The 115343-nt window shown below is 71.6% G+C and carries 103 protein-coding genes, 1 pseudogene and 4 riboswitches (2 of these 108 cut by a window edge); of the genes and pseudogenes, 57 read left to right on the top strand and 47 right to left on the bottom strand.

What is annotated here, in order from left to right; translation table 11 throughout:
• The 3 genes in view from F1734_RS21300 to F1734_RS21290 are tightly spaced (at most 5 nt apart) and all read left to right on the top strand, a layout consistent with a single transcriptional unit that may run on beyond the window.
• A protein-coding gene (locus tag F1734_RS21300) for a CbtA family protein (protein WP_010593212.1) crosses the window boundary here: on the top strand, positions 1-372 show its 3' end. 444 nt of this gene lie to the left of the window's left edge; only the last 372 of its 816 coding nucleotides appear in the window; its start codon lies off the left edge, out of view; it ends in the stop codon at positions 370-372.
• 5 nt (positions 373-377) lie between these two features.
• On the top strand, positions 378-1871 hold the full coding sequence (locus F1734_RS21295) for a cobyric acid synthase (RefSeq protein WP_119699986.1): 1494 nt from the start codon (positions 378-380) through the stop codon (positions 1869-1871).
• On the top strand, positions 1868-2602 hold the full coding sequence (locus F1734_RS21290) for a cobalt-precorrin-6A reductase (protein WP_064066614.1): 735 nt from the start codon (positions 1868-1870) through the stop codon (positions 2600-2602). Before F1734_RS21295 ends, F1734_RS21290 begins: the two co-directional genes overlap by 4 nt.
• Positions 2603-2650: 48 nt before the next feature.
• Here F1734_RS21290 and F1734_RS21285 read toward each other — a convergent pair whose 3' ends face one another.
• The 5 genes from F1734_RS21285 to F1734_RS21265 form a co-directional block, all read right to left on the bottom strand.
• Positions 2651-3208, bottom strand: a complete 558-nt coding sequence (locus F1734_RS21285) for a hypothetical protein (RefSeq protein ID WP_010593209.1) — start codon at positions 3206-3208, stop codon at positions 2651-2653.
• A gap of 51 nt (positions 3209-3259) precedes the next feature.
• Positions 3260-4204: a cobalamin biosynthesis protein gene (locus F1734_RS21280; RefSeq protein WP_203011014.1), complete on the bottom strand. Its 945-nt coding sequence runs from the start codon at positions 4202-4204 to the stop codon at positions 3260-3262.
• Entirely contained in the window at positions 4192-6552 is a 2361-nt protein-coding gene (locus tag F1734_RS21275) for a bifunctional hydrogenobyrinic acid a,c-diamide synthase/histidinol phosphate aminotransferase CobBC (RefSeq protein WP_203011927.1), read from the bottom strand. The genes F1734_RS21280 and F1734_RS21275 overlap by 13 nt, the downstream gene beginning before the upstream one ends.
• A 61-nt stretch (positions 6553-6613) precedes the next feature.
• The gene (cobO, locus tag F1734_RS21270) at positions 6614-7228 is read right to left on the bottom strand and encodes a cob(I)yrinic acid a,c-diamide adenosyltransferase (protein WP_048772124.1); all 615 of its coding nucleotides are present in this window, start codon (positions 7226-7228) and stop codon (positions 6614-6616) included.
• Positions 7229-9166 carry a VWA domain-containing protein gene (locus tag F1734_RS21265; RefSeq protein WP_203011925.1) on the bottom strand — a complete coding sequence of 646 codons (1938 nt, stop codon included), beginning with the start codon at positions 9164-9166 and terminating at the stop codon, positions 7229-7231.
• A 35-nt stretch (positions 9167-9201) separates the two neighbouring features.
• Positions 9202-9398: riboswitch (cobalamin riboswitch) on the bottom strand.
• Positions 9399-9432: 34 nt separating this feature from the next.
• On the opposite strand from F1734_RS21265, the gene cbiE reads away from it, so the two are divergent.
• On the top strand, positions 9433-10635 hold the full coding sequence (gene cbiE / locus F1734_RS21260; protein ID WP_203011013.1) for a precorrin-6y C5,15-methyltransferase (decarboxylating) subunit CbiE: 1203 nt from the start codon (positions 9433-9435) through the stop codon (positions 10633-10635).
• Positions 10632-11393 carry a cobalt-precorrin-4/precorrin-4 C(11)-methyltransferase gene (locus F1734_RS21255; protein ID WP_010593201.1) on the top strand — a complete coding sequence of 254 codons (762 nt, stop codon included), beginning with the start codon at positions 10632-10634 and terminating at the stop codon, positions 11391-11393. The genes cbiE and F1734_RS21255 overlap by 4 nt, the downstream gene beginning before the upstream one ends.
• Positions 11394-11448: 55 nt before the next feature.
• Here the strand turns inward: F1734_RS21255 and F1734_RS21250 are convergent, their stop codons facing one another.
• Genes F1734_RS21250 through F1734_RS21240 form a run of 3 tightly spaced genes read right to left on the bottom strand, consistent with a single transcriptional unit; the run spans position 11449 to position 14716 of the window.
• Positions 11449-12972, bottom strand: coding sequence for a precorrin-2 C(20)-methyltransferase (locus tag F1734_RS21250; RefSeq protein ID WP_203011012.1), 1524 nt, complete (start codon positions 12970-12972; stop codon positions 11449-11451).
• Positions 12969-13619, bottom strand: a complete 651-nt coding sequence (locus F1734_RS21245; protein ID WP_010593199.1) for a precorrin-8X methylmutase — start codon at positions 13617-13619, stop codon at positions 12969-12971. Before F1734_RS21245 ends, F1734_RS21250 begins: the two co-directional genes overlap by 4 nt.
• Positions 13616-14716, bottom strand: a complete 1101-nt coding sequence (locus tag F1734_RS21240) for a cobalamin biosynthesis protein CobG (protein WP_010593198.1) — start codon at positions 14714-14716, stop codon at positions 13616-13618. The genes F1734_RS21245 and F1734_RS21240 overlap by 4 nt, the downstream gene beginning before the upstream one ends.
• Before the next feature lie 25 nt (positions 14717-14741).
• Positions 14742-14935, top strand: a riboswitch (cobalamin riboswitch).
• Between the two features lie 67 nt (positions 14936-15002).
• On the opposite strand from F1734_RS21240, the gene cobN reads away from it, so the two are divergent.
• Together cobN and cobF are read left to right on the top strand one after the other, a co-directional pair.
• Positions 15003-18611: a cobaltochelatase subunit CobN gene (cobN, locus tag F1734_RS21235; protein ID WP_203011011.1), complete on the top strand. Its 3609-nt coding sequence runs from the start codon at positions 15003-15005 to the stop codon at positions 18609-18611.
• Complete coding sequence (cobF, locus tag F1734_RS21230; protein WP_010593196.1) at positions 18608-19381, top strand: precorrin-6A synthase (deacetylating); 774 nt, start codon at positions 18608-18610, stop codon at positions 19379-19381. The genes cobN and cobF overlap by 4 nt, the downstream gene beginning before the upstream one ends.
• Here cobF and F1734_RS21225 read toward each other — a convergent pair.
• The 5 genes from F1734_RS21225 to F1734_RS21205 all read right to left on the bottom strand — a co-directional run bounded on the left by F1734_RS21225 (position 19346) and on the right by F1734_RS21205 (position 22982).
• Entirely contained in the window at positions 19346-19867 is a 522-nt protein-coding gene (locus F1734_RS21225; protein ID WP_010593195.1) for a DUF6790 family protein, read from the bottom strand. The genes cobF and F1734_RS21225 overlap by 36 nt on opposite strands.
• Positions 19868-19998: 131 nt before the next feature.
• Positions 19999-20511, bottom strand: a complete 513-nt coding sequence (locus F1734_RS21220) for an Rv2732c family membrane protein (RefSeq protein WP_010593194.1) — start codon at positions 20509-20511, stop codon at positions 19999-20001.
• A 34-nt stretch (positions 20512-20545) separates the two neighbouring features.
• Positions 20546-21982, bottom strand: coding sequence for a PepSY-associated TM helix domain-containing protein (locus F1734_RS21215; RefSeq protein WP_203011010.1), 1437 nt, complete (start codon positions 21980-21982; stop codon positions 20546-20548).
• Positions 21983-22075: 93 nt separating this feature from the next.
• Positions 22076-22600: a hypothetical protein gene (locus F1734_RS21210; RefSeq protein WP_010593192.1), complete on the bottom strand. Its 525-nt coding sequence runs from the start codon at positions 22598-22600 to the stop codon at positions 22076-22078.
• A 61-nt stretch (positions 22601-22661) separates the two neighbouring features.
• A complete protein-coding gene (locus tag F1734_RS21205) occupies positions 22662-22982 on the bottom strand; it encodes a hypothetical protein (protein ID WP_010593191.1) in 321 nt (106 codons plus the stop codon).
• 266 nt (positions 22983-23248) lie between these two features.
• On the opposite strand from F1734_RS21205, the gene F1734_RS21200 reads away from it, so the two are divergent.
• Entirely contained in the window at positions 23249-24145 is an 897-nt protein-coding gene (locus F1734_RS21200) for a glucose 1-dehydrogenase (protein WP_010593190.1), read from the top strand.
• Between the two features lie 131 nt (positions 24146-24276).
• Here the strand turns inward: F1734_RS21200 and F1734_RS21195 are convergent, their stop codons facing one another.
• From F1734_RS21195 to F1734_RS21170, 6 genes are all read right to left on the bottom strand, one after another.
• The gene (locus F1734_RS21195) at positions 24277-26421 is read right to left on the bottom strand and encodes a catalase (RefSeq protein ID WP_040270664.1); all 2145 of its coding nucleotides are present in this window, start codon (positions 26419-26421) and stop codon (positions 24277-24279) included.
• 33 nt (positions 26422-26454) lie between these two features.
• On the bottom strand, positions 26455-27420 hold the full coding sequence (locus F1734_RS21190; RefSeq protein WP_203011009.1) for a glycosyltransferase family 2 protein: 966 nt from the start codon (positions 27418-27420) through the stop codon (positions 26455-26457).
• Positions 27417-28424 carry a glycosyltransferase gene (locus F1734_RS21185; RefSeq protein ID WP_029539929.1) on the bottom strand — a complete coding sequence of 336 codons (1008 nt, stop codon included), beginning with the start codon at positions 28422-28424 and terminating at the stop codon, positions 27417-27419. The genes F1734_RS21190 and F1734_RS21185 overlap by 4 nt, the downstream gene beginning before the upstream one ends.
• Positions 28421-29527: a glycosyltransferase family 4 protein gene (locus F1734_RS21180; RefSeq protein WP_010593186.1), complete on the bottom strand. Its 1107-nt coding sequence runs from the start codon at positions 29525-29527 to the stop codon at positions 28421-28423. The genes F1734_RS21185 and F1734_RS21180 overlap by 4 nt, the downstream gene beginning before the upstream one ends.
• Entirely contained in the window at positions 29524-30582 is a 1059-nt protein-coding gene (locus tag F1734_RS21175; protein ID WP_010593185.1) for a glycosyltransferase family protein, read from the bottom strand. Before F1734_RS21175 ends, F1734_RS21180 begins: the two co-directional genes overlap by 4 nt.
• Positions 30583-30865: 283 nt before the next feature.
• Positions 30866-31333, bottom strand: a complete 468-nt coding sequence (locus F1734_RS21170; protein WP_010593184.1) for a pyridoxamine 5'-phosphate oxidase family protein — start codon at positions 31331-31333, stop codon at positions 30866-30868.
• Between the two features lie 63 nt (positions 31334-31396).
• Here F1734_RS21170 and F1734_RS21165 point away from each other — a divergent pair, with 63 nt between their 5' ends.
• Complete coding sequence (locus tag F1734_RS21165) at positions 31397-32347, top strand: helix-turn-helix transcriptional regulator (RefSeq protein WP_010593183.1); 951 nt, start codon at positions 31397-31399, stop codon at positions 32345-32347.
• 128 nt (positions 32348-32475) lie between these two features.
• On the opposite strand, the gene F1734_RS21160 is transcribed toward F1734_RS21165, so the two are convergent.
• A complete protein-coding gene (locus F1734_RS21160) occupies positions 32476-33126 on the bottom strand; it encodes a hypothetical protein (protein WP_010593182.1) in 651 nt (216 codons plus the stop codon).
• 264 nt (positions 33127-33390) lie between these two features.
• On the opposite strand from F1734_RS21160, the gene F1734_RS21155 reads away from it, so the two are divergent.
• Complete coding sequence (locus F1734_RS21155) at positions 33391-34680, top strand: adenylosuccinate synthase (protein WP_010593181.1); 1290 nt, start codon at positions 33391-33393, stop codon at positions 34678-34680.
• Positions 34681-34699: 19 nt separating this feature from the next.
• On the opposite strand, the gene F1734_RS21150 is transcribed toward F1734_RS21155, so the two are convergent.
• Positions 34700-35239: a methylated-DNA--[protein]-cysteine S-methyltransferase gene (locus tag F1734_RS21150; RefSeq protein ID WP_064066223.1), complete on the bottom strand. Its 540-nt coding sequence runs from the start codon at positions 35237-35239 to the stop codon at positions 34700-34702.
• A gap of 66 nt (positions 35240-35305) precedes the next feature.
• On the opposite strand from F1734_RS21150, the gene yczR reads away from it, so the two are divergent.
• Both yczR and F1734_RS21140 read left to right on the top strand, forming a co-directional pair.
• A complete protein-coding gene (yczR, locus tag F1734_RS21145) occupies positions 35306-36769 on the top strand; it encodes a MocR-like transcription factor YczR (protein WP_203011008.1) in 1464 nt (487 codons plus the stop codon).
• Positions 36770-36879: 110 nt separating this feature from the next.
• Entirely contained in the window at positions 36880-40359 is a 3480-nt protein-coding gene (locus tag F1734_RS21140) for a serine/threonine-protein kinase (protein WP_203011007.1), read from the top strand.
• Between the two features lie 70 nt (positions 40360-40429).
• On the opposite strand, the gene F1734_RS21135 is transcribed toward F1734_RS21140, so the two are convergent.
• Both F1734_RS21135 and F1734_RS21130 read right to left on the bottom strand, forming a co-directional pair.
• Entirely contained in the window at positions 40430-41527 is a 1098-nt protein-coding gene (locus F1734_RS21135; RefSeq protein WP_010593175.1) for a CaiB/BaiF CoA transferase family protein, read from the bottom strand.
• A gap of 89 nt (positions 41528-41616) precedes the next feature.
• The gene (locus F1734_RS21130) at positions 41617-41997 is read right to left on the bottom strand and encodes a nuclear transport factor 2 family protein (RefSeq protein ID WP_006945477.1); all 381 of its coding nucleotides are present in this window, start codon (positions 41995-41997) and stop codon (positions 41617-41619) included.
• An 85-nt stretch (positions 41998-42082) separates the two neighbouring features.
• Here F1734_RS21130 and F1734_RS21125 point away from each other — a divergent pair, with 85 nt between their 5' ends.
• Entirely contained in the window at positions 42083-42463 is a 381-nt protein-coding gene (locus tag F1734_RS21125) for a VOC family protein (RefSeq protein ID WP_010593174.1), read from the top strand.
• Positions 42464-42490: 27 nt separating this feature from the next.
• Here the strand turns inward: F1734_RS21125 and F1734_RS21120 are convergent, their stop codons facing one another.
• On the bottom strand, positions 42491-45130 hold the full coding sequence (locus F1734_RS21120) for a vitamin B12-dependent ribonucleotide reductase (RefSeq protein WP_010593173.1): 2640 nt from the start codon (positions 45128-45130) through the stop codon (positions 42491-42493).
• A 43-nt stretch (positions 45131-45173) separates the two neighbouring features.
• Here F1734_RS21120 and purT point away from each other — a divergent pair, with 43 nt between their 5' ends.
• Positions 45174-46379: a formate-dependent phosphoribosylglycinamide formyltransferase gene (gene purT / locus F1734_RS21115; protein ID WP_048772145.1), complete on the top strand. Its 1206-nt coding sequence runs from the start codon at positions 45174-45176 to the stop codon at positions 46377-46379.
• Positions 46376-46858: a DUF456 domain-containing protein gene (locus tag F1734_RS21110; protein WP_010593171.1), complete on the top strand. Its 483-nt coding sequence runs from the start codon at positions 46376-46378 to the stop codon at positions 46856-46858. Before purT ends, F1734_RS21110 begins: the two co-directional genes overlap by 4 nt.
• A 91-nt stretch (positions 46859-46949) precedes the next feature.
• Here the strand turns inward: F1734_RS21110 and F1734_RS21105 are convergent, their stop codons facing one another.
• A complete protein-coding gene (locus tag F1734_RS21105) occupies positions 46950-48335 on the bottom strand; it encodes an FAD-dependent oxidoreductase (protein WP_010593170.1) in 1386 nt (461 codons plus the stop codon).
• 294 nt (positions 48336-48629) lie between these two features.
• Here F1734_RS21105 and F1734_RS21100 point away from each other — a divergent pair, with 294 nt between their 5' ends.
• The 10 genes from F1734_RS21100 (at position 48630) to F1734_RS21055 (ending at position 58187) form a co-directional block, all read left to right on the top strand.
• On the top strand, positions 48630-49058 hold the full coding sequence (locus F1734_RS21100) for an Rv0361 family membrane protein (protein ID WP_010593169.1): 429 nt from the start codon (positions 48630-48632) through the stop codon (positions 49056-49058).
• A gap of 62 nt (positions 49059-49120) precedes the next feature.
• A complete protein-coding gene (locus F1734_RS21095; RefSeq protein ID WP_010593168.1) occupies positions 49121-49531 on the top strand; it encodes a rhodanese-like domain-containing protein in 411 nt (136 codons plus the stop codon).
• Entirely contained in the window at positions 49528-50751 is a 1224-nt protein-coding gene (locus tag F1734_RS21090) for an O-succinylhomoserine sulfhydrylase (protein ID WP_010593167.1), read from the top strand. Before F1734_RS21095 ends, F1734_RS21090 begins: the two co-directional genes overlap by 4 nt.
• A 238-nt stretch (positions 50752-50989) precedes the next feature.
• Positions 50990-51940 (top strand): DUF808 domain-containing protein, encoded by a 951-nt coding sequence (locus F1734_RS21085; protein WP_026137749.1) that lies wholly within the window; start codon positions 50990-50992, stop codon positions 51938-51940.
• A gap of 39 nt (positions 51941-51979) precedes the next feature.
• Positions 51980-52122, top strand: a riboswitch (cobalamin riboswitch).
• A gap of 85 nt (positions 52123-52207) precedes the next feature.
• Entirely contained in the window at positions 52208-53167 is a 960-nt protein-coding gene (locus F1734_RS21080; protein WP_420803897.1) for an ABC transporter substrate-binding protein, read from the top strand.
• Entirely contained in the window at positions 53164-54192 is a 1029-nt protein-coding gene (locus F1734_RS21075; protein ID WP_017680701.1) for a FecCD family ABC transporter permease, read from the top strand. The genes F1734_RS21080 and F1734_RS21075 overlap by 4 nt, the downstream gene beginning before the upstream one ends.
• A complete protein-coding gene (locus F1734_RS21070) occupies positions 54189-54995 on the top strand; it encodes an ABC transporter ATP-binding protein (protein ID WP_017680700.1) in 807 nt (268 codons plus the stop codon). Before F1734_RS21075 ends, F1734_RS21070 begins: the two co-directional genes overlap by 4 nt.
• On the top strand, positions 54995-56341 hold the full coding sequence (locus tag F1734_RS21065; protein WP_203011005.1) for a bifunctional adenosylcobinamide kinase/adenosylcobinamide-phosphate guanylyltransferase: 1347 nt from the start codon (positions 54995-54997) through the stop codon (positions 56339-56341). Before F1734_RS21070 ends, F1734_RS21065 begins: the two co-directional genes overlap by 1 nt.
• Positions 56342-56696: 355 nt before the next feature.
• Entirely contained in the window at positions 56697-57425 is a 729-nt protein-coding gene (locus F1734_RS21060) for an MspA family porin (protein ID WP_048772156.1), read from the top strand.
• Between the two features lie 63 nt (positions 57426-57488).
• Positions 57489-58187: an MspA family porin gene (locus F1734_RS21055; RefSeq protein WP_048772159.1), complete on the top strand. Its 699-nt coding sequence runs from the start codon at positions 57489-57491 to the stop codon at positions 58185-58187.
• Positions 58188-58384: 197 nt separating this feature from the next.
• Here F1734_RS21055 and F1734_RS21050 read toward each other — a convergent pair whose 3' ends face one another.
• Together F1734_RS21050 and F1734_RS21045 are read right to left on the bottom strand one after the other, a co-directional pair.
• Complete coding sequence (locus F1734_RS21050; RefSeq protein ID WP_051009369.1) at positions 58385-59143, bottom strand: HAD-IIA family hydrolase; 759 nt, start codon at positions 59141-59143, stop codon at positions 58385-58387.
• Positions 59144-59208: 65 nt separating this feature from the next.
• The gene (locus tag F1734_RS21045) at positions 59209-59979 is read right to left on the bottom strand and encodes a sulfite exporter TauE/SafE family protein (protein ID WP_203011004.1); all 771 of its coding nucleotides are present in this window, start codon (positions 59977-59979) and stop codon (positions 59209-59211) included.
• Between the two features lie 368 nt (positions 59980-60347).
• Here F1734_RS21045 and F1734_RS21040 point away from each other — a divergent pair, with 368 nt between their 5' ends.
• The 10 genes from F1734_RS21040 (at position 60348) to fgd (ending at position 73050) form a co-directional block, all read left to right on the top strand.
• Positions 60348-62267, top strand: coding sequence for a hydantoinase/oxoprolinase family protein (locus F1734_RS21040; protein WP_064065810.1), 1920 nt, complete (start codon positions 60348-60350; stop codon positions 62265-62267).
• A 53-nt stretch (positions 62268-62320) separates the two neighbouring features.
• Complete coding sequence (locus F1734_RS21035; protein ID WP_017681267.1) at positions 62321-62743, top strand: acetone carboxylase subunit gamma; 423 nt, start codon at positions 62321-62323, stop codon at positions 62741-62743.
• Between the two features lie 30 nt (positions 62744-62773).
• A complete protein-coding gene (locus F1734_RS21030) occupies positions 62774-64900 on the top strand; it encodes a hydantoinase/oxoprolinase family protein (protein WP_017681268.1) in 2127 nt (708 codons plus the stop codon).
• Positions 64901-64925: 25 nt separating this feature from the next.
• The gene (locus F1734_RS21025; protein WP_017681269.1) at positions 64926-67250 is read left to right on the top strand and encodes a hydantoinase B/oxoprolinase family protein; all 2325 of its coding nucleotides are present in this window, start codon (positions 64926-64928) and stop codon (positions 67248-67250) included.
• Between the two features lie 101 nt (positions 67251-67351).
• The gene (locus tag F1734_RS21020; RefSeq protein WP_203011003.1) at positions 67352-68161 is read left to right on the top strand and encodes a hypothetical protein; all 810 of its coding nucleotides are present in this window, start codon (positions 67352-67354) and stop codon (positions 68159-68161) included.
• 75 nt (positions 68162-68236) lie between these two features.
• Positions 68237-70072 carry a sigma-54-dependent Fis family transcriptional regulator gene (locus F1734_RS21015; RefSeq protein ID WP_191902587.1) on the top strand — a complete coding sequence of 612 codons (1836 nt, stop codon included), beginning with the start codon at positions 68237-68239 and terminating at the stop codon, positions 70070-70072.
• 147 nt (positions 70073-70219) lie between these two features.
• Entirely contained in the window at positions 70220-70693 is a 474-nt protein-coding gene (locus tag F1734_RS21010) for a hypothetical protein (RefSeq protein ID WP_238424185.1), read from the top strand.
• A 67-nt stretch (positions 70694-70760) separates the two neighbouring features.
• On the top strand, positions 70761-71501 hold the full coding sequence (locus tag F1734_RS21005; protein ID WP_010593148.1) for a hypothetical protein: 741 nt from the start codon (positions 70761-70763) through the stop codon (positions 71499-71501).
• Positions 71498-71965, top strand: a complete 468-nt coding sequence (locus tag F1734_RS21000; protein WP_059174698.1) for an RDD family protein — start codon at positions 71498-71500, stop codon at positions 71963-71965. The genes F1734_RS21005 and F1734_RS21000 overlap by 4 nt, the downstream gene beginning before the upstream one ends.
• Before the next feature lie 71 nt (positions 71966-72036).
• Positions 72037-73050: a glucose-6-phosphate dehydrogenase (coenzyme-F420) gene (fgd, locus tag F1734_RS20995; protein ID WP_026137887.1), complete on the top strand. Its 1014-nt coding sequence runs from the start codon at positions 72037-72039 to the stop codon at positions 73048-73050.
• A 78-nt stretch (positions 73051-73128) separates the two neighbouring features.
• Here fgd and F1734_RS20990 read toward each other — a convergent pair whose 3' ends face one another.
• Positions 73129-74073 (bottom strand): AraC family transcriptional regulator, encoded by a 945-nt coding sequence (locus tag F1734_RS20990; protein ID WP_203011001.1) that lies wholly within the window; start codon positions 74071-74073, stop codon positions 73129-73131.
• A gap of 237 nt (positions 74074-74310) precedes the next feature.
• On the opposite strand from F1734_RS20990, the gene F1734_RS20985 reads away from it, so the two are divergent.
• From F1734_RS20985 to F1734_RS20965, 5 genes are all read left to right on the top strand, one after another.
• Positions 74311-74883, top strand: a complete 573-nt coding sequence (locus tag F1734_RS20985) for a flavin reductase family protein (RefSeq protein WP_203011000.1) — start codon at positions 74311-74313, stop codon at positions 74881-74883.
• 31 nt (positions 74884-74914) lie between these two features.
• On the top strand, positions 74915-76534 hold the full coding sequence (locus F1734_RS20980) for a 4-hydroxyphenylacetate 3-hydroxylase family protein (RefSeq protein WP_203010999.1): 1620 nt from the start codon (positions 74915-74917) through the stop codon (positions 76532-76534).
• Positions 76535-76553: 19 nt separating this feature from the next.
• Entirely contained in the window at positions 76554-77402 is an 849-nt protein-coding gene (gene catA, locus F1734_RS20975) for a catechol 1,2-dioxygenase (RefSeq protein WP_040270710.1), read from the top strand.
• A gap of 84 nt (positions 77403-77486) precedes the next feature.
• Positions 77487-79571 carry a phosphate acetyltransferase gene (pta, locus tag F1734_RS20970; protein WP_102031404.1) on the top strand — a complete coding sequence of 695 codons (2085 nt, stop codon included), beginning with the start codon at positions 77487-77489 and terminating at the stop codon, positions 79569-79571.
• Positions 79568-80767 (top strand): acetate kinase, encoded by a 1200-nt coding sequence (locus F1734_RS20965; RefSeq protein WP_017681276.1) that lies wholly within the window; start codon positions 79568-79570, stop codon positions 80765-80767. Before pta ends, F1734_RS20965 begins: the two co-directional genes overlap by 4 nt.
• Before the next feature lie 83 nt (positions 80768-80850).
• On the opposite strand, the gene F1734_RS20960 is transcribed toward F1734_RS20965, so the two are convergent.
• Both F1734_RS20960 and F1734_RS20955 read right to left on the bottom strand, forming a co-directional pair.
• Positions 80851-81720, bottom strand: coding sequence for an endonuclease domain-containing protein (locus F1734_RS20960; RefSeq protein WP_102031403.1), 870 nt, complete (start codon positions 81718-81720; stop codon positions 80851-80853).
• A gap of 163 nt (positions 81721-81883) precedes the next feature.
• A complete protein-coding gene (locus F1734_RS20955; RefSeq protein ID WP_420803896.1) occupies positions 81884-83974 on the bottom strand; it encodes a serine/threonine-protein kinase in 2091 nt (696 codons plus the stop codon).
• Here F1734_RS20955 and F1734_RS26580 point away from each other — a divergent pair.
• Positions 83964-84425: a hypothetical protein gene (locus F1734_RS26580; protein WP_420803895.1), complete on the top strand. Its 462-nt coding sequence runs from the start codon at positions 83964-83966 to the stop codon at positions 84423-84425. The genes F1734_RS20955 and F1734_RS26580 overlap by 11 nt on opposite strands.
• Here the strand turns inward: F1734_RS26580 and F1734_RS20950 are convergent.
• Together F1734_RS20950 and F1734_RS20945 are read right to left on the bottom strand one after the other, a co-directional pair.
• A complete protein-coding gene (locus F1734_RS20950) occupies positions 84422-85387 on the bottom strand; it encodes a glutamate ABC transporter substrate-binding protein (RefSeq protein WP_010592245.1) in 966 nt (321 codons plus the stop codon). The genes F1734_RS26580 and F1734_RS20950 overlap by 4 nt on opposite strands.
• Positions 85384-86742 carry a hypothetical protein gene (locus F1734_RS20945; protein ID WP_010592244.1) on the bottom strand — a complete coding sequence of 453 codons (1359 nt, stop codon included), beginning with the start codon at positions 86740-86742 and terminating at the stop codon, positions 85384-85386. The genes F1734_RS20950 and F1734_RS20945 overlap by 4 nt, the downstream gene beginning before the upstream one ends.
• Positions 86743-86870: 128 nt before the next feature.
• On the opposite strand from F1734_RS20945, the gene F1734_RS20940 reads away from it, so the two are divergent.
• Positions 86871-87722 carry an NUDIX hydrolase gene (locus F1734_RS20940; RefSeq protein WP_010592243.1) on the top strand — a complete coding sequence of 284 codons (852 nt, stop codon included), beginning with the start codon at positions 86871-86873 and terminating at the stop codon, positions 87720-87722.
• A gap of 66 nt (positions 87723-87788) precedes the next feature.
• On the opposite strand, the gene thiE is transcribed toward F1734_RS20940, so the two are convergent.
• Complete coding sequence (gene thiE, locus F1734_RS20935) at positions 87789-88478, bottom strand: thiamine phosphate synthase (protein WP_040270720.1); 690 nt, start codon at positions 88476-88478, stop codon at positions 87789-87791.
• Between the two features lie 26 nt (positions 88479-88504).
• Positions 88505-88617: riboswitch (TPP riboswitch) on the top strand.
• On the opposite strand from thiE, the gene thiO reads away from it, so the two are divergent.
• From thiO to F1734_RS20895, 8 genes and pseudogenes are all read left to right on the top strand, one after another.
• On the top strand, positions 88615-89673 hold the full coding sequence (gene thiO, locus F1734_RS20930; RefSeq protein ID WP_225222524.1) for a glycine oxidase ThiO: 1059 nt from the start codon (positions 88615-88617) through the stop codon (positions 89671-89673). (Overlaps the previous riboswitch by 3 nt.)
• 5 nt (positions 89674-89678) lie before the next feature.
• Complete coding sequence (gene thiS / locus F1734_RS20925) at positions 89679-89894, top strand: sulfur carrier protein ThiS (protein WP_010592240.1); 216 nt, start codon at positions 89679-89681, stop codon at positions 89892-89894.
• Positions 89887-90669: a thiazole synthase gene (gene thiG, locus F1734_RS20920; RefSeq protein WP_040270724.1), complete on the top strand. Its 783-nt coding sequence runs from the start codon at positions 89887-89889 to the stop codon at positions 90667-90669. Before thiS ends, thiG begins: the two co-directional genes overlap by 8 nt.
• 289 nt (positions 90670-90958) lie before the next feature.
• Positions 90959-91588: an antibiotic biosynthesis monooxygenase gene (locus tag F1734_RS20915; protein ID WP_010592238.1), complete on the top strand. Its 630-nt coding sequence runs from the start codon at positions 90959-90961 to the stop codon at positions 91586-91588.
• Positions 91589-91809: 221 nt separating this feature from the next.
• The gene (locus tag F1734_RS20910) at positions 91810-92754 is read left to right on the top strand and encodes an ABC transporter ATP-binding protein (RefSeq protein ID WP_203010998.1); all 945 of its coding nucleotides are present in this window, start codon (positions 91810-91812) and stop codon (positions 92752-92754) included.
• On the top strand, positions 92751-93560 hold the full coding sequence (locus F1734_RS20905; RefSeq protein WP_064066344.1) for an ABC transporter permease: 810 nt from the start codon (positions 92751-92753) through the stop codon (positions 93558-93560). Before F1734_RS20910 ends, F1734_RS20905 begins: the two co-directional genes overlap by 4 nt.
• A 13-nt stretch (positions 93561-93573) precedes the next feature.
• On the top strand, positions 93574-95034 hold the full coding sequence (locus F1734_RS20900) for a M20/M25/M40 family metallo-hydrolase (RefSeq protein WP_190242316.1): 1461 nt from the start codon (positions 93574-93576) through the stop codon (positions 95032-95034).
• Positions 95027-95849: pseudogene (locus F1734_RS20895) on the top strand (adenylate/guanylate cyclase domain-containing protein). Before F1734_RS20900 ends, F1734_RS20895 begins: the two are co-directional and overlap by 8 nt.
• Here F1734_RS20895 and thiD read toward each other — a convergent pair.
• On the bottom strand, positions 95821-96663 hold the full coding sequence (gene thiD / locus F1734_RS20890; protein WP_203010997.1) for a bifunctional hydroxymethylpyrimidine kinase/phosphomethylpyrimidine kinase: 843 nt from the start codon (positions 96661-96663) through the stop codon (positions 95821-95823). The pseudogene F1734_RS20895 and the gene thiD overlap by 29 nt on opposite strands.
• Before the next feature lie 211 nt (positions 96664-96874).
• On the opposite strand from thiD, the gene F1734_RS20885 reads away from it, so the two are divergent.
• A complete protein-coding gene (locus F1734_RS20885) occupies positions 96875-97225 on the top strand; it encodes a GNAT family N-acetyltransferase (protein WP_010592232.1) in 351 nt (116 codons plus the stop codon).
• Positions 97226-97255: 30 nt separating this feature from the next.
• On the opposite strand, the gene F1734_RS20880 is transcribed toward F1734_RS20885, so the two are convergent.
• Genes F1734_RS20880 through F1734_RS20870 form a run of 3 tightly spaced genes read right to left on the bottom strand, consistent with a single transcriptional unit; the run spans position 97256 to position 99641 of the window.
• Entirely contained in the window at positions 97256-98059 is an 804-nt protein-coding gene (locus F1734_RS20880; protein WP_010592231.1) for an exodeoxyribonuclease III, read from the bottom strand.
• Positions 98060-98068: 9 nt separating this feature from the next.
• Complete coding sequence (locus F1734_RS20875) at positions 98069-99037, bottom strand: N-acetylglutamate synthase, CG3035 family (protein ID WP_017681287.1); 969 nt, start codon at positions 99035-99037, stop codon at positions 98069-98071.
• A 7-nt stretch (positions 99038-99044) separates the two neighbouring features.
• Entirely contained in the window at positions 99045-99641 is a 597-nt protein-coding gene (locus tag F1734_RS20870; RefSeq protein WP_010592228.1) for a peptide deformylase, read from the bottom strand.
• A 134-nt stretch (positions 99642-99775) separates the two neighbouring features.
• On the opposite strand from F1734_RS20870, the gene F1734_RS20865 reads away from it, so the two are divergent.
• The 5 genes from F1734_RS20865 (at position 99776) to F1734_RS20845 (ending at position 104030) form a co-directional block, all read left to right on the top strand.
• Positions 99776-100135, top strand: a complete 360-nt coding sequence (locus F1734_RS20865) for a DUF3263 domain-containing protein (protein WP_017681288.1) — start codon at positions 99776-99778, stop codon at positions 100133-100135.
• Positions 100136-100183: 48 nt separating this feature from the next.
• On the top strand, positions 100184-100723 hold the full coding sequence (locus F1734_RS20860; protein WP_040270736.1) for a LytR C-terminal domain-containing protein: 540 nt from the start codon (positions 100184-100186) through the stop codon (positions 100721-100723).
• Positions 100724-100782: 59 nt separating this feature from the next.
• Entirely contained in the window at positions 100783-101433 is a 651-nt protein-coding gene (locus F1734_RS20855; RefSeq protein ID WP_010592225.1) for a superoxide dismutase family protein, read from the top strand.
• A 79-nt stretch (positions 101434-101512) separates the two neighbouring features.
• On the top strand, positions 101513-102634 hold the full coding sequence (locus tag F1734_RS20850; RefSeq protein ID WP_017681291.1) for a glutamate--cysteine ligase: 1122 nt from the start codon (positions 101513-101515) through the stop codon (positions 102632-102634).
• Between the two features lie 64 nt (positions 102635-102698).
• Entirely contained in the window at positions 102699-104030 is a 1332-nt protein-coding gene (locus F1734_RS20845; RefSeq protein WP_040270740.1) for a phosphatase PAP2 family protein, read from the top strand.
• Positions 104031-104061: 31 nt separating this feature from the next.
• On the opposite strand, the gene mnhG is transcribed toward F1734_RS20845, so the two are convergent.
• From mnhG to F1734_RS20815, 6 genes are read right to left on the bottom strand one after another with little or no spacing between them, the layout of a single operon-like run.
• Positions 104062-104394 carry a monovalent cation/H(+) antiporter subunit G gene (mnhG, locus tag F1734_RS20840; RefSeq protein WP_010592222.1) on the bottom strand — a complete coding sequence of 111 codons (333 nt, stop codon included), beginning with the start codon at positions 104392-104394 and terminating at the stop codon, positions 104062-104064.
• Positions 104391-104648, bottom strand: a complete 258-nt coding sequence (locus F1734_RS20835) for a monovalent cation/H+ antiporter complex subunit F (protein WP_010592221.1) — start codon at positions 104646-104648, stop codon at positions 104391-104393. The genes mnhG and F1734_RS20835 overlap by 4 nt, the downstream gene beginning before the upstream one ends.
• A complete protein-coding gene (locus F1734_RS20830; protein ID WP_010592220.1) occupies positions 104645-105211 on the bottom strand; it encodes a Na+/H+ antiporter subunit E in 567 nt (188 codons plus the stop codon). Before F1734_RS20830 ends, F1734_RS20835 begins: the two co-directional genes overlap by 4 nt.
• Positions 105208-106797 (bottom strand): Na+/H+ antiporter subunit D, encoded by a 1590-nt coding sequence (locus tag F1734_RS20825; RefSeq protein ID WP_010592219.1) that lies wholly within the window; start codon positions 106795-106797, stop codon positions 105208-105210. Before F1734_RS20825 ends, F1734_RS20830 begins: the two co-directional genes overlap by 4 nt.
• Positions 106794-107402 (bottom strand): Na(+)/H(+) antiporter subunit C, encoded by a 609-nt coding sequence (locus F1734_RS20820; RefSeq protein WP_010592218.1) that lies wholly within the window; start codon positions 107400-107402, stop codon positions 106794-106796. Before F1734_RS20820 ends, F1734_RS20825 begins: the two co-directional genes overlap by 4 nt.
• Positions 107399-110230, bottom strand: coding sequence for a Na+/H+ antiporter subunit A (locus F1734_RS20815; protein WP_017681293.1), 2832 nt, complete (start codon positions 110228-110230; stop codon positions 107399-107401). Before F1734_RS20815 ends, F1734_RS20820 begins: the two co-directional genes overlap by 4 nt.
• Positions 110231-110461: 231 nt before the next feature.
• On the opposite strand from F1734_RS20815, the gene F1734_RS20810 reads away from it, so the two are divergent.
• Positions 110462-110884: an NUDIX hydrolase gene (locus F1734_RS20810; RefSeq protein WP_010592216.1), complete on the top strand. Its 423-nt coding sequence runs from the start codon at positions 110462-110464 to the stop codon at positions 110882-110884.
• Between the two features lie 11 nt (positions 110885-110895).
• Here F1734_RS20810 and F1734_RS20805 read toward each other — a convergent pair whose 3' ends face one another.
• The 4 genes in view from F1734_RS20805 to F1734_RS20790 are tightly spaced (at most 59 nt apart) and all read right to left on the bottom strand, a layout consistent with a single transcriptional unit that may run on beyond the window.
• Positions 110896-112062 (bottom strand): hypothetical protein, encoded by a 1167-nt coding sequence (locus F1734_RS20805; RefSeq protein ID WP_119699960.1) that lies wholly within the window; start codon positions 112060-112062, stop codon positions 110896-110898.
• 2 nt (positions 112063-112064) lie between these two features.
• On the bottom strand, positions 112065-114242 hold the full coding sequence (locus F1734_RS20800; RefSeq protein ID WP_040270749.1) for an AAA family ATPase: 2178 nt from the start codon (positions 114240-114242) through the stop codon (positions 112065-112067).
• A 21-nt stretch (positions 114243-114263) separates the two neighbouring features.
• Positions 114264-115115: a CDP-alcohol phosphatidyltransferase family protein gene (locus F1734_RS20795; RefSeq protein ID WP_003937424.1), complete on the bottom strand. Its 852-nt coding sequence runs from the start codon at positions 115113-115115 to the stop codon at positions 114264-114266.
• 59 nt (positions 115116-115174) lie between these two features.
• Positions 115175-115343 carry the final stretch of a phosphatidylserine decarboxylase gene (locus tag F1734_RS20790; protein WP_010592213.1) on the bottom strand. Its footprint extends 545 nt past the window's final position, so 169 of the gene's 714 nt are visible here — the last part of the coding sequence; the start codon falls outside the window, past its right edge; its stop codon occupies positions 115175-115177.

Here is a 115343-nt window from a genome sequence, read left to right as displayed (position 1 = left end):
TACCCGGCCAATCCGCCCGCGGTGGGCGACCCGGACACCATCGACCAGCGCACGCTCCTGTGGGTCGCGACGGTCGTGCTCGGCCTCGTCGCGCTCGCGGTGGCGGTCGCCGTCGCGAAGGCCCTCGCCCGCCAGGAGATGCGCACCGTCCGGCTCGCAGGCCCGGTCCTGGCCTTCCTCGTCGTGGTGGGCCTCGGATATGCGGTGCTGCCGACGATCGACGAGGTCGGTGCCGGATTCCCGGCGACGCTGCTGTGGGACTTCCGCGTTGCGTCCGTGGTCATCCAGACCACATTGTGGTTCGCCCTGGGGGTGGCGTTCGCGTTCCTCACCGAACGCGCCGATCGGCGCGCACCCGTCCGCGTGGCGTAGCCGGCGTGGGACAGGGCCTGCTCGTCGCCGGAACCACCTCCGACGCCGGGAAAACCGTGGTGACCACCGGGATCTGCCGGGCCCTGGCCCGACGCGGATTGTCGGTCGCGCCGTTCAAGGCGCAGAACATGTCCAACAACTCGATGGTGGCCCTCGACCCGGACACCGGTGCGGGCGTGGAAATCGGCCGCGCGCAGTGGATCCAGGCGGTGGCGGCCCGCGCGACGCCCGAGGCCGCGATGAATCCGGTGCTGCTCAAACCCGGCAGCGACCGTCGCAGCCACGTCGTCGTGCTCGGCCGCCCCGCGGGGCACCTCGAGGCCGGCGAGTTCGCGGGCGGGCGACGGCATCTCGCCGACGCCGCGTTCGCCGCATTCGACGACCTGCGCGCCCGCTTCGACGTCGTGGTCTGCGAGGGCGCCGGCAGCGCCGCCGAGATCAACCTGCGGGCCCATGACTACGTCAACATGGGTCTGGCCCGGCACGGCGACCTGCCGACGGTGCTCGTCGGCGACATCGACCGCGGCGGGGTGTTCGCCGCCATGTACGGCACCCTCGCCCTGCTCGACGCGCCCGACCAGGCCCTCGTCCGCGGATTCGTGATCAACAAGTTCCGCGGCGACGTCGGGCTGTTGCGACCCGGCCTCGACACGCTCGAAAAGCTCACCGGCAGGCCGGTTCTCGGTGTCCTGCCGTGGCAGCGCGACCTCTGGCTGGACTCGGAGGACTCGCTGGCCCTGTCGTCGCGACCCGCCCACGACGGCGCCGGCGCGCTCACCGTCGCGGTGGTGACGCTGCCCCGGATCAGCAACTTCACCGACGTCGACGCCCTGTGCCTCGAGCCGGACGTGCGGGTGCGGTTCGTCGACGACCCCCGCGCCGTCGCCGGTGCCGACGTGGTGATCCTGCCCGGTACCCGCGCCACCCTCGCCGACCTCGCGTGGCTGCGCGGTCGCGGCCTCGACACCGCCGTCGCCGACCACGCCCGTCGCGGGGGCGTGGTGCTCGGCATCTGCGGCGGATTCCAGATGCTCGGCCGGCGGATCGCCGATCCGCACGGCGTCGAAGGCACGCGCGATGCGTGCGTGGACGGGCTCGGATTGCTGGACGTGCACACCCGTTTCGAACCCGAGAAGGTGCTGCGGCTGCCGACCGGGACGGCGCTCGGCGTCCCCGCCTCGGGTTACGAGATCCACCACGGCCGCATCTCCCGCGGCGGCGACGAGGAGTTCCTCGGCGGCGCCCGGGCGGGAACGGTGTTCGGCACCATGTGGCACGGCAGCCTCGAGGCCGACGCCCTGCGCACCGCCTGGCTCCGCGAGGTCGCCGCACTCACCGGCCGCGACGTCGCCACCGGCACCGTCGGCTTCCACGACGCACGCGAGGCCCGCCTCGAGGTGCTCGCCGACATGATCGAGGAGCACCTCGACGTCGACACCCTGCTCGGGATGCTGGGGGACCGGCCCGCGCTGCCCACCCTGACCGGCGGCCTGGCATGACGGTGCTCGTTCTCGGTGGCACCGGAGAGGCCCGGGCGCTCGCCGCTCGTCTGGAGACCGCGGGGGTGGCGTACCTGTCGTCGCTCGCGGGACGGGTACGCAACCCGCGGCTGCCGGTGGGCGAGGTACGGATCGGCGGTTTCGGGGGCGTCGAGGGACTGCAACAGTACCTGCGCGGCAACGGGATCGACCGGGTCGTCGATGCGACGCACCCGTTCGCCGCGCGGATCAGCGGCAACGCCGCGACCGCGTGCGCGGCGGCCGGGGTGCCGCTGCTGCGCCTCGCGCGGCCGGGCTGGACCGGCACCGCCGACTGGACGTGGGTCGACGACCACGACGCCGCGGCCGTGGCAGCGGCCGGGGGCACGAGCGTGTTCCTGAGCACGGGACGTCAGACCCTCGACCGCTTCCTCGGCCCCCTCGCGCGGCACCGTGTCCTCGTGCGGGTGGTCGAACCGTTGGACCTCGACGTGCCGGACTCGTGGACGGTGCTGCTCGCCCGGGGCCCCTACACGCTCGACGGCGAGCGGGCGCTGCTCGCCGGCCACGGCGTCGACGTGCTCGTCACGAAGGACTCCGGCGGGGACCTGACCCGCGCCAAGCTCGACGCCGCGGCCGAACTCGGCGTGCGGGTCGTCGTCGTGCGCCGACCGCCGTCGCCGCCGGGGGTGCCGACGGTGACGACGGTCGCCGAGGCCGTCGCCTGGGCCTCCGAGCCGATGACGAAATAGACACCGGCGCGCCGGATTTCGCGCGCGCGGCCACGGGGATCTGCGGCGTCAGACCTGCGGGCCCTCGGCGCGCAGGTCGTCGACCTTGCGCATCGCCTCCCGGAGCTCGGCGAGCCACTGCTCGCTGTGCGTGCCGACGAGCTTGATGCACCAGGCGAGCGCGTCGGAGCGCGACCGGGCGACGCCGGCGTCGACGAGGGTGTCGAGGACCTTGCGCTCGGGCTGGCGCAGCCGGGTCATCACCGGAACGGCCAAGTGGGTGAACAACACCCGGCGATCGCCGAGGGTGACGCCCCAGGCGACCTTCCGGCCGTAGCGGGCCTCGGCCTCGTCGGCGATGCGCATGCGGTCCGGGCGGGTGCTCTCCCGGAAGCGGGCGATGCGCCCGTCGACGGCCGCGGCGCCGGCGTCCTCGGGCGGGGGGAGTTCCCCGACGACGACGATCTCCTCGCGGTCGACCTCGATGGTGGCGGGGCCGGTGAACCAGTCGTCGGGCAGTCGTCCGGAGAACCACTCGGTGGCGTCGCTCGCATCGGGGACGTCGGCCTGCTGCCAGCCGCCGGGGCGTCCGAAGCGGGGTCCGTGCATGTGGGGGGTGTGTCGCATGTCGTCCTCCTCGGGACGAAGGGTGTTTCACTGATTACAGTGTTACACCTCTTACGTGATGCGCGCCACATCCCTGGTCGCGACCGTGAGGACAGTGCACACCGCCAGCGCTCCCACGCCGACCCGCGCGGCGAGCCGCACCGCACGCCCCAGGTCCGCCGGCTGCGGCGGCGGACCGTCACCGAGAGTGCCGCGGTCCTCGACGACACCGTGATAGACGTTCACCCCGCCCAGCGTGACCCCCAGCGCCCCGGCGAACGCGGCCTCCACCGGACCCGCATTCGGGCTCGGGTGCCGGTGGGCGTCCCGGCGCCAGGCCCGCAGCGCCGCACCCGGCCGGCCGCCCAGGCCGACCGCGAGCAGCGCCGACAGCCGCGCCGGAGCCAGATTGAGCACGTCGTCGAACCGGGCCGACGCCCAGCCGAACCGCTCGTGACGGGGCGTGCAGTGGCCCACGCGGGCGTCGAGGGTGTTCGCGGCCCGGTAGCCGAGCAGACCCGCCGGCCCGGCCACCGCACCCCAGAGCAGCGGCGCGACCACCGCATCGGACGTGTTCTCCGCGAGCGACTCGAGCGTGGCGCGGGCGACGCCGGCGGCGTCGAGCTGCGACGGGTCGCGGCCGACGAGGTGGGTGACCTGCCGTCGCGCGGCGGGCAGATCCCCACGGCGCAGCTGGCCGTCGATCGTCGTGGCCTCCCGCGCCAGCGAGCGGCCGCCGAGCACGGTCCACGTCGCGGCCGCCGTCACCGCCGTCCGCAGCAGCGGGCGCCGCCGGGTGAGGCGGTCCGCGCCGTAGCCGAGCCCCGTGGCGCCGCCGACCAGCACCACGGTGAACAGTGCCCCGGCCGCCCGGTGATCCGCGTACAGCGCCCGTTCGGTCGCGCGCGCGATCCGGCCGAAGCCGCTCACCGGATGGAACCGGCGGGGATCGCCGAACGCCCGGTCGGCGGCATAGCCCAGGACGAGGCCGGCGGCGCGGGCATTCACGTCGGCCACGCCTCGAGCAGCGCCGCGGTCGTCTGCGGGTCGCGCACCGCGATGCGCACCCAGTCCGCGCCGAGGCCGGGGAACGTGTCGCCGCGGCGCACCGCGAACCCCCGGCCCCGCAGGCGCTCCCGCGTGCCGGCCGGGACGTGTGCCAGCACGAACGGCGCCGCGGACGGTCCGGCCACCGCGACGCCGAGGGCGGTCAGGCCGTCCACGAGGACGGCGCGGTCGGCCGCGATCTGCACGGCGGCCCGCTCGGCCTCGACCGTGGCCGCCGCCGACGCGCACGCGATCATCGCCGCCGCCGCCGGTGTGGACACAGACCACGGTGGCTGGTGCGCGGCCAGTTCGGCGACGATCGACTCGTCACCGAGCACGTATCCGGCGCGGATCCCGGGAATCGCCCACGTCTTGGTGAGCGAGCGGATCACCACGACACCCGGAATCGACTCCCCGGCAAGCGATTCGGTCTCTCCCGGTACCGCATCCATGAACGCCTCGTCCACCACGAGCACCCGCCCGGGGCGCGCCAGGGCCCGCAGCGCGGCAGCCGGGTGCAGCACCCCGGTCGGGTTCGTCGGGTTGCCGACGACCACGAGGTCGGCGTCGTCGGGCACCGGCGCCGCGTCGAGGACGAACCCGTCCTCGGCCCGCAACAGCACCCGGGTCACCTCGTGCCCGGCGACGCGCAGCGCCGCCTCCGGCTCGGTGAACTGCGGGTGGATCACCACCGGTCGCGCCCAGCGGCGGGCGCGGGCGACGAGGGTGAACGCCTCCGCGCCGCCGGCGGTGGGAAGCACCTCGTGCGGATCGCGGCCGTGCCGCGCGGCCAGGGCCGCGCGGCACGGCCGCGGATCCGGATACCGGTCCAGTTCGGCCAGCGAGCCCGTCAGTGCCGCCTCCAGCCAGTCCGGACGCGGCCGGCGCGCGACGTTGACGGCCAGATCCACCAGGCCGGGGGTCGCCTCCCGGTCACCGTGGTGCTGCAGGTCCGGTGCGGCGGTACGGGTCGTGCGTGGCGGCGGGGGGACCGGCGTCGCGGCCCGCACCGCCTCGGCGAACCGCCGGGCAAGGACCGGATGCCCGGCCCAGTGGGTGTGCAGATAGGACGCGTGCACGGTGGCGGAGGCGAACCCGTCGGGCCTACCGCCCAGCAGCCACGCCGGCTCGCCGGTGGAATCGACGGTGGTGCGGTGGAATTCGTGCCCGGTCACCCGAGCGCCCGCCGGGGCGAGCAGCGTGTCGCGGGGCGCGACGGCGGTGCGGTAGCCGAGGGTGAGCCGCGGGGTCATCCGCGCGGACGCGTCGACCGCGCCGACCATCGGAGCGCCGTCCACGTCGCGGCACAGGTACAGCAGGCCCGCGCACTCGGCGACGGTGGGCGTGCCGGCCGCGATCGCGGCCCGCAGATGCTCGCGCAGCGGCGTGTTCGCAGCCAGGTCGGCGGCGTGTACCTCCGGGAACCCGCCGCCGAGGTAGATTCCGGCGGTGCCGTCCGGCAGGCGTTCGTCGCGCAGCGGGTCGAAGACGACGGTGCGGCACCCGGCGGCGCGCAGCATCTCCTCGGTCTCGGCGTAGCGGAACGTGAAGGCGCGACCCCCGGCGATCGCGACGACCGGTCCGTCCTCGGCCGACTCGCCCGGCTCCCACGGTTCGGTGACGAGAGCCGGTGCGCTGCGGGCGATCCGCATCACCTCGGCAAGATCGACGCGCGCGGCGATCTGCGCGGCCAGCCGGTCGAGCTGGGCGGCCGCCCCGGCCCGCTCCTGCGCCGGCACCAGCCCCAGATGCCGCGACGGCGCCGAGATCCCGTCGTCGCGCTGCAGCACCCCGAGCACCGGAACGCCCGTCGCGGCCAGGGCCTCGACCACCTCGTCGGAATGCCGCACCGAACCGGCCTTGTTCAGGATCACCCCGGCGATGCGGACACCGCGGTCGAACGTGGCCATGCCGTGCACCACCGCCGCGATGGAACGGGAGGCGTGCGAGACGTCGACGACGAGGACCACCGGGGCGCCGAGCACCGTGGCGGTGTGGGCGGTGGACGCGAAACCGTCGGCGCCGAGCATCCCGTCGTACAGGCCCATCACGCCCTCGACGATTGCGACGTCCGCGCCGCGGGCGCCGTGCGTGAGCAGCGGTGCGAGCAGGCCGGTGCCGACGAGGTGCGCGTCGAGGTTACGTCCCGGCCGGCCCGTCGCGAGGGCGTGGTAGCCGGGGTCGATGTAGTCCGGGCCGACCTTGTGCCCCGACACGGTGTGCCCGGCCGACCGCAGTGCGGCCATGAGACCCGTTGCGACCGTGGTCTTCCCGTGCCCGGACGCCGGCGCGGCGATCACCAGCCGCGGCAGCGTCACCACGCTGCCACCCCGAGTGTCACCACGCTGCCGAGTGTCACCACGCTGCCACACCCGAGTGTCACCACTCGATGCCCTTCTGGCCCTTCTGGCCCGCGTCCATCGGGTGCTTGATCTTCGTCATCTCGGTCACGAGATCCGCGGCCTCGATCAACGCCGGATGCGCCCGGCGGCCGGTGATCACGACGTGCTGGTGGCCGGGACGCGCGGCGAGCGTCCGCACCACCTCGTCGGCGTCGATCCAGCCCCAGCCGATCGGGTAGGTGAATTCGTCGAGCACGTACAGCCCGTGCTGCTCGGCGGCGAGCCGGCGCTGGATCTCCCGCCACCCGGCGAGTGCCGCGGCGGCGTGGTCCTCCTCGGTGCCGTCCTTGCGGGACCACGACCACCCGGAGCCCATCTTGTGCCACTCGATCGGGCCGCCCGTGCCGCGCTCGGTGTGCAGGTCGCCGAGGGTCTCGAAGGCGGTCTGCTCACCGAGACGCCACTTGGCGGACTTGACGAATTGGAACACCGCGACCGACCAGCCCTGGTTCCATCCGCGCAGTGCCAGACCGAACGCGGCGGTCGACTTGCCCTTGCCGTCGCCGGTGTGGACCATCAGCAGCGGCCGGTTGCGGCGCTGGCGGGTGGTGAGACCGTCGTCCGGCACGGCGACCGGTTGTCCCTTCGGCATCTACGCGGCCCTTCCTCGGACGACGGTGGTGAGCGCGTCGGCGTGAACCTCGCCGACGGGAACGTGTTCGGCGTGGAGCCGTTCGGCGAGCCGGGCCGCGAGACCCATGCGGAACCGGCCGGTCTCGGAATCCACGACGACCGCGTCGATCCCGGCGGTGGCGATGCGGTCGGCGGCCGCGAGGGACCGGGCCACCGCGTCCGAGCCTGCGGTGGCGCGGCCGTCGGTGACCACGACGAGCAGTGCCCGCCGGTCGGGTTCGCGCAGCCGATGCCGCCGGATCGTCTCGGCCGCCTCGAGCAGTCCCTCGGCGAGCGGGGTACGCCCGCCCGCCGGCAGCTCTCGCAGCCGAGCCGCGGCCACGTCCACCGAATTGGTCGGCGGCAGGGCGAGCACGGCGCGATCCCCGCGGAACGTCACCAGACCCACCGTGTCGCGGCGCCGGTAGGCGTCGAGCAGCAGCGACAGGATCGCCGTCTTGACCTGCGTCATCCGCTGCCGCGCCGCCATGGAGCCGGAGGCGTCGACGCACAGCAGCACCAGGTTGGCCTCCCGCCCCTCGACGACCTTCCGCCGCACCTGCCACCCGTGCGCGTTTCCGGTAGTTCCCGCTACCGGAAACGCGCACGGGTGGGCGGCGGTGGCGCGGATGGTGGCGGGCAGGTGGACGGGGCCGGTGTCGGCGCGACGCTCGCCGACCGTGCGGCCGACCGTCGTGCGCGCCCGGGAGCGCCGGCCCGCGGTGCCGCGGCCCGTGCGGTCGGCGGTGAACAGGCGGGTCCGGTAGGGCTCGGCCGGGGTCGCGACGGACGTCGCCGCGCCGGCGCCCGCCGCACGGTCGTCCCGGTCCGGCGTCGCTTCGCCGCCTCCGGGACCGTCGGGACCGGCACCGCCGGGGCCGGGGCCGGGATCGTCCGGGTCCGGCTCGGGGGCCCGGTCGCCCAGGAGTTCGTCGAGCAGCGTCTCGTCCATGCCGGGCTCGTCGAAGGGGTTGCGGCGACGACGGTGCGGCAACGCGAGCCGCGCCGCGACCGCGATGTCCTCCCGCGTGACCTCGTCGCGACCCGCCCAGGCCGCGTGCGCGACGGCGGTCTTCGCGGTGACCAGGTCGGCGCGCATCCCGTCGACATCGAACGCCGCGCACACCTCCGCGATCGCGACGAGCGCGTCGTCGCCGAGCCGCACGTGCGGCAGCCGCTCGCGGGCCGCGGCGAGCCGCCGCGCCAGCTCGGCCTCGGCGTCGGCCCAGCCCGCGACGAACGACACCGGGTCGGCGTCGAACGCCAGGCGCCGCCGCACGATCTCCGCCCGCACCTGCGGATCGCGCGGCGCGGCCACCTCCACGGTCAGCCCGAAGCGGTCGAGCAGCTGCGGACGCAGCTCCCCCTCCTCCGGGTTCATCGTTCCGACCAGTACGAACCGGGCGGCATGCGAGACCGACACCCCGTCGCGCTCGACGGAGCACCGGCCCATCGCCGCGGCGTCGAGCAGCAGGTCCACGAGATGGTCGTGCAGCAGGTTGACCTCGTCGACGTAGAGCACCCCGCGGTGCGCCCGGGCGAGCAGGCCCGGCTCGTACTCGGCGGTGCCCCCCGACAGTGCCTTCTGCAGGTGCAGGGAGCCGGTGACCCGGTCCTCGGTGGCGCCGACGGGCAGTTCCACCAGCCGCGCCGGCCGGGTCTGCGCCGCCGCACCGTGCGGATGCGGGCCGTCGGGACAGGACGGGTCGGGGGCGGCGGGGTCGCACGCGAACCGGCAGCCGGCGACCTCCGTGACCTGCGGCAACAGCGCGGCCTGGGCGCGCACCGTGGTCGACTTGGCGGTGCCCTTCTCCCCGCGCACGAGCACCCCGCCGATCGACGGCGACACCGCGCACAGGGACAGGGCCAGCGCGAGGTCGTCGGAGCCGACGACGGCACTGAACGGATACACGTGCACTTTCAACCTCCACAGGCTCCCGCTGGGATGTCTTCTCGGCAAACGGAATCGAGGCCGGTATTCGGACTTCCCGGTCGGACGCCGTGCGATCGCCTTCCCGGACCGGGCGGTCCAGTGGCTGCGCGTGATGCGCATGATCGACGACTCCCGGGTCACCGCAGCGGGCCTGTGCCGGATTCACACCGGCTTCCCGATTATCCCCGTGAGGGGCACCTCGATTGTCTTGCCGGCGCCGAGTCTAACCGCACCGGCTAGGGTTCGACGCCATGGGCTCACACATCACCGTCGTCGGCATGGGTGCCGACGGCTGGGACGGCCTGCCGCCCCCCGCCCGCGACGCGGTGCTCGGCGCGCAGGTCCTGCTCGGTGGGCGGCGCCATCTGGCGCTGCTGCCCGAGACCGGCGCCGTCCGCGAGCCGTGGCCGTCCCCGCTGCGCGACGGACTCGACGCGCTGCTCGCGCGGCACCGCGGCCGCACGATCGTGGCGGTCGCGTCGGGCGATCCGCTCGTCTCCGGCATCGGGACCACCCTGATCGACCGGCTCGGCGCCGACGCGGTGACGGTGCTGCCCGCCGTGTCGTCGGTGGCGCTGGCCCGCGCCCGCATGGGGTGGAGCGCCGAGTCGGTGGACGTGGTGACGCTGGTGGGCCGGGACGTGCACGCCGTCCGCCGCGCATTCGGGTGGGGGCGGCGGCTGATCGTGCTCTCCTCCGACGGCTCCACCCCGGCGCGGGTCGCCGACCTGCTGCGCCGAGACGGGTTCGGCGCGAGCACCCTGACCGTGCTGTCGGACCTCGGCGCGCCCGAGGAGGCGCGGCGCACCGCCGCCGCCGACGACTGGTCCGGCGACGCGCCCGCGCTCAACGTCGTCTGCATCGAATGCTCCGGAGCCGAGGGGTATCCCGCGACGCCCGGCCTGGCCGACGACGCGTTCGAGCACGACGGTCAGATTTCCAAACGCCCGATCCGGCTCGCCGCGGTGTGCGCGCTCGCGCCGCGGCCGGGGCAACTGCTGTGGGACGTCGGGGCCGGCGCCGGGTCGGTGGGCATCGAGTGGGCCCGCACCGATCCGCGCTGCCGCACGGTGGCGATCGAACGCGACGAGACGCGCGCCGACCGGATCGGCCGCAACGCCGCGCGGCTCGGCGTCCCGTCGGTCGTGGTGGTGCGCGGCGCCGCCCCCGACGCGCTCGCCGGTCTCGACACCCCCGATGCCGTCTTCGTCGGCGGCGGCGGGTCGATTCCCGGAGTGCTCGAAGCCTGCTGGGCGGCACTGCGTCCGGGTGGCCGTCTGGTCGCGCACGCGGTGACCCTCGAAACCGAGTCGACGTTGGTGCAGTGGTGGAAGACCCACGGCGGGGAGCTGACCCGGACGACCGTGGAACAGGCCGCACCACTCGGCGGGTTCAGCGGCTGGCAGGCGCTGCGCCCGGTGGTGCAGTGGCAGGTGACGAAAGGCGTGAGATGACAGTTCACTTCGTGGGATCCGGGCCCGGTGCGGCCGACCTGCTGACGCTGCGGGCCGCGCGCCTGCTGAGCGAGGCGCCGGTGGTGCTCTACGCCGGCACCTATCTCGACGACGAGGTGCTCGCGCACTGCCGGGACGACGCGGAGCTCGTCGACACCCAGCGCCTGGACCTGGACGAGATCACCGCGCACCTCGTCGACGCCCACCGCCGCGGCCTCGACGTCGTCCGCTTGTGTTCCGGTGACCCGTCGCTGTATTCGGCCCTGACCGAGCAGACGCGCCGGCTCGATGCCGCGGCAGTGCCGTGGGACGTCACGCCCGGTGTGCCGGCCTACGCGGCCGCCGCGGCGACCCTCGGGGCGGAGCTGACCGTGCCCGAGCTGGTGCAGACCGTCGTGCTGACCCGCACGCAGGCCCGCTCGACGACCATGCCCGACACCGAGGCCCTCGCCCGCGTCGCGGGCCTGCGCGCGAGCCTCGTGCTGCACCTGGCGATCACCCGCATCCGCGTCCTCGCCGAGGAGCTGAGCGTCGAGTACGGCGCCGACTGTCCGGCCGCGGTGGTGGCGTTCGCGTCCCGCCCGAACGAGCTGGTGCTGCGCGGCACGCTCGCCGACCTCGCCGACAAGGTCGAGGCGGCGGGACTGAAGCACACCGCGGTGATCGTCGTCGGCCGTGCCCTGGGCGTGCGGTCGGCGGACGTCGCGTGCTCGCACCTCTACGACCCGGCGCGGGACCGCAGCGGCTTCACACGGTGAACCGGAATCCGCGCGCGCCGTGACGGGCGCGGATCCCGGTGTTCCGGGCGAATGTTCAGGGACGCACCGAGCGCGACGTCCACACCGCGCCGGTCGCGGTGACCGCGGTGCCGGACGAGCCCACGAGGATCAGGCACTTCATGTCGATCGCGTCCGGGTCGAGCTTCTCGAGGGTGGTCACCTCGAGCGACTCGCCGGGGCGGCCGACGTCGCGACCGACCACCACGACGGTGTCGGCGGGGCGGTGCCGCAGCAGCACGGCCCGCGCCTGCGCGACCTGCGTGGTCCGCGACCGCGACGCCGGGTTGTAGATGCCCAGCACCAGGTCGGCCTGTGCGACGGCGGTGAGCCGCTGCTCGATCACCTCCCACGGCTTGAGCCGGTCCGACAGGCTCATCACCGCGAAGTCGCCGCCGATCGGGGCGCCCGCCCGCGCGGCGACGGCCTGGACCGCCGACACGCCGGGCAGCACCCGCACCGGGATCTCCGCGAACCGCGGATCCTGCGCGGCCTCGAACACCGCCGAGGCCATCCCGAACACTCCGGCGTCGCCACCCGAGACGACCGCCACCCGTTCGCCGGACAGGGCCAGCTCGAGCGCGACGCGGGCGCGGTCCACCTCGACGGTGTTGCCGGACGCGTGCCGTCGCTGCCCCGGCCGGACCGGCACCCGGTCGACGTAGGGCCCGTACCCGACGACGTGGTCGGCGGCCGCCAGCGCGGCGGCGGCCTCGGGGGTGAGCCACTTCTCGTCGGCGGGGCCGAGACCGACGACGAGCAGCTCACGGGCAGCGACCGCGTCGGGAACCTCGGCGACGACGGGCCGGGACCGGTCGGTGATGTCCCGGTTGCGCGGCGCGCGGTCGCCGGGGGTGAGGATCACCGAGAAGTACGGCACCGCATCGGCGTCGACGTCGGCGACGGGGACGATGCGCTGCCCGCCCATCGACGCGCGCTCGACGTACACCGCGTCGTCGAGCCGGCCCGCCTGGGCGAGCGCGGCGCGGACCGCGGGGAAGGTGCGGCCCAGCTTCATGATCGCGGCGCCGTCGGTGTCGGCGAGACGGCGCGCCAGTTCCGGCTCGGGCAGCGTGCCGGGCAGCACGGTGAGCACGTCGGTGCGCCGCACCAGCGGTTCCGCCGCGGCGGCCGCGGCCGCGGACACCGACGTCACGCCCGGAACCACCTTGGTCGCATAGCGGTTCGCGAGCCGGTCGTGCAGGTACATGTAGGAGCCGTAGAACAGCGGGTCGCCCTCGCACAGCACGACGACGGTGCGGCCGGCGTCGAGGTGCGCGGCCAGGCGCGCCGCGCACTCGTCGTAGAAGTCGGCGATGGCCCCGTCGTAGCCGCCGGGATGGTCGGTGGTGCCGGTGGTGACCGGGTAGACCAGCGCCTCCTCGAGCACCCCCTCCCGGATCAGCCCGGCCGCGATGCCCCTCGCGATGGACCGGCCGTGGGTGCCCGAGTGGTAGGCGATCACGTCGGCCTGCTCGATCAGCCGGGCCGCCTTGCGGGTGATCAGCTCGGGATCACCGGGGCCGAGGCCCACGCCGTAGAACCGTCCGGTGTCGTTCACTCCGCCTCCTGGGCCAGGGCATTGATCGCGGACGACGCCATCGCCGAGCCGCCGCGACGTCCCCGTACCACCAGGTAGGGCAGCTGCAGCGGATGCGCGGCGAGCGCCTCCTTGGATTCGGCGGCGCCGATGAACCCGACCGGCACCCCCACGATCGCGGCCGGCCGGGGGCCGCCGGCGTCGATGAGCTCGAGCAGGTGGAACAGCGCGGTGGGTGCGTTGCCGATCGCGACGACGGCGCCGTCGAGGCGGTCCTCCCACAGCGACACCGCCGCGGCCGAGCGGGTGGTGCCCCACGCCGACGCGAGCTCGGGTACCCGCGGGTCCCGCAGGAAGCACAGCACCTCGTTGTCCGCCGGCAGCCGGGTGCGGGTCACCCCGGACGCGACCATGTGCGCGTCGGTGAGGATCGGCGCGCCGGAACGCAGCGCCGTGCGCGCCGCGGACACCAGGCCCGGGTGGATCGCGAGGTCGCGGGTCAGGTCGGTCTGCCCGCAGGCGTGCACCATGCGCACCGCGACCTTCTCGGCGTCGGCCGGAATCGCGGACAGGTCGGTTTCGGCGCGGATCGTCGCGAACGACCGGACGTAGATGTCGGCGCCGTCGGTGACGTAGTCGTAGCGCCGGGGTGGGGGGGACAGGGTCATGCCGGGTTCCTCGCGAGCAGGAGCGTGTGGGGGAAATTCGGTGCGCCGCAGGATCGTTCGCATCCCACGACGTGCAGGTGGCCGGGTGGCGGCGCATCGGCGACGACGCGCCGGGCCGTGGCACGGGTGTCGCCCCCGGCGAGGCTACACCGCGGCGCGCCGGTGCATGCGGTGGTGCGGGTCCACGGCGACGCGCCGTCGAGGACGAACCCGGCGTCGCGCAGCGGCTGCGGATCGTGCTCGCCGGGCAGGACCAGGCCGCGCCACGGGGTGACGATCACGTCCGGCACGGGCAGCGCCGCCACCATCGCGGGCGAGAGGATGCCCAGCGGGACCAGGACCGAGACGGCTCCGGGCAGGGGGCCGTACGGCGCGGTGTACCGGGTGGGCGGCGGCAGCGGCGCACCACCGCCGAGTTCGGCGCCGGCCTCGGGCAGTCGGTGCACGTGCCAGCTGGTGCCGCGGATCGCCGCGAACCGTTGCGCCAGGTCGACCAGGGTCCCGACGGCCCGCTCGGCCGGCACCACCGGGCCGGAGCGCCGGCCGATCGTGACGCGGAACAGTCCGGGTTCGACGGCCACCGCGGCGAGGTCGCAGCGCAGGGTGGTGACGTCGCCGCGGCCGTCGTCGAGCCCGAAGAGGAAACGCCCCGGCAGCTGCGCCAGGGCGGGCTCGGCGCACAGGGCGGCGTCGAGCGCGCCGATCAGCGGGCGGATGTCGGCGCGGCCGCCGGTGATCCCGGACAGCGGCGAGGCGACGACGTTGCGGACCCGTTCGTGCGCCGGCGCCGGCAGGAACCCGGCCGCCGTCACCGCCTCGACCAGGCCGGCGGGCACCCCGCCGCACTCGTCCAACGCGACGCCCCTGATCTGCAGGTTTCCGCGTGAGGTGAGGTGCACGTCGCCGTCCGCGAAGGCGACCGACGCCTCCGACAGCGCCTGCAGGCCGCCGTCCGGGAGCCGGCCGCCGGGCGCGCGCAGCCGCACCAGCGCGCCGTCGGCGGCGAGGTGGGGGCGCAGCAGACCGGGGCACCGATCCTGGGTGAGCGCAGCGACGGGGGATGCCGCCTGGGCCGGCGCCGGGGGAAGGTCGACCATGGGGGCACATGGTTGCACACGTGCGCTAAGCTCCACCTGCCGTGGTGCTCGGGAAGCCGGTGTGAGACCGGCGCGGCCCTCGCCACTGTGAGCGGGTAGTTGCTCGCCCTCGTCCGAACCGGTCCGCCGGTCCGGAGACCACTGGACGCACGTCCGGGAAGGTCGGCGCAGCAGCGACGATCCGTCAGCCAGGAGACCGGCCACGGCACGGGAAGTCCACGAGGGTTTGGAGACTGAACATGACCGAATTCGTGCTGCGCGGAATCGAACTGCGCAGGACCCGGCCGTGACGCGGCTCGCGCTGCTGTCCACGTCCGACACCGACCTGCTGTCGGCGCTGAGCTCCGACGCCGAATACGCGCTGGGCAATCCGTCGCGCCTCGACGTCGGCACCGAGCTGCCGCGCCTGCTCGACGGCGCCGACCTGGTGATCGTCCGCATCCTCGGGTCGGTGCGGTCCTGGCAGAACGGCATCGACGCGGTCCTGGCGCACGGCGCACCCGTCGTCGTGCTCGGCGGCGAGCAGCTGCCCGACGCCGAGCTGATGAGCCACTCCACCGTCCCCGTCGGCATCGCCACCGAGGCGCACGCCTACCTCGCGCAGGGCGGGCCCGCGAACCTCGCCCAGCTGCACGCCTTCCTGTCCGACACCGTCCTGCTCACCGGCGAGGGCTTCGATCCGCCGGCCGCGCTGCCCGAGTGGGGCAGCCACGCGCCCGCCGCGGCCGATCCCGACCTGCCGAGGGTGGGCATCCTGTACTACCGCGCCCACGAGACCAGCGGAAACACCCGCTTCGTCCGTGATCTCGCGCGGGCGGTCGACGCCACCGGCCGCGCCGTGGCCGTGCCGATCTTCTGCTCCACCCTGCGCGGGGCCCCCGCGGACCTGCTCGCCGAACTCGGCACCCTCGACGCCCTGATCGTCACGGTCCTGGCCGCCGGTGGTACCCGCCCGGCCACCGTCTCCGCCGGCGGCGACGACGATGCCTGGGACGTCGCAGCGCTTGCCGCGCTCGACGTTCCGATCCTGCAGGCGTTGTGCCTGACCTGGGGACGCGACGCGTGGGCCGAATCCGACGAGGGAGTTTCCCCGCTCGATTCCGCGACGCAGATCGCCGTCCCCGAATTCGACGGCCGCATCATCACGGTGCCGTTCTCGTTCAAGGAATTCGGCGCCGACGGCCTGCCGCGCTACGTCACCGACCCCGAACGGTGCCGTCGCGTCGCCGGTATCGCCGTCGCGCACGCCCGTCTGCGGCGCATCCCACCCGCACGGCGGCGCCTGGCGATCATGCTCTCGGCGTATCCGACGAAACACTCCCGCGTCGGCAACGCCGTCGGCCTGGACACGCCCGTCTCCGCGATCCGGCTGCTGCGCGCGCTGCGCGAGCACGGCTACGACCTCGGCGACGGCTTTCCCGGCCTCGACACCGACGACGACGCCGAGGCAGGCAACGCGCTGATCCACGCCCTGATCGCCGCGGGTGGCCAGGACGAGGAGTGGCTCAGCGCCGAGCAGATGGCGGGCAATCCGGTGCGGGTGAGCGCGGCGCGCTACCGCGAGTGGACGGCGGACCTGCCGTCCGAGCTGACCGGCGCGATGACCGAGGCGTGGGGCGAGGCCCCGGGCGAACTGTTCGTCGACCGCAGCGCCGACCCGGACGGCGAGATCGTGCTCGCCACCCTGCAGGCCGGCAACGTGGTGCTGATGATCCAGCCGCCCCGCGGGTTCGGCGAGAACCCGGTGGCGATCTACCACGATCCGGACATGGCGCCGTCGCACCACTACCTCGCGGCGTACCGGTGGGTGGAGAACGGCTTCGGCGCCGACGCCGTCGTCCACCTGGGCAAGCACGGCTCGATGGAATGGCTGCCCGGCAAGAACGCCGGGCTGTCGGCGGCCTGCGCGACCGACGCCGCCGTCGGCAACCTCCCGCTGATCTACCCGTTCCTGGTCAACGATCCGGGGGAGGGCGCCCAGGCGAAACGCCGCGCCCACGCGACCATCGTCGACCACCTGATCCCGCCGATGGCGCGGGCCGAGTCGTACGGCGACATCGCCCGGCTCGAGCAGCTGCTCGACGAGTACTCCAACATCGCCTCGATGGACCCGGCCAAGCTGCCCGCGATCCGCGCCCAGATCTGGACGCTGATCCAGGCCGCGAAGCTCGACCACGACCTCGGTCTCCACGACCGCCCGCACGACGCCGAATTCGACGACTTCCTGCTGCACGTCGACGGCTGGCTGTGCGAGGTCAAGGACGCGCAGATCCGCGACGGTCTGCATGTGCTCGGCACCGCGCCCGTCGGGGAGGCTCGCGTGAACCTGGTGCTGTCGGTGCTGCGGGCCGCGCAGGTGTGGGGCGGCAGGGCGCACGCGGTGCCCGGGCTGCGCACCGCGCTCGGGCTGAAGCCGGATGCGCCGCTCGCCGAGACCGACGCGGTCGAGTCCCAGGCCCGGACCCTGGTGCAGGGCATGGAGGACGCCGGCTGGCGGGTCGAGCGCGCCGGCACCGTCGTCGAACAGGTGCTGGGACAGCAGGATCCGGAGGTCGAGCGGGTGCTCGCCTTCGCCGCCGAGCAGGTCGTGCCGCGCCTGGCCCGCACCACCGACGAACTCGACGCGGTGCTGCACGCCCTCGACGGCGGCTACGTCCCTGCCGGTCCGTCCGGGTCGCCGCTGCGCGGCCTGGTCAACGTGCTGCCCACCGGCCGCAACTTCTACACCGTCGACCCGAAGGCGGTGCCGAGCCGGCTCGCCTACGACACCGGCGTGGCCCTGGCGAACAACCTGCTCGACCGGTACCGCGCGGACACCGGCGACTACCCGCCGTCGGTGGGCCTGTCGGTGTGGGGCACCTCCGCGATGCGCACCTCCGGCGACGACATCGCCGAGGTGCTCGCCCTGATCGGCGTGCGCCCCGAATGGGACGCCGAGTCCCGGCGGGTGCGCGAACTGACCGTGATCCCCCTCGACGAACTCGGCCGGCCCCGCATCGACGTCACCGTCCGCATCTCCGGGTTCTTCCGCGACGCCTTCCCGCACGTCGTCGCGATGCTCGACGACGCGATCCGCACCGTCGCCGCCCTCGACGAGCCCGACGACCTGAACTTCGTGCGCGCGCACGCCCGCCGCGACGAGGCCGAGCACGGCGACCCCGAGCGCGCGGTCCGGCGCATCTTCGGTTCCCGGCCCGGCTCCTACGGCGCTGGCATCCTGCCGCTCATCGACTCCGGGAACTGGCGCAGCGACGCCGATCTCGCCGAGGTGTACACCGCGTGGGGCGGCTTCGCGTACGGGCGGCACCTGCACGGTGTCGCGGCCGCGGACGACATGCGCGCCAACTACCGGCGGATCGCGGTGGCGGCGAAGAACACCGACACCCGCGAGCACGACATCGCCGACTCGGACGACTACTTCCAGTACCACGGCGGCATGGTCGCCACCGTCCGCGCGCTCACCGGCGCGGACCCGAAGGCGTACATCGGCGACTCGACCACCCCCGACCAGGTCCGCACCCGTTCGCTGGCGGAGGAGACCGCCCGCGTGTTCCGGGCCCGGGTGGTCAATCCGCGCTGGCTCGCCGCGATGCGCCGGCACGGCTACAAGGGGGCGTTCGAGCTCGCCGCGACCGTCGACTACCTGTTCGGCTACGACGCCACCGCCGGCGTCGTCGCCGACTGGATGTACGAAACCCTCGCCCGCACCTACGCGCTCGACCCGGAGAACCAGCAGTTCCTGCGCGAGGCCAACCCGTGGGCGCTGCGCGGCATCGTCGAACGGCTCTCCGAGGCCGCCGACCGCGGGCTGTGGGCCGAGCCGGATCCGGCGACGCTCGCGGAACTGCAGCAGGCCTACCTCGACGTGGAGGGCGACCTCGAGGACCGCGGATGAGAAGGCGGCTGCGGCTGATCGGGATCGGGCCGGGTGGTCCCGACGACCTCACCGTGGCCGCGGTCCGGGCGCTGAACGAGGTGGACGTGTTCCTCGTCGCCGACAAGCAGCGCGGCGTCGACGATCTCGTCGCCGTGCGGGAGGAGATCTGCCGCCGGCACGTCACCGGCGACTACCGGGTGATCACGGTGCCGGATCCGCCGCGCGACCGGGCCCCGTCCGCCTACGGCGCCGAGGTGCGGGACTGGCACGCGGCCCGCGCCGCCGTCTACGAGTCGGTGCTGCGCGAGCAGGTCGCGCCGGACGAGACCGCCGGATTCCTGGTGTGGGGCGATCCGAGCCTGTACGACAGCACCATTCGCGTCGTCGAACGCATCCGCGACCGGGGCGTGCTCGACGTCGACTACGACGTGGTCCCGGGGGTGAGCGCCGTGTCGCTGCTCGCGGCGCGGCACCGGTTGGTGCTCAACCGGATCGGCGGCCCGATCACGATCACGACGGGCCGGTGCCTCGCGCACGAGGTCGCCGCCGGGGGCGACAACCTCGTGGTGATGCTCGACGGCGCGCTCGAATGCGCCCGGCTCGACGGCGACTGGCACATCTGGTGGGGCGCCGACCTCGGCACGTCCGACGAGGAACTCGTCGCCGGCCCGCTGCACCGGGTGCTGCCGGAGATCGAGCGGGCCCGCGCCCGCGCGAAGGCGGCGCGCGGCTGGGTGATGGACACCTACCTGCTACGTCGCGCGGACGGCGTCGGCGCCGGCTCCTGACCGGGTGAGGGGAACGGCGTCGCCGCCCCGCCGGTACGACGCCGCGTACAGGACCCACGCCACGATCGGCAGGACGATGTCGAACCACAGCGGGAATCCGACGTTGCCCGGCTCGGTGTTGTCCTTCGCGAGCCAGAAGTACAGGTGACCGGCGGCGTCGCCGAAGTACTGGACGGTGGTCACGACGATCGTCGCGAGCCAGAACCCGCCGCGGAAGCGGTAGCACAGGATTCCCGCCACGCCGATCGCGAGATCGCCCATGGCGTTCTCGAATTGGAAACCTCCGTCGCCGCGGGTGAATCCGATCATCTCGGCGGTCGCGGGACCGTCGAAGACGTGGAACGCCGCCCCGATCACCGAGGCGACGCCGACCACCGCCACGAGCCACCACACGAGGTAGGTGTCGATACGGGCGGCGCCGTGGCGGTGGCGGGACTGCAGGAAGGCGCCGACGAGGGCGACGACGGCGAGTACGGCGGTCGGCACGGCAACTCCCTTCGCGGGGCAGCCGCATCCGGCCGCTTCACCGGCGAAATGTACGCCGCGCCCGGCCCGTCGCGCAGTGGAACGCCGGGACATCCGCGCGGTGCGCGGATGTCCCGGGTCGGGCATCGGCGTCAGAGCACCGGCGTGGTCACCGGCTGCGGCCGCCGGTCGGTGGGGGAGCGGCTGAGCACGACGGGCAGCCACTGCGAGGTCAGCGCCACCATGCCGAGCCAGGCGAGCACCATTCCCGCGCCGGGGGCGTGCGGAGTCTGCACCGGCATGCCGTTCTGCGACCAGTAGCCGAGCAGCCCGAACAGGGACGCCAGGCCGGAACCGAGCATCGACGCCGACGCGAGCCGCCAGCGGTGCGTGCACAGCGCCGCGGTCGACGACACCACACCGAACACCACAGCGAGGCTCACGAAGACCCGCATCGGCACGGTCGTCGTGGCCTCGTGCCCGAACCACGTGCCGAGCACCGTCCACGACCATTCGGTATCCGATTGCGGCAGAAGCAGACCCAGCACCACCGCGGCGACACAGGCGACGAGGACGCGGTGTCGCCGGCCGGCGTCGAACTCCCCGGCGATCTTCCGCTCGATGCGGGCGAACTCCTTACGGTATGCGGACAGGTCGTCGCTCACCGGCACTCCTCGTCGATAGGCACACGAGGGTTCATTATGCGCGTCCCCGGCTACGCCACCCGACGGCGGTGTCGACGACGAGGAACGCCAGCAGGCTGAGCCCGAGCACCGGGGCGAACCACCCCACCACCGCGGCCGCGACGCCGATCGCGACCGCCGGACCTGCGCCGACGCGACGGAGCGCGCCCCGGGACGGAGCGTGGCCGACGGCCCACGCCGACCCACGGGTGGGCCGTCGCCGCCACCACAGCACGTACCCGCGCACCACGACCGTGATCAACGCCACCGCCAGCAGCGCCAGGGCGACCTGCGTGATCAGCCCGAACATGATGCCCATGTGCAGGGTGATCGACCACCACGTCAGCTGCGCGGCGAGCGGCCAATCCGCGAACCGCAGCACGTCGACGACCTCGCCGGTCGCGCCGTCGACGGCGACCGAGTCGATGCCGTACACCCACGGCTGGCGGGTCTCGGCGACGGTGAAGGCGGTGCCGGTCTTCGCGGGGATCGAGGCCTCGACGACCCCGGTCAGTCCCGCCGCGGCCGCCGCGTCCAGCACCGAGTCGATGCGGGCGATGTTCGTGTCGAGCAGCGCCGGGTCGGCGGCGTGCCCGCCGTGGCCGCCGTGCCCCTCGTGGCCCGTCGCGGGTGCGGCGCTGCTCCCCGTCAGGGTCGCGTCGACGGCGGGCGTCTTCCAGTCCAGTGCCGCCCGCAGCTCGGCGATGTTGTCGCCGGCGAACCGGGACCAGGTCAGACCGGTCGCGGACAGGAACACCAGGCCGACCGCGATCCATACACCCACCACACCGTGCCAGCCGAGGGTGCGGGCCCGGCCGGTGGCGGTGCGGTCGACGGTGAGCAGGCGCGCCTCGGCGTCGCGGGTCCGGGACGTCCGGTACCGGCGCACCCACAGGTACACGCCGCCGAGCGCGATCACCCACATCCAGGACGCGGCCAGCTCGCTGTAGAGGCGGCCCGGTTCGCCGAGATGCAGGTGGCGGTGCAGCTGCGAGATCCAGGTCCGCACCGGCAGGGCGCTGCTGCTGCCGTAGACGGCCAGCTCACCGAGCGGCCGCGCGGTGACCGGGTCGACGAAGACCGCGAGCCGCTGCGACTCGCCGAGGCTCGGGTCGGCGAACAGGACCCGGGTGGTCTCGCCGGGCGCCGCGGCCGGCCGCACCGCGGTGACGGTGAGATCGGGCCGCTGGCCGGTGGCCACCCGGATCTGCTCGGCCACCGGCACGGCGGGACCGGTGGCATCGGTGTGCAGCTGATCGCGGTAGACGAGTTGCTCGATCGTCGGCGCGAGCGCGTAGAGGCCGCCGCTGACCGCGGCGATCAGGATGAACGGGGCGACGAGGAGGCCGGCGTAGAAGTGCAGCCGCAGCACGAGTGGTCGCAGGGAGGAGGTGCCGGATCGGCGGGTCGGGGGCGGGACGGAACGATCCGTCCCGAGGTCGGTCGTGGACATGCGAATGCTCGTTTCGATCGTCGGTGACGACGGCAGCGTCGTCACACGTGGGAAAGCCGCCGCGGGGTACGGACGCGGCGGAACAGGATCGGGTCAGGCGGTGCGGGGCGGACCCCGGGTGCCGGCCTGTGCGGAAACGAGCACTCGCAGCACGAGACGTGCCCGGTGCGAGGGTGTGGCCACCCACAGCGGCGCATGCGCCGGGGGCAGGGTCAGTATCGCGGCGACGATGTGCCGCAACACGCCGAGTGCCGCGACGCAACCCTGCTCGGCCGCCCGGATCAGGGCGGCGGAGACGACGAGGGCCGCGGCGTGGGCGCCGAGCATCGCGGGCGAGAGCCCGAGGCCGTGGGCGTGCTCGGCGGTGAGGGTCAGGACGGTGTGACCGATCGTCTGGCCCGCGGCCAGGACGAGCACCAGTGCGGTCAGCGGCCGGTGCGACCGGAGCGCGGACACCGCGGCACCGAACGCGGCGCAGGCGGCGACCATCAGCACCACCGACGCCTGAGACGGAATCTCGCCGCCCGCGAGGCCGTGGGCTGCGACGGAGACCGCGGCGGAGGTCGAGCCCACGAACGCGCCACGCAGCTGCGTGGACGTCGGCGGGCGTGGATTCACGCGAAGGAGCCTACAGCGGTGTGCCCTTTGGGCTGCCCTGACCGCCCAAAGGGCGCACCGCTCAGTGACCGCGCGGTTCGCGCAGGCTCGTTCCTTCGACGTTGCGGACCCGCTTGCGCTCGAGCAGGACCAGCAGGGCACCGATCCCGAAGGACACGATGCAGGCGGGACCGGCGATCCAGGCCCAGCCCTCGAAGCCGTAGCCGGCAGCCACCAGAGTCAGACCGAGCAGCAGCAGCCCGAGGCCCAGGAAGAAGTAGCCCGGCCAGCCCCGGGAATCGGTCAGGGCCTCACCGGCGTGGCTGCGCATCGTGCGGGCGTCGTCGGCCGGGAAGTCGCTGTCGTTCGTCAGGTCCCGGTCGTGGGCCTGCCTGCTGTGCACCGGATCGGCACCCGCGCGGGTCTCCTCGCTTCGCCGAAACTCACTGCTTCGCCGAAACTCACCGCTTCTCCGAAATTCACTGCTTCCCCGAAACTCACTCTCGTGTTCCGTCACAGCCCCATCCTTTCCAGAGGTCGGGTCGGGAGAGCGCTGCAGCGCTCGGATTCACCGACCGGTGCCGCTCGTGTACCCGCTCCCGGCGCCGGGTATGCACCGTGCGGACACGGCGGCTCCGTAACCGCCCGCACACCGCTGAGGGAGGACCCATGACCGACCAGCACCGGCCCCGGAATCCGGTCGAGCAGTACCCGGCCCCGGATCGTGAGCAGCAACCCGAACTCGAGTACCCGGGCCTGACGTCCGACATGGTGTCGGCACCCGACCACGGCGAGCAGACCTATCGCGGCAGCGGCAGGCTCGAGGGCCGACGGGCGCTGATCACCGGTGCCGACTCGGGGATCGGACGGGCCGTGGCGATCGCGTTCGCCCGTGAGGGCGCCGACGTCGTCCTCAGCTATCTCGAGTCCGAGGAGGACGACGCCCGCGAAACCGTGCGGTGGATCGAGGAGGCGGGTCGGCGCGCCGTCGCGGTGCCGGGCGACATCCGCTCCGAGGAACACTGCCGGCACCTGATCGACACGGCCGTGCGTGACCTCGGCGGCCTGGACATCCTGGTGAACAACGCGGCGTTCCAGATGGTGCAGATGAACGGGATCGCCGACATCACCACCGAGCAGTTCGACCGCGTGCTGAAGACGAACCTGTACGCGTTGTTCTGGCTGTGCAAGTTCGCGATCGACGTGATGGAACCGGGCTCGACGATCATCAACACGTCGTCGATCCAGGGGACGAGCCCGTCGCCGGAACTGCTCGACTACGCCACGACCAAGGCCGGCATCGTCGACTTCACCAAGGGTCTGGCGTCGGACGTCGCGAAGCGGGGGATCCGGGTCAATGCCGTCGCCCCGGGACCGATCTGGACGCCGCTCATCCCGGCCACGATGCCCCGGGAGAAGTTCGAATCCTTCGGTGACGACGTCCCGCTCGGCCGGCCCGGGCAGCCGGCCGAACTGGCCCCGGCTTACGTCTTCCTCGCCTCGCAGGAGTCGAGCTACATCACCGGCGAGGTCATCGCCGTCACCGGCGGCAAGCCCTTCTCCTGACAGACCCGCGGGGGGTGGTGCCGGTGGCCGAATGTCACATTCGGTCGATTCGATCGACGCGATGTGACATTCGGCCACCACCACCGCCGCACCACCGCCGCACCGCCGTAGCAGCAGCAGCAGGGGGCGGGTCAGGCCTGGGACCGCTCCCACACACGGTGGGCGCCGAGCAGTTCGACGATTCCGGTCACCACCGCTTCCGGATCGTCGGCGGTGACCACTCCGGGGGCCTCGGTATGGACGGCTGCGTGCTCGAGCGCTTCGGTGCCCGTGCCCCACGTGCCGATCGCCTTGCAGTGCCGGAACGTCTCGTCGACCAGAATGCGTACCCGCGGATCGGCCGGGGCGCTCGCGAGCAGCAGGGCGTCGTACTCGACGGACCGCGCCGTGTCGAAGGTGCGCGAGATCGGCACCTCCTTGCGGCCGCCGTCGAGCTTGCCGCCGTGCGGACCGATCACCAGCGGCACGGCCTTCGCCGCGGCCACCGCCGCCACGGCCTTGGCGACCTCGGCGACGTCGGCGCTGTCGTCCGCGACGATGCCGATCATCCGCCCCTCGACCGGCCACGTCGCACCGACCTGGGACAGGGCCTCGCTGCGCAGCGGCTCACCGTCCGTCGACACCGTCGGCTCCGGTGCCGGCAGGCCGAGACCCGCCGCGACGGTGGCGCACAGCTCCGCGTCGATGTTCGCGAGCACCTGCAGCTGCCGTTCCTTGATCGCCTGCTCGAAGCACTTCCCGAGCTCGAACGTGTACGCGTTCGCCACGTGCTTCTTCTCGATCTCCGACAGGCTCCGGTAGAACAGCCGGGCCTGCGAGAAGTGATCGTCGAACGTGCTCGGCGCCTCGCGTTCCTTGACACCCGCGGCGATCGGCGCCGGCACGTCGATGAACGCGGCGTCCTCGACGCCCGCGAGGAACGGGCATCCCGCTCCGAGCGAGTTGGGCCGGTAGGGAGCCGCGCCCGGATGGATGCCGGTCTGGTGCATGCCGTCGCGCAGCATGTCGTTGACGGGGGCGTGCGGCCGGTTGATCGGCAACTGGCCGAAGTTCGGTCCGCCGAGCCGGCTGAGCTGGGTGTCGAGGTAGGAGAACAGCCGACCCTGGAGCAGCGGATCGTCGGTGACGTCGATGCCGGGGACGAGGTGGCCGGGATGGAAGGCGACCTGCTCGGTCTCGGCGAAGAAGTTCGTCGGGTTGGCGTTGAGCTGCATCGTCCCGATCACCTGCACCGGGGCGAGCTCCTCGGGGACGATCTTGGTGGGGTCGAGAAGGTCGATGCCCTCGAAGGTCTGCTCCGGGGTGTCGGGGAAGACCTGCACGCCCAGATCCCATTCGGGGTAGGCGCCGGATTCGATGGCGTCGGCGAGGTCGCGGCGGTGGAAGTCCGGGTCGATGCCGCCGAGCAGCTGCGCCTCCTCCCACACCAGCGAGTGCACACCCAGGCGCGGCTTCCAGTGGAACTTCACCAGCGACGTCTCGCCATCGGCGTTGACGAGACGGAAGGTGTGGACGCCGAAGCCCTCCATCATCCGGTAGGAGCGCGGAATGCCCCGGTCCGACATGTTCCACAGGGTGTGCGCGGTGGCCTCGGTGTGCAGCGAGACGAAGTCCCAGAACGTGTCGTGTGCGCTCTGGGCCTGCGGGATCTCGCGGTCCGGGTGCGGCTTGGCGGCATGGACGATGTCCGGGAACTTGATCGCGTCCTGGATGAAGAACACCGGAATGTTGTTCCCCACCAAGTCGAACGTTCCCTCGTCGGTGTAGAACTTCGTCGCGAAACCACGGGTGTCGCGGACGGTGTCGGCGGAACCACGCGAACCGAGCACCGTCGAGAAGCGGACGAAGACGCGCGTCTCGCTGCCCTTCTGCAGGAATCCGGCGCGGGTGATCTTCGAGGCGGCGCCGTTGGCCCGGAAGACGCCGTGCGCCGCGGCGCCCCGGGCGTGCACCGCCCGCTCGGGAATGCGCTCGTGATCGAAATGGGTGATCTTCTCGCGGAAGTGGTGGTCCTGCAAGAGCGTCGGACCGCGGCGACCCGCCTTGAGGGAATGGTCGGTGTCGGTCAGCCGTGCACCCTGGGCGGTGGTGAGGAAGCGGCCCTGGGGACCGCGCGCACCGTCGGGCAGGTCCTCGGGTGTGCCGGTGGCAGTGACCGGGACGGGCTCACGCTGGTCGGGTTTGGCCGGAGGCGGGTCCGTCGGGGCCGTGGGTTCCTCGACCGGAACCTCGAAACCGGCGGGCGAGCCGGGAACCGGCGGATTCTTGTCGAACACTGCGATGCTCCGTTCGGTCGAGACAGGGGACGTTCACGTCCCGACCGAGTTGCCCCGCGCGTCCCGGTCCAAACATCGGCCACGTCCGCGCCCCGCATGCGCCGCGGTGGCGACCCACCGGTCCGCGGCCGCGTCGTACCGGGCCAGACCCGCCTCGGCGAATCGGGTCAGCCACCCGGTCATCGGCCAGCGCCCCCAGCGCCGGTGGAAGACAGCGGCGTTGTGGAGGATCTCGTGCAGATGCTCGACCGGCGGGTCGGAGACCGGGTGGTGCTGATGGAAGGCATGCGCGCCGCCGACCCAGCGCAACCCCACCCCGGCGTGCGCGGCGCGCTGGGCGAAGTCGGTGTCCTCGCCGCCGTACCCGACGTAGTCCGTGCAGAAGCCCCCGACGGCCGTCCACGTCTCGCGGGTCGCCGCGAACGACAGCGACCAGAACAGGTCGTACTCGTCGCCGGTGCGGATCGTGCCGGCCGGGGGGTTCGGCCGTGCCGGATGCGGGTTCACGCTCCGCTCGAGGCGGCCCAGGTCGTATCCGCGCGGCCCCGGCGGCGGCAGATACGTCACCGGACCGCACAGCAGGGCGCTGCCGTGCCGCGGATCGCTCGCGGCCCGCTCGTACAACCCGAGGAGGCCCGCGGAGGGAATGCAGTCGACATCGAGGAACACCAGCAGCTCGGCGCCGCGCGCCAAGGCACACTCGGCGCCCACATTGCGCGCGGTGGACAGTGACAACGGTCCGCCCGCGGACGGTGGCGACGGTCCGCCCGCGGACGGTGGCGACGGTCCGCCCGCGGACGGTGGCAACGGTCCGCCCGCCGGCAGGGTCACCGTATGAGCCGGGTAGCCCTCCGCTTCGATCAGCGGTGCGACGGCCGGGTCGCCCATCGACACCACCACGTGATCGTCCGGAGTCCGTGCGCTGCGCGTCAGGCCCCGCAGCTGCAGCCGCAGGTGCGCGTGCCGGCCGGCGACGAGAGTGATCACGGTCGTTCTCATCGTGGTGCCACCTTCGCGGCGACCTCGTCGAGCACCGCGGCGGCGCGCCCGGCAGCCCCCTCGGTGCGCCACCGGGACCACTGTGCGGGATCGAGCCGCAGGGCCCGGCGCAGCAGTTTCGGCCAGTCGTCCGGATGCGGCCAGGCCGGCAGGGTCACCGCCAGGCCGGCTCGGCCCAGCGCGTCGGCGGTGGCGCACTGCTCGTCGTACGGCCGGGGTTCGGCGACGACGATCGCCGGCCGCCGTGCCGCGGCGATGTCGGCGATGGAGTTCTGCCCGGCGTGACCGACGACGACGTCGGCCCGGCTCAGGTCGGACCACGGATCATCCACCCACGGACCGCCCGGCACGCCGACACCGTCCCACGCGTAGCCGGGATGACGCTCGGCCAGCTCGTGCAGGCGCTCGGCCGACAGGGACGAGCCGCCGCTGCCGCTCAGGACCAGGACCCGGGGCCGGCCGCCGGGGGCGGGGCCGGCGACGGGCCGGCCGTCGAACCGGCTGATGCCGCCGACATAGGTGGTCTTGTCCGCGTACGGACGTAGATACGCCGGCTCGTACACCTCCCGCGGCCACGGCGCGACGATGTGCTCGGCCGCGCGGTAACCCAGCCCGTGCGGGGTGTCGGTGCGCTCGCCCGGCATGGCCACGACCACGACGGGGACGCCCAGCAACCGGGCGAACACCGCGACCTCGACCGACACGTCGACCACCAGCAGCCGGGGCCGGGCCGTGGCGACCCAGGACGCCAGCGCCGCCATCCGCTCGCGTAGGCCGCGGTCGTGCCGGGGGACCCAGTGCAGCAACCCGCCGGCGGTGGGATCCTCCGCGGTGTCGACGGACTCGTCGTCGCGGGGCAGTTCGACGACATCGGCGAAGACGTCGGCGAAGCGCCCCAACGGCGCCGAGCACAGGGCCGTCACGGGTTCGCTCGTGCGGGCGCAGATCGAGGCCGCCCGGGTGCGGTGCCCGTGTCCGTGGTGATGGATGTAGTAGCCGATCATGCCGGGCGCTGCCGGACGACGGAGCCGGCCGCACACAGGCGGCGGTACAGGGCGAGGTAGGAGTCCACCATGGTGCGTTCGGAACAGAACGTCTCGGCGCGGCGGCGGGCGTCGAGCCGGGACAATCGGACGGCCCGAGGCACGGTGGCCGCCAGCGCCTCCACGTCGTCGGGGGCGACGAGGCAGCCGCTGCCCCGGTCGAGTACCTCGGGGATGCCGCCGCGCGCGAACGCGACCACGGGCGTGCCGCATGCCAGGGACTCGGCCACGACGAGGCCGTACGGCTCGTTCCACTGCGGCGTCACCAGGGTCGCGGCCGACCGGCCGACCGCGGCCGCGAGTTCCCGCTGCGGCAGATGACCGAGATACGTGACGCCGTCGCCCAGACGCGGGGCGATGTGCCGGGTGAAGTAGTCCTCGTCGCTGACCGGACCGGCCAGCCGCAGGGACGTTCCCGCCCGCCGGGCCGCCTCGATCGCCAGGTGGGCACCCTTCTCGGGGACCAGTCGTCCGAACCAGATCAGCGACGGCCCGCCCGGGCCGAGCGGCCACGCCCCGAGGTCGACGCCGTTCGGGACGACGGTGATCTGCGAGGCGACCGCATGCGCCCAGGTCGCCGCGGTGTATCTGCTGACGGCCGCGTAGTGCGCCGAGCCGCCGCCGGGGACGGCGAGCGCCGACTCGAGCCACGGCGTCGGCGGGGTGTGCAGGGTGGTCAGCATCGGGGTCCGCAGCGTCGCGGCCATCGCCGGCGGCAGGTAGTGGACGCTGTGGTTGTGGATCACGTCGAACGAGTCGGCGAGCGGGCCGGCCAGTTCCAGCAGCAGGGACAGGTAGGCGTGGTGGGCGTCGAGGAACGCTTCCGGCGGCATCGACACGTCGCTGCGGGCGGCGGGGCTGGGCGTGAAGGTGCGCACCTCGAGGAACGAGGCGGGCAGCGTGACGTCGGAACCCGCGGCGGCGAACAGCGTCACCCGGTGTCCGTCGGCGCCGAGCGCGCGGGTCAGGTGCCACACGTGTGCCTCGAGTCCCCCGGCGAAGGGCTGCGCGACGGGAAATCGGTGGGACGCGATGAGGGCGATACGCAGTGGGCGACCCGTCACGACAGTGCCCGTTCGTAGATCGCGTGGTGCGCATGGGACAGGAAGCGGCGTTCGAACATGCGCTGCGCCCAGTCGCTGTGGGGCCGCCGACCGCTGTGGTACAGCGCGCGCACCGAATCGGCCAGGGAATCCGGGTCGAAGGTCTGCTCGTCGTATGTGAACACCTGGCAGGGCCGTTGCTGGTGGTAGAACCCGCAACTCGGGGCGATCACCGCCGTACCGAGGTCGTGGCAGGCCTCGAGCCAGCCGGAATGGGTGCCGAACCGGTAGGGCAGGACGGACACAGACAGCGAGGACAGGTACTCCCACAGCTCGTCGTCGGAGAAGTACTTGTGCACACGCACGTCGACGCCCGGCCGGTCCCCGAAGGCGAGGATCTTCGCCCCGGCCTCGGGGGCGTACCAGTGGTTGTCCGGATCGAAGATCTCGTCGTGGACGTTGATCCGCAACTGCGCGCCCGGCAGGTCACGGACGGTGTGGGAGAGGACGTCGAGGACGGGGAAGACGTCCATGTTGGCGCGCAGGCTCTTCGCGTGCACCCCGACGACGAACGGCTCGTCCGGGGACCGGTTCGCGCGCGCGAACCAGGGCTGTTCGACGACGTGTGGGTGGGGCAGGACGGTGGGGGTGCGGCCCCACATCGTCTCGATCCGTCCGGCGGCGCCCTCGGTGAGGGTGATCAGTTCGGTGGCGGCGGGGATCAGGACGTCGAGCTGCTTGTGGTGGGTGCCCGACGTGGGGTGGTGCGGGTTGCGCAGGTCGTGCACGGTGTAGACGAGCGGGATGTCGTGGTCGGCGAGTTCCGCGACCACGTCCTGCAGGGCCTCCGGTTCGATCGCGTCGAAGCCGAAGTGGATGTGGAACACGTCGAACTCGGTGTGGTTGGCGGCGATCCATCCCGGCTCGAGCATCAGCGGCGGCCACCATCCGCCCGGTACCTTGCGTCCGTCGGCGGGCACCGGATCGGCAAGCCGCACCACCTCGTCGTCCCCGTGCGGTCCGGCCAGATGCCGGACGTAGACGTGCGACGCGGGCACCGAGGCCACTCGGATCATGTCTCACCCTCCCCGTGACAAACGACCGGCCACGCACGCGGAGCGGCCGGCTCCGAGGGGCGGCTACCCGTTCGGCGGGGAGTCCACACCTCGCCCGCTCGGGCGTCGCGGGGAGCGATTTCGGGTCCGGAGGTTTCGACCGCGCCGCAGGGGGCACAACGGTCGGGGCTGTTCCGTAGTCCGGATGCGGGCCGGCCAAGGCGCCCCGGGTTGAACTCGACAGCCCGGGGCGCCGAACTCTCCGTGCCGAACCTCTCCGTGCCGGGCCGCGCGGCGGGCCCGGTCAGCGGACGAAACGCTCGACGGCGGCCCCGGGCCGCCACAGATCCACGTACAGGTGTTCCTCGTCGACCGTGGTGAGCACGGCCTCGGCCAGGTCGAGTTCGAACAGGTGCATCGGCCCCGGCGGCACCTCCTCCGGGTAGGCGGCGAGCACGGCCGCCTTCACGTCGTCGTGCAGTTCCCGGGCCCGGCCGCGGACCTTCGCGTCGCCGCCCGTCATCGAGTGGTGCCCGGGATTGGAATGCAGGGCGTAGCGCGGATCGCGCTGCAGGTCGCGGGCTTTCCTCGCGCCGGGCATCGACCCGAGCACCAGTCGGCCGTCGACGATCTCCACCTCCGTCCCGCTGACGCGCGGTGAACCGTCCCGCCGCAGCGTCGCCAGGACGTGATGCTTGTGCGCCTGTAGTCGTGCGGCGATCGCCTGTGCCAGATCCGGTGCCTGCTCGGAGAACTCTTTCCATGGACTCATGAGGTCAGGATGCGCCGATATCACTGACATCGAGTGTCAGTGATTTTTGCGTAGGCTGCGGTCATGCGATCGGCACGCCTGCTCGCGATGATGCTGCGTCTGCAGGGCACCGCGGGCCTGACCGCGCAGCGGCTCGCGGACGATCTCGGCGTCTCGGTGCGCACCGTGTACCGCGACGTCGGTGCCCTGTCCGCCGCGGGGGTCCCGGTGTGGACGGAGAGCGGACCGGGCGGCGGCATCCGCCTGCTCGACGGGTGGCAGTCCCGGCTCAGCGGGCTCACCAGCGACGAGAGTGCCGCGCTGATGCTGCTGGGGGTGCCCACCCTCGCCGCCGACCTCGGTGTGGAACTCGATGCGGCCCGCGGCAAGCTGCTCGGGTCCATGCCGGTCACCCTGCGCAGCGCCGCCCAGGCCTGGCGCGACCGGGTCCACGTCGACGTCCCCGGCTGGTTCGCCGCACCGGGGGACAACACGCACCTGCCGGCCGTCGCGTCCGCCGTGTTCGACGAGCGCCGCCTGAACATCCGCTACCGGCGCGGCGACCGGACCGTGGCGCGCACCCTCGACCCGCTCGGGCTCGTCGCCAAGGCCGGGGTCTGGTACCTCGTCGCCGCGCACCGCGGTCACGTCCGGACCTACCGGGTCGGGCGCATCGCGTCCGCCGCCGTCCTCGACGCCCCGGCCCGACGGCCCGACGGATTCGACCTGCCCGCCTACTGGGCGGCGTCCGCGGCGGAGTTCGATCGTGCGCTGCGCAGGTTCGCCTGCACACTCCGTCTCGGCCCGGCCGCGTGGCGGCGCCTGCCCCGCGTGGTGGGCACCGACGCCGCCGACGTGGAACCGGGACCGCCGGACGCGGACGGGTGGGTGCGGGTGGACCTGTTGCTCGAGTCCGAGGAGGTGGCGCTCGACCAGCTCCTCGCCCTCGGCGGCGGGGTCGAGGTCGTGGCCCCGGAGTCGTTGCGGGCCGCACTGCGCGCCGCCGGCGAGGCCCTCGCCCGGTGCAATGCGTGACGCCGGTGAGGGCTGCGCCCGCGGACCCCGCCCGCGGCGGAATCCGGTGTGCGGGTGTCCGGCGGGGGCGGAGGAAATCACGACAAGCGCTCAGCCGGAACGGCTTTCGTACCGCGACGGCAGCCCGCTCAGCGCACCAGCTTCCACTTGTGCTCGTGCCGGTAGAAGGTGGAGCGCTTGACCGCCCGCGGATTGGCGACCCCGTCGCGGGTGAGCACGGCGCCGGGTGAGCCGAGCTGCACGGCACGGCCGGTCACCCAGCGGTAGCCGCCGAACCAGCGCGGCCGATCGATCGCCGCCCGCAGTCCCGGCATGTCGACGGTCGGCTCGATCCGCACACCCGGGGTCATCCCGCTGAACAGCCGGGTGTCGTCGACGTACGCCTCGCCCACCAGCTCACCGACCTCGCCCTCGACGAGGGCACGCCCGACGAGGGCGATGCCGGCGTCGTCGCGGATGAGCGGCACCGGCCGTGCCGTGCCCTGCAGTGCGACGGTCGCGGCCTTCGATCCGAACCGCAGTCCGTACGCCTCGGCGGCCGGGGTGCGTCGCTCCGGCACGTAGGCCAGTTCGATGCCGAGCCGCTCGGTGCGCATCATCCGGGTCAGCGTCGCGGCGAAGGCGGCGTCCCCGCCCACCACCACGAGCCGGGGGTCCTCGACCGACTCGAGATGCGCGAACACGTCCTCGAAGTCGTCCTTGCCGGGCAGAGCCGGGGCGGTCAACGTGGTCAGGGATGTCAGTGTCAACGGCAGTGGGGCATCACCGCACTTGAGCACAACGGGGGTCAAGAGCACTCCTCTCGCGGGCGACGATGCTCCACTCACTCTAGTCACGACTCGCCTCACCGCCGGACGCTCGAACGCGGCACGGTGAGTCGGGTGGATCGTCGGCACCCGTCACAGTCGGGACGGCGGCCCGCGGACGCCGGGGGCGGTGCCGCACGTGTGGTCCGCTAGACTGTCCCCCCGGCTTCTGTTCTGTGACGGCAGAACCCTGCAGGCGGAGGGCGCCCGCACGTCGACACCCTAGGAGACAGCGAAATGCCGGCAATCGTCCTGATCGGCGCCCAGTGGGGCGACGAGGGCAAGGGCAAGGCCACCGATCTGCTCGGTGGCCGGGTGCAGTGGGTGGTGCGCTACCAGGGGGGCAACAACGCCGGCCACACCGTCGTCCTCCCGAACGGGGAGAACTTCGCGCTGCACCTGATCCCTTCCGGCATCCTCACTCCCGGCGTCACCAACGTCATCGGTAACGGCGTGGTCGTGGACCCGGGCGTGCTGCTCGACGAGCTCGCCGGTCTCGAGAACCGCGGGGTCGACACCACGAACCTGCTGCTCAGCGCCGACGCGCACCTGATCATGCCGTACCACGTGGCCATCGACAAGGTCACCGAACGCTTCCTCGGCGCCAAGAAGATCGGCACCACCGGCCGGGGCATCGGCCCGTGCTACCAGGACAAGATCGCCCGCGTGGGCGTCCGCGTCGCCGACGTCCTCGACGAGAAGATCCTCACCCACAAGGTGGAGGCCGCCCTGGAGTTCAAGAACCAGGTGCTGTCGAAGATCTACAACCGCAAGGCCCTCGACCCGCAGCAGGTCGTCGACGAGGTGCTCGGCCAGGCGGAAGGGTTCAGGCACCGCATCGCCGACACCCGGCTGCGCCTGAACAAGGCCCTCGAGGCCGGCGAGACGGTACTGCTCGAGGGATCGCAGGGCACGCTGCTCGACGTCGACCACGGCACCTACCCGTACGTGACGTCGTCGAACCCCACCGCCGGCGGCGCGGCCGTCGGATCGGGCATCGGTCCCAACCGGATCGGCACGGTGCTCGGCATTCTCAAGGCCTACACCACCCGGGTGGGGTCGGGTCCCTTCCCGACGGAACTGTTCGACGAGCACGGCGCCTACCTGGCCAAGACCGGCGGCGAGGTGGGTGTCACCACCGGCCGGGCCCGGCGCTGCGGCTGGTTCGACGCCGTGATCGCCCGCTACGCGACCCGCGTCAACGGCATCACCGACTACTTCCTCACCAAGCTCGACGTCCTGTCGAGCCTCGAGACCGTGCCGATCTGCGTCGGCTACGAGGTGGACGGGGTCCGCGTCGACGAAATGCCGATGACGCAGACCGACATCCACCACGCCACGCCGATCTACGAGGAGATGCCCGGCTGGTGGGAGGACATCTCCGAGGCCCGCACCTTCGAGGACCTGCCGGAGAACGCCCGGAACTACGTGCTGCGGCTCGAGGAACTCTCGGGTGCGCGGATGTCGTGCATCGGTGTCGGCCCGGGCCGCGACCAGACGATCGTGCGCCGCGACATCCTGAGCTGAAACCCGCTGCGGCCCCGCGTCAGAACAGGGTCGGATCGCCGAAGCCGGGGGCGTGCTCGAGGGCGAGCAGCTCCCGCTTCGTGACGGTGCTTCCGGGCGCGGAGAACCCGCCGATCCCGCCGCCCGCGGCGAGGATCCGGTGGCACGGCACGATCAGCGGAACGGGGTTGCGTCCCAACGCCTGTCCGACGGCCTGGGCGCCGGCCGGCCGGCCGACCCGGCGCGCCACCTCGCCGTAGGTTGCGACCGCGCCGGGGTCGACGGTCCGGGCGAACTCGTAGACCGCCGTGTCGAATTCGGAGACATTCCGGTAGTCGACCGGAACCCGGCGCAGGTCGTCGGGCGCCCCCGCGAGATGCGCGGCGACGGCGTCGATCACGGGCTGCACCCCCGCCGGGACGGGCCGCTCGACCGCGGCCGGGAACCGGCCGAGCAGTGCGTCGCGCGTGGGTTCGGGCGCGGTCTCGGGCAGTTGCACGCCGACGACGCCGGCCGCGGACCACACGAGCCCGCACGTGCCGACGGCGGTGTCGAACAGGGTGTAGCCGAGGGTGGTCACGCCGTCAGTATGAACTGGCCCGGGGACAGGTGACCACCTCGCCGACTGGACTGCGATACTGGACTGGTGATCACGCGTGCGATCGGAGCCGGTTCCCTGGCCCGCGACCTCGGCAACTGGCAGGACACCGCCGATCGGCGGCCCGCGTACCGGGCTCTCGCCGACGGGATCCGGCTGCTGGTGCACGACGGTCGCGTTCCCCTGGGCGTGGCGCTGCCCAGCGAGCGTGAGCTCGCCGCCGCCCTGGCGCTGAGCCGCACCACCATCACGTCCGCGTACACGGCTCTGCGCGAGGCCGGCTACCTGCGCAGCCGGCAGGGTGCGCGCAGCACCGTCGCGCTGCCGCCGCGGCGACGGGGCACGCCGGCGCGTTCCGCCGCCCCGGCCGCCGCGGAAGCGCCGGAGCCCGTGGATCTCAGCTCCGCGTCGATGCCGGCGCCCGCCGCCGAGATCGAGTCGGCCTACGCCGCCGCGCTGCGGTCGGTGCCCGCCTACCTCGACTCCCACGGCATGGAACCGATCGGCCTGGCCCTGCTGCGGGAGGTGATCGCGCGGCGCTACCGGGACCGCGGGCTGCCGACCGGGGCGGAACAGATCATGGTCACCTCCGGCGCACAGCACGCGCTGCGCCTGCTGCTCGGCGTGCTCACCGACGCCGGCGACCGGGTGATCGTCGACCATCCCACCTATCCCAATGCGCTCGAGGCGATCCGGCGGCACGGGGCGCGGCCGGTCGTCGTGCCGGTGCGGCCCGAGGGCGGCGCCGACGACGGCTGGGACCTGGAGGGCCTGCGCAGCGCCGCCCGGCAGACCGCGGCGCGAATGGCGTTCCTGATCCCGGACTTCCACAGTCCCACCGGGCTGTGCATGGGCGCGGCGGGCCGGGCCGAACTCGTCCGCATCGCGGAGGAGACCCGCATGACGCTCGTCGTGGACGAGACGATGGTGGACCTGTGGCTGGACACCCCGCCGCCGCCCGCCGTCGCCTCGTACGGCGCGGACCGCTCCGTCGTGACGGTGGGCTCGACCGGCAAGTCCCTCTGGGGCGGTCTCCGGGTGGGCTGGATCCGCGCCGACCGATCCCTGATCACCCGGCTCGTGGGGGCGCGCTCCGCCGTCGACCTCGGCACGCCGGTCATGGAGCAGCTCGCCGCGGCGCACCTGCTCGGCGACGTCGAGGACCTGCTCGAGCGGCGACGCGGACAGCTGCGCCGCCGGCGGGCGGCGATGCTCGGCGCGCTCGACGAGTTCCTGCCCGACTGGACGTACACGGTCGGACCGGGCGGGATGTCGCTGTGGGTGCGGATGCCCACGCCGGTGTCGACCGCGCTCGCGGCGACCGCCCCCACTCACGGTGTGGTCCTCGCCGCGGGACCCCGCTTCGGGGTGGAAGGCGCGTTCGAACGGTTCCTGCGGCTGCCCTACGCGCGGGAGGCCGACGAGGTGCGCCGGGCGGTCGCGTCCGTGGCCTCGGCGTACGACGCGCTGGCCCGCGGCCGGGACCTCGTCGAACCACACCTCGTGGTCTGATTCGGGGGTGGCCGGACCCCGACCGGGAACGGGTCCGCGGCGTTATGCTCGAGGGGTACGAACGGGTGGCCGCCTGGGAGTCGCCATATCGGACGGATGCGAGAGTTACTGTGGCCGAACACGATCCGTACGCGACGCAACGCGACGTCGGGGTCGACCTCGCCGCCGAGCTGGCCGACGCCGGATTCGACGACGCGCGTGAGATCGGGCGCGGCGGTTTCGGGGTCGTCTACCGCTGCTACGAGACCGCACTCGACCGTCCGGTCGCGGTGAAGGTCCTCACCTCCCACATGGACCCCGACAATCTCGAACGCTTCCTGCGGGAGCAGCGCGCGATGGGCCGGCTGTCCGGGCACCCGAACATCGTCAACGTCATGCAGGTCGGCACCACCCGAACGGGACGCCCGTACCTCGTGATGCAGTACCACTCGCGCGATTCGCTCGACGCGCAACTGCGCAGTGCCGGCCCCGTGCCGTGGCCGGAGGTGCTGCGCATCGGCATCAAGCTGGCCGGCGCCCTCGAAACGGGCCACCGCGCCGGCATCCTGCACCGCGACATCAAGCCGGGCAACATCCTGCTCACCGAGTTCGGCGAGCCGCAGCTCACGGATTTCGGCATCGCACGCGTGAGCGGCGGCTTCGAGACGGCGACGGGCGAGGTGACCGGGTCGCCGGCCTTCACCGCCCCCGAGGTGCTCAGCGGACGTGCGCCCACACCGGCCTCGGACGTCTACAGTCTCGGCGCCACGCTGTTCTGCGTGCTCACCGGACACGCGGCGTTCGAACGGCGCAGCGGCGAGCGGGTCGTGGCGCAGTTCGTCCGGGTGACCACCCAGCCCGTTCCGGACCTGCGGGAGCGGGGGATCCCGGATGCGCTCTCGTCGGCGATCGAACGCGCCATGTCGGTGGACCCGCAGACCCGGCCCGCGAGCGCCGCCGAGTTCGGGGAGATGCTGCGCGAGGTGCAGGCGGACGAGGGGCTGCCGGTCGACGAACTGCCCGTAGCCGGGGAACTCGAGCCGGGTTCGGAGTCCGGTCACCATCCGTCGCCGTCCGTGGCGGAGCGACGGGGCACCTACCGGTCCGGTGTGCGCGCGACCACCCCGCCGGCTCCGGCCACGCGGTTCCGGCCGCCGTCGACGCCGCGCCGGCTGGTGCCGCGCCGGCGCCTGCTGTCGATCCTCGACGCGGACCAGCGACGGAAACTGACCGCCATCCACTCGCCACCGGGATTCGGCAAGACCATGCTGGCCCTGCAGTGGCGCTACGTGCTCACCGAGAAGGACGTGCCCGTCGCCTGGCTCAACGTCGACCACGACGACAACAACGTGGTGTGGTTCCTGACGCATCTCGTCGAATCCATCCGGCAGGTCCGGCCGTCGCTCGCACGCGAACTCGGCCAGGTGCTCGACGAACACGGGGACGAGGCGGAACGCTACGTGCTCACCTCGCTCGTCGACGAAATCCACGAGGCCGGTGAACGACTCGTCGTCATCATCGACGACTGGCATCGGGTGACGGATCCCGCGACGGTCGCCGCGATGGCGTTCCTGCTGGACAACGCCTGCCACCATCTGCAACTCGTCGTCGTCGGGCGCACCCGCTCGGGCCTGCCCACCAGCCGGATGCGGGTGCGCGACGAACTCGTCGAGATCGACTACGAGCAACTGCGTTTCGACGTGGACGAGGCCCGCGTGTTCCTCGTCGACCTCGCCGGCCTCGACCTCGACGACGACGAGGTCGCCGACCTGACCGCCGCGACCGACGGGTGGGCGGCGGCCCTGCAGCTCGCGGCGATGTCGCTGCGCGGGCGCGACGACCCGGAGGAGCTGATCTCACATCTGTCCGGCCGGCACCGGGCGATCGGCGAGTTCCTCGCCGAGAACGTGCTCGCCTCCCTGCCCCCGGCCGACGTCGAGTTCCTGCTCGCCTCCTCGATCACCGAACGCATCTGCGGCAGCCTCGCCACCGCCCTCACCGGGCACGAACGTGGCCAGGCGCTCCTCGAGAGCATCGAGGAGCGGGATCTGTTCCTGCACCGGATCGACGAGGACGGCCGCTGGTTCCGGTATCAGCCGCTGTTCGCCGAATTCCTCCGGCAACGGCTCGAACGCGAACACCCCGAACGCATCCCGGCCCTGCACCGGACCGCGTCCGAATGGTTCGAGAGCCATGCCATGGTAGGTGAGGCCGTCGACCATGCCCTCGCCGCGGGGGACGAGGACCGCGCGACGGATCTCGTCGAGGAGAACGGGCGCCGGCTGCTCGAACACGGCCATGCGACCACCCTGCTCGGCCTCGTCGCCAAGCTGCCGCGCCGGGCCGCCTCGGGCCGGATCCACCTGCAACTGTCCATCGCGTGGGCCAACATCCTGCTGCACCGCTCGGCACCGGCGCTGCGCGCGCTGGAGGTGGTCGAGGCGGCGGTCGCGGACTCCGGCACGGACGCCGAGGAGGCGGCCGACATCGCCGTCGAGGTGGAGGTCGTGCGCGGCGTCGTCGACCTGCGGTGCGACCGCATGGAACGCGCCGACGATCTCGTCGAGCACTGCCTGGCCCGGGCCGACACGCTGCCGCCGCTGGTGATCGCGTCCGGGCTCAACGTCGCCACGTTCGCTGCGGTCTACCGCGCGGACTACGACGAGGTGGTTCGGCTGCAACAGCTGGCCCAGCCGTATCACGACCTCAACGAGGGGCCCTACAACCTCATGCACGGCCGCGCCCTGCTGGGCCTCGCGGCGATCGAACAGCTCGACGTCGCCGGCGCCGAGGAGCACTTCCGGGCGGGTCTGCGGGCGGCGCGCCGGGGCGCCGGCCGGCACTCGTCGGCGGCGATGCTGGCCGGGTCGATCCTCGGCGAGCTGCTCTACGAACGAGGCGAACTCGACGAGGCCGAACGGCTGCTCGACGACGGCTACGCCCTCGGGTCCGAGGGCGGGGTCGTGGACTTCAAGATCTCGCGGTACGTCGTCGGTGCGCGGCTCAAGGCCGTGCGCGGCGACCGCGACGCGGTGGTGTCGCGACTGGCGGACGGCGGCCGCGCGGCCGCCGTCATGGACCTGGAGCGGCTGGCGGCTGTCGTGGAGAACGAACGGGTCCGGCTCGGGCTCGGGCCGTTGCCGGGGGTGGCGCCGCCGCCACCGGTGTCCTACGGCACGCGTCCGCGACCGGACCACGGCACGGCGGCCTGGACAGCGCAGTTCGAGGAGACCACGGCCATCCGGTTGCTGCTGGCCGACCCCACACCGGAGAACACCGAACTGGCGTGCCGGTGGGCCGGCGAGTGGGTGCAGCTGCTGCGCGGCAGCCGCCGGGAGCGGAGGCTGTTGCGCGCGGAGCGACTCGAGGTGGCGTGCCTGGCCGCGGCCGGACGGCACGAGGAGGCGGTGACCCTGCTGGCCTCCGTCGCCGCGCGATGCGAACGAGCGGGCCTGCACCGGTTCCTGCCCGACGGCGGCCCGCTCGTACTCGACGTCGCGCGCCGCCTCGCGGACGAGCTCACCGCAGGCAGGGGCCGCGCCGGCCGCCCGGACGTGTCCCCGGCGTTCCTGCACGAGGCCGTGGACACGGGCGCCGTGCATCTCCTGTAGGCGCCTGCGGCGCCGGTGTGTCCTTTGGGCGGCCCTGGCCGCCCAAAGGACACACCGGCAGCTTCGCTGCCTAGCGCCAGACGGAGTCGATGTCGGTGGCCTCGCCGGCCGGGGGGGTGGGGGCGCCGGCCGGGGTGCGGGAGAAGCGGGGCGCCGGGGCGTGCTGGGTGACGCCGTCGAGCTCGATCAGCGAGCCGCGGGCCGCGATGTGCGGGTTGGCCGGGGCCTCGCCGAACGTGAGCACGGGGGAGACGCACGCGTCGGTGCCGTCGAAGATCGCGGCCCACTCGTCGCGAGTCTTGGACAGGAACTTCTCCGTGAACAGCTTCTTCATCTGCGGCCACGCCGACGTGTCGAGCTGCTGCGGCAGCTCGGCCGGGTCGAGCTCGAGACCCTGCAGCAGCAGCGCGTAGAACTGCGGCTCGATCGAGCCCACCGCCATGTACCTGCCGTCGGCGGTCTCGTACACGTCGTAGAACGGTGCGCCGGTGTCGAGAAGGTTCACGCCGCGCTCGTCCGACCACACGCCGCGGCCGCGGAACGCCCACATCATGTGCGAGAGCGCGAGCGCGCCGTCGACCATCGCGGCGTCGACGACCTGTCCCTTGCCGGAACTCTGGCGTTCGACGAGGGCGGAGAGGATGCCGAAGATCAGGAACATCGAGCCGCCGCCGAAGTCACCGACCATGTTCAGCGGCGGCACCGGCCGCTCACCCTTGCGTCCGACGGCGTGCAGCACACCGGTCAGCGAGATGTAGTTGATGTCGTGCCCGGCGGCGTGGGCGAGCGGCCCCTCCTGCCCCCATCCGGTCATCCGGCCGTACACCAGGCGCGGATTGCGGGCCAGCGCGACGTCCGGGCCGAGGCCCATGCGCTCGGTGACCCCCGGGCGGAAGCCCTCGATGAGCACGTCGGCGCGTTCGATCAGCCCGAGCACCTTCTCGACCTGCTCGGGATCCTTGAGGTCGGCCTCGACGACGCGGCGGCCGCGCTGGATCTGGTCGCGGTGCCCGGCGGGCGGAATCAGACCCGGACGCTGCACGCAGACGACGTCGGCGCCGAGGTCGGCGAGCAGTGTCGCGGCGTGCGGGCCGGGACCGAGACCCGCGAACTCGACGACGCGGATACCCGCGAGCGGACCCTTCTTCTCAACAGCTTCAGCGGACACTCGTCGAACCTCACTCGGGTGCGTTGGGACCATTCCCCGAGGAGGCTACCTTAGCGATCGTTAGGGTGTGCCGAGGGTCACGGCGTGCCCTATCCCTCGTACAGATCACCCTCGTTGAGGCGAGTGGCCTCGAACGCCTCCTCGAGCGTGTCGTGCCGGTACACCGAGACCACGTGGTCGCCCACCACGCGGAACGCGATCGCTTCACTACGCGGGTGCTCCGGATCGGCCGCCCACGTCGCGGTCTCCTCGACGACGACGATGCCCTCGTGCACGAACATCCGGCCCGGCCGGAACGTCACGCCCGCCGTCGTCGCCCACTCGCGCAACTCGTCGAGGCCCTGGTCCTCGTCGTCGTCGCCGGTGGGCAGCACGATGTCGTCGCTCGACAGCGCCAGCAGGGTCTCGATGTCGTTGGAGTTGACGGCGTCGTGCCAGGCCAGGACGGTCGCGATCTCGGAGGTGCTCATGTCGCAGATGCTAGTACTCCGGGCCCGCCACGCTCGGATTGTCGCGTCCTTGCCTGGCCGCGAGGCGAGGCGCACAGTGGAGCCCATGACGATCAGCGGTCAGCTCGTGAGCTTCCTGCCCAGTACCGACCTCGACATCTCGGAGATGTTCTACGTCGACACGCTCGGTTTCGAGAAGCTGTCCCGGGACCATTTCACGCTGATTCTCGACGGTGGCGGTGGCGCACCGGTCCGGGTGACGTTGGTGCAGTCCCGCTCCGACACCGGCTACACCGCGCTGGGGTGGCGGGTGCCGAACCTGGACGCGACCGTCGACGCCCTGCGGGCCAAGGGTGTCGAGTTCGTCCGCTACAACGGAATGGACCAGGACGACCACGACGCGTGGACCTCGCCCGAGGGCATGCGGGTCGCATGGTTCCGCGACCCGCACGGCAACGTCCTGTCGCTGATGGAGGTCGCCGGCTAGGCACACCCGGGCGGGGTCGCCGCCTCGTCAGCTGCACCCGCTGGTGTTTCCGCACGACGGACACGCGTGGCAGGAGCCGGAACGCTGCATCTGCACCCCGCACTGCATGCAGTACGGCGCGTCGCTGCCGCGGGCGCGTCCCTGGCGCGTGTCCACGACGACCTCGGCGGCGGGCTCGCTGCGTTCGGCGCCGGTGCGGATGCCGAGTTCGGCCCGCTCGTCCGCGTCGAGGTACTCCACCGCCAGGCGCCGGAAGATGTAGTCCAGGATCGACGTCGCGATCCGCAGGTCCGGATCGTCAGTGATGCCCGCCGGCTCGAATCGGGTGCTCGTGAACGCGTTGACGAACGTGCGCAACGGAACCCCGTACTGCAGGCCGTAACTCACCGCCATCGAGAACGCGTCCATGATCCCGGCCAGGGTCGAGCCCTGCTTTGCCACCCGCAGGAACATCTCGCCCGGACGGCCGTCGTCGTACTGGCCCACGGTGACGAAGCCCTTGCAGTCCGCGACGCGGAACTCGAAGGTGCGCGACCGGCGCAACCGGGGCAGCCGTTCCCGCCGCGGCCGGGGCACCGTCGTCGCGCGCGGCGCGGCCGTGGCCGACAGTGGTTGTCCCAGTTTGCAGTTGTCGCGATACACCGCGATCGCCTTGAGTCCGAGCCGCCACGCGTCGAGGAACAACTCCTCGATGTCGGCCACGGTCGCCGCCTCCGGCAGGTTCACGGTCTTCGAGATCGCGCCCGAGAGGAAGGGTTGCACCGCGGCCATCATCAGTACGTGTCCGCGCGGTGCGATCACGTTGTCGCCCATGGAGGTTGCGAACACCGGCAGATGCTCGGCCCGCAACTGCGGCGCGCCGACGACCGTGCGGTGCGTGTCGATGTGCGTGAGCAGCTCGGCCACCCGATCCGGGGGATAGCCGAGCCGGGACAGGGCCCGCGGCACCGTGCGATTGACGATGGACAGCGTCCCGCCGCCGACCAGCTTCTTCGTCTTCACCAGCGCCAGATCGGGTTCGATACCGGTGGTGTCGCAGTCCATGGCGAGGCCGATCGTGCCGGTCGGCGCGAGGACCGTCACCTGGCTGTTGCGGACCCCGTGTGCCTGGGCGAGCGCGCACGCCGCGTCCCAGTCCTCCCGCGCCGCGGCGAGAATGCCGGCGGGCGCGAGTTGTTCGTCGATGTCGTCGACGGCGCCGCGATGACGAGCCAGCACCGCGAGGGTGTGCTCCCGGTTCTCGGCGAATCCCTCGAACGGCCCGAGCCGACGAGCCATCCGCGCCGAGACCGCGTACGCGTGCCCGGTCATCAGGGCCGTCAGGGCCGCGGCGTAGGCCCGGCCGGCGTCACTGTCGTAGGGCAGCCCCAGCGCCATCAGCAGCGCCCCGAGATTGGCGTAGCCGAGGCCGAGCTGCCGGAACCGCCGCGACGTCTCCGCGATGCGGTCGGTGGGGTAGTCGGCGCGGCTCACGAGGATCTCCTGGCCGGTCAGCACCACCGCGACGGCGTGCCGGAACCCGGCGACGTCGAACGTGCCGTCGTCGCGCAGGAACGCCAGCAGGTTCAGGCTCGCCAGGTTGCACGCCGAGTCGTCCAGGTGCATGTACTCCGAACACGGATTCGATCCGTTGATCCGGCCCGTCGCGGCCGCGGTGTGCCAGCGGTTGACGGTGGTGTCGAACTGCAACCCCGGATCGGCACACTCCCAGGCGGCGGCGGCGATCCGGTGGAACAGGTCGCGGGCGGGCACCGTGCGCACCGTCGCACCGGTGGTGACCGCGCGCAGCGGCCACTCGGCGCCGTCCGCGACGGCCTGCATGAACTCGTCGCTCACCCGCACCGAGTTGTTGGCGTTCTGGTACTGCACCGAATGGATGTCGCGACCGTCGAGCCCCATGTCGAACCCGGCCTTCGCGAGCACCCGCGCCTTGCGTTCCTCGATCGCCTTGCAGTCGACGAACTCCTCGACGTCGGGATGGCCGACGTCGAGGATCACCATCTTCGCGGCCCGGCGCGTCTTGCCGCCGGACTTGATGGTGCCCGCCGAGGCGTCGGCGCCGCGCATGAAACTCACCGGGCCCGACGCGGTGCCCCCACCGGCCAGCGGCTCGGCCGACGACCGGATGCGCGACAGATTCGCCCCCGCGCCCGACCCGCCCTTGAAGATCACCGCCTCCTGCCGGTACCACTCGAGGATCGAATCGATGCTGTCCTCGACCGACAGGATGAAGCACGCGCTGGCCTGCTGCGGAGTGTCGGGCACCCCGATGTTGAACCACACGGGGCTGTTGAACGACGCCCGCTGCGTCAGGACCAGGTAGGTCAGCTCGGCGGCGAACGCCTCCGGGTCGTCGAGGTGGCCGTCGGCCGCGCCCCACGCGGTGATCGTGTCCACGATGCGCGCGACGACGTCGCGCAGCGACCGTTCCCGGGCGGCGGTGCCCGGAGCGCCGCGGAAGTACTTCTGCGCGACGATGTCGGTCGCGTTCTGCGACCAGGCGGCGGGGAACTCGACGTCGCGCTGTTCGAACACCACCGCGCCGGTGCCGTGGTGGACGATGCGGGCGTCGCGCCGCTGCCAGTCCATCTCGTCGGCGGGATCGATCCCGGCCGTGGTGAAGAACCGTCCGGTGTCCGACTCGAGATTCGGTTCGGCGACGTCCATCGCGACCTCCGGGTGCGACCTGAGGGGCACATATAGTCCCCCCATGGTCTCACCACGAATCGGTACCCCGCTGACTCCCGGCGCCCTGCGCGTCATGCTCCTCGGTGCGGGTGAGCTGGGCAAGGAGGTGGTCATCGCGCTGCAGCGGCTCGGTGTCGAGGTCATCGCGGTGGACCGGTACCCGAACGCGCCCGGGCATCAGGTGGCGCACCGCGCGCACACCGTCGACATGAACGACCCGCAAGCCCTGCTCGCACTCGTCGAAGCCGAGCAACCCCACCTGGTCGTGCCCGAGATCGAGGCGATCGCCACCGACGCGCTCGCCGTCGTCGAGGAACGCGGTCTCGCCGAGGTCATCCCGACCGCGCGGGCCACCCGGCTGACGATGAACCGGGAGGGCATCCGGCGCCTCGCCGCGGAGGAACTCGGGTTGCCCACCTCCCCGTACCGCTTCGCCGAATCCCTCGACGAGGTCCGCGCCGCGGCGGCCGAGGTCGGGTTCCCGTGCGTGATCAAGCCCGTGATGTCCTCGTCCGGCAAGGGCCAGTCCACGGTCCGCACACCCGACGAGATCCCCGCCGCCTGGGATTACGCGCTCGCCGGCGGGCGCGTCGACCTCGGCCAGGTCATCGTCGAGGGATTCGTCGACTTCGAGTACGAGATCACCCAGCTCACCGTCCGCGCCGTCGGACCGTCGGGGCAGGTCGAGACGTACTTCTGCGAACCGATCGGGCACCTGCAGCGCGCCGGCGACTACGTCGAGTCCTGGCAGCCCCAGCCGATGAGCGAGCGGGCCCTGGCCCGGTCCCGGGAGATCGCGGCGACGGTGACCGGCGCGCTCGGCGGCCGCGGCGTCTTCGGGGTGGAACTGTTCGTCGCGGGCGACGACGTGTACTTCTCCGAGGTGAGCCCCCGCCCGCACGACACCGGCCTGGTGACGCTGCGCTCGCAGCGGTACTCCGAGTTCGAGCTGCACGCCCGCGCGATCCTGGGCCTGCCCGTCGACACCGCACTCCTCGCGCCCGGGGCGTCCGCGGTGATCTACGGCGGCCTCGAGGCCGCCGGCGTCGTCTTCGAGGGCGTCGCCGACGCGCTGTCGGTGCCCGACACCGACCTGCGGCTGTTCGGCAAGCCCGAGTCGTTCGTCCGGCGTCGCATGGGGGTGGCGGTGTCCACCGGTCCCGACGTCGAGACCGCGCGGGCCCGCGCGGTCGAGGCGGCCGCTCGCGTGCGGGCGGTCGCACCGTGACCGCCGGGGCGGAGGTGCTCGTCGGTCTGGCCGTCCTCGTCGGCCTCGTCGGCATCGTCGTGCCGATCCTGCCGGGCACCCTGTTGATCTTCGGGGCGATCGCGGTGTGGGCGTGGCTCACCGGCGGCACCGTCGCGTGGACGGTGTTCGCCGTCGCGACGACGGCCTTGCTGGTGACCGGCATCGTGAAGTACACCTGGCCGGGCGGCCGGATGCGACGGGCCGGGGTGCCGACGCGGTCGATCGTCGCCGGCGGCCTGCTCGGCATCGTCGGGTTCTTCGTCGTTCCCGTGATCGGGCTGCTGCTCGGGTTCCTGCTCGGCACCTACCTGTCCGAGGTGCAGCGGCACCGCACCCACCGTGACGCCTGGGTGTCGACCGTGCACGCGACCAAGGCGGTGGCGCTGTCGATCCTCGTCGAACTGCTCGGTGGCCTCGTCGCCGCCGGCGTGTGGCTCGGCGCGGTGCTGTTCACCTGACCGGACGTGCCCCGGTACGACTGTGGCCGAATGTCACATCCGGTCGATCGAATCGACGCGATGTGACATTCGGCCACCAGGGGTCGGGGTGTCAGGCCTTGTGCGGCTCGGACGCGCGGAACATGTCCTCACGCTCGACGACCTTGACGCGCTCGCGGCCCTCGGCCTCGCCGAGGCTGCGCTCGTGCGCGTCGAGCCGGTACCAGCCCTGCCAGGTGGTGTAGGGCAGCTGCTTGTCCTCGAGGAAGGCGACGATCGCGTCCTCGGACGGATCCTCGGGGGTGTTCAGCAGGCCGTGGGCCCGGTCGGCGAGCAGGTTCGCGACGGTCTCGTTCGCGTCGCCCTTGGTGTGGCCGATCAGTCCGACGGGACCGCGCTTGATCCAGCCGGTGACGTACGTGGCGGGCAGGAAACGCGCGGGACCCTCGGCGGACTCGTCGGCGACGACGCGTCCGGCCTCGTTGGGCACGGTGCCGGCCTGCTCGTCGAACGGCAGCTTGGCGATGTTCTGCGACAGGTAGCCGACCGCCCGGTACACGGCCTGGACGTCCCAGTCGCGGAAGCGGCCGGTGCCGCGGACGTTGCCGGTGCCGTCGAGCTCGGTGCGCTCGGTGCGCAGGCCCACGACCTTGCCGTCCTCGCCGAGGATCTCGGCCGGGGACTCGAAGAAGTGCAGGAACAGCTTGTGCGGGCGGTCTCCCACGTCGCGGATGGCCCAGTCCTGCAGGGTGTTGGCGACCATGTCGACCTGCTTGGAATTGCGGCGCGCGGCCTCCGAGCCCTCGTCGTAGTCGATGTCCTCGGGATCGACGATGACCTCGATGGTGGGCGAGTGATCGAGTTCACGCAGCTCGAGCGGCGTGAACTTGGCCTGAGCGGGACCGCGGCGGCCGAACACGTGCACCTCGACGGCCTTGTTGTTCTTCAGGCCCTCGTAGACGTTGGCGGGGATCTCCGTCGGCAGCAGCTCGTCGCCGGTCTTGGCGAGGACGCGCGCGATGTCGAGGGCGACGTTGCCGACGCCGAGCACGGCGACCTTCTCGGCCTCGAGCGGCCAGCTGCGCGGCACGTCGGGGTGGCCGTCGTACCAGGAGACGAAGTCGGCGGCGCCGTAGCTGCCGTCGAGGTCGATGCCCGGGATGTTCAGGGCCCGGTCGGCGTTGGCGCCGGTGGAGAAGATCACCGCGTCGTAGAAGCGACGCAGGTCGTCGAGGGTGATGTCGGTGCCGTAGTCGAGGTTGCCGAGCAGCCGGACCTGGGGCTTGTCGAGCACCTTGTGCAGGGCGGTGATGATGCCCTTGATGCGGGGATGGTCCGGCGCCACGCCGTAGCGGATGAGACCGAACGGCGCGGGCATCCGCTCGAACAGGTCGATGCTGACCTCGGTGTCGGACTTCATGAGCGCATCGGCGGCGTAGATACCGGCGGGGCCGGCACCGACGATCGCGACGCGAAGGGGACGAGTCTGATCGGTCATCAGGGGTCAACTACCTCTTCGGTGTGCGGACGGACGTGATTCAGCTTAAATGAGGAAGGGAGTCGGCAGGGGTGGCTGCCAGGGGGCACGCGGGAGCGGCAAGAACTGCGCGACGAACCGGGCGTGACGAGAATTCGCTTCAGCGACAACACATGTGGGCGCTCACTCGACACAGGTCGACGGCGAGACGTCGAACGAGGTGCGTAGAGGCCATGGCCAATTCCTACCTCGAGAGGGTTTATCGGGGCAAATGCGCCCGCGTGGGGCCGTGCCGGTGCCGCCTAGGATCACCCCATGGCAGCCGAACGCGCACCCGAGCCCGACCCGGACGAAACGGACCGCAGCAGCGCGACGCCGTTCCTCGCGGCACTCGCGATCATCGTGGTGCTCGTCGTCGGGGTGTTCGTCGCCCAGCTGGTGTCGCCGTCGGACCGCAGCGCCACCGGCACCGAACTCGTCGTGCGGACGGTCGACGACTACGTCCGCGCCCACAACGCCGGCGACCGCGTCGCGCAGGACCGGCTGCGCTGCGACCGGCTCGCGGCCGACCGGGCCCCCTGGGCCGGCGTCGACGGCGAGGTGCAGCTCGAGGCCGTCGAGAACGTCGAGACGGACGACGACCGGGCCACCGCCGACGTGCGTGCCCGGTCCGCCGGCGGCGAGCAGACCAGCACGTGGCAGTTCGTCCGGATCGACGACGTCTGGCGGATCTGCACGTTCTGACCGGCGGCCGGCACCACCCGCCCGCCTGGTCGGCTCGCCGTGAGCTGTGAAAAGCTGGTGCGGTGAGCTACGCAGGTGATATGACGCCGCAGCAAGCCTGGGAGCTGCTGCGCGAGAACCCGGACGCCGTGCTCGTCGATGTGCGTACCGACGCCGAATGGAAATACGTGGGGGTTCCCGAGACGTCCTCCATCGGGCGTCGCGCCCTCTTCGTCGAGTGGGTGCGCTACCCGAACGGCGCCCGCAACGAGCACTTCGTCGACCAGCTGAAGGACGCCGGCGTGACCGGCGGGCCGATCGTGTTCCTGTGTCGCTCGGGACAGCGTTCCATCGCCGCCGCGGAGGCGGCCACCGCCGCGGGCCTGGCCCCGTCGTACAACATCCTCGAAGGATTCGAAGGCGGCCTCGATGCCGAGAGGCATCGCGGCGCCGAGGGCTGGCGGGCCGCGGGCCTGCCGTGGAGGCAGTCGTGAGCACAATTCCCAGGGGCGGCGCGTTCGAGCGGCCGCTGCCGGCATCGGTGCGTCCCGCCACGCTCGGCGTGCGCGGCGGCACCATGCGGTCCGGATTCGAGGAGACCTCCGAGGCGATCTACCTCAATTCCGGCTTCGTCTACGAATCGGCCGAGGCCGCGGAGCAGGCGTTCACCGGCGAGGTGGACCACTTCGTCTACTCCCGGTACGGCAACCCGACGGTGAAGATGTTCGAGGAGCGGTTGCGGCTGCTCGAAGGCGCCGAGGGCTGCTACGCCACCGCCTCGGGCATGTCGGCGGTCTTCACCGCCCTCGCGGCGCTGCTCGGCAAGGGCGACCGGCTGGTCGCGGCCCGCAGCCTGTTCGGCTCCTGCTTCGTGGTGTGCAACGAGATCCTGCCGCGCTGGGGCGTCGAGACCGTGTTCGTCGACGGTGAAGACCTCGACCAGTGGGAGCAGGCCCTGTCCGTGCCCACGACGGCGGTCTTCTTCGAGACTCCGTCCAACCCGATGCAGACCCTCGTCGACGTGCGCCGGGTCTCCGAAATGGCCCACGCCGCCGGCGCCAAGGTGGTGCTCGACAACGTCTTCGCCACGCCCCTGCTGCAGCGCAGCCTCGATCTCGGCGCCGACATCGTCGTGTATTCGGGCACCAAGCACATCGACGGTCAGGGTCGCGTGCTCGGCGGGGCGATCCTCGGCCCGCAGGACTACATCGACGGCCCGGTCCAGCACCTCATCCGCCACACCGGCCCGGCGCTGAGCCCGTTCAACGCCCACACCCTGCTCAAGGGCCTCGAGACGATGGCGGTGCGGATCCGGCACTCGGTGGAGTCGGCCGAGCGGATCGCCCGGTTCCTCCAGGACCACGCCGCGATCCGGTGGGTCAAGTACCCGTTCCTCGAGTCGCACCCCCAGTACGACCTGGCCCGGTCCCAGATGAGCGGCGGCGGAACGGTCGTCACCTTCGAACTGGACGCCCCGGAAGGCGCCGGCAAGAAGCGCGCGTTCGAGCTGCTCGACGGGCTGCGCATCGTCGACATCTCCAACAACCTCGGCGACGCCAAGTCGCTGATCACCCATCCGGCGACGACGACGCACCGGGCGATGGGGCCGGACGGCCGGGCGGCGATCGGCCTGTCCGACGGCGTGGTGCGGCTGTCGGTGGGGCTCGAGGATCCGGAGGATCTGCTCGAGGACTTCGAGCAGGCGCTGCGGTAGCCGGCGGCGAGGTCGAGGGCCGCAGCCGCATCGAGGCCCCGTCGACGTGGCGGGGCCCCGATCCACCGCCCGGAACTGCCGGGGCGACGACACCGGCCGGACCGGGCAGCGCCGGAGACCCGACCCCGCGGTCGTGCGCGCTTCGGTAAGTTCGTGCGCGCTTCGGTAAGTTACAGAGTCGACCCGCAACTGCGTGTCGTTCGATCGGCTCTGCACAGCCGAACTGTGGGAGGTTCCCGTGGCTGGTGGTCTCGTCGCCCTGCTGGACGACGTCGCGGCACTGACGAAAGCGGCCGCGGCGTCCATCGACGACATCGGCGCCGCGGCCGGCAAGGCCGGCGTCAAGGCGGCAGGTGTCGTCGTCGACGACACCGCAGTCACCCCGCGCTACGTGCACGGGTTCACCCCGGACCGGGAACTGCCGATCATCCGCAAGATCGCGATCGGGTCGATCCGCAACAAGCTCCTGATCATCCTGCCGGTGGCGATGCTGCTGAGCCAGTTCCTACCGCAGGCGCTGCCCTACCTGTTGATCGCCGGTGGCCTGTTCCTGTGCTTCGAGGGAGCCGAGAAGGTCTACGAAGCGCTCACCGGCGGTCACCACGACGACGACACGACGGCGGCGCAGAGCGGCCCCGAGTTCGAGAAGGCGATGGTCGGTGGCGCGATCCGCACCGACCTCATCCTCTCGGCCGAGATCATGGTGATCTCCCTGTCGTCGGTCGAGGACGAACCGTTCCTCACCCGGCTGGCGGTGCTCGTCGTCGTCGCGATCCTCATCACCGCGCTGGTGTACGGCGCGGTCGCGCTGATCGTGAAGATGGACGACGTGGGCCTGTCGCTCGCCGGCCGCCGGTCGTCGTTCAGCCGACGGGTCGGCCGGGGACTCGTGGCCGCGATGCCGAAGGTGATGACGGTGCTCACCGTGGTCGGGATCGCCGCGATGCTGTGGGTCGGTGGCCACATCCTGCTCGTCAACGTCGGCGAGGCCGGATTCCACTGGCCGGCCGATCGCCTGCACGATCTCGAACACTGGTTCGGCGATCTCGTGCAGGGCGGCTTCGGCGGTGTGCTGTCCTGGACCGCGGGGACCGTGGTGTCCGCGCTCGTCGGGCTCGTCGTGGGCGCGATCATCGTGCTGATCGCGCACCTGATTCCGAAACGGAAGAAGCGCGAGGCGGCGCACTGACGGACCCCGGGCTGCCGTCCCCGGGCCCGGAGCCCTGCGATACGCTGCGGTGACCCCGCTTCCGGGTGGGGTGCCGCAGCGTATCGGTGAAGTCCGGTGTAATCCGGCACTGTCCCGCAACTGTGAGGCCGGCAGCGCGCTGCCGGACGAGTCAGGTCGGCCGGCGCGGCGGCCACGTACTGGTCCTCGGACGAAGGACGGTGTCGTGCCGCAACGGTGATCGTTGCAGCCGTGCTGTTTTCGTCCTCCGCCTCACGGAGGATGGTTGTGCCTGCCCCCACTGTGCCGGCCCGCCGGCTGTTCGCCGCCGGACTCGCCGCGTTCGCCCTGTTCGTCGCATCGTGCGCCTCGAGCGGCGGCTCCGAACCGGCCTCCGCGCCCTCCGGGGACGGGAGCTTCCCCGTCGCCGTGAGCTCCGGCGACGGAGCGATCACCCTCGATGCGGCCCCGGATTCGATCGTCTCCCTCAGTCCCACCGCCACCGAGATGCTCTACGCCGTCGGCGCCGGCGACCAGGTCGTCGCGGTCGACGACCAGTCCGACTTTCCCGCCGGGGTGCCCGTCACCGCCCTGTCCGGATACTCACCGAACGTCGAGGCCGTGCTCGGCTACGAACCGGATCTCGTGGTGGCCATGGACGACGTGGGCGACCTCGTCTCCGGCCTCGAGGCCGCCGGCGTCCCCACGCTCCTGTTGCCGGCCGCCACCACTCTCGACGAGGCGTACACGCAGATCGAGCAGCTCGGCGCCGCCACCGGGCACGTCGGTGACGCGGGCGAACTCGTCGCCTCGATGCGCAGCGACATCGACGAGGTCGTCGCCGGGTTGCCCCCGCGCCCGGCTCCGCTGACCTACTACCACGAGCTCGACGACACCTACTACAGCGTCACCGGCGACACCTTCGTCGGGGGCATCTACGAAATGCTCGGCCTGCGTTCCATCGGCGACGCCGCCGGTGCCGACGCCTACCCGCAGCTGTCCGCCGAGTACGTCCTCGACGCCGACCCCGACCTGATCTTCCTCGCCGACGGGCAGTGCTGCGGCGTCACCCCGGAAACCGTGGCCGCCCGCGCCGGCTGGGGTGAGCTGACGGCCGTCCGGTCCGGACAGATCCACGTGCTCGACGAGGACGTCGCCAGCCGCTGGGGACCGCGGGTCGTGGACCTCGTGCGGAACCTCGGGGCGATCGTGGCTGCCGCCGAACCCGCCGCCCAGCCCACCCGGTGACCCGCGCCGCGCGCCATCCGGCCCTGGTGCTCGGCGCGGCAGCCCTCGTCCTGGTGATCGTGCTGCACGTCGGGGTGCTCGTCGGCCCCGCCGGACTGACCGTGCGCGGCGTGTTCCTGGAACTGATCGACGCCCTGCCCTTCGTCGACGTCGACTCCGGGCTGACGACCCGGCAGCAGGCCATCCTGTGGAACATCCGCATGCCGCGGGTGGCGCTCGGTGCGCTGGTCGGCGCGATGCTCGCCATCGCCGGCGCCACCTACCAGGGGGTGTTCCGCAACCCGCTGGCCGACCCCTACCTGCTCGGGGTGTCGAGCGGCGCCGGCCTGGGCGCGACGCTCGCGATCGCCCTCGGCGGAGTGCTCGCGTCCGTCGGGGTGCCGGTCGCCGCGTTCGCCGGCGGCCTCGTCGCCGTCGCCGCCACGTACGCGCTCGGGCGCAGTGTCGGCGGGATGCGCTCGGAGGTGGTGATCATCCTGGCCGGCGTCGCGGTGGCGGCCTTCGCCAACGCGGCGCAGACGTTCGTCCAGCAGCTCTACGACGACACCCTGCGGCAGGTGTACACGTGGCTGCTCGGCCGCCTCAGCACCGACGGCTGGTCCGACGTGGTCGTGGTCCTGCCGTACGTCGTGGTGTCCGCGGCGGTCATCCTGCTGCACCGCCGGATGCTCGACGTGATGGCGGTGGGCGACGTGGAGGCCGCGAGCCTCGGGGTGAACCCGGCGCGGGTCCGGCTGATCCTGGTGTGCGTGGCGACCCTCGGCACTGCCGCCGTGGTCGGGGCCAGCGGGCTCATCGGCTTCGTCGGAATCGTGGTGCCGCACGCGATCCGGCTGATCGTCGGACCGGGGCACCGGCTGCTGCTGCCGCTGTCGCTGATGATGGGAGCCGCCTTCCTCGTCCTGGCGGACGTGCTGGCCCGGACCGTGATGTCCCCGGCCGAACTGCCCATCGGCGTGGTGACCGCGGCTGTCGGCGCGCCGTTCTTCCTGGTGGTGCTGCGCCGGCATCGAGGGGTGTCGTGAACGCCGTCGAGTGCCGGGGCCTGCGCGTCGACCGCGGCGGCAAGACCGTCCTGCACGGGGTGGACCTGACCGTCGGGCAGGGGGAGTGGATCGCCCTCGTCGGGCCCAACGGTGGGGGGAAGACCACGCTCCTGCACGCGCTGGCGGGACTGGTGCCCGCCAGCGGCCGGGTCCGCGTCGGCGGACTGGACCCCGCTCACGCCGGGCGCCGGGCGATGGCCCGGACGGTGGCGCTCATGCCGCAGCGGCCCGTCGTGCCCGAGGGCATGACGGTCACCGACCTGATCCGGCTCGGCCGCACCCCGCACCTGCCGCGGTTCGCGACCGAGTCGGCGCACGACCGTGACGTGGTCGAGTCGGTCCTCGACCGGCTCGACCTGCGCGGACTGGCGGCCCGTCCGGCGACGGAACTGTCCGGCGGCGAGCTGCAACGGGTGGTCCTCGGGCGCGCACTCGCGCAGGAGCCGCAGGTGCTGCTGCTGGACGAACCCACCAGCGCCCTCGACATCGGCCACCAGCAGCACGTGCTGGACCTGGTGGAGTCGATGCGCGCGGAGAACGGGATCACGGTCCTCGCGGCGATGCACGACCTGACCTCGGCGGCGCTGTACGGCGGACGGCTGGTACTGCTCACCGACGGTCGCGTGGTCGCCGACGGTGCGCCCCGGCAGGTGCTCACGGCCCGGCGCATCGCCGAGGTGTACGGCGCGCGCGTCGAGGTGCTGGACCGTCCCGGTTCCGGTCCGGCCGTCGTGCCGGTGCGCGGAAGTTCTTCGGGCCGAGTCGAATCGGAGGATCCGTGATGGAGGTACTGCTGCTGGGCACGGGTGCGGCCGACGGCTGGCCGAATCCGTTCTGCCTGTGCCGGTCCTGCTCGGACGCCGCCGCCCGCGGCGAGATACGCGGGCAGACGGCCGCACTCGTGGACGACGTGCTCATGCTCGACTGCGGTCCCGAGGCGCCGCGCGCGGCCCTGCGCCACGGCCGCACGCTCGCCGGGGTGCGGCACGTCCTGCTCACCCACTCCCACCCCGACCACCTCGGTCCGCAGGCGCTGCTGTTCCGATCCTGGGCGGCAACGGATTCCGAGATCGAGATGATCGGCCCAGTCGACGCGCTGGACCAGTGCCGGGACTGGATCGCTCCCACCGACCCCGTGCGGTTCGTGCCGGTCGCGGCCGGGGACGTGCTGACAGTCGGGGAGTACCGGGTGCGGGTGCTGCCCGCCGCGCACCGCGTCCTGAGCGAGGGAGACTCCGTGCTCTACGACGTGCAGGGCCCCGGCGGTGACCGGTTGTTGTGGGCGTGCGACACCGGGCCGCTGCCGATGGAGTGGTTCGACCGGGTCGCCGGTGCGGACTACGACGCGGTGTTCCTGGAGGAGACGTTCGGGGACCGACTGGATCTGGGCTCCGCGCACCACACGCTGCCGGCGTTCGGCGAGACGGTGCGCACCCTGCGCGCGTGCGGGGCGGTGACCGAGCGGACGGAGGTGGTGGCCGTGCATCTCGGCCACCACAACCCGCCCGTCGGGCAGTTGCGGATCCGGCTGGCGGCCAGCGGGGCGCGACCGGGCGACGACGGTGAGGTGACGACGGTGGGACGCACGACCGGCAAAGCCGCTGCGACGCAGCGCACTCTGGTACTCGGCGGTGTGCGTTCCGGCAAGTCGCGGCACGCCGAGGAGTTGCTCGAATCGTTCCCGGCGGTGACGTACGTGGCGACGGGCGGCACGCGCGACGGCGACGCGGAGTGGGCCGAGCGCGTCGCGCTGCACCGTGCCCGCCGGCCGCGGTCGTGGACGACGGTCGAGACCGACGACGTGGCGGCCGTGCTCCGCGAGGCGGACGAGCCGTTGCTGATCGACTGCCTGGGGACCTGGCTCACCGCGCGCCTGGACCGTCACGACGTGTGGTCGGGTGGGGACCTCGCCGCGGTCGAGGCGGATGTCGAGGAACTGCTCGATGCGTGGCGTTCGTGTGCCGTGCCGGCGGTGGCGGTCAGCAACGAGGTCGGCAGCGGCGTGGTCCCGCCGACGGCGTCCGGCCGGCTGTTCCGGGACCTGCTCGGTCGGCTCAACGCGCGGGTCGCGGCCGAGTCGCAGGCGGTGACGTTGGTCGTCGCGGGCATCCCGACGCGGTTGCGCTAGATCATCGAACTGCGTTCTGCGCAAGTAGGATTCCCAGTCACAGATAACCCCTCTGCCGCACACGGCTGTGCTCGGATGTGATCTGGAACACAGGCGTAACTGTTTAGTGACCCTTTGCACCGGGCGTGTTATCGTTCCGAAACGAACTGGGGTCCGAGCGGGGGTGTCGGTCCACAGTGCCCCTCGGGGCAGGCACACCAACGACACCTGAATCCGCTTGTGCGAGAAACCGACCGGTATCTCGCCCCGACCTGACCAGAATGCACATCCGAATCGACCGCGGCGGCTGCCCGCGGCCGTGATCAGCCGTGCCCGGGGGCGCCCGGGTAACCGCACACCTGAGTAGGGGAATGAATTGAGCAACAAGCACACGTCCGGCCTCCGCCGCGGCGCACGCATCGGTGGTGTCGCAGCAGCGGCCGCCGTCGCCCTGGGCTTCCTGTCCGCAGGTGCGGCGAACGCCGACACCTTCGTGCCGCTGCCCGACGGCGAGATCGCCGCTCCCAGCGGGAACGTCATCAAGCGGTTCGCCGAGAGCGCCCTGATCTCGCCGTCGCTCGCGGCCAACGGCGCAGGTCGCGTGGCCTGGGTGTCCGGTACGGTCACCGCCGATGTCAAGGGTGTTCCGGCCAATGCGGAGGCCGGTCCGTCCAACGGCGGCATCGCCGAGAACCCCGACGGTTCGATCAACACGAACGGCACCCAGGGCACCTCCACCGACGGTGTCCCGCGCCTGACCACCGGCTACATCGTCGGCTGCCAGGTGGACATCAGCAAGCTCTCGGGCACCCTGGGGCTCAACGCGGGTCTGTCCGCGAACCTGGTCTCCGAGAGCGCCAGCGGTACCGCCGGCGGTTCCGCCAACATCTCGGTGCCGATGAGCGCCGGCCAGGTCAAGTTCGCCCGTGTCGAGAGCAAGGCCATCAAGAAGGACGGCACGTACACCATCCAGTACCAGGACGCGCAGATCGACGCTCAGGGCTGCGGCGGCTACGCGCAGGCTCGTTCGTACACGGTCCTCGAGGTCCCGGGTAACGACTACGAAAAGACCACCCTGTACGGCCAGCCGTTCAGCATCGGCTGAGCACCTCCAGGCCACCCCTCCTTACCCTCGCTCGCACGAGCGTAGAACCTCGAGAGAGAGACCATGAAGACCAGCTTCAAGACCGGCCTGCGCCGCGCGCTCAAGACCGCCGGTGTCGGTGCAACCGTCGCCGTCGCGATCGGATTCGCCTCCGTCGGTGCGGCCAACGCCGACACCTTCGTTCCGCTGGAGGACGGCTCGATCAGCCAGACGCTGCCCGACGGCATCACCGTCACCGTCACCCGGAGCGGTGAGACCGCCAACATCTCGCCGTCGATGGGTGCGACCCCGCTGCACCGCAACGTGTGGGTTTCGGGCAAGGCCGACGTCGAACTGAGCGGCCCGGGCGTCGACAAGCTCGGTGGCCGGATCCAGCCCGGCTACATCGTCGGCTGCCAGCTCGGTATGACGGCCAACCTCGGTGCAGGGGCCGGCCTGACCGGTGGTGCCAGCTCGACCAGCTCGACGCCGACCGCGGGCGCCTCGGTGACGGGCAACGCCGGCATCACCCTGACGCCGAACCAGGCCTACGACTACAAGGTCCTCGACCTGACGCAGACGGACCCCTGGGGCGCCGAGGTCCACCGCAACTTCAATGTGTTCAAGGGCGCGAGCGGCAGCGTCACCTGGGGCGACTCGACTCTCGGCGTCACCGGTTGCGCCGGCTACGCCCAGGCCCGCAGCTACGTCAAGGTCACGGTCGACACCGCGACCACGACCCACCAGGTCACCCTCTGGGGGCAGCCCTTCAGCATCGGCTGATCGAGGCGCCTTCCGGAGGTGAGCAGCCCCGCCGACGAGAACCTCATCCTCTCGTCGGCGGGGCGTCGTCGCTGCCCGGTCCGGTGGGGGCCGGGCAGTGGCGCTGTGGGGTGAACAGCGAGAGGGAGGTTGTCGCGGCATCGCCCGAGTGGCATGCGCGAGAACCTCCCTCTCGCCGCCGGAACCGCCCGCTCCGGTCAGAACGGATTCGCCGTGCGCCCCACCAGTTCCGCGACGGATTCGATGACCCGGGTGGGCCGGTAGGGGAACATCTCCACGGACTCGCGGGTCGAGATGCCGGTCAGCACCAGCAGCGTCTGCAGACCCGCCTCGAGGCCGCAGACGATGTCGGTGTCCATCCGGTCGCCGATCATGAGCGTGTGCTCCGAGTGCGCACCGATCGCGCGCAGCGCGGACCGCATCATCAGGGCATTCGGTTTGCCCACGAAGTACGGTTCGCGGCCCGTCGCGCGGGTGATCAGCGCCGCGACGGCCCCGGTGGCGGGGAGCGAACCCTCACGCGACGGTCCGGTCGGATCCGGATTGGTGGCGATGAACCGGGCGCCGCGCTCGACGAGCCGGATCGCGGTGGTGATCGCCTCGAACGAGTAGGTGCGGGTCTCCCCGAGGACGACGTAGTCCGGGTCGTTGTCGGTCAGGACGTAGCCGATGTCGTGCAGAGCCGTGGTCAGTCCCGATTCGCCCACCACGTACGCGCTGCCGCCGGGTCGCTGATTCGCCAGGAACGTCGCGGTCGCCAGCGCCGACGTCCAGATCGCCTTCTCCGGGATGTCGAGGCCGGTGCGTAGCAGCCGGGCGCGCAGATCCCGCGGAGTGCGGATCGAGTTGTTGGTGAGCACCATGAACGGTGTGCCGTTCTCCCGCAGTTCGGTCAGGAACGCGTCGGCGCCGGGTATCAGGTGTTCCTCGTGCACCAGGACGCCGTCCATGTCCATGAGGTAGTTCCAGACCGGCGCGGGTACGGGTTCGTCGTTCACCGTTCGAGTGTGTCACCGACCGCTCACGCCAGCAGCCGGTACAACCCGATCGAGCCGACCACGACGATGACGGCCCGCAGTGCCGTGGGCGAGAGCCGGCGGCCGTACCGGGAGCCGAGGGCGCCACCGATCAGCGAGCCCACGGCGATCAGCGCCGCCGCCGTCCAGTCGATCCGGTCGAACGCGACGAGGGTGTAGGCGACGGCCGCCACGACGTTGACCAGCAGCGAGAGCAGGTTCTTCGCGGCGTTCTGCCGCTGGATGTGATCGTGCAGCAGCGCCCCGAACAGACCCATCAGCAGGATGCCCTGCGCGGCCGTGAAGTAGCCGCCGTACACGCCCACGGCGAAGGTGCCGACGACCAGCGCCGTCATGCGCGCGGGCCCGATCTGCTCGGCCGGGCCGCTGGAGCGTCGCAGCACCCACTGTTGCAGCTTCGGCTGGAACACGACCAGGAGCAGCGCCAGCACGAGCAGAACGGGCACGATCGTCTCGAAGGCCGATTCGGGCAGGTTCAGCAGCAGCCACGACCCGAGGACCGCGCCGGAGACGGAGGCGGGGATCTGCCATCGCAGCCGCGGCCACTGCCCGCGGAGCTCGCGCCGGTACCCCCATGTGCTCGACACCCCACCCGCGACGAGCCCGACGGCGTTGGACATCGTGGCGGTCACCGGCGGCAGCCCGAAGGCGACGAGCGTCGGGAAGGTGATGAGGGTCCCGGAGCCGACCAGCGCGTTGATCGCGCCGGCGCCCAACCCGGCCAGGGCGACGACGAACAGTTCCAGCGGTGTCACCGAGCCGACCTTACGTCAGCCGCCGAAGTGCGCTGTCGCCGCCACCCCTGATCGGCGGGGCTACTCGAATCCGCTGTCCGGAAGGGTCTTTCGCGGCCGCCGCGCGAGACGGAGCGGCCCGCCGCGCCCTGCGGCGGCGCACCGTCCCATTTCCGGACACCGTCCGTCGATGGAAGCCGTCCCGCAACCCGGGTAGCCGGACGCCTCCGTTCCGGTGTCACGCCGAACCCGCAGGTAGAGGGCGTCTCGAGGTGGAAGATGAGCCATGTCATAGCCGGTGTCCGGAAGTGGCACACTTCACACCCGCCGGCCAGGCCCAGGCTTTCCCCATTCGAACCGCAACACGCAACCCGAACGGGGGACACCCGATGGACAGACTCATCAACATCGACAACGGTGGCACGCTCACCGACATCTGCGCCTGGGACGGCCACGAATTCAGCTTCACCAAGACCCTCACCACACCGTTCGATCTGTCGCAGTGCCTGTTCGACGGACTGACGAAGGTGTCGAAGGAGATCTACGGCGCCGAGGACCTGCCCACCCTGCTGCACTCCACGGCGCACATCCGCTACTCGACCACGCAGGGGACGAACGCGCTCGTCGAGCGCAAAGGTCCTCGCATCGGCATCGTCACGGACTCGGCCACCCTCGTCGACGAGCTGCGCCGCACCCCCGAGCAGCGGGCGCTGTTCGACGACCTCGTCGGCACCCGCGTCGCCGTCGTCGACACCGACGCCGCGGACCTCGAAGGCGAACTGGTCGCCCGGGTCAACCGTCTGACCACCGACGGCGCCGCCCGCATCGTCGTCGCCGTCGGGAACACCGACGACGGACGTGAACGGACGCTGCGCGGCATCCTGCTCCGCAAGTTCCCGCGCCACCTGCTCGGGTCGGTTCCGTTCCTGTACTCGTGGGACTTCACCACCGACCGCACACCGGCCCGGCGGGTCTGGTCGGCCGTGATCAACACGTTCCTGCACCCGACCATGGAACGGTTCCTCTACAACGCCGAGCACCGGCTGCGCGACCACCGCGTGAAGAACCCGCTGCTGATCTACCGCAACGACGGCGCCTCCTCGCGCGTCGCGAAGTCCGTGGCCCTCAAGACGTACTCGTCCGGCCCGCGCGGCGGACTCGAGGGCACCCGGGCGCTCGCCGAGATCTACGGGCTCAAGCACGTTCTCATGATCGACGTCGGCGGCACCACGACCGACATCGGCACGGTCGCCGGACGCGAGATCCTCACCGACCGCCGCGGCACCATCGCCGGCATCCCGACCTCCTTCCCGATGTCGAACGTCGAGTCGGCCGGCATCGGCGGCAGCTCCGTCATCACCGTCACCGACGGGGCGATCACCGTCGGACCGGAAAGCGTCGGTGCGGCACCCGGACCGGCCTGCTTCGGCTTCGGCGGCACGTCCGCGACCATCACCGACGTCAATCTCCTCCTCGGCGTGCTCGATCCGGCCACCTACCTCGACGGCGACTTCACGCTCGACGCGGACCGGGCCCGCGCCGTCGTCACCGCCACCGTCGCCGAACCGCTCGGACTCACCCTCGACGAGGCCCTGCTGGCGATGGAACAGGCGTACTTCACCGCGATGGGCAACGCCGTCGCCCCCGCGGTGTCCGACGCCGACGAGACCACCATTGCCGCGTTCGGCGGCGCCGGCCCGATGAGTGCCTGCGGCGCGGCACGGGTCGCGGGCGTGCGCAGCGTGCTCGTCCCCAAGCTCGCCGCGGTGTTCTCCGCCTTCGGCATCGGGTTCTCCGACATCGGGCAGAGCTACGAGGCCGACGTCGCAGACACGACCGAGACGACCCTCGCCGCGGCCGTGACCGACCTCCTGGCCAAGGCCGAGCGGGACATGTTCCAGGAAGGGCACGCCCTCACCGACTGCGAGCTGTCCTGGACGCTGACCACCGAGGATGCGCACGGCGCCACGGTCGACGAGACGCCGTACGAGCCCGGGGAGTGCGTCGAGCTGCTGCCCGGCGCGTCCACCGCACTGACCCTGGTGGCCACCCGCCGGATGAACCGGATCGAGCTCCCGCACGGCTCCTTCGCCGAGGCCCGCGCCCCCCGCGCGGCGGGCGAGCGCACCGTGCTCGGAGCCGCCGGCCGGCAACCGGTGCCGGTGTTCACGCTGGCCGACCAGGAGCCCGGCGCCACCGCCGAGGGCCCGGCCATCGTCGAAGGCCCCTTCTTCACCGCCCGGGTGCAGGAGGGCTGGAGGTTCGAGGTCACCGCCGGCGGCGACCTGCTGCTCACCGACACCCACTGACCGACAGATCCCGAAGCCTGTTCGACCGCAGGCTCGTTCGAAGGACGCACGACATGCAGATCCCCATGACCGAATACCTGGTCATCGACCTCGACAGCGAACTGTGGGTGTGCCGGGTGTGCCGGCACGAACTCGGCAGCGCCCGCGGGAACTACAAGGAAGGCACCCTGGTCTACGACCGCGACCCGCGCGAGATCCACCAGCCCATCATCGATCCCGACCGCTACGAGTTCACGTTCTCGCCGGATCCGAACTACTGCCGCATCCTCGAGTACTACTGCCCCGGCTGCGGCACCCAGATCGAGACCGAGTACATCCCGCCCGGACACCCCCCGACCGTCGACATGGAATGGGACGTCGACGCCTTGCGCGCCCAGTGGCTCGAACGCGGCACCGATCCCGGACAGGTCGTCACGTACGGCCCCGGCCAGGACGCCGAGGGCGAGTTCGAAGGCCGGCGCCACAACCACCACTAGTCACCGCGACCCGCAAGGAACCCCGTCACCATGAAACGAATCTCCGTCGACATCGGCGGCACCTTCACCGACTGCTTCTTCGCCTGGGACGACAAGTACGTCGAGGCCAAGGCCCTCACCACTCACCACAACCTGGCCCAGGGTTTCAACGAGGCCCTCGACCTCGCCTGCCGTCGCGCCGAGCTGGACCGGGACGACGTGCTGTCCCAGGTGGATTCGGTCCGCTACGCCACCACACTCGGCACCAACGCCCTCATCGAACGCAAGGGTCCGCGCGTCGGTGCCATCGTCACCCACGGCTTCGAGGACACCATCCCGCTCTCCCGCGGACGGGGCTACGGTGAGGGCCTCGATCCGTCGATGCAGCAGAACCTTCCGGCCGCGGAGCGCCCCGACCCGCTGGTCCACCGCAGCCTGATCCGGTCGGTCCAGGAGCGGGTCAACTCGGCCGGCGAGATCGTCGTCCCGCTCGTCGAGCGGAACGTGCGCGAGATGGTGCGCGAGCTCGTCGACGCCGGCGCGCAGGCGCTCGTGGTGTCGCTGGTGAACGCCACCGAGAATCCCACCCACGAGCTGCGGATCATGGAGATCATCCAGGAGGAGTACCCGGAGCATCAGCTCGGCGCGATCCCGGTCCTGCTCGGCCACCAGGTTTCCGGACGCAAGGGCGAGTACGTCCGCGCGACGTCCACCATCGTCGACGGCTTCCTGCACGGCATCATGTTCCACGCCATGAGCCAGCTCGCGAACAACCTGCGGGACTCGGGCTACGACAAGCCGATGCTCATCATCCACAACTCCGGTGGCATGGCCCAGATGAACTCGACCGATGCCCTGCAGACCATCCACTCGGGTCCCGTCGCGGGTGTCAGCGCCGCCGAGCATCTGTCGGAGTCCTCGGGGATCGGCAACATCATCACCACCGACATGGGTGGCACGTCCTTCGACATCGGCCTGGTGCCGGCGGGCGGCGTCAAGCACTACGACTTCCAGCCCACGATCGACCGCTGGCTGGTCTCGGTCCCGATGATCCACCTCGAAACCCTCGGTGCCGGAGGCGGATCCATCGCGAGCTACGACCGGATCCACCACTCGGTCCGGCTCGGGCCCGAGTCCGCCGGCTCGGACCCCGGTCCGGCCTGCTACGACCGCGGCGGGCTGCGCCCCACGGTGACCGACGCCGACCTGCTGCTCGGCTACCTGGACCCGGACAACTACGCCAACGGTTTCATCAAGCTCAACCGCAAGCGCGCGGTGTTCGCCGTCGAGGAACAGCTGTGCGACGAGCTCGACCTCGACGTCATCGACGTCGCCAAGGTCATCAAGCGATCGGTCGACGAGCAGATGGCGATCGGCATCGCCAAGGAGCTGCGGGTGCGCGGCTACCTGCCGGAGGACTTCACGATGCTCGCCTACGGCGGCAACGGCCCGCTGCACGCGTGCGGGATCGCCGACCAGGCCGGCATCCGCAAGATCCTCGCCCCGCCGTTCTCCTCCGTGTTCTCCGCGTGCGGTGCCGGCAACATGAAGCAACTGCACATCCACGAACGCGGCGTCCACGTGGTGCTCTACAACGCCACCACCCGCGGGCTCTACGACAGCTACGACGAGTTCAACGAGATCGTCGCCGCGCTCGAGGCCCGGGGCGCGGAGGACCTGCGCCGTCAGGGCGTCGGCGACGGCGCGATCGAGCACCGCCTCGAGATGGACCTGCGCTACGGCAACCAGCTCGTGACGACCGCGGTGGCGTTCGACATCAACCGGATCCACGGGGTCGGCGACGTGCTCCACCTGATCCGCACGTTCTCCGACATCTACTCCAAGCGCTACGGCGAGGGGTCGGCCGCACCCGAGGCCGGCATCCGCGTCCAGACCATTCGCGTCGCGTCCTACGTCAACGGTGAGACCGTCGAGTTCGATTCCCTGCACCACGACGGGGAACGGACGCTGCCGGCCCCGGTCGGGCACCGCGACGTCCACTTCGTCGCGCATCCCCGGGCGATCACCACCGCGATCTACGACGCCGACGCGCTGAGTCACCACCACGTGATTCCCGGTCCGGCGATCGTCACCACCGAGAACACGACCTACCTCGTCGAGCCGGGCTGGCGCCTCGAACCCTCACCGCAGGGCGCCGTCTGGTTCCTCAAGGACTAGCGCAGAAAGCACAGGAGACACAGCCATGACCGCACTTCACGACGACCTCGCAACCGCTGCGGAGCAGCGCCTGACGGCATCGCTGAACGAGCAGGAACAGCAGTGGGTCGACGACTTCATGGACGAGACGACGCTGTTCCTCGGCCCGGATCGCGACATCATGCGTTCGCACCACATCACCTCCCGCAGCGAGTTCGAACAGCAATGCCTCGCCGACGGTGTCGACCCCCTGCAGGTGGACCGCATCCGCAAGCGCCTCGCCGGCGCCCTCGACGAGGGCTTCGAGATGTGCGAGGCGATGGGCGCGGCACCGGGCGCCAAGTGGGGCGACCTCACCACGGCCATCTACACCGCGGCCGGGGACGTCACCTACCTGTCCTGCCACGGCGTGATCGCGTTCTCCGCGATCCTGCACCACCCGATCCGGTACATCATGAAGTACTGGAAGGACGAGCCGACCGTCGGAATCCACCCCGGCGACGGGTTCATCCACAACGACGCCCGCTTCGGCAACGTCCACAACACCGACCAGTCGATGATCATGCCGATCATCCGGGACGACCGCATCATCGCCTGGGTGGCCGCCACGATCCACGAGGGCGAGAACGGCGCCTGCGAACCGGGCGGCATGCCCTCCGGTTCGGAGACCCCGTTCGACGACGGGCTGCGGATGAGCCCGTTCAAGATCGTCGAGCGCGGCGAGTTGCGCCGCGACCTGCTCACCTTCCTGCAGCACTCGGTCCGCGACCCGAAGCTCCAGCTCGCGGACCTGAAGGTGAAGATCGGTGCGGTCCAGCGCATCCAGGAACGCGTCGACAAGATCATCGACGAGGTCGGCGTGGAGACGTTCGTCGCGGCGCTGCGGATCACCGTCGAGGACGTCGAAGCCGAGGTGCGCCGGCGCATCCGGGAACTGCCCGACGGCACGGTCCGGTTCAACCAGTTCATGGACTCCACCCTCAAGGAGAACATCCTCATCAAGCTCGCCTGCTCCATCACGGTGAAGGGCGACAAGATGACCATCGACCTGCGCGGCAGCGGACCGGAGATCCTGAACCGGGCCATCAATTCGCCGCTGTGCTCGGTCAAGTCGATGATGATGCAGGCCATCCTCGCGTTCTGGTGGCCGGACCTGCCGCGCTGCACCTCCGCGATGAGCCCCATCGAGATCATCTCCGACGAGCACACGTGGTCCGACGCCGGCTACGACGCCCCCATGGGCCAGTCGCTGCAGGCTTCCTTCCGCGGCTTCTCGGCGCTCCAGAACCCCTGGGCCAAGTTGCAGTTCTCCAACCCGGAGAAGTTCTCCAACGTCATCGCGCCCTGGTTCAACCAGATCAACACCTTCCTGTGGGGTGGGGTCACCCAGCACGGCGACCAGGTCGGCAACCTGTGCGCCGACCTGAACGGAATGGGCGGCGGCGCCAAGGCCTTCCGCGACGGCGAGGACGCGGTCTCCCCGCTCTTCTGCGCGATGGCCGACACGGCCGAGCAGGAGGTCATGGAGGAGGAGGTGCCCTTCATGCAGCTGGTGAGCAAGCGGATCGTCCGCGACAACCAGGGATTCGGCAAGTACCGCGGCGGCATGGGCTACGAGATGATCGTCGCGGCCGAGGGCACCCCGCTGTGGGGCTTCATGACGGTGACCTCCGGCGCGAAGTTCTCCTCCGTCAGCGGGCAGTTCGGCGGGTACGGCTGCAACACCTACCCCCTCGCGACGGTCAAGGGCGTCAACGTCTACGACGAACTGCGCCGCAACCCGGAACGGTTCGACCTGTCCATCGAGAAGGTGATGAACGAACAGCCCTTCGAGGGCGCCGAGTACAGCACCAGCCACATGGGTCTGCAGTTCGACGTCGCCAAGGACGGTGAGCTGTACATGATTTCGCAGGGCACGGGCGGAGGCTACGGAGATCCGCTCGAACGCGCCCCGGAGGACGTGGTTGCCGATCTCGAGATCGACCGGATCTCCGCGAAGGTGGCGCACGACATCTACGGCGTCGTGTACGCGCCGGACACCTTCGTCGTGGACGTCGACGCCACGGAGGCGCTGCGTGCCTCGATGCGGCGCGACCGGCTCTCGCGCGGTGTGCCCTACGGGGAGTTCGTCGAGAAGTTCGTGACGCCGGAGCCGCCGCAGGACCTGCTGTACTACGGGTCCTGGGGCGACACCGAGGAACTGACGGCCACGCACTTCACCGTCCACGGGGCCGAGCGGGTCACCACGACGATCGACCGGATGCCGATCATCATGATGCCCGACCGCCGGGAGCTGAAGATCGCCGAACTCGCGGCCCGGGTGAAGGAACTCGAGTCGAAGCACGGCGAGATCGTCCACCGCAAGTCCTGAAGCCGGTCCGGCCCGCTCCGGCCACCGGATCCACCCCGAACCGGGTGCCCGCACGTGTGCTCCCCTCACCGTGCGGGCACCCATTCCCTGGAGTCACGATCATGACCATCTCGTTTCCCGCCATTCTCGACGCGCCGGTCTCCGGGCGCCGGGTCCCCCTCGTCGTCGACCATCTCGACTACAGCCGCCGGGTCCTGCTCCGCGGCAACCCCGTGCCGTGGACGGATCCCACCGCGCTGTCGAACTTCCTCAACCAGGCGCACGGGCTGCTGCGGCCGGACGTCACACTGCTCGATCTCGGCGAGTTCTACCGCCTCGCGGCGGACGACCCGCGGCTGGGCGAGGCGATGGCCGCCCGGTCCCGGACCGGGTACGCGTTGCGGGCGCTGCTCGCGGACGCCGCGACCACGCGCGCCGTGACGACGCTCGCCGCCACGGTGGCCGGCACCACCCGGTTGCCGCTGCTGCTGCAGATCCCCTCACCGCGGGCCTGGCTGGCGGCGACCCATCCCGGAGACGTCGCGGACCTGGACGCGGACCGTGTCGAGGCCGCGGCCATGTACGTCGCGGACTGGCTGCGCGGCTTCGCCGAGGTGCCGGTCGCGGCGGTCCTGCTCGACGAGCGGATCGCGCCGGGCGCTGCCGCCGCGTTGCCGCCGGCCGATCCGCAGTCGTACGTGCCCGTGACCAACGTGGCCGCGCACTACCGGTGGGAGATCGGACTGCGCGACGAGGACACCGTCTCGATCGGCGAGCACGAGGGTGACGTCCTCGGCTCCGAGTACTGGCTCGCCGCCGAGGCTGCCGTCCCGGACGCGCACGGCGTGTTCCGGCTCGCGCACCTGCCGGCGGACGCAGTCCCGGAGACGGTGCTCGCCCGGCTGGCCGCACTCGACGGCCCCGGTGCCTGATCGTGGACGACCTGCACGCCGGTGCCGCGGGGAGCGGCACCGGCCGGAGGACGGGCGCTACCCTGGAGACGTGACATGCATCACGACCACACCGGGGCGGGGCGGCCGGTGAAGAGCGCGGACCGACGGCTGCGGGTGGCGGTGGCCCGGGCCGGATTCCTCGACTCCGGCGAACCGGACGATTCGCTGGTCTCGTCCGTCGTGTCCGCGTCGTGGCGACGCTCCGCCGCGGCGGGGGTCCGCCCGTCCGGTGGGGAGGTCCGGTTCGCGGGTGAGGTCGACCGGGCCTCCCGCCTGGTCCAGTGCTCGCTGCCGGTCCTGGACCGGCTCGCGGAGGAGACCGTCGACGTCCCGGTGAGCATCGCCCTGACCGACGCCAAGGCGCAGGTGCTGATGCGCCTCGACGGTGCCCGGGCCATCGGACGGCTGCTCGACCACGTCTCGCTCGCACCGGGCTTCGACTACAACGAGGGTCAGATCGGCACGAACGGCGTCGGCACGGTGCTCGAATCCGGGCGTGCCGTGCAGATCGAGGGCGCCGAGCACTTCCACGAACGGTTCCAGCCGTTCGCCTGCTCCGGGGCACCGATCCGGGACCCGTTCAGCGGACGCGTCGCCGGCGTCATCGACATCAGCTGCCTCACCGAGCATTCGTCGCCGCTGCTCACGACCGTGGTGCGGACCGCGGCAGCGGAGATCGAACAGAATCTGTTCCGCGACCGCAGCGCCCGTCAGCACGCGCTGTTCGACGCGTTCGTGCGCGCCGACGCCCGCGGCGGGGCGGCCCTCATGGCGATCGGGAGCGCGATGTCGCTCGCGAATCCGCTCGCCCACACCCTCCTCGCGCCGGAGGACCAACGCCGGGTCGGTGAACACGTCGACTACGTCATCGGGCACCGCGCGCGAATCGACGAACTGCTCGAACTGAGCACCGGCCTGTCCGTCCGGGTCCGGGCGACCCGGATCCTGGCGGGCGAGGACACCGCCGGATACCTCGTGGAGGTCTCCGAAGCGGCCGCGTCCGCGGCACCGCTGCCGTCCGTGCCGAACCGCGTTCGCGAGCACCGCATGCACTCCGGACGGGTCGGTCTGGCCGCGGCCGGCACGGATCGTCTCCGCTCGAGCGGTTCCTCCGCGCTGTGGATGCGCGCCTGCAACGAGATCGAGGAGGCCCTGTCCGCCGGGGCGAAGCTGCTCCTCACCGGCGAGCCGGGCACGGGGAAGGCCTCTCTCGCGTCCGAGATCTTCCACTCCCTGTACGCCGGGGGGCGGAGCATCCTCGTGGACGGCAGCGAGACCGATCTGTCCGGGCTCACGGTGCCCTCCGCCAACCCCACCCTGTACGTGCTGCGCAACATCCAGGCGATGCCCGGCCCGCTCACGACCACCCTGGCCGAGACCCTGGCGGAACCCGTCGCCGAGCACGTCTTCGTCGTGGCCACCATGGAGGAGTCCGAGGAGCCGCCCTCCGAGACCCTCGCCCCGCTGCTCGCGGCGCTCGACCGGACGGTGCACGTTCCCGCCCTGCGACACCGCACGGACGACATCGCAGGAGTCGTGGCCCAGGTCCTCCGCAAGATCACCGGATCGCAGAGCCGCACCGTCGCTCCCGACGCCATGCGGGTGCTGGCACGCTATCCGTGGCCGCGCAACATCCACGAGGTCGAGGCGGCGCTGCGCTGCGCCGTCGCGCACCGGCCTGCCGGTGCCATCACGGTCGAGGACCTACCCGAGTGGTGCCGGCACGGTCCGCGCCGGCAGCTCAACGCGGTCGAGTCCGCCGAACGGGACCTCATCGCCAAGGTCCTGCGGGAAACCGGTGGCAACCGGGTGCACGCCGCGCGCGCCCTGGGAATCTCCCGGTCGTCGCTGTACCGGAAACTGACCCTGTTCGGTTTCACCGGCGAGTAGGCCCCCGCCGGTCGTCGAATCTGCCGCCGGTGCTCGCACGGTGCGAACCCGTGTCCGGATGTGGGACAGTTCACGACCGCCCCTCCTGCCGAAGATGGAGACAGCACATCTCGTCAGCGCGAAGGAGGAACGAGAGTCGTGGACGTCATGGACGAGCCGTTCTTCAGCTGGAACCGGCGACGAATGATCCTGCACACCAACAGATGTCCGGTCCCCGAATCGTCCGGGTCGCCGGCCGGCGCCGGGCTCGTCTCGGACGTCCCGCTGACGGTCGGAACCCGGCGAGGGCGTCTGATCACCGTCGTCGTCGACGACGACGAGTACGTGGCACTGGTGGTGGGCGACGTCCGGGGGCGGCACGATGTGCCGGTGCGCCGGGTGGTCACCGAAGGGTTACTGATCGAGGGGAGCCGCAGCCGGCTCGACGCGGAGATCCTGTTGCCCGTTTCGGAGGCGCCCGTTGTTCCGGTACCGAGTGTCGTCCGGCGGATCCCGGACCCTCGGAGCCGGTACGCCGAGGCGGTGCAGGCACTCCTCGCGTACTCCGGCGCCCGGTCCGTCACCGTCGAATTCGCCCCGGCGTCGCTGCGGACCGCTCGGGGCCTGGACCGATCCGCGTGAACGCCGGCGGCCCTCAGCCGATCGGGAACTACGTGCATTTCGGGCGCCGGAGGGCTTTGATATCGGTATGAACGGCAGGACCGCCCCGGACCCGGTGCGCGTGGCGGTGGGGGCCGCGGCCACCGTGGGCGACGGGATTCGTCGCATGCTTCTGTTCGGCGTCGACGCAGCGCGCCGGCTACCGGGTGTGGACCCGGCGCTCGTCGCCCTCGAGTCGCGCGGCGCCGAGACCCTGCGCGCCGGGGACGAGATCGCGGACCGGGTGCTGCACACCGTGGTGCGCAGGGTGGTGGACGCGGCCCTGGACGTCGTGGACATCACCGCCGTCGTGCGGGACCACGTGGACCTCGACGTCCTCGCGGAGGGGATCGACATCGAGCGGATCCTCGACCGGGTGGACATCGACGCCGTCGCGGCACGCATCGCGATCGCACCGATCCTGGCCCGCGTCGACATCGACGCGGTCGCCGCGCGAGTGGACGTGGCGGCGATCGTCGACCGCGTGGACCTCGACGCGCTCGCGGCGAAGATCGATGTCGAGGCGATCATCGACCGCGTCGACCTGGACGCGCTCGCGGCGAAGATCGACGTGGACGCGATCATCGGGCGGGTCGACCTCGTCGGCCTCGCGAACGCGGTGATCGAAGGGGTCGACCTGCCGAGCATCATCCGCGAGTCGACGGGGTCCATGTCCACCGAGGCGGTCCGCGGCGTCCGCAGCCAAGGGATGCACGCCGACGACGCGGTGTCCGGGTTCGTCGGGCGGTTCTTCGGACGCGTGCCGGAAACCCCGGAAGCACCCGCGTGACCGGCGGCGGGCAGCCGCACGGGCCGGCGGGGATCGTCACGCGGGGTATCGCGGCTGCCGTCGACCTCGGCGTGGTGCTCACGGTGATGGGCGGGATCTACCTGGCCGTGCTGTTCGCGCGACTGCTGTTCTCGCCGCAGGAGTTCACCCTCCCGGACGCACAGATCCTGCTGTCCGTCGCCGTGTTCGTCGGTGTCGCGGTGGTGTACCTGACGGCGTGCTGGGCGACGACGGGACGAACACTCGGTGCGGTGGTGATGGGGTTACGGGTGGTCAGCCGCAACGGCGACCTCGTCGGGTGGATTCGTTCGGCGGCGCGGGCCTGGCTGTGCGTGATGTTCGGCTTCGGGTTGCTGTGGGTGGCGGTGGACCGGCGCCGGCGGTCTCTGCAGGACATCCTCCTGCGCACCAGCGTCGTCTACGACTGGCAACCGCATCTGCATCCGGCCGAACTCGAGACGTGACGTCGCGCCCGTCACAGTCGGCTGGGCCATACTCGAACCGACTGAGAAACGTAGACGGGTAGGAGTTCGTGGTGTCGCAGGGTCTGAAGTTGGGGTACAAGGCGTCGGCGGAGCAGTTCGGGCCGCGGGAGCTGGTGGAGCTGGCGGTGCTCGCCGAGGAGCGGGGGATGGATTCGGCGACGGTGTCGGATCATTTCCAGCCGTGGCGGCACAACGGGGGGCATGCGCCGTTCTCGTTGGCGTGGATGACCGCGGTGGGCGAGCGCACGTCGCGGTTGCAGCTGGGCACCTCGGTGCTGACCCCGACGTTTAGGTACAACCCGGCGGTGATCGCGCAGGCGTTCGCGACGATGGGGTGCCTGTATCCGGGGCGGGTCATGCTCGGGGTGGGGACGGGGGAGGCGCTCAACGAGATCGCCACCGGCTACGAAGGCCAGTGGCCGGAGTTCAAGGAACGCTTCGCGCGGTTGCGCGAATCGGTGCGGCTGATGCGGGCGTTGTGGACGGGGGAGCGGGTCGACTTCGACGGCGAGTTCTACGCCGCGAAGGGGGCGTCGATCTACGACGTGCCCGAAGGTGGGATCCCGGTGTACATCGCGGCGGGCGGTCCGGTGGTGGCGCGGTATGCGGGCCGGGCGGGGGACGGGTTCATCTGCACCTCGGGCAAGGGCATGGAGCTCTACACCGAGAAGCTGTTGCCGGCGGTGGCGGAGGGCGCCGAGAAGGCCGAACGCGACGCACGCCGGATCGACAAGATGATCGAGATCAAGATTTCCTACGACACCGATCCGGAGAAGGCGTTGGAGAACTGCCGGTTCTGGGCGCCGCTCTCGCTCACGCCGGAGCAGAAGCATTCGATCGACGATCCGATCGAGATGGAGGCGGCGGCGGATGCGTTGCCGATCGAGCAGGTGGCCAAGCGGTGGATCGTGGCGTCGGATCCGGACGAGGCGGTCGAGCAGGTCGCCGCGTACGTGAAGGCCGGGCTCAATCATCTGGTGTTCCATGCGCCGGGGCACGATCAGCGGCGGTTCCTGGAGTTGTTCGAGCGTGATCTGGCGCCGCGCCTGCGTGCGTTGGCCTGACGCGGCTGACGCCGCCGGTGTGCCTTTTGGGCTGCCCTGACCGCCCAAAAGGCACACCGGCGGCGGAGGCGCCTGGGATCAGGCGGTCACGCCGCGCAGCGTCTCGGACGGGCTCACGCCGTACTTGCGCCGGTACGCGGCCGCGAACCGTCCGGTGTGCATGATGCCCCAGCGGAGCGCGACATCGGAAACGGTTGCGGTGCAATCGCTCACGGACAGATCTGTGTGCACGCGCTCGAGCCGGACGTCGGCGAGGTATTCCATCGGGGTCATGCCGACGCACTCGCGGAACCCCTGCTGGATGCGGCGGACACTGACGCCGACGAGTTCGGCCATGTCTGCGGCGGTCCACTGACGCGCCGGATCCTGCTGGATCGCGTCCATCACCCTCTTGACGGTCCGCGGACGTGCTCCGGCCGGGGAGTCGCGGTCGTCCGGTGCGGCGGCGAGCACGAGGGCTGTCGTGACGGCGCGGCACAGCTGCTCGGCCACCTGGTCGCTGCGGAGCAGGACGTTGTCCCGCAGCGACTCGTCCGCGATCGCACGCACGAGACGCAACCAGTCGGCCCCCGCGCCGGACCGCAGATCCAACTGCGCGGGCAGCCGCCTGCCGGGACGGGGGAGCAGGCGGTCCATCTCGCGCTGCACGTAGTCGCGGTCGACCTTGAACCCGATGATCTCGCACGAACTGCTCCACCGGGTGATGACGGTCGGGGTGTCGGGCGGGCAGACCGTCGCCAGCCCGGGAGCCGACACGACCTCGTCGCGGCCGACGGCGGTGACGAGGTGCCCGGTCAGGGGAATGTTGATGCCGTACGCGCCGGGGTGCTCGGAACGGATCAACACGTCCACCCCGAATCCGATCCGCGCCAGCCGCGAGGCGCCGAGCTGGGTCGATTCCAGCGACGTGCGGGCTGCGGGCCCACGGCCGAGAAGCGTCAGCTGGTGCGGGAAGTACGCCTGGGACACCACGTCGTGCACTTCGTCCCAGTCCGTGAAGCCGCGGCTCTCCGGTGCTCGCATTCGCCCTTCCAACCCTCCCAACTGGTGCTGTGCCGGTGTGTGGGCAACTCCCCACGCTAGCACCGTACTGTGACGACGGTCACGTGTCGCCCGGTCGATCCGGCCTGGTCCGAGCCCGCTTCGCAATGCGGATCGCCCCTTCGCAACGCGGATCGACGGAGTGTGATCCGGGTCATACGTTGGTTCTCGTTCCGGATCGACCCGCAATCGCACATCGTGCAGGAAGGCGGTCTCCCCATGGACCAGCGAGCACTTCGCAACATCTTCGGCCAGTTCGCCAGTGGGGTCACGGTGGTCACGTGCGCCGGCGCCGAGGGCACCCCGCACGGGGCCACGGTCACCGCCTTCACGGCCGTCTCGCTGGAGCCGAGGCTGTGCCAGGTGACGCTGACGCGGACGTCGAAGGCGTGCGGCTACCTCACCGACGCGCCGTTCGCCGTGAACATCCTGTCGGCCGACCAACTCTCCACCGCACTGCATTTCGCCGGCAGGCCGCAGGCCGTCGCACCGGACTGGGACGACACCGGGATCGCACCCGCCTTCCCCGGTAACGCCGCCACCCTGATCTGCCGGCCGTGGGCCGAGTACGACGGCGGCGACCACGTCATCTTCGTCGGCGAGATCGTCGACGCCTCCGTCGACGCCGAGAAGGACCCGCTCCTGTTCTTCCGCAGCACCTTCCACGACCTCGGGGACCGATCCGGCTCGACCGCATGGAACGGGTGCCTCGACGATCCGCACAGCGGATGGTTCGACGCCACAGCCACATTCACCCCACTGCCCGCGCAGCTCGCCCGCGCTGCCTCCTGATCCCACGCCCGCCTCTCTCGAAGGGAAGAGCATGACCACCACCGAAGCAGCCCCCGCCACCGGCACCGTGGACCGGTCGAAGGTCAACGTCGCCGCGGACCACCCGGCCAATCAGCAGCAGAACTTCGCCGCCCGGCCCATGACCGGCGACGAGTACATTGCGTCGATCGACGACGGCCGCGAGATCTACCTGCACGGCGAGCGCGTGAAGGACTTCACCAACCACCCCGCGTTCCGCAACTCCATCCGCATGACCGCCCGGCTGTACGACGCGCTGCACACCGGCGAGCACGTCGGCACCCTCACCACCCCCACCGACACCGGCAACGGCGGGGTGACAATGCCGTTCTTCCGCACCCCGAAGTCCGCGGACGACCTGCGAGCCGACCGCGACGCCATCGCCACCTGGGCGCGGATGACGTACGGCTGGATGGGCCGGTCCCCCGACTACAAGGCGTCCTTCCTCGGCACGCTCGGCGCCAACGACGAGTTCTACTCGCCGTTCCAGGACAACGCCAAGCGCTGGTACCGCGAATCGCAGGAGAAGGTCCTGTACTGGAACCACGCCATCATCAATCCGCCGGTGGACCGGTCGCTGCCCCCGGACGAGGTGGGCGACGTGTTCATGAAGGTCGAGAAGGAGACCGACGCCGGCCTGATCGTCTCCGGCGCCAAGGTCGTCGCCACCGGCTCGGCGATCACCAACTACAACTTCATCGCCCACTACGGCCTGCCGATCAAGAAGAAGGAATTCGCCCTGATCTGCACGGTGCCGATGGACGCTCCCGGCATCAAGCTCATCTCCCGGGCCTCCTACTCGCAGAACGCCAATGTCGTCGGCTCGCCGTTCGACTACCCGCTCTCGTCGCGCATGGACGAGAACGACGCCATCTTCATCTTCGACAAGGTGCTGGTGCCGTGGGAGAACGTGTTCATGTACGGCGACGTGGAGAAGATCAACAACTTCCTCGGCGGCTCCGGCTTCCTCCAGCGCTTCACCCTGCAGGGCTGCACCCGTCTGGCGGTCAAGCTCGACTTCATCGCCGGCCTGCTGATGAAGGCCCTCGACGCGACCGGCGCCGGCGGGTTCCGCGGCGTGCAGACCCGCGTCGGCGAGGTCATCGGCTGGCGCAACCTGTTCTGGTCGCTCACCGACGCGATGGTCAACAACCCGGAGCCGTGGATCGGGGACACCGTCATCCCGAAGCTCGAATACGGCCTGACCTACCGGATGTTCGCGATGCAGGGCTACCCGCGCATCAAGGAGATCATCGAACAGGACGTCGCGTCGGGCCTGATCTACCTGCCCTCCTCCGCGGCCGATTTCAAGAATCCGGACGTGCGGCCCTACCTGGACAAGTACGTCCGCGGCTCGGACGGCATCACCGCGGTGGACCGGGTCAAGGTGATGAAGGCGCTGTGGGACTCGATCGGCTCCGAATTCGGCGGCCGACACGAGCTCTACGAGCGCAACTACGCCGGCAACCACGAGAACGTCAAGGCCGAGCTGCTCTTCGCGGCGGAAGGCCGCGGGGACGTGTCCTCGATGAAGGGCCTGGCCGAGCAGTTCATGAGCGAGTACGACCTCGACGGCTGGACCGTGCCCGACCTCGTCGGCAACGACGACGTGTCCCACTTCCGCCGCGCCTGACCACTTCCCGGGAGACACCATGACCATCACCGAAAGCCCCACCGCCGTCGCCTCCGGCAACGCCGCCACCGACAAGTTCAAGGGCGAACGCTTCACCGCCGACACCTCACCGGAGCGGTTGTCCGCCATCGCGACCGAAGCCCTCGCGGGATTCAGCGCGCTGATCCAGAAGCATGCCGTCACCTACGACGAGTACCGCGTGCTCAAGCAGTGGCTCATCGACGTCGGCGAGGGCGGCGAGTGGCCCCTGCTGCTCGACGTGTTCGTCGAGCACGAGATCGAGGACGTCAACTCCCGGCGATTCCGCGGCACCAAAGGCAGCATCGAGGGGCCGTACTACGTTCCGGGCGCCCCCGAACTACCCGCACAGTGCACCCTCCCGATGCGCGACAAGGATCGCGTCCATGCCCCGCTGGTCCTGCGCGGGCAGGTCACCGACCTCGACGGTCGGGGCCTCGACGGCGCACGTATCGAGATCTGGCACGCCGACGACGAGGGCTACTACTCGCAGTTCGCCCCGCACCTGCCGCAGTGGAATCTACGTGGCACCGTCGTCGCCGACACCGAGGGCCGTTACGCGATCACCACCATCGAACCGGCCCCGTACCAGATCCCGACGGACGGGCCCACCGGCCGGTTCATCGAGGCGGCCGGCTGGCACCCGTGGCGCCCCGCCCACCTGCACCTGCGGGTGACCGCGCCCGGCCGGCACCCGATCGTCACCCAGCTGTACTTCGCCGGCGGTGAGTGGCTCGACGACGACGTCGCGACGGCGACGAAGCCGGAACTCGTCCTCGACCCCCAGGCCGACGACGCCGGGCGCAGGGTCGCCACGTACGACTTCGCGCTCGACCCGCTCGCCGACTGACACCGCCCCGCCGCCGGTGTGTCTTTCGGGTTGCTCCCGCAGCCCAAAGGACGCACCGGCGGCGAGCCGCCTATCGTGTGAGCCATGAGCGCCGCCGCCGAGTCCGTGTCGAGCATCTACATCGCCGCCCCGGAGGGCGACACCGGCAAGTCCACCGTCGCGCTCGGCCTGCTCCAGGCGCTGTGCGCCTCCGCCGCGCGGGTCGGTGTCTTCCGCCCCATCGCCCGCTCCGACGGCGACCGCGACTACATCCTCGAACTGCTCCTCGAACGCATCACCGTCGACCTCGACTACGACGAGTGTGTCGGCGCCACCTACGACGACGTGCACGCCGACCCCGAGGCCGCCCTCAGCGAGATCGTCGTCAAGTACCACGCCGTCGCGGACCGCTGCGACGCCGTCGTCATCGTCGGCAGCGACTACACGGAGATCGCCAACCCCAGCGAACTCGGCTACAACGCCCGCATCGCCGCGAATCTCGACGCGCCCGTCCTGCTCGTCCTGCGTGGCTCGCGGCGCACCCCCGACGAGGTGGCGCAACTGACCGGCGTGTGCACCGCCGAACTCGCCGCCCAGCACGCCCACCTGACCGGCATCGTCGTCAACCGCTGTCCCGCCGACCGGCTCGACGAGATCGCCGCGGCCGTCGGCGACCGGGGGGTGCCGCTGTGGACGCTGCCGGAGGTGCCGATCCTCGTCGCGCCGACCATGGGGGAACTGCTCACCGCGGTCGACGGCGAACTCTACAGCGGTGACCCGGAACTGCTGCACCGCGAAGCGCTGCGCGTCATGGTCGGCGGCATGACCGCCGAGCACATCCTCGAACGCCTCACCGAGAGCGTCGTGGTCATCGCGCCCGCGGACCGCTCCGACGTGCTCCTCGCCCTCGTCAATGCCAATGCGGCCGAGGGGTTTCCGTCGCTGGCCGGGATCATCATGAACGGCGGGCTCCTGCCGCACCCGGCGGTGGCGCAGCTCGTCGCCGGGCTCAAGCCCAGCCTGCCGATCCTGACGACGAGCCTCGGAACCTTCGACACCGCGTCGGCGGCCGACCGGACGCGTGGCCGCATGGCTCTCGGCGCGCACCGCAAGATCGACACCGCCGTCGCGCTGATGGAACAGCACGTGGACACCGATCAGCTGTTGAGCCGCCTCGACGTGCCCCGGCCGTCCGTCACGACCCCGCAGATGTTCGAGTACCAGCTCATCGACTGGGCACGCCGCCGGCGCCGGCACATCGTGCTGCCCGAGGGCGACGACGATCGGATCCTGCGCGCGGCGGGCCGTGTCCTGCAACGCCGGATCGCCGACCTGACGATCCTCGGCGACGAGACCCAGGTGCGGCGCCGGGCCACCGAACTCGGCGTCGACCTGAGCGCCGCGGAAGTGCTCGATCCCAGATCGTCCGACCTCGCCGAGCAGTTCGCCGAGGAATACGCCCGGCTGCGTGCCCACAAGGGAATGACGATCGAACGCGCCCGCGAAATCATGAGCGACATCTCGTATTTCGGCACGATGATGGTCCATCTCGGCATTGCCGACGGCATGGTCTCCGGTGCCGCGCACACCACCGCCCACACCATCCGGCCGTCCTTCGAGATCGTCAAGACCGAACCCGGCGTGTCCACGGTGTCGAGCATCTTCCTCATGTGCCTGTCGGACCGGGTGCTCGCCTACGGCGACTGCGCGGTGGTCCCCGACCCCACCACCGAACAGCTCGCCGACATCGCGATCTCCTCCGCCGCCACCGCCGCCCGTTTCGGCATCGAACCGCGCATCGCGATGCTGTCCTACTCGACCGGCGAATCCGGGTCGGGCGCCGACGTCGACAAGGTCCGCGCCGCCACCGCCCTGGTGCGCGAACGCCGGCCGGATCTGCCGGTGGAAGGACCGATCCAGTACGACGCCGCGATCGAACCGTCCGTCGCCAGCGCCAAACTGCCCGGCTCGGAGGTCGCCGGCCGGGCGACCGTGTTCATCTTCCCGGACCTCAACACCGGCAACAACACCTACAAGGCCGTGCAGCGCAGCGCCGGAGCCGTCGCCGTCGGGCCGGTACTGCAGGGCCTGCGCAAGCCCGTCAACGACCTGTCGCGGGGGGCGCTGATCCAGGACATCGTGAACACGGTGGCGATCACCGCCATCCAGGCGCAGGAGGTCGACGAATGAGCGCCCGGACGGAAGGCACCGTGCTGGTGCTCAACTCGGGCTCGTCGTCGATCAAGTTCCAGCTCGTCCACCCCGGGACCGGGGAGTCGGTGGCGCACGGTCTCATCGAGCGGATCGGCGAGCCGGAGGGCCGGGTCGTGTTCCACCACACCACCGGAACCGAGGAACACGTCGGTCCCATCGAGGACCACCGGGCCGGACTGCGGATCGTCCTCGACTGGGTGGAGGGACTGGGCCGGCCCCTGCGCGAGGCCGGCATCATCGCCGTCGGCCACCGGCTCGTCCACGGCGGTGAGGTGTTCCACGAGCCCACCCTCGTCGACGACGACGTGGTGCGCACCGTCGAGGAACTGTCCGTTCTTGCGCCGCTGCACAATCCCGCGAACGTCATCGGCATGGAGGTCGCGCGCGAGGAACTGCCCGACATTCCGCACGTCGGGGTGTTCGACACGGCGTTCTTCCACGCCCTGCCCGCCGCAGCCGCGACCTACGCGATCGACCGGGACGTCGCCCGGGCACACGGAATCCGGCGGTACGGGTTCCACGGCACGTCGCACCAGTACGTGTCCGAACGTGCGGCGCGGTTCCTCGGACGCGAGCTGTCGGAGCTGAACCAGATCGTGCTGCATCTCGGCAACGGTGCGTCGGCCTCCGCGATCGCCGGCGGCCGGCCCGTCGACACGTCCATGGGACTGACCCCTCTCGAAGGTCTGGTGATGGGAACCCGGTGCGGTGACATCGATCCCGGCGTGCTGCTGCATCTGAATCGCAGCGCGGGGATGGACGTCGACACCATCGACGGCCTGCTCAACCGGCGCTCCGGGCTCAAGGGCCTGTCGGGTGTCAACGACTTCCGGGCGCTGCTGCGGCTCGTCGCCGAGGGTTCCGAGGACGCGAAGCTGGCCTACGACGTCTACGTGCACCGGCTGCGCAAGTACCTCGGCGCATATCTCGTCGAACTCGGCGGCGTCGACGTCGTCGTGTTCACCGGCGGGGTGGGCGAGAACAACGTCGACGTCCGCCGCGACGCCCTCGCCGGCCTCGAACGCCTCGGCATCGTCGTCGAAGACGCACGCAACGTCGCGCCGGAGCGCGGCGAGCGACGCATCTCGGCGGACACGTCGCAGGTGGAGGTCCTCGTGATCCCCACCGACGAGGAGCTCGCGATCGCGCGGGCGGCCGCGGCGCTGGTGTAGGCGAGAGGGACGTTTCTGCGCCGAGCGGGAGGTTGTCGTCGAGGCCACTCGGCCGATGCCGCGAGATCCTCCCGCTCGCTTCCTCACCACCGGGCGCCGGCCGCCCGCAACGCCGCCCGTACTCGCTCGAGCACGACGTCCGGGCGCTCGGCGAGCAGTCGAGCGTCGACTCGGACGACCCGCCATCCCGCGGACTCGAGCAGCGCGTACCGGTCGATGTCCCGGGTGCGCTGGGCGGGGTCCGTCCAGTGGTGTCCGCCGTCGTACTCGACGAGAACCCGCCAGGATCGCCACCCCAGGTCGGCGCGGGCGAGCAGTCGTCCGTCCGCGGCACGGACGTGGATCTGGGTCTCGGGAACAGGAAGCCCGCCGCGCACGAGCAGCAGGCGCGTCCGTGTCTCGGGCGGGGACTCGGCGCCGCCGTCGACGAACTCGAGCACCTGACGCAATGCGGACACCCCACGCGCTCCCGCGTGCCGGCAGGCGAGCTCGCGGATCTCCGCAGGCTTCACACCGGTGGCGTGACACAAGGCGTCGAGGAGTTCGACAGCACGGTCCCCTTTCGCAGTGCGGCCGAGGTCGAACCCCGTCCGCGCCGGACTTGTCACCGTCATTCCGTCCACGCGGCACAATTCGTCGTCGTCCGGGATGCCTTGCCGGACGACGATGCCGGAGGGCGCACGCACGTGACCGGCCCGAAGCAGCTCCGCCGGGGCGGAGCCGTCGATCCACTTCGTCCCGTGCAGCGCCGCGGCCGACAGTCCGGCGAGCGTTCCCCTGCCCGCCGACCACAACCACGCCGCCCGGGCCCTGTTGCGTGCCGTAGGCGCGACACCTCGCCGCACGTAAACATCGCGGTGCAGGCGGACGAATCCGTGCCGCAACTCGTAGGCGGTCAGCGCACCGGACGCGATAGCCTCGGTGCCCCGGAAGGGAGCGTCGAAGGAATGCACGGACGCACACGATGCAGGGCGTCCGGCCGTTGCGGAACCCACCTCGCCGGACTGTGGACAACTTCGGAGTTGTCCACAGGGACGGTGATCGGGCGACCCCCGCGCCGAGCGGGAGGTTGTCGTCGAGCCTACTCGGCCGATGCCGCGAGATCCGCCCGCTCGCTCACAGCAGGCTGCGGGGGCGGATGGCGTTGGCCAGGTCGACGAGCGTGAAGCGGTGGGCGCGGGTCGGCGCGTTGCGGGCCAGGTCCCGCAGACCGGTCTCGGTACCGCTGCGAAGACCCCTCTCGTCGAACGGGACGTCGAGAATCGGGTCCGATTCGCGCCGTGCCGAGTGCCCGGCGCGGACCCAGTCGAGAGCGATCGAGAGCACCAGGGTGCGCATCTGCAGAAGCCGTCCCTCCTCGGGCGACAACGTCGCCACCCGCCGCGCGGCCTCGCGCAGGTCGGCCTCCTCGATCTCCTCGACCGGACGGTCGTGCAGCAGGATCAGCACGGTCGTCATCCGGGCGACGGCGTGGTGCCGGGAACTCGGCGGCACCTGGTCGAGAGCGGCGATCGCGGCTGCCCGATCGCCGCGGAGGGTGAGTTGCCGCGCCAGACCGAACGCGGCACTCACCACGTTGTGGTCGGTGCGCCACACGGTGCGGTAGTAGTTCTCGCAGAACGCGCGCCAGGCACCGGGATCGTCGCTCTCCCAATGCTGCAGGATGAGTTCGGCCGTGGCCGCCAGGGCGAGCTTGGGTGCGGCCTCGCCGGGCGTCGCGGCGAGCACCTTCTCGAATCTGCCGAAGGCGGACTCGTATTCGCCGTTGATCAACTCGGCGAGACCGGCGTACCAGTCGATGCGCCAGTCCGCTCCCAGGTCACGTTCGAGCTTGCCCAGGATCTCGGTGGCGCGCACGCCGTGCCCGAGGTCGAGATGGGCGCGGACCTCGGCGAGGGTGATCTCCCGGGAGAACGAGACGTCGGCCGTGCCGACGACGCGCTCGATGCCGTTGTCGCGCGCGTGGCGCAGCGCGTCGAGGGTCTGCTGAGGTTCGCTGTGCACCGCCGCCGCCAACAGTGCCGCGCTCGGATCGAGCGGGTCGAGCAGCGGAACGGGCAACGCCGCCGCCACATCACGCGCCGCGAGGTTCTCGTCCCGTTCGACACCGTCGACGATCGAATCCGTGCGCCCGACGGCCTCGTCCGTGCCGAACGTCGTCCGCTGCCGGCTGAACACCGACGACAGCCCCGGATGCTCCTCGCCGGTCTGCTGCGACAGGATCTCGCGCAGGACACCGGTCAGCTGGCTCGCCATCTCGTCGGCCGACTCGAACCGCCGCTGCGGATCGGAATCGGTGGCCCGCAGCAGCAGCCGGTGGTAGGACTCGTACTCCGCCAGCAGCGGCGCCTCGGCCGGCGTGGGGAGGCCGTCGGCCGGACGCCCCTGCTTCCACGGCATGTCGAGGGTCAGCACGGCGAGGGTCCGGCCGACGGTGTAGATGTCGGACGCCACGGTCGGGCCGGTGCGCACGATCTCCGGGGCCTGGTAGCCCGGCGTGCCGTACAGGTAGCCGTAGTCCTCGATTCCGGTGACGGCACCGAGATCGATGAGCTTGAGTTGCTCCTCGGTGACCATGATGTTCTCGGGCTTGAGGTCGTTGTAGACGAGCCCGACCGAATGCAGATAGCTCAGCGCCGGCATGATCTCGAGGACGTACGCGACGGCCTGCTCGACGGGCATCCGCGCGGGCTTGGGGCAGGTGTCGAGCACCTCGCGCAGCGAGTGCCCGCCGACGTATTCCATGACGATGTAGCCCATCGGGCTGCCGTCGGGGCGAGGGTGCTCGACGAAGTTGAAGATCTTCACGATGCTCGGATGCGTCACCTCGGCGAGGAACTGCTTCTCGGCCAGCGCGACGGCCTGCGCCTCGGCGTCTCCCGAGTGCAGCAGACCCTTCAGGACCACCCAGCGATCGCTGACGTTCCGGTCGATCGCCAGGTAGATCCAGCCGAGACCGCCATGGGCGAGACAGCCCTGCACGACGTACTGTCCGCCGACGACGTCGCCGACCGCGAGCATCGGAGTGAACTCGAACGGGGTTCCGCACGAAGGGCATCGGCCCGACGTCGCGCCCGGTCCGTTGGGGGTGCTGCGGCCGACCGGCTTGCCGCACTTCCAGCAGAACCGTTTGCCCTCGGCGACGTGCGGGTCGCGCAGGACGACGGACTCGGGATCGACGGGGGTCGGGACGGGGATGTCGACCATACCTGCGAGACGTCGCCGCGACGGCAGCCGCGACCGGGAGCGGCGCGAGGACGACCGCTGCGACGGCACGCTCGCCTGGCGGCTGCGCTGTGTTTCCGGACCGATGCTCGGTGCTGTTTCCGGACCGATGCTCGGTGCTGTTTCCGGACCGATGCTCGGTGCTGTTTCCGGACCGATGCTCGGTGCTGTTTCCGGACCGATGCTCGGTGCTGTTTCCGGACCGATGCTCGGTGCTGTTTCCGGACCGATGCTCGGTGCTGTTTCCGGACCGATGCTCGGTGCCGTTCCCGGACCGATGCTCGGTGCTGTTCCCGGGCCGGCGCTCGGTGCGGTCGCCGGACCGGACTCCGGCGGGGCCGCCGGTGCAGTGGCCGGACCGGAATCCGGGGGTGCCGCGGACGCTGTCGCCGGTCCGGTGTCGTCGTCGGTGTCGGACATGGGTTCTCTCTAGTCCACGTACGTCGGGGGCGGCGGCGCCGGGGCGGGCCCCAGGACGGTGAGCCAGCGGTTGTAGATCTGCGTCCACGTGCCGTCCCGACGGATCCGCTCCAGGGTGCCGTTGACGAACCGCACCAGATCCTCACGGCCCTGCGCGATCCCGATGCCGTAGGGCTCGGTTCCGATCGGCGCCCCCACCAGTTCCAGGTACGGGTCCTGGGAGGCGAGCCCGGCGAGGATCGTGTCGTCGGTACTGACCGCGTCGACCTGGCGCTGCTGCAGCACGACGAGACAGTCCGCCCACGACGGGACCGTCAGGATCGCCGCGGACGGCTGCAGTTGCCGCAGACGCATCAGCGACGTCGTGCCGCGCACGACACACACCCGCCGGCCGGCGAGATCGGCGACGTCCCGGACGTCGGAGCCCTGGACCACCAGGACACGCTGCTGGGCGACGAAGTACACCGTGGAGAAGTCGACGCGTTCACGTCGGGCGCACGTGATCGTCATCGTCTTCGCGACGATGTCGACGGTGGAATCCTGCAGGGCCTGCTCCCGGTCCGCGGAGTTCAGGATCCGGAAGTCGAGCAGGTCCGGGCTGCCGAGCAGATCCCGGGCGATCTCGCGGGCGATGTCCACGTCGAACCCGGCGATCCGGCCGGTCGAGGGGTCGCGGAAACTCATCAGGTTGCTGCCGGTGTCGAGCCCGACGACGAGGCGCCCGCGCGCCCGGATCGCATCGAGGGCGGGCCCGGTCGTCGCCCCGTCGGGACGCAGCCCGGCGGTCGGGTCGCCGCAGTCCGGCTCCGGGGGGATCGGCACGTCGGTAGGCGCGAGTGCGGCGCGCTCCGGCAGCGGCGGCTCGGTGTAGGACACGTCGGGGCCGACGACGATCTCCGGCTGCGACGTCGCGCACCCACCGGTGAGGACGGCCGCGGCGACGACGGCGGCGAGGAGGGCGTTGCGGATGTTCACAGGTACTCCCGGATCCGTGGCGCCAGTCCTCCCACGACGCCGATCCCCGCGAGCACGGTCAGCACCCACGCGGCCGGTGCGAGCGCGGACAGCGTGTCCGCGGCGCGGACTTCGTTGCCGCGGAGTTCGGCGCGCGCGAGGTCGATGCCCCGTTCGAGGGCGCGGTCGACGGCGTGGAACTGGGCCGCCGCCTCGTCGGGCCCGGGGCCGGTGGCGAGGATCGCGGCAGCCGGGTAGTCGCCCCGGTCGAGCGCCGCCTGCACGCGGTCGTGCGATGCCAGCCAGGCCGTGCGCGCTTCGGCGGCGCGGCCGGCGGGTTCGGCCTGGGTCTCCACGTCGGCCGCCGCGGAGCCGGTGAGCAACTCGTCGAGACGGTCCATGCTGCCGTCGAACATCGCGTCGTATTCGCCGGTGACGTCCCGCCGGACCAGCTGCAGCGTCTCGGCGGTCCGGGCCTGCTGGGCGAGGATCCGGCTGTCGGTGAAGACCCCGAGCGGTTCGCCGCCGCGCTCGACGGCGTTCCGGGTGGCGCTCGACGAGATCAGTCCCGCAACGAGGAGCCAGCACAGCAGGATCCCCGTCGAGGCGATGGCCGCGAGCAGACCGAGGTTCAGGGTGCGGCGGCTGATCCGCGAGACGATCACGTGCACGCCGGTCAGCGCGACGACCGTCACCAGCAGCATCCCGATCGACGTCCACGGCGGCTGCACGGCCGCACGCTGGGTGGACGTGACGGCGGACGAGCTGCGTTCGTACAGTTCCTGCGCCATCGGCAGCAGTTCGGACTGCATCAGGTGCGAGGCCTCGCCCAGGTAGGCGGCGCCCACGGGGTTTCCGACGCGGTTGTTCGCACGAGCCGTCTCCACCAGGCCGGTGTAGACGGTGAGCCGACCGGCGATGTCCGCCACCAACCGGGCGCCCACCCTGTCGTCCGCGGCGATTCCGCCGGCCGCGGCGACGAGCTGGGTGGACGCCTCGCCGACGGCCTGGGTGTAGCGTTCCCGCACCTCCTCGGGTTCGATACCGCCCGCGATGAAGCCGGTGGCGGCGGCCGCGTCCGCGACGGACAGGGCACTGTAGAGACTCTGGGCGGCGTCGGCGAGGGGTTCGACGGAGGTGAGCAGCCGACTGTGCGTGGCCTGCCGGCTCGTCACGGTCTGACCTGCGACGATGCCGGAGACGATGAGGAGGATCAGCAGCAGGGCGCCGAGCGTGAAGAGTGCGACGGGGGTGGATCGGAGCAGGGCGCGCCAGTCGTCGGCGCGGCGGTCGTGGTCGACGACGGGACCGGACACGTCGCCGCGCTGGAGGCGACCCCCGACCGCGCCGAGCGTGGGGGTCACGCGCACGTCCACGAGAGCACCCCTTCCGATGTGGCACTGTGTGTGGCGAGCATATAAGCAGTACTGGGATGTTGTTGCCGTCCGAGGACGGTGGACGCCCGGCTCGCGGCCTGCGACCGGGCGGCAGGGAGGCGGACGCGATGCGAGGTGACGGGGACGGCTGGGCCGTCGGACCCGACGGTGGTCGCCGGTGGGGCAGATTCGGCGCGGCCGGGCTGCTGCTGCGTGCACCGCTGCCCGACGGCACCCCGGCCGTGTTGCTGCAGCACCGCGCGGCGTGGAGCCACCAGGGCGGCACGTGGGCGCTGCCCGGCGGCGCCCGCGACAGCGACGAGAGTCCCGTCGTCGCGGCTGTACGGGAAGCCGAGGAGGAGACCGGGATCGACCCGGCTGCCGTGAGCGTGCGCACCGAGCGGGTCACCTCCGGCGTCGACGGAGGATGGACGTACACCACGGTCGTCGCGGACACCCCGAGCCCGATGGAGACGACCCTCAACGGGGAGAGCACCGAACTGCGCTGGGTGCCGGAGGCGGACGTCGAGACCATGCCCCTGCACTCCGGGTTCGCGGCCGCCTGGCCGGACCTGCGGACCCGGGCGGTGCGGATGCTGCTCGACACGGCCAACGTCCTCGGCGCGCGGCCGAACGGCTGGTGGCGCGACCGGCCGGGCGCCACCGCACGACTGCTCGCGGAGCTGGCGGAGTCGGTGCCCCGCACCGTCGAGCTGCCCGGCGGCTCGTTCGGCTGGGTGAGCCGCATCGAGGCGGTCCTCGAGGGGCAGGCCCGCGCGGCGGTGATCGACGACGACCGCACCCTGGTGCACACCGCCGCCGGCAGCGGAGACGACGAACTGGCCGTCCTGGCGAAGGGCACGTCGGCGGTCCTGGACCAGGTGCTCACCGTGGTGGTGACGGCCGACCGGGGACTGCGCGCCCGGCTGCCCGGGGATGTGCCGACCCTGGCGCCGTCGACGGTGCTCGACTGGCTGTGACGGACCGTCAGCGGGCGGCGCCGCCAGTGCGGCCGCCGCGGGTGCGCGACCGGCTGTGACGGACCGTCAGCGGGGCAGCGCGGCCTTCAGCGCGGCCGCCGCGGTCCGCGGATTCGGTGCCGCGGTGATGGCGCGGACCACCGCGATGCGGGTGGCGCCGGCGTCGAGCACCTCGGGCAGCCGCTCGGCATCGATGCCGCCGATGGCGAACCACGGCCGCCGCGGCTGCGACCGGGCCACCTCCCGCAGCACCTCGAGGCCCGCTGCGGTGCGGCCCGGCTTGGTGGGGGTCTCCCACACCGGTCCGTTGGCGAAATAGTCGACGCCGTCCTCGATGTCGGCCAGGCTGGCCTGGGCCCGGCTGGCGGTGGAGCGGCCGATCACCACGTCGTCGCCGAGGACCTGCCGGGCGTACCGCACGGGCAGGTCGCCCTGCCCGAGGTGCAGGATGTCGGCGCCGGCGGCCAGGGCGATGTCGGCGCGGTCGTTGACGGCCAGCAGGGCCCCGTGCCGGTGGCAGGCGGCGGCGAGCACCTCGAGCGCCTCGAGCTCCTCGCGGGCCTCGAGCGGGCCGAACTTCTTCTCGCCCGCCGAGCCCTTGTCGCGGAGCTGGACGATGTCGACACCGCCCGCGAGTGCCTCCTCGACGAATCGGGCCAGGTCGCCGGTGTCGCGACGGGCGTCGGTGCACAGGTAGAGCCGGGCCTGCGCGAGGCGTTCCCGGGGGGCGGGACGGTTGCCGCGGTAGGTAGTCACGGCGGAGACGGTAGTCTCTGCTCTGAACGAATCGACACGGGAGTCCCGGGGATCGCGGGGCTGAGAGGGGGCCTGCCGGCCCCGACCGTCAGCACCTGAACCGGATCATGCCGGCGCAGGGAGTGAGGTGGACGAACTGTTGGGAACCGTATCCGTCGTCGGCGGAGGCGTGATCGGGCTGTCGATCGCCTGGCGCACGGCCCGGGCCGGCTGGACCGTGACCGTGCACGACCCGTCCCCGGGAGCGGGGGCGTCGTGGGTGGCCGGGGGGATGCTCGCACCGTTGTCGGAGGGCTGGCCGGGTGAGGAACACGTCCTCGAGCTGGGTGCCGCGTCGCTGGCCCGCTGGCCGGCGTTCGGTGCCGAACTGCTCCGGGAGACCGGCCTCGACCTGTTCACCTCCACCGCCTCGCTGACCGTCGCGCTGGACGCGGCCGACGCCGCCGACCTGCGCACGATCGCCGAGTGGGTGTCGGCGCAGGGGCACGAGATGCGCGTGCTCGGCCGCGCCGAGGTGCGCGAACTCGAGCCGTCGCTGGGGCCGCGCATCCGTCTGGGTCTGCTGGCCCCGGACGAGCTGGCCGTGGACAACCGGGTCCTCGTCGACGCGCTGCGACGGGCTGCCGCCGGGGCCGGCGTCAGCTTCGTCGACGAGCCGGTGCGTGACGTCACCGAACTGGACGCCGACCGGGTCGTGCTCGCGGCCGGTGCCGCCTCGGCGCGGTTGTGGCCGGGCCTGCCGGTGCGGCCGGTCAAGGGGGAGATCCTGCGGCTGCGGACCCGGCCGGGCGCGGCTCCCGCCCCGCACCGGACGGTCCGCGGCAGCGTGCACGGCCGGCCCGCGTACCTGGTGCCGCGCGCGGACGGACTCGTCGTCGGCGCAACCCAGTACGAGGCCGACGACACGCAGGTCACCGTCGCGGGGGTGCGGGATCTCATCGCCGACGCCGAGGCGCTGTTCCCGGCGATCGGCGAGTACGAGCTGTACGAGGCGAGTGCGGGGCTGCGACCCGTGAGCCCGGACAACCTGCCGCTGATCGGCCGGCTGTCCGAGCGGGTGATCGCCGCGACCGGGCACGGCCGCAACGGCGTGCTGCTGACCCCGGTCACGGCGGACGCGGTGGTCGCGGAGCTCGCGGACGAACCGCTCGCTGTGGCGAAATATGCTGATCCGCAACGATTTACCGAGGAGTGAGTGTGATGAACGGTGCGCCGACGGTGGGAGTCACGGTCAATGGGGAGGAGCGCTGGTTCGCCCAGGCGCCGACGATGGCCGAGCTGCTGAGCGGACTCGGCCTCCCCGACCGGGGGGTCGCCGTCGCCGTGGACGGTGCCCTCTTCCCCCGGGGACGGTGGTCCGAGCGCGTCGAGAAGGGCTGGCAGATCGAGGTGCTGACGGCGGTGCAGGGTGGCTGAGCGCAACCCCGGCCACGACCTGCCGCCCCTGACGATCGCCGGACGCAGCTTCGCCTCGCGGCTGATCACCGGCACCGGTGGGGCCGCGAATCTCGCCGTGCTCGAGGAGGCCCTCGTCGCCTCCGGCACCGAACTGACCACCGTGGCGATGCGCCGGGTGGACGCGGCGTCCGGGACCGGCGTGCTCGATCTGCTTCGCCGCCTCGACATCGCGCCGCTGCCCAACACCGCCGGCTGCCGCGGCGCCGCCGAGGCGGTGCTCACCGCGCAACTCGGTCGCGAGGCGCTCGGGACGGACTGGGTCAAGCTCGAGGTCGTCGCCGACGAACGCACGCTGCTGCCCGACGCGATCGAACTCGTCTCGGCCGCCGAACAACTCGTCGACGACGGGTTCGTCGTGCTGCCCTACACCAACGACGATCCGGTGCTGGCGCGACGGCTCGAGGACGTCGGCTGTGCCGCCGTGATGCCGCTCGGCTCGCCCATCGGCACGGGGCTGGGCATCTCCAACCCGCACCACATCGAGATGATCGTCGAGGCCGCCGGGGTGCCGGTGATCCTCGACGCGGGCATCGGTACCGCGTCCGACGCCGCGCTCGCGATGGAACTCGGGTGCGACGCGGTGCTGCTGGCGACCGCGGTGACCCGGGCGAAGGACCCGGCGCTCATGGCGTCGGCGATGCGCCACGCCGTCGAGGCGGGCTTCCGGGCCCGGCACGCGGGCCGCATCCCGAAGCGGTTCTGGGCGCAGGCCTCGTCGCCGCTCGAACCCTGAGGCGACCGGATGTGAGGCGGTGACGGTCGGTTTCTCGACGGACCCGGTGGTGCCGCACGCGTCGCGGCACCCCCGGCCTCGTCGAGGGCGGAGAACGGTCGTGCACGGGGGGGCACTGCCCGCGCTCGCAGGGCGGCAGCGGCGGCGGACGAAGGTCGTGCGAAACCGGTCGCCCCGCAATGCCGGCGCACGCCCGTCTATTGCCTCCAGCGGATCGGGGGAGCATGGTGAAACCCGGGGGGACGACAACGACCGGCGGCGCCGCGTCGGCACCGCCCTGAGGAGAAGGGTGCCGATCGTGTTCGCACGCTCGACCACAATTCACGCGCATCCGTCGTACATCGACGCCGGGATCCGGCACGTACGCGACACCGTGATGCCCACGCTGGCAGACATCGAGGGCTGCCTCGGCATGTCCCTGCTCATCGATCGCGGCACGGGCCGGTGCATCGCGACCAGTTCGTGGCGGGACGAGGACTCGATGCGCGCCAGCGAGGACACGGTGCGCATGCTCCGTGACGACGCGGCCAGGATCTTCCACGGCACCACGGAGGTGTCGCGGTGGGAGATCGCCGTCGTGCATCGCGACCACCGTTCGGATCGCGGGGCCTGGTGCCGGGTCACGTGGGTCGAGACCGACCCGGCGCACATGGACCGCGGCGTCGACCTGTGGAAGATGGGCGCACTGCCCGAGCTGGAGGAACTCGACGGGTTCTGCAGCGCCAGCCTGATGATCGACCGCGCATCCGGCCGCGGGGTGTCGTCCGTGACGTTCGACAGCGCCGAGGCGATCGAACCCCACAGGGAACGCCTCGACGGTATCCGGGCCGCAGTGACTCGCGAGGCGGGCGCGGAGATACTCGACACCTGCGAATTCGAGCTCGCCATCGCGCACCTGCACGTCCCCGAGACGGTGTGAACCGCAGGCTCGGGACCGGTCGTCCTCGATCCGGCGAAGTCTCGTCGCCGGCCGAAATGTCGCCCTGGCCGGAGTGAGCGCGGTGCGGGGTCTTCGGTCCGGACGGACCTGCGCGGTCGCGGGTGGGACTCGCGCCTGCTGAACCGTGGCGGTGGGTGAGTGTCGGGGCGGAGGACGACCCCGCGCGGCGCGATCCGGCCGAATCGGGCAGGCTGTGGGTCATGATCGAAGTGACCGGACTGACGAAGACCTTCGGTTCCACCGTCGCCGTCGACGACGTGACATTCACCGTCCGGCCGGGGATCGTCACCGGATTCCTCGGCCCCAACGGTGCCGGGAAATCCACGACGATGCGGATGATCCTCGGCCTCGACCGGCCCACCGCCGGGACCGCGCTGATCGGCGGCGTCCCCTACCGCCAGCTGAAGCGGCCGCTGCGGACCGTCGGTGCCTTGCTGGATGCGCGCTGGGTGCACCCGAACCGGTCGGCGCGGGCCCACCTGCGCTGGCTCGCCGCATCCAACGGGCTGCCGAACTCGCGGGTCGAGGAGGTGCTCGCGCTCGTCGGCCTGACCGAGGTGGCCGACAAGCGCGCGGGCGGCTTCTCGCTCGGCATGTCGCAGCGGCTGGGACTGGCCGGCGCGCTGCTCGGGGATCCGAAGGTGCTGTTGTTCGACGAGCCCGTCAACGGCCTCGACCCCGAGGGCATCGTGTGGATCCGCCGATTCATGCAGGCCCTGGCGGCGGAGGGGCGCACCGTGCTCGTGTCGAGCCACCTGCTGTCGGAGATGGCGCAGACCGCGGATCATCTGCTGGTGATCGGCCGGGGCCGGCTCATTGCGGACACGTCCGTCGCGGAGTTCGTCGAGCGGGCGTCGGAGGCGACGGTGCGGGTGCGCAGCCCGCAGCTCGACACCCTCCGCACGGCACTGGCCGGGCAGGGCCACGCCGTCCGGGACGACGACGGCGCGCTGATCGTCAGCGGCGTCACCACCGCGCAGATCGGGGAGCTCGCCGCCGCGCACTCGGTCGTGCTGCACGAGCTGGCGAGCCGGAACGCCTCGCTCGAGGAGGCGTTCATGAAACTGACCGGAGACGACGTGGAGTACCAGGGAGCCGTGGCCGGAGACCCGGCCGTGCAGCCCATGAAGGGGGAGCTGCGATGAGCGTGGCCGTCGACAACACCGGGGCGGCGAGCGTGGCCGTGGACACCGTCAAGGCGGAACGGATCAAACTCACCTCCACCCAGTCGCCGTGGTGGTGCACCGTCGTGATCGTTGCGCTCGGCCTGGGCCTCGCCGCGATCCTCGGCGCCGCCTCCAAGGCGAGCATGTCCGTCGACGACGAGATGGGCCGGTTCTACCCGACCGTGGACGTCGCGGTCAGCGGCGTCGCCGGCTTCGGCGTGCTCGTGCTGATGATCCTCGCGGCGCTGTCGGTGACGAGCGAGTACCGGTTCGGGGTCATCCGCACCACGTTCCAGGCGATGCCGAACCGCAGCGTCGTGCTCGTCGTCAAGGCGCTGCTGATCGGGCTGTTCGGCGCGGTGCTCACCGGCGTGCTGGCGCTCGCGTCGTTCGCCCTCGCCAAGGCCCTCGCGGGCCCGGAGGCCGGGCGGGAACTCGTCCTCGAGGGCGACCAGGCCTGGCGGTCGATCTACGGCGTCTCGATCTACGCGCTGCTGTGCGCAGTGCTCGCCGTCGCCGTCGGGGCGCTGCTGCGCCAGTCCGCCGGCACCATCGCGCTGCTGTTGCTGTGGCCGCTGCTGATCGAGTCGCTGTTCGCCTTGTTCGGTTCGTTCGGCCGGCAGGTGCAGCCCTTCCTGCCGTTCGCCAATGCCAACCACTTCCTCGGCAGCGATCAGGGCATCGACTTCCACTGGGGACCGTGGGGTTCGCTGGTGTACTTCGCGGTGTTCGTCGCCGTGGTGTTCGCTGCCGCGCTGCTCGTGGTGAACCGGCGCGACGCGTGAGTATCCTCGGCGGATGAACCGGGGAGCGCGGGTACGGGCCGGGGGCGTCGCCGCAGCGATCGTGCTGCTGGCGGCGGCATGTTCGGAGGAGCCACCGCCACCACCACCGGTGGATCCGGCCGCGCTGGCGCAGGCCGTGGGAATCGATGCGGTGGTCGGGCATCTCACCGAACTCGACCGCATCGCCACCGAGCACGACGGCAACCGCGCCGTGGGCACCGCCGGCTACGACGCGAGCGTGGACTACGTCGCCGGCCGGCTGCGCGACGCCGGATTCGACGTGCAGACCCCGGAGTTCGACGTCCGCAGTTTCGACGTCGAGGCCGAGACCCTGACCGTCGCCGGCGCGCCGGTGCCGGTCCGGGCCCTCGAGTTCTCGCCGTCGACCGGTCCGGACGGGCTCACCGCCCGCCTCGTGCCGGTGCCCGCCGACGACACGCCCGGGTGCGAGGCCTCCGACTACGAGGGGCTCGACGTCTCCGGTGCCGTCGTGCTCGTCACCCGCGGGGTGTGCCCGTTCTCCGTCAAGCAGCAGGTCGCTGCGGAACGGGGGGCGGCGGCGCTCCTCGTCGCCAACAACGAGGACGGTGCGCTCACCGGCGCGACGCTCGGCGAGGAGGGCGACGACCGCGTGCCCGCCGCGGGGATCAGCGGCGCCGACGGCCGCGCGCTCGCCGCTGCCCCCGCCACCGTGACCCTCCTCCTCGACACCCGCATCGAGAGCGTGCGCTCGCGCAACGTGCTCGCGCAGACCGCCACGGGCTCGACCGACGACGTGGTCGTCGTCGGCGCCCACCTCGACAGCGTCCCGGAGGGCCCGGGCGTCAACGACAACGGCACCGGCGTCGCTGCGGTGCTCGAGACGGCGCTGCAACTCGGCAGCGAACCGGGCGTCACCAACGCGGTGCGGTTCGCGTTCTGGGGCGCCGAGGAGGTCGGGCTGGTCGGCTCCACCGACTACGTGGCCTCCCTGGACGACGCCGGCCGCGAGGACATCGCCCTGTACCTGAACTTCGACATGCTCGGCTCGCCCAATCCGGGATACCTCGTCTACGACGGCGACGACTCCGACGCGGTGGGCACCGGTCCGGGACCGGAGGGCTCGGCGGGCATCGAGCGCACGTTCCTGGCCTACCTGACCTCGCGCGGCATCGCCGCCGACGGCACCGATTTCGACGGGCGCTCCGACTACGGGCCGTTCGTGGACGCGGGCATCCCCGCGGGCGGTGTGTTCTCCGGTGCCGACGACCGCAAGACCCCGGAGCAGGCGCAGAAGTGGGGCGGCACGGGCGAGGAACCGTTCGACCCGAACTACCACAGCCCGCAGGACACGCTCGCGAACATCGACCGGGCGGCACTCGCCGTCGCCGCCTCGGCCGTCGGATACGGGGTCGGCACGTATGCGCGGGCCGTCACGGGACCGGACGGGGTTCCGGTCGGACCGCAACGCACCGAGGTCCGATCCGATGGATGAGACACCGGGGTTCGGTCGTCGCCTCGTGGACCGATTCGCGGCCGTCGACCGGCGGCCCGAACTGGTCCGGCTGGCCCGGCGGCTGCGACGCACCCTGCCCGGCGACCCCGGCTTCGGCGATCCGTTGTCCACGGCGGGGACCAGCGGGCCGCAGGCGGTCGCGCGGCTGGCCGGGAGGTGGCGAGACGTCGACGAGCCGAGCGCGGTGCACGAACTCGGCTTCGGCGTGCTGCAAGCGTGGCAGGCGCTGCTCGAACGCACCGGCGCCGGGCGCGGCGACCGGGAGGTCACCGTGGTCTTCACCGACCTCGTGGGATTCTCGACGTGGTCCCTCGCCGCGGGCGACGTCGCCACCCTCGACCTGCTGCGGCGTCGCCTGGGCGCTGGAGCCGGCGTTCACCGACCGTGGCGGCACAATCGTCAAGCGGCTCGGCGACGGTCTGATGGTGGTGTTCGACCGGCCGGAACGGGCGCTGGAAGCGATCTTCGCGGCCCGCGCCGCCCTGACCGAGGTGACCGTGGACGGCTACCGGCCACAGATCCGGGTCGGCGCGCACACCGGCCTGCCCCGGCGGATCGGCAGCGACTGGCTGGGCGTCGACGTCACCGTCGCGGCCCGCATGATGGAGCTCGCCGGGAACGGGCACGTGGTGGTGTCGTCCGCGACGCTCGACGCCTTGCCGCCCGGCGCGGTCGACGCGCTCGGCCTCGAGGTGCGCTCGCATCGGCGTGGGCTGTTCACCTCGGCCCCCAAGGGTGTGCCGCCCGAACTCGGGATCTGGCGGGTCAGGACTGCAGTCGCCACAGGGGGTTGACCGGGCCGTGCCCGGCGCCGAGGTCGTACGACCACTCGAGGCACCGGGTGACCCACTCCTTGCCGAACGCGACGGCGTCGGGCACCGACCACCCGTGGGCCAGGGCCGACGCGATCGCCGCGGCGAGCGTGTCGCCGCCGCCGTGGTCGTTGCCGGTGTCGATGCGGGGACTGGTGAACTCGAGAAAACGATCCCCGTCGAACAGCAGGTCGGTGCTGACCTCGGAGGTGCGCAGGTGCCCGCCCTTGACGACGGCCCACTGGGCGCCGAGGTCGTGCAGCGCCTCGGCGGCGCGCCGCGCGGAAGCGTCGTCGACGACCTCGATACCGGTGATCAGCCGCACCTCGTCGAGGTTCGGCGTGACCACGGTGGCCTGCGGGATCAGGGTGTGCCGCACCGCTTCGAGGGCCTCCGCGTGCAGCAGGGGATCGCCGTGCATCGACGCGCACACCGGGTCGACCACGAGCGGTACCGGCCGGTCCCGGCCGATGCCGACCTCGGTGCACACCGCGGCGACCGCCTCGATGATCCCGGTGGAGGCGAGCATGCCGGTCTTGGCGCCCGAGACCCCGATGTCCTCCACCACGCAGCGCACCTGCGCGGCCACCGTCTCGGGCGGGATCTCGTGAAAGCCGCTGACGCCCACGGAGTTCTGCACGGTCACGGCCGCGACGGCGACGCAGGCGTGCACGCCGCACATCGCCATGGTGCGCGAGTCGGCCTGGATCCCGGCCCCACCCCCCGAATCGGTGCCGGCGATGGTGAGGGCACGGACCGGGGTTCGGCCCTTCGGGGGCAGGGGCAGCAGCTTCACGGCTGCGACCCTACCGATCCGGTCCGATTGCCGGCCCGGCCCCCCGGCTCGGATCCCGGCCGCGCGTGCGGCCGCCGATGTGCGCTGCCACACCGGCGCGGCACCGTCCCGGGGCAACGTCCAGTTTTGTCTCACACGTCTCGGCAGATGCACCCTGCATGCTCTATAGTGGCGTAGGTCACAGTTCGGTTACGGCACCACGGAGGGGATCATGCTCGTCAACTCGCCGCGCACCGAGGTGACCGACAACAAGGATCAGAACCGCTTCGAGCTACGCCTGAACGGGGATCTTGTCGGGATCCTCGGGTATTTCGACACGGATCGTCCCTCCGGCGTGCCCGGACGCAACCATCCCGTCGTCGATTTCCTGCACACCGTCATCGTCGAGGACTTCGGGCACCGTGGGCTCGCGGGCGTTCTCGTGGGCCGCTCCCTGGATCTCGCGCGCGAGCGGGGCTGGCGGGTCCGTCCCGTGTGCACCTATGTGCAGCGCTTCCTCACCGCCCACCCCGAGTATCGGGACGTCGTGCTGCCCCTCGAGCCGGCCGCCGGTCGTCGCTGACGCGCCGGGCCGGGCCGGGGACCGGACGTCTCAGTCCGCGAGGTCGACGACGACCGGCGCGTGGTCGCTCGCCCCCTTGCCCTTGCGCTCGTTGCGGTCGATCTCCGCGCCGGCCACACGCGCCGCGAGCGCCGGGGAACCGAGGACGAAGTCGATCCGCATGCCCTGACGCTTCGGGAATCGGAGCTGGGTGTAGTCCCAGTAGGTGTACACCCCCGGGCCCGGGGCGTGCGGGCGCACCACATCGGTGAAGCCGCTGTCGAGGAACGCGCGGAACGCCTCCCGTTCCGGCTCCGACGTGTGGGTCTTCCCCTCGAAGAACGCCGGATCCCACACATCCTCGTCGGTGGGCGCGATGTTCCAGTCGCCGACGAGCGCGATCTGCGTCTGCGGGTCGGCGGCGAGCCAGGCCTGGGCGTCGGCGCGCAGCTTCGCGAGCCACTCGAGCTTGTAGACGTAGTGGGGATCGGCCAGTTCGCGGCCGTTGGGCACGTACAGGCTCCACACCCGCACCCCGCCGCACGTCGCGCCGATCGCCCGGGCCTCCTGCGCCGGGTCGGCGTCCGGGTCCTTGGTGAATCCGGGCTGGTCCTCGAACCCGATCTGCACGTCGTCGAGACCGATGCGGGAGGCGATGGCCACGCCGTTCCACTGGGAGAGCCCGACGTGTGCGACCCGGTAGCCGAGCTCTTCGAACCGCTCGTACGGAAACTGCTCGTCCTTGCACTTGGTCTCCTGCATGGCGAGCACATCGGTGCCCGACCGCTGCAACCAGTCGAGGATCCGGTCGGCACGGGCACGGACGGAGTTCACGTTCCAGGTAGCAAGACGCACGGTCCCACTCTAGGCGAGCGGGCGGACAGGTTCCGTCGCGTACCGGTAGCGATGGTGCTCGACGAATCCGAGCGCCCGGTACAGGCCCCGGGCGGCGTCGTTGTCCGCTGCGACCTGCAGGTATGCGTGGGTGGCGCCGTGGTCGCGTCCCCACTGCAGCAGGGCGCCGCACACGAGCGTGCCGAGGCCGCGCCGGCGGTGTGCGGCGGCCACCTCCACGGCGGTCAGCCCCACCCAGCGCCGCCCGTCGGGGGCATCGGTGACCGCGGCACGGGCGATCGCCAGGGTCGCGGTGTCGCTGCCGATACGGCCGAACCCCAGCGCGCCGCCCAGGACGGACTCGACGACCGCCCGGCCCTCGGCGGGCACCGGAGCACCGCGATACCGGTACAGCGACAGCCAGCCGGCGTCCGGGCGGGGGCTCACGGCCACGGGGGTGGTGACACCGGGCAGTGGCACGTTGTCGAGGTCGGCGGCCAGCACCTGCACCTCGTCGCTCGGGGTCCATCCGTGCGGGATGCGCGCGAGCCGGTCCGGCAGCAGGAGCCGCAGCGGCAGGCCCCGTTCCGCGAACCACCCGCGCATCCGGGCGTGCACGTCCGGGTCGAGGGGGTCCGCGACCGTGCCCGGGTCGCCCAGCGGCGTGGCGGAGTTCGCACGACCGGTGAAGCCGGCGCCGGCCCGCAGGAGCCAACCGTCGATCCACCCCTGCTCGAGCCCGGGCCAGGCGGCGGCTGCGGCGTTCTCGAGGGCGCGGATCTCGCCGGTGCGGATCGGGCGGGCGCCGAGTGCCTTGAGCGCCACCACGGCGTCGGGCGCGACCTGCACGAGACGGCTGTCGGCGGTGCGGACCACCACGGCCGGGTCGAGGGCGACCAGTTCCCCGATCACGTCGGTCATCGGGTGGCTGTACCCGGCGGGCAGCCGGTAGCGCAGCACCACCCGGGTGCCGACGGGCACGGGCTGCTCGGTCGTCACCGGGGCGTCAGTCCTCGTCGTCGTGGCCGAACGGGTCCTCGACCGTTCCCGGCACCCAGCTCAGGCCGGGCACGCCCCATCCGGCCCGCTTGATGGTCTTCTTCGCGGCCCGGGCGTTGCGACCGATGAGCTTGTCGACGTACAGGTAGCCGTCGAGGTGGCCGACCTCGTGCTGCAGCATCCGGGCGAAGAAGCCGTGGCCCTCGATCTCGACCGGGTCGCCCTGGGCGTCGGTGCCGGTGACCTTCGCCCACTCGGCGCGCCCGGTGGGGAACTGCTCGCCGGGGACCGACAGGCATCCCTCGACGTCGTCGTCGGGGTCGGGCATGGTCTCGGGGATCTCCGACGTCTCGAGCACCGGGTTGATCACCTCGCCGCGGCGGCGGACCACGGTGCCGGACTCGTCCAGGTCGGGGCAGTCGTAGACGAACAGCCGCAGGTCGACTCCGACCTGGTTGGCGGCCAGGCCGACGCCGTTCGCCGCGTCCATCGTCTCGTACATGTCGGCGATCAGCTGGGCCAGTTCGGCCGGCGACTGGGTGACCGGTTTCGTCGGGTGATGCAGGACGGGGTCACCGACGATCCGGATCGGAAGTATTGCCATGGTGCAAGAGGATAGTGGGCGGGACTCGCCCGTCCGTTGAGCCGGTACCTGTCGTACCACCGTGGTTGAATTGCCCTCGGAAACACCCGGGTCCGATCGGATGCCGGTGTGATTCGAGGCAGTCGAGGAGTGAGATGGACGGCGCAGCAGCGCATATCGGTAACGAATCCGAGCAGGTTTCCGACCGGAGCAACCACGCCGAGAACAACCCCGCCGTCGTGGATCCGGCGGGCACGGACGGTCTGTCTCGCCGCGAACGCGACATCCTCGCTTTCGAACGGCAATGGTGGAAGTACGCGGGTGCCAAGGAAGAGGCGATCAAGGAGCTCTTCGGTCTGTCCGCGACCCGTTACTACCAGGTCCTCAACGCCCTGGTGGACCGGCCGGAGGCCCTGGCGGCGGACCCCATGCTCGTCAAGCGGTTGCGGCGCCTGCGCGCGAGCCGGCAGAAGGCCCGGGCCGCGCGCCGGCTCGGGTTCGAGATCACCACGTAGTGCGAGTACGACGGTGCTCCGGCGGACGCGGCAACTAAGGTCGACAGCGTGAGCACAACCTCGGAATCGTCGGGTCCGCCGCTGCGAGCGCTCGCGATGGTGCTGATCTCTCTCGCCATCCTCTTCGCGGGCCTCGGCCTGGCCTCGCTCGGAAGCTCCGATTCCGAGGGCTCTGCTCCCGAGCCTGCGACCGAACCGGCCGCCGCGCCGGCGACCACCTCCGTGACGTCGGCGCCGTTCGCCGCGACCTCGGCGCGGACGACGACCGCCGGCGCTACGACGACGGCCTCCGCCACCACCAACCCCGGGACTGCCGCCGCACCGGTACGGGTGTTCAACAACAGCAACGTCTCCGGGCTCGCCGCCCAGACGGCCGGCCTGCTCGAGGACGAGGGATTCACCGTCTCGGAGACGGGCAACTACAGCGACGGCGTGATCGAATCCACGTCCGTGTACTACGGCACGGGTCCGGGGGAGCGGCAGACCGCCGAGGCGGTGGCCGAGGCGCTGGGGGTGACGGCGCAGCCGCGCTTCGCCGGGATCGAGGACTCCGCGCCCGGGGTCATCGTCATCGTCACCTCGCCGTGAGGGCGTCCGCCGCCCGGTTATGATCGGGTGACTTTTCGCCACTTCGAAGGAGCGGTTTGATGGCCTCGAGTTCCACCCGTCGCATGTCCTGGCGTGCCCTGGCCCCGATCGTCGCGATCGCTGCGGTGGGCCTGAGCGCGTGCTCGAACAGCGAGGAGCCGAGCGACACCCCCGGCACCACCCCGCCGGTGTGGACGGGTTCCCCCGCCCCGGAGGGTGCCGACGAGGCCCACGGCGGCGGCGCCGTCCCGGGCGAGGCCACGGCGGGCGCATCGGGTAGCCACGGCGGCGGCGCGGACAACTCCGCCGAACTGCGGACCCCGGCCGGCGAGGCCGCCGGCACGGTCACCTTCACCGAGGTCGACGGGGGTATCGAGGTCACGGTCGACCTCGAGGGCATGCCGGCCGGCTACCGCGGCGTCCACGTCCACGAGGTCGGCAAGTGCGAGACCAACTCCACCGCACCGACCGGAGGCGAGCCCGGCAACTACCTGTCCGCGGGCGGGCATCTGCAGGCCGGCGGCAACACCAGCGTCCCCGAGAGCGGGGACCTCGGCGCGGTCGTGGTGCGCGAGGACGGCACCGGGTCGCTGACCGTCACCACCGAGGAGTTCACCCTCGACGACCTGCAGGGCGGGGACGGCACCGCCGTCGTCGTCCACCAGGAAACCGCCGCGGGCGAGCGTCTCGCCTGCGGCGTCGTCTCCTGACGGCGACCTCCCGACACTGCCATCCACAGGGCCCCGGCGACCGGCGACGGTCACCGGGGCCCTGTGGTTGGATCGACTCGTGCCCGTACCGTTTCCCGGTTCGCCCCGCCCGACCCTCGGCGTCGAGTGGGAGATCGCGCTGGTGGACAAGAAGACCCGCGACCTGTCCAACACCGCCGCCGTCGTCTTCGACGCGGTCGAGCGGCGTGCCGGTCAGACCCCGCGGCTCACCAAGGAGTTCCTCCGCAACACCGTCGAGCTCGTCACCGATGTGCACGACACCGTCGCCGAGGCCGTCGACGACCTCGCCGAGTCCCTCGACCTGTTGCGCACGGCTGCCGATCCTGCGGGTGTGGATCTGATCTGCGCCGGCACCCACCCGTTCGGGCAGTGGACCGACCAGGTCGTCACCCGGTCCCCGGACTACGACGAGATGATCGAGCGCACCCGCTGGTGGGGCCGGCAGATGCTCATCTGGGGGGTGCACGTCCACGTCGGTGTCTCCTCCGCCGAGAAGGTCATCCCGATCCTCAACGCGCTGCTGGTGAAGTACCCGCACATGCTGGCCCTGTCGGCGTCCTCGCCGATCTGGGCGGGCGTGGACACCGGTTACGCGAGCAACCGTGCCCTGATGTTCCAGCAGCTGCCGACGGCCGGGCTGCCCTACCACTTCGAGAGCTGGGCACAGTACGAGAGCTTCATCGAGGATCAGCTCAAGTCCGGTGTCATCACGAAACCGGGCGGCATGCACTGGGACATCCGTCCGTCGCCGAGGTGGGGCACCATCGAGATCCGGGTGTTCGACGGCATCACCAACAAGGCCGAGCTGGCCGCCCTCGTCGCGCTCGTGCACTCGCTCGTCGTGTACTACGACGAACGGCTCGAGCAGGGCGAGCAGCTGCCCACCCTGCAGCCGTGGCACGTCAAGGAGAACAAGTGGCGTGCCGCCCGCTACGGCCTCGAGGCCGAGGTGATCCTCGACCCGGTGTGCCACGAACGGCTCGTCACCGACGACCTGAACGATCTGCTCGAACAGCTCACCCCCACGGCTGCGCGGCTCGGCTGCGCGGACGAACTCGCCCAGGTGGCGCAGATCCCCGTGCGGGGGGCCTCCTACCAGCGGCAACGCCGGATCGCGGAGCAGACCGGCGGCGACCTCGTCGCCGTGGTGGATTCACTGGTGGAGGAACTGCGGGCCTGACCCGGCAGCCGCGTTCCCGCGCAGTTCACGCGCTGTTTACCATGTGTCGGTGTCGATCCGAGAGGTGGAGCGCCCGAAGGCGCAGCCGGCGCATGTGCCGCAACTGTTCGTTCCCCTCGCTCTGATCGGCGCGATTCTCGGGGTCCTCGTGGCCGAGGCGGTCGCGCGGTACAGCGGGTTCCCCGGGCCCATCCCGGGACTCGTCGGTGACGTCGTCGGCGTCCCGACGTCGGCGTCCGTGCCGTGGGCCGGTCTCGCGCTGGCGATGGTGGGGCTGACCACGCGCCTGCGGGTCGTCTCCCTCACTGCCGCGGTGCTGCTCGACGCGGCGTTCGCGGCCGAACGGTACCTCACCGGTGGACCCCTGACGGCGGGGAACGGGCCGACGATCGTGCTCGTGCTGCTCGCCGGATACGCCGCGGTCGCGTTGCAGGGCGGCCCCCGGCGAGGTGCGCTGCGCGGCATCGCCCTGGGTGTGCTGCTCGTGCTCTCCGTCAAGATCGGCGACACCTGGCTCGAGCTGACCGCGCGGACCCGGCCGGAGGTGCTCGACGAGTACGTCCAGCTCGCCGACCACGCGCTGGGCAATCCGTCGTGGCTGGCCGGTCAGGTCCTCGAATGGCTCGGACCCGGGGTGTACGCCGTGCTGCACTGGGTGTACATCGAACTGCCCGTCGCGGCGATCGTCGTCGCCGTCTACCAGCTCCGCCACGTCGGCGGGGGCCGCCCCTGGCCCGCGCACCACCTGGTGCGCACCTTCCTGCTCATCGGCCTGGTGGGCCCACTGATCTACATGCTGTTCCCGGTGGTGGGCCCGATCTTCGCATTCGGCGACCACGGCGAGGGCTGGCAGGTGGGGACCTTCTGGCCGGGTGCGGTGCCGTGGAATCCCGACCCGCAGCCGATCCCGTTCGACACGATCACCCCGCGCAACTGCATGCCGAGCCTGCACACCGCGTGGGCGCTGGCGCTGTTCCTGCACACCCGCGGCGGCCCCGGCTGGCTGCGGCTCCTCGGCACCGGATGGCTCGGGTGCACGCTCGCCGCCACGCTGGGCTTCGGCTACCACTACGGCGTGGACCTCGTCTCCGGCGCGGTGCTGTGCCTGACACTCGAGGCGGCGCTGCGCGACCCCGACCGCGGATGGGGCTGGTTCCGCATCAGGCTCGTCGCGGGCGGCACGGCGGTGCTGGCCGCGCAGCTGGCGGCCTACCGGTACCTGCCGCACCTCATGGCGGAGCACGCGCTGCTCGCCGGGCCCCTGCTGATCGGTTCGCTGGTGGTGGTGGCGGTGGCCTTCCACGTCACGTTCGCAGGCACCGGCGCGTACCCCGAGGGCGCTCGATCCGGATCCGGTGCACCGTCCCGGGCGGACAAGACGAACGAGGCCGCGTGACGTCGGCGTCGACCCGAGGGCCGGGTGGACGTCACTCCGAGGGCAGTTCCTCCGGCATCGGGAGGCCGTCGCGACCGAGTTGCTCCCGGTAGGCCACCCGGCCCACCCGGTGCGCGACGACCGGTGCGGTCAGCACCATGAACATCGACGCGAGCACCAGCATCCAGATGTCGACGCTCCCGCGCAGGTTGAGGATGGCCCCGCTCAGCACGAGCAGGACGCCCACCACCTGCGGCATCGTGGCGGGGTGCATGCGTGCCAGGGTGTCGCGGAAGCGCACGACGCCGATCGCCCCGGCCAGGCAGACCGCCGAGCCGAGGAGGATGAGGATGTGTCCGACCACTTCCAGGATGTCCGTGATCATTCGTCACGCACCCGGAAGCGAGCGATGGACACCGAACTGATGAAGCCCACCAGGGAGAAGGCCACGAGCGCAGGAACGATGCTGGTGTCGCGGCTGTAGACGGCCCACACCGCGATCCCGCACAGCGTGAGGGCCAGGACACAGTCCATGGCCACCAGCCGATCGAGGGAACTCGGTCCGGCCAGAGCCCGGAAGATCAGCAGCGCGGCTGCCGACGCCAGCAGCACGCCGGACACTGCCAGTAGCACGGTCATGCGATGTCCTCCACGTTCGCCGAGGTCCGGTCCCGGTACCAGGGACTGGGTTGCCATTCGGAGTTCCGTTCGAACGTCGAGATCAGCAACCGCTCGATCCGGCGCGCCGACCGGTAGAACTCGGCCACCGCCCGGTCGCTGCTCAGGTCGAGGACGTGCACGTAGACGATCCGTCGCACCCGGTCGATCTCGAGCACCATGGTTCCCGGGATGTTGTTCATGATGTCGGTCCACAGGGTGAGGACCAGGTCCGACTTGATGATCAGCCGGCAGCGCAGGACCCCGGTCAGTGGACCGGGTCCCGGCCTGATGCTCAGCCAGGCCACCGACGCGGTGCTCCTGATCGTGTCGCCGAAGATGACGAGCGCCAGTTTGAGCAACGAGAACAGGTGGACCCGGCCCTCGACGGGCACCCTCGGCAACGGCAGCAGGAACATGATCGCCAACGCGACGACGAGGCCGCTGAGGGCGTTCGCGACGGAGAAGGTGCCCCACAGCAGCACCCAGACCAGGACCATCCAGGCAAGGACGAGGAATCGGAGCAGCGATGCGCGACTGGTCATTCGGGGACTCCTCCCAGGACCGCCTCGACGTAGACGGAGCGGTCGCGTAGGTTCTCCGCGGCACGATCGCTGATGTCGATCAGCGGCCCGGCGAAGACGGTGAGACCGAGGCCGACGAGCGCGAGACCCACCGTCGGGACGAGCATCGCGGGGGGCATGCGTCCCACGTCCGCCCGGTCGCCGAAGGCGATGTCCTCCTCGGAGCGGTCGAGCAGGGCGGACGGCGCCGTGTCGGCGAGGTCGCCCTCGGGTGCGTCGGCACGCGCGCGCCAGAACGCCTTCGTCCACACGCGGGCCACCACGTAGAGGGTGAGCAGACTGGTGGCGGTGCCACCGGCCACGAGCACCCACGCCAGTACGGAGCCCTCGGATGCGCCGGCCTGCAGGAGAGCGACCTTCCCGATGAATCCGGAGAACGGCGGGATGCCGCCCAGGTTCAGGGCCGGGACCAGGAACACGATCGCCAGCAGCGGGCTCGCCAGGGCCAGCCCGCCGAGACGACGCAGGGACGCCGATCCGGCCTGGCGTTCGATCAGCCCCACCACCAGGAAGAGGGTGGTCTGGACGAGGATGTGGTGCGCGACGTAGTACACCGCGCCGGACAGCCCGGCCTGTGTCGACAGGGCGATGCCGAACACCATGTAACCGATGTGACTGACGAGGGTGAACGACAGCAGGCGCTTGATGTCGTTCTGCGCGATGGCCCCGAAGATGCCGACGAGCATCGTGAGCAGGCCGGCGATCAGCAGGACGTCGTCGAGTTCCCCGCCCGGGAACAGGAGGGTGTGCGTGCGGATGATCGCGTACACACCGACCTTGGTGAGCAGGCCGGCGAACACGGCCGTGACCGGTGCCGGGGCGGTGGGGTAGGAGTCGGGCAACCACGAGGACAGGGGGAAGACGGCGGCCTTGATACCGAATGCGACGAGGAGGACTCCGAAGATCGCCGCCCGCGTGCCGGCGGGCACGTCGTCGAGACGCAGGGACATCTGAGCCAGGTTCAACGTGCCGGTGGCGGCGTAGGCGAGCGCGATCCCCGCGAGGAAGATCAGCGACGAGACCATCGACACCATCACGTACGAGACGCCGGCGCGCACCCTGTCGGCGCTCGCCCCCAAGGTGAGCAGCACGAAGGACGCGGCGAGGAGGACCTCGAACCCGACGAACAGGTTGAACAGGTCTCCCGCCAGGAACGCGTTGCACACGCCTGCCGTCAGCGCCAGGTACGTCGGCAGGAAGATGGACACGGGTTGCTGCTCGGTGCCGTCGTGGATGCCCTGACCGACCGCGTACAGCATGACGGCGAGCAGCACGATCGCCGACACCACGAGCATGAGGGCGGACAGACGGTCCACGACCAGCGTGATCCCGATGGGCGCCTCCCACCCGCCGACCTGCAACGTCGCGATGCCGTCCCGATCCGCGAGATACAGCAGCAGGCCCGCCACGACGAGCACCGCGACGAGGGATACGACCGTGACGGCACGCTGGGCACGCGGCCGGCGCCCGAGGATCAGGGTGGTGGCCGCCGCGAGCATCGGAATGAGGACGGGCAGCGGTATGAGGGCGGCTGCGGACAGGGTCATCGGGTCCCTCCTCGCGGGGACGGCGCATCGTCTCCGCGTGCCGGCTCACCGTCGCTGTAGGCGGAGTCGGTCTCGTCGTCGAAGTCCCCGTCGTGCAGGTCCTCGTAGCACTCGAGATCCTCGATGTTGGTCAGCTCCTCGAGGGGGATGGGGTTGCCGGCGGAATCGAAGGCGTCGCCGATCTTGCTCGGCTCGCCCGTGACCGGATCGTCCGAGCGGTCCCGGTCCGGGGCGTCGGCGCGCGTCCGGCGCTGGGACACCTTGGTGTCCTCGGGGTCGTTCTCGACCTCGTCGCGCGCGCTGAGCGTGAAGGACCGGTACGTCAGGGCGAGCACGAACGCCGCGACACCCATCGTGATGACGATGGCGGTCAGGATCATCGCCTGCGCGAGCGGATCGGCCATCTCCTCGTGGAGTTCGTTGCCGAATCCGATGATCGGCGGTTCGCCGGCGGGACCGGCGAGCCCGATGATCAGCAGGTTGATGCCGTTGCCGATCAGCAGGAGCCCGAGCAGCATCTTGATGATGCTGCGCTCGAGCAGGAGGTACACCCCGGAGGCGACGAGCACCCCGGTGGCGATGAGCAGCGTCAGGTTGACGGTCATCGGCGTTCACCGACGATCTCGGCGTCGAGCCGGGCTCCGAGGCTGCGGAGCACATCGACCACCAGGCCGACCACGATCAGATACACACCGAGATCGAAGAACAGGGCGGTCACCATCTTGACGTCTCCCAGTAGGGGCAGAGTGAGTTCGAGTGTCGCCGAGGAGAGCGCGGGCGCCCCGAGGAACAACGAGACGAGCGCGGTGCCCGCCGAGAAGGTCAGGCCCAGGCCCAGGATCTTGCCCGCGTCGATCGGGACGGCCTCGCCGAGTTCGTAGCGACCACCGGCGAGATAGCGCAGCACCAGAGCCAGGCCGGCGGTGAGCCCACCGGCGAAGCCGCCGCCCGGGGCGTTGTGGCCCGCGAAGAAGAAGTACACCGACAACACCATCATCGTGGGGAAGACCAGCCGGGTCGTGACCTCGAGGATCAGCGACCGGTGTCGCGGATCGATCAGGTCCCCACCCCGGAGCCAGGTCGTCTCGGTGCTGGCGGCCACGGCGTCGAGTTGCGCGGCGGGGGCGTCGGCGACCCGGGGGGCCGCTCCGAACCGCCGGGTACGGAAGACCAGGCTCGCCACGCCCGTCGCGGCCACGAGCAGCACCGAGATCTCCCCGAGGGTGTCCCACGCCCGGATGTCGACGAGCAGGACGTTGACGACGTTCTTGCCGTCGCCCAACTCGTAGGCGGCCTGCGGGAGGAGCAGGGCGATCGGTTCGGTGCTGCGGGCCGCGACGGCGAAGGCCCCGATTCCGGTGACCGTCGCGCCGACGGCCACCCCGAGGAGGGCTCGGCGGAGGCGGTTCCCGGCGACGTGCCGGTTCTCGGCCGGCAGCTTGCGCAGCACCAGCACGAAGATCACCAGCGTCAGGGTTTCCACCAGCGCCTGCGTCAACGCGAGGTCCGGGGCGCCGTGGAAGGCGAAGAGCAGGCCGCAGCCGTATCCGGTGAGGCCGACGACGAGCACGCCGGCGATCCGGTTGCGCATGATCGCGGCGGCGAGGGCACCGCCGATGATCGCGAGCACCACCACGAACTCGAACGGGCTGTCCCACCAGCGCAGCCGGGGACGTTCCGCGACACCGAACACGAACAGCAGGATCGTGGGGAGCAGGACCAGCGTCACCAGGATCGTCGCCTGGGTCAACGGCAGCGATCCCCGCTGGAGGAAGCCGGTCAGACGCATCGACACGGTGTCCATGAGCCGCAACGTCTCGTCGTACATGCGGTCGGCGTTGCCGAGCATCGGACGTTCGAACTTCAGGCGCGAGATGGTGCGGTGTGCGAGATACAGCGTGGTTCCTCCGACCACGACGACGGCAGTCAGCACGAGGGGGAGTCCGACGCCGTGCCACAGCGCGAGGTGGTACGGCTTGTCCAGGGTGCTGGGCAGCGTGTCCGCGTAGGGGGAGAGCAGCGTGTCGATCCACGGCGCGGCGAGTCCGGCGGCCAGCCCGCCGAACGCCAGGACGGTCGGAGAGAACAGCAGCAGTGGCCCCGGCTCGTGGAAGCTCTGCACGGCCGGACTCGGGCGCTTGAGTTGCTTGCGTCCGAAGGCGCCCCACACGAAACGGATGCTGTATGCCAGGGTGAGGATCGATCCGACGACGATCGCGGTGAGGACCGCGATCCGCGCGCCCGGACTCAGCAGGGTCGTCACCTGCACGGCCTCGAGGGCGGCCTCCTTGCCGACGAACCCGATGAACACGGGCAACCCGCCCATGCTCATCGCGGCGACGGCCGCGACGGCCGCGAGGAACGGCGTCCGTTTCCCGAGGTGCGCGAGCTTGCGGATGTCGCGGGTGCCTGCGCCGTGGTCGACGATGCCCACCACCATGAACAGGCAGGCCTTGAACATCGCGTGGGCCACGACCATGGCCATGCCCGCCAGCGCTGCCTCCCGGCTGCCGATCCCGACGAGCGCGATGAGGAAGCCGAGCTGGCTGACGGTGCCGAAGGCCAGGATCAGCTTCAGGTCGAAGGCCCGGAACGCGCGCCAGCCGGCGAGCAGCATCGAGGCCAGGCCGAGGGTGACGACGATGGGCCGCCAGGGCGCCGCATCGGCGAACGCCGGAGCCAGCCGCGCGACCAGGTAGATGCCCGCCTTCACCATCGCGGCGGCGTGCAGATACGCGGAGACGGGCGTCGGGGCCGCCATCGCCCCGGGCAGCCAGAAGTGCAGCGGTACCACCGCGGATTTCGACAGGGCGCCGACCAGCACCAGGGCGATGCCCACCCCGGCCAGCCAGCCGCTCGGGGCGGCCGCGATCACGTCGGAGAGGTTGTAGCTGCCCACCAGTTGCCCGAGCACGATGACGCCGACGAGCATGGCGAGGCCACCGGCGGTGGTGACGAGCAGGGCCTGGGTGGCCGCGCGGCGGCTCGACGCCCGCTCCGCGTAGTGGCCGACGAGCAGGAACGACAGGACCGTCGTCAGTTCCCAGAAGATGTAGAGAACCAGCATGTTGTCGCTGGTCACGAGACCGAACATGGCCCCGGCGAAGGCGACCATCTGGGCGGCGAAGATCCCCAGGCGGGGCTCGTCGTCGGTGAAGTACCGGGCGCAGTAGAGCAGAATGAGCGCGCCGATGCCCAGCACCAGCGCCGACATGATCGCTGCGAGGGAGTCGAAGCGCATGTCGATGTTCATCGACAGACCCGGAGCCCAGGCGATCTGCAGGGTGCGTTCGGTGCTCCAGTTGCCGATCACCCAGCCGAGACTCGCCAGCGGCACCAGCGCGAGCGGCAGGAACGCATTTCTCCCCATGACTCTGACCAGAGGCGGCGCGACGAGCGTGGCGACCGCGTGAGCGATGAGTATGGCGAGCAAAAGGCACTCCGTCGGGGTCGGGCCTGGCGGCGGGGTGTAACAGGCTTGCAATTGGTGGGCCCCGCCCGCAGGGGACGATGCCCGAACTGCGCGGAACCGGGAAAGCCCCGGCACACGCGCTGCCGTGCAAATGGACAAATCGGATTGGCCCGAAGTCTACCGGCATCGTTCGCAACGTTGCGAACGGACCGTCGACGCCCAGGCGTCCGCCTCCCATCGTAGAGTCCCTCCATGCCCGACACCGGCTCGATCCGTACCGCCGCGCTCGCGTACGTCCGTGACGGACGCCTCTTGCAGACCCGTTCCGTCGGCAAGACCACCTTCTACATGGCGGGCGGCAAGATCGACCCCGGCGAGACGCCCGAGCAGGCCCTGCACCGGGAGATCCGCGAGGAACTCGGCGTCGACCTCGTCGACGGCACCGTGGCCGAGGTGGGGATCTTCGAGGCCGACGCGTTCGGCCATCCGCCCGGCACCCGACTGCACATGACCTGCTTCACGGCCGAACTCGCCGGCGAACCGCGTCCGGCGGCGGAGATCGCCGAGCTCGGCTGGTTCACGGTCGCCGACTACGCCGCCCTCCCCGAGGTCGCGCCGGGCTCGATGCTCGTGTTCGAGCACCTGCACGCCCTCGGTCTCGTCCGGGCCCGGTGAGAGCGGCGACGTCAACCCCGGCAGCGCCAGGCACACACCGCGCCGGTTGCGACCAGCGCACCGGTGAGCATCCGCTGGTCGGCGGGTAGGGCCGCCACCGCGGCGACCGTGGCCGCCGCGAACGGCAGCGCCAGACCCATCGCGGCGACCGGCGCCGCCCGCGGCAGCGCCGCTCCCAGCGCGAGACCGGTACCCGCGGCGACCAGTGCGACGCGCACCAGCAGCTGCGGGCCGTCCGCCCCGACGCCCGGCCACAGCGCAACGGTCAGCGTGACGATCAGGGCCACCCCCAGTCCCAGGTCGACCCGCGGCACCCGCCACGCCAGCGCCGCTCCCGCCGCGACGGCCAGCAGCCCGGTCGCGGGCACCCACGCGGACACTTCCGTCCCGGCGAGATCGTCGACGAGCGGGTACGCCGCGGCCGTCGCCCCGAGCGCGGCGACGGGGAACCGGCCGTCCGCGAAGGGCAGGACACGCGCGACGGCCTCGACGCCGAGCACCGTCGCGGCGAGCGCGCCGACGGCGACCGGCCACATCCACGCCCCTGCCGCGTGCTCGCCCACCCAGCCTCCGAGCACGTGCAGACCGACGACGAGCACCGCGGTCGCTCCGACCGCGACGATCGGCAGCCGGGCATCCGGCCGCTGCACCCGGGCTCCGGGCCCCGCGACGAGCGCGGCGAGCACCACGGCTCCGGCCCCGACGGCGAGCGGCCACTGCAGCGGCGACGGCAGCGCCGACGACTGCAGCGACGTCCCCGTCGGACCGGCGACGAGGAACACCGCCCACGTCCCGGCGACCACCGCCCACTGCCCGATCGGTTCCCCCCACGCCGCGGCGACCGCCGCCCCCAGCAGGATCCCGGCCGCCCCCGCCCCGGTCAGGTCCAGCGCGGTGAGGGTGTCGACGTCGGCGGCCGGCACCGCGAAGCGCACCGTTGCGAGCACCACCGTGCAGCCGGTCGCCAGCAGCCACGCCGTGCGGCGCGAGCCGGAGCGTTGCAGCCCCGCGACCGCCAGCACCGCCGCCACCGCGAACACGATCGGTGCCGCCGCGCTGCCGGTGCCGGCGGGGAGCGCCACCACGTCCGCCGACACGGCGAAGCCGGCGAGAGCGCCCGCACACAACGCCGCGAGCCCCGCGACGGGTTCGTCCACCCGCACCGTCACCGCCGGCATCGTCAGCGTCCCTCGGCGTAGGCGCGCAGGTGTTCGACCTGTGCGGGGTCCAGCGAGGGGCGCACCGCCTTCCGTGCCGTCGCCACATCGTCGGCGGTGACCGCCGCGGCGTCCACGCTGCGGCGCATCGCCGCGAGCGCCGCCTCCCGCAGCAGCGCCGCACAGTCCGCCGCGGAGTACCCGTCGAGGTCGGCGGCGAGGGCGCCGAGGTCCACGTCGTCGGCCAGCGGCACCGACCGGCCCGCGGTGCGCAGCACCGCCGCGCGGGCCTCGGCGTCCGGCGGCGGCACGAACACCAGCCGCTCGAGCCGGCCGGGGCGCAGCAGAGCCGGATCGATCAGGTCGGGCCGGTTGGTGGCGCCGAGCACCACGACATCGCGCAGGGGTTCGACCCCGTCGAGTTCGGTGAGCAGCGCGGCCACCACCCGGTCGGTGACCCCGGAGTCGGAGCTCTGCCCGCGCCTGGGGGCGAGCGCGTCGATCTCGTCGAGGAACACCAGTGCCGGTGCGGAGTTGCGGGCCCGCTGGAACAGCTCCCGCACGGCCTTCTCCGAGGCACCCACCCACTTGTCCATCAGCTCGGCGCCCTTGACGGCGTGCACGCTGAGCTGTCCCGAGCTGGCCAGTGCCCGCACCAGGAAGGTCTTGCCGCACCCCGGGGGCCCGTAGAGGAGCACACCGCGTGGCGGCTCGACGCCGAGGCGCGCGAAGGAGTCGGGGTGCTGCAAGGGCCACAGCACCGCCTCCGTGAGCGACTGTTTGGTGTCGACCATGTCGCCGACGTCGTCCAGAGTGACGCTGCCGATGGCCAGCTCCTCGGTGCCCGACCGCGACAGGGGGCGGATCACCTCGAGGGCACCGAGCAGGTCGTCCTGGGTCAGCTTCGGCTCGGTGTCGTCGCGACTCGCCCGCGCCGCCGCCCGCAGGGCCGCCTCCCGGCACAGGGCGGCCAGGTCGGCGACGACGAAGCCGGGTGCGCGGGCGGCGACGGCGTCGAGGGCGAGGTCGCCGGTGGGCACCCGGCGCAGCAGCACGTCGAGGAGGGCGCGGCGGGTGGCGCCGTCGGGCAGCGGCAGGGCCAGTTCCCGGTCGCAGATCTCGGGGGACCGGACCCGCGCATCCACCTCGGTGGGGTGGGCCGTGGTCGCGACGAGCGCAACCCCGACGGTGTCGACGGCGCGGCGCAACTGGTCGAGGATCAGCGCCGACACCGGTTCGGGGTCCGCGGGCAGCAGGGCATCGATGTCGGTGACCAGCAGGACCCCGCCGGCGGCCAGGTCGGCGACGGCGGCCGTGACCCGGCGCAGCCGGTCGTCGGCGGCGGTGGCGCCCACCCCGGGCCCGTCGAGTTCGACGACGCGACGGGAGGCGAGCACCGCGCGGGCGAGGGTGGCCTTGCCGACCCCGGCGGGCCCGGTGATCAGCACCCCGAGGTGGGGGGAGGCGCCGAGGGTGCGCAGCAGTTCGGGCTCGTCGAGGGCCAGCTTCAGCCACTCGGAGAGCTTGCCGGCCTGGGTCTGCACGCCGACGAGGTCCTCCACCGGTGGCGGCGGCGGTGCGGGAGCCGGGGCCCGGACCGACCGCACGGCGTCCGGGGCCTCGGCGACGAGTCGTCCGGCCGGGGCGCTGCCCCAGCGCACCGCGGTGTTCGGCTGCACGCTCACCGGTGCACCGGGGTCGACGGCGGTGACGGTGAGCAGTTCCGTGGTCCAGGCGATCCCGAACGTGCGGGACAGCGTGCGGGTGGTGGGGGCGGTGCTCGTGCCCGGTCCGAGGTCGCGGGGCAGCAGGGACACCGCGTCGCCGACGGTGAGGACCTTGCCCAGCAGTGCCTGACGCAGCGTGACGTCGTCGATCGTGTGGGTGGCGAGCGCCGATCCGGTGACCGCGACGGTGCGGGCGCCGCGGACGACGACCGGGCCGACGAGGACGGTGGCGTCCTCGCGCAGCCCCACGTTGGACAGTGTCACGTCGTCGAGCAGGATCGTGCCGGTGGGGGTGCCGGCGGGGGCGAGGCCGGCGACGGCCGCGGTGCGACGCCCGCCGATCAGGCCGATCGCATCCCATTCGCGCAGGCCCAGCGCGGTGAGCACCTCCGGGTGCACGCGGACCACGCCGCGGCGTGCATCGGCCGCGGAGGTGTTCAGACGGACGGTCAATGCGAGTTCGGGGCTGCTCACCCCGCCGAGCCTAGAGCGTCGTCAGCGTCCGCGGGGGCGGCGCAGACCGAGCCGCGCGGCGGACTGCCGGGGCTGGGGGGCGCGCCGGATCCCGACCCGGCGGGGCCGCAGGGCGCGGTGCTCGGCGCGCAGGGCGCGCCGCTCGGACGGTTTGATGTTCCAGGTCTCCGGACGCGCCGCCACCCAGCGCTTGGAACGGACCGCGAACGGGATGTGCGCCAGGTACAGGCCGACGAGGACGAGCATGAGCACGTACGGGTAGGTGACCAGCGCGGCCGCCGCGACCGCCACGAGTACCAGCAGGACCACCGCGTAGCGCGGCGGGACGGACACCGACTTCATCGCCAGGGTCGGGATCTGACTGACGACGAGGGCGGCGGTGAGCAACGTCCAGACGGCCACCACCGGGTAGGAGTCCCACCAGCCGTCGCCCCACTGGACGTGCGCGGCGACCGGTGCCAGGGCGACGAGGGCACCGGCGGGGGACGGCACGCCGACGAAGTACTCGCGTGCGTACGCGGGCACCGTGTCGTCCTCGAGCAGCGTGTTGAACCGGGCGAGGCGCAGCACGATGCTGACCGCGTACAGCAGGGCGACGATCCAGCCGAAGGGGCTGCCGTCCAGCAGCGTCACGTACAGCACGAGGGCCGGCGCCACGCCGAACGCGACGGCGTCGGACAACGAGTCCAGTTCGGCGCCGATCTTGGTGGTGGCGTCGAGCAGGCGGGCGATGCGCCCGTCGAGGGAGTCCAGCACGGCCGCCGCACCGATCATGCCCAGCGCGGTGCCCAACTGGCCGTCGAGGGCGAACTTCACCGCCGACAGGCCGGCGGAGAGCGCGAGGATCGTGATGACGCTCGGCAGCAGCCGCACGGCCTGCGGACGCCCGCGGCGTCTGCGTTCCGGGGCTGCCTGGGATGCTGCGGACCGGCTCACGGGAGCTGAGCGATGACGGTCTCGGCGCCGATCGTCTTCTGCCCGCGCTCGACGAGGAGAGTGCTGCCCGGGGGCAGATAGGTGTCGACGCGGGAACCGAAACGGATCAGGCCGTAGGTGTCGCCGATCGGCAGCGTGTCACCCACCTGGGCGTCGCACACGATG

This window comes from Rhodococcus ruber, from assembly GCF_016804345.1.
In the GTDB taxonomy this organism is placed as follows: domain Bacteria; phylum Actinomycetota; class Actinomycetes; order Mycobacteriales; family Mycobacteriaceae; genus Rhodococcus; species Rhodococcus ruber.
The sequence above is the reverse complement of the archived record's forward strand: the minus strand, read 5'-3'. Positions and strand labels throughout refer to the sequence as shown.

Bases quoted from the DNA above. Each gene is read 5' to 3' on its own strand.
- F1734_RS21185 (WP_029539929.1), bottom strand. From the start codon at position 28,424: ATGATCGGCTACTACATCCATCACCACGGACACGGGCACCGCACCCGG.
- F1734_RS20885 (WP_010592232.1), top strand. From the start codon at position 96,875: ATGCTCGTCAACTCGCCGCGCACCGAGGTGACCGACAACAAGGATCAG.
- F1734_RS21035 (WP_017681267.1), top strand. From the start codon at position 62,321: ATGCAGATCCCCATGACCGAATACCTGGTCATCGACCTCGACAGCGAA.
- F1734_RS21255 (WP_010593201.1), top strand. From the start codon at position 10,632: ATGACAGTTCACTTCGTGGGATCCGGGCCCGGTGCGGCCGACCTGCTG.
- F1734_RS21100 (WP_010593169.1), top strand. From the start codon at position 48,630: ATGGCAGCCGAACGCGCACCCGAGCCCGACCCGGACGAAACGGACCGC.
- cobF (WP_010593196.1), top strand. From the start codon at position 18,608: ATGAGAAGGCGGCTGCGGCTGATCGGGATCGGGCCGGGTGGTCCCGAC.
- F1734_RS20810 (WP_010592216.1), top strand. From the start codon at position 110,462: ATGCCCGACACCGGCTCGATCCGTACCGCCGCGCTCGCGTACGTCCGT.
- F1734_RS21165 (WP_010593183.1), top strand. From the start codon at position 31,397: ATGCGATCGGCACGCCTGCTCGCGATGATGCTGCGTCTGCAGGGCACC.
- F1734_RS21190 (WP_203011009.1), bottom strand. From the start codon at position 27,420: ATGAGAACGACCGTGATCACTCTCGTCGCCGGCCGGCACGCGCACCTG.
- F1734_RS21290 (WP_064066614.1), top strand. From the start codon at position 1,868: ATGACGGTGCTCGTTCTCGGTGGCACCGGAGAGGCCCGGGCGCTCGCC.
- F1734_RS21170 (WP_010593184.1), bottom strand. From the start codon at position 31,333: ATGAGTCCATGGAAAGAGTTCTCCGAGCAGGCACCGGATCTGGCACAG.
- F1734_RS21215 (WP_203011010.1), bottom strand. From the start codon at position 21,982: ATGTCCACGACCGACCTCGGGACGGATCGTTCCGTCCCGCCCCCGACC.
- cbiE (WP_203011013.1), top strand. From the start codon at position 9,433: ATGGGCTCACACATCACCGTCGTCGGCATGGGTGCCGACGGCTGGGAC.
- F1734_RS20900 (WP_190242316.1), top strand. From the start codon at position 93,574: ATGAACCGGGGAGCGCGGGTACGGGCCGGGGGCGTCGCCGCAGCGATC.
- F1734_RS20835 (WP_010592221.1), bottom strand. From the start codon at position 104,648: ATGACCGTGCTACTGGCAGTGTCCGGCGTGCTGCTGGCGTCGGCAGCC.
- F1734_RS21155 (WP_010593181.1), top strand. From the start codon at position 33,391: ATGCCGGCAATCGTCCTGATCGGCGCCCAGTGGGGCGACGAGGGCAAG.
- F1734_RS21175 (WP_010593185.1), bottom strand. From the start codon at position 30,582: ATGATCCGAGTGGCCTCGGTGCCCGCGTCGCACGTCTACGTCCGGCAT.
- F1734_RS20955 (WP_420803896.1), bottom strand. From the start codon at position 83,974: ATGGTCGACATCCCCGTCCCGACCCCCGTCGATCCCGAGTCCGTCGTC.
- F1734_RS20910 (WP_203010998.1), top strand. From the start codon at position 91,810: ATGATCGAAGTGACCGGACTGACGAAGACCTTCGGTTCCACCGTCGCC.
- F1734_RS20805 (WP_119699960.1), bottom strand. From the start codon at position 112,062: ATGCCGGCGGTGACGGTGCGGGTGGACGAACCCGTCGCGGGGCTCGCG.
- F1734_RS21040 (WP_064065810.1), top strand. From the start codon at position 60,348: ATGGACAGACTCATCAACATCGACAACGGTGGCACGCTCACCGACATC.
- F1734_RS21055 (WP_048772159.1), top strand. From the start codon at position 57,489: ATGAAGACCAGCTTCAAGACCGGCCTGCGCCGCGCGCTCAAGACCGCC.
- F1734_RS20865 (WP_017681288.1), top strand. From the start codon at position 99,776: ATGGACGGCGCAGCAGCGCATATCGGTAACGAATCCGAGCAGGTTTCC.
- F1734_RS21015 (WP_191902587.1), top strand. From the start codon at position 68,237: ATGCATCACGACCACACCGGGGCGGGGCGGCCGGTGAAGAGCGCGGAC.
- F1734_RS20855 (WP_010592225.1), top strand. From the start codon at position 100,783: ATGGCCTCGAGTTCCACCCGTCGCATGTCCTGGCGTGCCCTGGCCCCG.
- F1734_RS26580 (WP_420803895.1), top strand. From the start codon at position 83,964: ATGTCGACCATACCTGCGAGACGTCGCCGCGACGGCAGCCGCGACCGG.
- F1734_RS21125 (WP_010593174.1), top strand. From the start codon at position 42,083: ATGACGATCAGCGGTCAGCTCGTGAGCTTCCTGCCCAGTACCGACCTC.
- thiS (WP_010592240.1), top strand. From the start codon at position 89,679: ATGAACGGTGCGCCGACGGTGGGAGTCACGGTCAATGGGGAGGAGCGC.
- F1734_RS20940 (WP_010592243.1), top strand. From the start codon at position 86,871: ATGCGAGGTGACGGGGACGGCTGGGCCGTCGGACCCGACGGTGGTCGC.
- catA (WP_040270710.1), top strand. From the start codon at position 76,554: ATGACCATCACCGAAAGCCCCACCGCCGTCGCCTCCGGCAACGCCGCC.
- F1734_RS21030 (WP_017681268.1), top strand. From the start codon at position 62,774: ATGAAACGAATCTCCGTCGACATCGGCGGCACCTTCACCGACTGCTTC.
- F1734_RS20905 (WP_064066344.1), top strand. From the start codon at position 92,751: ATGAGCGTGGCCGTCGACAACACCGGGGCGGCGAGCGTGGCCGTGGAC.
- cobO (WP_048772124.1), bottom strand. From the start codon at position 7,228: ATGCCGAAGGGACAACCGGTCGCCGTGCCGGACGACGGTCTCACCACC.
- F1734_RS21130 (WP_006945477.1), bottom strand. From the start codon at position 41,997: ATGAGCACCTCCGAGATCGCGACCGTCCTGGCCTGGCACGACGCCGTC.
- F1734_RS20830 (WP_010592220.1), bottom strand. From the start codon at position 105,211: ATGACCAGTCGCGCATCGCTGCTCCGATTCCTCGTCCTTGCCTGGATG.
- F1734_RS20965 (WP_017681276.1), top strand. From the start codon at position 79,568: ATGAGCGCCCGGACGGAAGGCACCGTGCTGGTGCTCAACTCGGGCTCG.
- mnhG (WP_010592222.1), bottom strand. From the start codon at position 104,394: ATGATCACGGACATCCTGGAAGTGGTCGGACACATCCTCATCCTCCTC.
- F1734_RS21245 (WP_010593199.1), bottom strand. From the start codon at position 13,619: ATGACCCTGTCCCCCCCACCCCGGCGCTACGACTACGTCACCGACGGC.
- F1734_RS21010 (WP_238424185.1), top strand. From the start codon at position 70,220: ATGGACGAGCCGTTCTTCAGCTGGAACCGGCGACGAATGATCCTGCAC.
- F1734_RS21285 (WP_010593209.1), bottom strand. From the start codon at position 3,208: ATGCGACACACCCCCCACATGCACGGACCCCGCTTCGGACGCCCCGGC.
- F1734_RS21105 (WP_010593170.1), bottom strand. From the start codon at position 48,335: ATGACCGATCAGACTCGTCCCCTTCGCGTCGCGATCGTCGGTGCCGGC.
- F1734_RS21005 (WP_010593148.1), top strand. From the start codon at position 70,761: ATGAACGGCAGGACCGCCCCGGACCCGGTGCGCGTGGCGGTGGGGGCC.
- F1734_RS21065 (WP_203011005.1), top strand. From the start codon at position 54,995: ATGGAGGTACTGCTGCTGGGCACGGGTGCGGCCGACGGCTGGCCGAAT.
- F1734_RS20980 (WP_203010999.1), top strand. From the start codon at position 74,915: ATGACCACCACCGAAGCAGCCCCCGCCACCGGCACCGTGGACCGGTCG.
- F1734_RS20985 (WP_203011000.1), top strand. From the start codon at position 74,311: ATGGACCAGCGAGCACTTCGCAACATCTTCGGCCAGTTCGCCAGTGGG.
- F1734_RS21120 (WP_010593173.1), bottom strand. From the start codon at position 45,130: ATGGACGTCGCCGAACCGAATCTCGAGTCGGACACCGGACGGTTCTTC.
- F1734_RS21025 (WP_017681269.1), top strand. From the start codon at position 64,926: ATGACCGCACTTCACGACGACCTCGCAACCGCTGCGGAGCAGCGCCTG.
- F1734_RS21240 (WP_010593198.1), bottom strand. From the start codon at position 14,716: ATGGTCGACCTTCCCCCGGCGCCGGCCCAGGCGGCATCCCCCGTCGCT.
- F1734_RS20990 (WP_203011001.1), bottom strand. From the start codon at position 74,073: ATGCGAGCACCGGAGAGCCGCGGCTTCACGGACTGGGACGAAGTGCAC.
- F1734_RS20870 (WP_010592228.1), bottom strand. From the start codon at position 99,641: ATGGCAATACTTCCGATCCGGATCGTCGGTGACCCCGTCCTGCATCAC.
- F1734_RS20825 (WP_010592219.1), bottom strand. From the start codon at position 106,797: ATGACCCTGTCCGCAGCCGCCCTCATACCGCTGCCCGTCCTCATTCCG.
- pta (WP_102031404.1), top strand. From the start codon at position 77,487: ATGAGCGCCGCCGCCGAGTCCGTGTCGAGCATCTACATCGCCGCCCCG.
- F1734_RS21200 (WP_010593190.1), top strand. From the start codon at position 23,249: ATGACCGACCAGCACCGGCCCCGGAATCCGGTCGAGCAGTACCCGGCC.
- F1734_RS21050 (WP_051009369.1), bottom strand. From the start codon at position 59,143: ATGGACATGGACGGCGTCCTGGTGCACGAGGAACACCTGATACCCGGC.
- F1734_RS20820 (WP_010592218.1), bottom strand. From the start codon at position 107,402: ATGACCGTCAACCTGACGCTGCTCATCGCCACCGGGGTGCTCGTCGCC.
- F1734_RS21020 (WP_203011003.1), top strand. From the start codon at position 67,352: ATGACCATCTCGTTTCCCGCCATTCTCGACGCGCCGGTCTCCGGGCGC.
- purT (WP_048772145.1), top strand. From the start codon at position 45,174: ATGGTCTCACCACGAATCGGTACCCCGCTGACTCCCGGCGCCCTGCGC.